Consider the following 115,343-nt stretch of genomic DNA (forward strand, 5'->3'; position numbering starts at 1 on the left):
TTGCCGGCGAAGAAGCGGATGTGCGGAGCCCCCATCACGGCGGCTTTGTCGATCCACCCGATCGCGGTTTCAATCTCCCGCTCCATTTTGTCGCCGGCACCCTGGGTGAAGTTATTGCCGATCGCGGTGCCGGAAATGGTCACGCCGCGAAGGAACGCTTGGCGTTTGAGTTCCAGGAAGTACGCGTCGTCGGCATCCGGCGGGAAAAAGTAACTCGTCAATTCAGCCGCCTCCAAGCCCTGCGCGACGCAGTAATCGAGGAACCCGACCATGTCGATCGCTTTGCCGTCGGAGGCTGGTTCCTTTCGTTTTCCTTTCATGAACGAAAAGTAGTTGCGTAACGAATAGGCGGCCAACCCGACGCGAAAGCGAGCTCCACCGCTGCGGGCAAATGGTTCCGCCGCAGCGACGGTGGCCGGGGCGACGCCATCACCGGTCGCCGCACAAGCGGCGACGCACGTCGCACCGGCGACGGCGATGAATTGGCGGCGACTGGGGGGAACGGCAGCGCGGTCGGATGGCTTGGGACGTGTCAGCACCGGTGTGTACCTGGGGAAGTGGGGAACGTGGAAGGGATGCAACGTTTTGTCGACCGATTTTAGCGACTCGCGGCGCGCTTCATCACAAAATATCAACGCGTTCTTCTCCGGCGTGAAGGACCGGAGGGCTCGCGCCCAATGTCACTTACTTTGGCGCCAAACGGGGTGCTTTTGTTAGCGGCAGGGCGCGAGCCCTCCGGTCTTTCAAGGTCAAACCGGACGGCTCGCGCCGTTCCGCTACCTCCCTCAGTGCCAAAGTAAGCAGTATTGGGCTGACGCCCTGCCGCTAGGAATCATCTGACGACTTACCGTCCGGCTTCGATCAGCGGTTTGGCTCCCTGGTCGATCAGCATCTCGGCTACTTGGCGTCCCAACGCGTTCGCCGTGGATTGCCAGTCGTCCGATGCCACGTCCAGCATCGTGTCGGCTTCGGATTCCAAGCAGACTTTGCCATCGAGCGACAACACGCGGGCGACCAAGTGCAGGACCGAGTGGGGTTCCTCGCCGGCCGACACATCGGAGACCGTTCCCAAGGCGGCGATCGGCGCTAAACAGCCGCCGTGAAGTTGCGATAGCAACGTCCGTTCGGCCAGCGTGCAGGCGGTCGAACGGGGAACATTGATTTGTGAGACCACTGCGACGGCATCGGCATCATCGCCGCGTACCTCGATCGCCAAGGCGCCTTGGCCGGGAGCGGGCAGCATGCATTCCAGCGGCAGCTCGACGCGGGGCAGATCATGCATCTCCAGCCGCTCGATTCCCGCCGCAGCGAGCACGATGGCGTCGTATTCGCCGTCCCGCATCTTTTGCAGCCGTGTCTGGACGTTACCGCGAATGGGTTGGACGTCCAGATCGGGGCGGAGCTTCAGCAACTGAGCCGCGCGGCGACGGCTGCCGGTACCGATTCGGGCGGCGTTGGGCAACGCGTCCAGTTCCAACCCCCTCGGCGAGACCAGGCAATCGGCCACCGTTTCTCGCGCCGGCGAGGCCACCATTCGAAGACGCGGGTGGGCTTCGGTCGGCAGATCCTTCATCGAATGCACCGCTACGTCTCCCTCGTCGTCCAACAGGGCCTGCTGGATTCGTTTGGTGAACACGCCGACGGAGCGTTTGCCGTCGATCGGCCGCATGTCCACATCGCCGCTGCTGACCATCGGCACAATCCGCGGCGCAATGGTGTGCTTGGCCAGCAGTTGGGCGACGTGCTGTGCCTGCCAAAGGGCCAGGGGGCTTTCTCGGGTTGCAATCCGAAGGACGCGGGGATCCGACTCACCCGCCGGCTGATCAGAGGGCTGGCGGTCGGATATTGACGATTGATCCGGTGCTGGCAAGATAATGGGCCGAGTTCGTGTGAAGACTAACGGACGAGTCGGGCGACAACCTGCCGACTTCGTTTTCCGGGTCTTAGAGTAACGTGCCAGATCCGAGTCCGACAACTCCACCGGTATTGCGATATATTGGATGGGTCGATCGGGTGGACGGATCTCACTCGACCTTCACCTCGCCCCTTCCCCACCGCGACGTCCATCACTTTGTCCCGATCCCTCTCCGATAGCGATGATTTGACGCCCGATTCGCTTTCCAGCGAGTTCGAAGGTCGCGTCGTCGACTCGGCGGAGCTTGGAAGTTTGCCGACGTACAGCGAAGCGGTCGGCGCCGATCCCGCGACCTGCGAGATCGGCGACCTTTCCGAACCGGAAATCGAACTCAGCGTGGCCTCCGATCAGGCGATTGAAGCGGCTAAAGCGACCGCCGTCAGCATCCCGGGAAAACGCTCGGCGGACTCCGAAGGCAAGGTGCCCAAGCAGATCGGCGAGTATCGCATCACGGGCCTGATCGGTTCGGGCGGCATGGGTCAGGTGTTTTCCGCCGAACACGTGCGGATGCAACGCAAGGTCGCGTTGAAAGTGTTGCGGAGCGATCGAATCTCGGACGAAGCGTCGGTGGAGCGGTTTTATGACGAAGTCCGCGCCGCCTCACGCGTCATGCACCCGAATATTGTCACCGCCTTTGACGCCGGCGAATTTGGCGGGATCCATTATTTGGTGATGGAGTACGTCGACGGATTGACGTTGACGAAACTGGTTTCCAAAAACGGTCCCCTGTCACCGGGAATGGCCGCCGCGATCGTGCGCCAAGCCGCCTTGGGATTGTTGCACGCCCATCGCGCCGGCATCGTGCATCGCGATGTCAAACCCGGCAACCTGATTCGCGCTGTCGACGGGACGATCAAGGTGTTGGATCTGGGGCTGGCCCAAATCAGCAACGTCCTGTGGTCCGAAGACGGCCGCGAATTGGGCCGCGTGCAAGACCCCGATTCCCATCACAAACGCAAGGGACGCCTGATCGGGACGTTGGCCTACATGTCCCCCGAACAGCTCGAATCCCCCGACGAAGCGGACCCCAGAAGCGACATTTATTCCCTCGGGGCGGTGCTGTTCTTTCTGCTGACCGCCCGACCGCCGTTCCAGGGGGAATACCTAGACCAGGTCTATGGCCATCGTCACGGCGAGATCCCCGATCTGATGCAACTGCGCAGTGACGTCGACCTGGGGTTGTCCAATCTGCTGCGTCGGATGATGGCCAAACGGCTCAGCGAACGCTACGCGTCCTTGGACGAGGTCGTGGAAGACCTGGGCGCTTATGCCGAGGAGTCGCACAGTCCTGCCTGGTTGGCGGAGTTCGTCAATCGACAATCCAGCGTCAACGATTCCACGATGTCCGGCGGGTCCACCGCGATCGCCAATCAACCCGTGTTCGGCATCGACATGGGGATGTCCTACGCCGCGGCGGCGGAATCGGTGCAAGGGGTCGGCATCCACAACTTAGTCGCCGGCGCCGATGACCAGCCGTTGTTCCGGATGGTGATTGCCAACGACCACGGACGACTGTTGTTTGACATGGACGCCAACCAGATGCGTCGGGTCGCGCCGAAGCATGTCGTGCACTGCCTGCCGATGTACATCGGCAAAGACGTGGTCCGCCGCGAGATTGCCGGAAGCCATTGCCCGCCGGAAGTTCTGCTGGCGCTGGCGATCCGGCGAATCGTCTCCAACGCCTGGCCGGGACGCGCCATGCCCAAGTTGACGTCGATGGTGGTGCCGGCGTGTTACGACCAATTCCATCGACGCAGCATCAAGCAAGCCTGTCGCATCGCGGGGCTCGAATCCGTTCGTCTGGTCGACAGAAACGTCGCAGCGATCCAGTCACTGCTGCTGGACATCGATGGCGTGGTGTCCGGCGAGAACAAACCGATCGACATCAATTCGGCCGAAACGATGCTGTTCATCGGTTTGTCGGGACAAGCCACCGAGGTCGCGTTGGTGCAACGCGACGGCATGCAGCTGAAACAACTGGCCACCGCAGGCCATTGGCATACCAGCATGCTGAGCTGGCAACACCGCTTGGTCACGCTGGCCGCCGACGGGTTTCGGCAACGCCATGGTTTCGATCCGACCGAGCAAACGATCCAAGCGTCGCGGTTGCAGATGGCGTGCGAACATGCGATGAATTCGTTGCTGATGCTGTCGGAGGTGACGATCAGCATCGAAAAAGACGATCGCCCCTATTCGATCACGGTGTCGCGAAACACGTGGCTGGAACGATGTGCCGATCTGATTCACGGAATCCGTCGCGACATGCATGCGGTCTGTCAGCAGGCGGGCGTGCATCCCAAGAAAATTGGTTCGGCCGTGATCCACGGGCCGCTGTTGCGGATCGATGCCCTGCAGACCCGATTGTTCAAAAAACTATCGCCCGACTTGGATGTCCGTGTCGTCGATCACAGTGACATCGCGCGTGGCGCGGCCGCCTGCCTGGCCGCCGAATTGCCCCAGCGGAGTGACATGCTGTTGCCGCCGCGATGCGTTTCCAGCCAGACGATCGGAATCGTGATCGAAGACAGTCGCGGGCGGCGGCGGATTTTGCCGATCATCCCCCGCGGTGAAAAACTGCCGGCACGCACCAACCGAAAATTGACGATCGCCAAAAATCGATTCTCCATGACCCTGTCGGTCGTCGAATCCTCCGGCGTGAACGGCGACAAATGGCACTCCCTGGGACGCTACGAATTCCAGGTCGACAAGGATTCCAACAATCAACTCAAACGAACACGCTCCATCGGTTTCGAATTGAACGTCGATGGATTGCTGACCGTTCGAGCCCAAACGCCGGGGACGCCTGAAAGCAAGCGTCTGGCCGTCATTCCCGAACCGCTGTTGGACCCCAAGGACGAACCCGACTGGGCCCGCTGGGTGGCCGGTTTGGATCTGTGATCAACCGCTGACGGAAATCACCGCCTTGATGACCCCGGTTTCCGGTTTGGTGTAGGATTCGAAATCCGACAAGACTCGATCCATGTCGGTTCGATGCGTGATCCAAGCATCGGTGTTGATCATCCCCATTTCGATCAATTGAATGATCCGGGTGAAATCGCCGGGCAACGCGTTGCGTGACGCCAAGATCGACGCTTCGGGCTTGTGCATCGTCGGGTGCCGGAAGGTGACTTCGTCGGTCGTGATGCCGACGTAAACCAACGATCCGGTGCTGGCCAGATAGTTCAGCGCGCCGCTCATCGAGTGACGGTTTCCCGTCGCGTCGACGATCGATTGATACAGATCGCCGCCGGTCAGCTCACGCATCCGCTCCAATTCACTGCCATCGCCTTTGAACTGGATGGTGTTCTCGATCCCGTAATTGCTTCGGACGAACTCCAAGCGATCGGGATTCATGTCCATCACGCTGATTTTTGCGCCGGTGAATTTCGCAAACTCCAGCGTCGCCAACCCGATCGGCCCCATCCCGATGATCATCGCATGATCGGCCGGTTGTGGATTGGCGCGGTCATTGGCGTGACAACCGATCGCCAGTGTTTCCACGAGCGCGAGTTGGTCGAAGGAGAGTTTCTTGGACGGATGCAACTTGTCGGCGCGAACCAAAAAGGACTCGCACAGCCCGCCGTCCATCATCACGCCGATGACTTTCAGGTTTTGGCAACAGTTGGTTGCACCACGACGACAGGGATAGCACGTCCCACAGTTCATGTAGGGTTCCACACTGCAACGGTCGCCGGCGGCTACGTTCGTCACGCCGTCACCGACCGAAACGACTTCCACGCCCAGCTCGTGACCGGGGATGCGGGGAAAATCGAAAAACGGAAACTTCCCCAGATAACAACTGATGTCGGTTCCACAGACGCCCATCCGATGCGTTCGCACCAGCGCTTGTCCGGGGCCGGGCGCCCCCGGCGGATCGATCTCGATGGGCTTTAACGTTTTGACTTCACTGATTTGTATCGCGCGCATGTTCCAAAGTTACTCCAAGTGATAAATGCGTTTGGCGGTGCCGCCAAAAAACTGTTCTTGTTCGTCGCTGGACAATTCGCCGGCCAACGACCGGACCGCCTCCAGCCATCGTTCATAGGTCGATTTCAACAGGCAGACGGGCCAATCGCTTCCGAACATCAATCGATCGGGGCCAAACGCCTCGAGCACGGTCTCCCAATACGGCCGAATGGTTTCAATGTCCCAGCAGGTGTCTCGGACTTCCGTGACCACGCCGGAAAACTTGCACGACAGATTCGGCAAAGCAGCGATCTCGCGGATTTGTGACGCCCACTGGGCATCGAGTTCGCCGTCCTTGATCGTCGGTTTGGCGATGTGGTCGAGCACCATCGGGATGTCGGCGTGCGACCGGACGAACTCGATCGAACTTTCCAATTGCCGTGCGAAAATCAAGACGTCGTACACCAGGTCTCGGCCGGCCAGTTGGCGGATGCCGGAATTGAATGCCGCGCCCAGGATGAATCGATCGTCGGGTTCATCTTGAACGACGTGACGCAAGCCTTTCAAGTTGTCGTTGCCGGCGAAGCGATCGAGTTGCTCGGTGATTTCATCGGACGCAAAATCGACCCAGCCGACCACGCCTTTGATCAGCGGCTGAGACGGGGCAAGCGAGAGCAGCGTCTCGGTTTCTTCCAACGACTGCCTGGCCTGAACGGTGACGAAGCCATCGACGCCGTGTTCGTCGGACAGGCTGTTCAAGTCGTCGGACCAAAAATCCTTCCGCAGCACCGACATCCTGTCACTGATCCACGGATACTGCTCAGCGGAGTATTTCCAAAGGTGATGGTGGGAGTCGATCAACATGTCAGGACAACAACCGTGCGGGTAGTCTGTTTCGGTTCCAGAGACCGACAAAGTAAACGGCATTGGTTGACCGACGACAAGCCACCTTCACGCCGCTCGGTGTTCCCAGCCGCGTTTTGTGAACAATCGGAAGGACCGGAACAATCGCCAACGCTGGCAAACCCGTGCCCGATTCACTGGAATTGCAGTTTCGTCTGCCTGGGATCCGATGCAGTCCGTACGGCATCCGCGAATGTCGACTGCCAGCTGCTTACGTTCCTCTCTCCGGCGATCGCCCACCCGCGGCGACCACCGGCGCTCGTCCGCGGTGGCGAAATCGCACCGATTCAACCTACCCAAAATTCTCATGTCTGAATTCGTCGCCCCATCAGTTGATCCGGATCTCGCTGACGTCAAGAAAACTCGCAAAGTGAGTCGGAGGACCGATGCGGCGCAGTCACCGCTGGAGACCTATCTGCGTGAGATCAACGAGACGGCGTTGCTGACGGCCAAAGAAGAGCTGGAACTGGCCGCCCTGATCGAACAGGGCGATGTCGAAGCACGCGATCGTATGGTCCGTGCGAACTTGCGTTTGGTCGTCAACATTTCCCGCGGCTACACCGGCAAAGGCCTCAGCCTGCAGGACCTGATCGAAGAAGGAAACCTGGGACTTTTGCGAGCCGTTGAGGGGTTTGATCCCACCGTCGGAACCCGCTTCAGCACCTACGCCAGTTACTGGATCAAACAATCGATCAAACGGGCGTTGATCAACAGCGCCAAAACGATTCGGATTCCGGCCTACATGGTCGAATTGCTCAGCAAGTGGCGCCGTGCGACCGCCCGGTTGAGCGAAGAACTCGGCCGCACCCCAACCAACGAAGAGGTCGCTCGGGTGTTGGGACTGCCCAAGAAGAAGCTGCCGATCATCCGCAAAGCGATCCGCATCAGCAACAGCACGCCGCAAAGCGACCAGAGCGAATCGGGGTGGTCACTCGGCGAGATGGTCATGGACGAGCGTCTGAAAGCTCCCGACGAAATGATGCTCGATCACGACATCCTGCGTCACGCCATGGAACTGCTCGGCGATCTGGAAGAACGCGAAGCGATGGTCTTGAAACTCCGTTTCGGACTCGACGGAACCGAACCGAAAACGCTCAAAGAAATCGGCGCCGAACTCGGCCTGACCCGCGAACGCGTCCGTCAGATCGAAACCGAAGCCCTGCGTCGGCTCGCCGACGGACTGACCGATCCCCGCGAACGGTTCGGTATCTAAACCACACCGCCAGACCAAACGGCAGAGTCTCCCAGCGGGAAGCGTCAGCGAGCGGCACGTGTTTGCCCCGCGATCAACGCCCGACACTGGCTCACGCCACGTGCTGGGATACCAGCGGGAAGCGTCAGCAAGCGGCACGTGTCCGACCGCCCCTCCGCTAGCGGAGCACCACGGAGTTGGACACCGAGTTGCCCAGGTGCTCAAAATCGGTGAACGACCAAACGACGTTCTTCTTTCGATCGATTTCGATGATTTGTGGCTGGCCTTCACCGGCGTGACAGTTGCCCACGATGATGTTGCCATTGTCAAGCACCTGCAACGTCGTCACCCAGGCCAGCGTGATGTCGTCTAAATCATGCTGGTCGAGCTGCCAGACGATCTGTTTTTCCGGGGTCACCTCCAAGATGCTGTGTCCGTTTCCGGTCGCGATCAAGGTGTTTCCATTGGGCAGACGCAGGGCACTGAAGACGGAATCGCCAAACGCCTCCGGGCCGTGTCCGCCTTTGGGCTGCTTGCCGAACAGCGGCACGTCGTACTCCCAGACGATCTTTCCGTCGCGGTTGTACTCGCGGACATATCCGTCGCCTTCTTGAGCGACCAGATACGTCCACTGGTCGCCGTCGATGACCGGGCGGACCAGACGCGTGTCACGGTGGGGATGGGGGCGGTCGCGTTTGAGATCGAACTGTTTGTGAACCTTTCCATCGCGGTCGATCTCGTAGATCTTTCCTTCGCCGCTGAGTGCCACCATCACATGACCGTCGGGCAAAAGCGCGATCGAGTGCAATTCGACCTTCTCGGCCGTCGCCAATGAACGCGCGTCGAATCTCCAGACGATTTCGCGTGACTGCGCGTCCAATTCGACGATCTCGGTTCCCTGGTGTGTCAGCACGTTGCCGTTTTCGAGCACATGAATGTCATGGGGCGCCCCCTTCAGCTCCACCTTTGCCGTCACCTTCCCTTCGGCATCAAACCAGAACAGCATGTTGCGTTCATTGGCCACTAGCGGATAACCGGCGGCAAGCGGGGCGGCAAATAGGAACGCCAAGGACAGGCAAAGGATCGATCGCATGGATGGGAATCGGGGGAGCAAAAGTGAGGGGAATGTCTGACTGAGGGGCGACTGCATCGATCGTCTCGATGTTGCGATGGATTGTAACGCATCTGTCCCGGACGCGGTCCAAGGGAGACACGCGAGCTACACCGCCATGGGAACATCGCTGTCGAAATGGGGCTCGATCTCCGCCAGGCTGGGCAGGCCGGCTCGTGAGAGCAGCTGATCGAGTTGTTGGCGCCGTTGACGGGGATCCAGCGGCCCGGCGGTGGCTGGTTCGTTCTCGTCAGGCATCGCCGGGTCGGCATGGACTTCGGACAGCGTGGCGGCAAAACCACGCCGCCATTTTCGCTCGATCAGTTTGAACGTGATCACCACCAATGCCACGATCACGCCGATCGTAATCCCCCCCGCTTTCCAATTGCCGGAGATCAAGGCAAAGATCACGAAGGGCAGGCAGACCAGCACCGTCACCACGGTCACCAGCTTTGCCATCAAGCCCTTGAAGGATTTGCCGAGTTCGCCGAGCATCGCCGACGGATCGAAGTTCCCGGTCATCAGCAGCATCGGGACCAGCGTTCCGAGCGCTTCGGCGGCCGTCATGGGCGTCCCGGTGGGGCCGCTGAAACGGCATTGATGCTCGTACCCGTTGGCTTCGATACACTCCACGTCCCAGTCCGGCCAGTAGAGTGCCATTTCACCGGCGGCGGCTCGGATGTCACGCCCCCCCCAGATTTCGATCCGACGCTCGGGCTCGTTCACGATGATCGCTTCGATCACGTTCTGCTCGGCGGGCACGTCGTAGGCGGGAAGCGATTTCAGTCGCGACAACGGATCGTCTTCGTTTCGAATCACGTCCGAGGTGATCTCTCCGATCAAACGATGGTGGATCAACTGGTCTTGATCCAGAATCGTCACCCAAGCGAATCGCTCACCTTCGTCATCGAGGTCAAACTGTTCGCAATGCGGAGACTCCTCGTCGAGCGTCTCACTGCGAAATTCCAGCGGGTCGGCATTCTCATCGACCACCCGCAGCCGTTGCTGGCTGGCGTGGCTGATCGAATCGCCGGCGGCAATCTGCAGATCGCACATCCCGTCGGCATACAAGATCTCGAATCCATGCCACGCTTCGGCGATCAGCTTGTCGAGCAACTGGATCGTTCGAGGCTGATCAACCGGTTCCTCTTCGCTGTACCAAAGCAACGCCTGGGCATCAAAATCGATCACCGCACCGGCCTCGCAATCGGTGTCGAATTGATGGACCGGTTGGCGTCCGGCGAGCCATTGCTCCAACGCGTCTTGGCCCCAAATCAATTGCCGAGCGAAACACACCGATCCGAACGGATCAATGTAAATCGTCGTTTCCCCGTCGCGAATCAACGCAATCAATGCGGGCTGGATCATCGGAGTCGGCCTGCGAGTTACGGTTGCCAAGCGACACGTCCGCCGCGCTGGATGTGTGCCTGAAGCGAACGCTTCAGCTGACCGACGATTTTCGGATTCGTTTCAATCACATTGTGTTCTTCGTGTGGGTCGGCTTCCAGATCATACAGTTCCAGCGGCGAGAACGGGTCATTCTGCATCAATTTCCATTTCCCCCGGATGAGGGCGTGATACGCGCCACCCACGTAGCGTTGGTTGCCTTCACGTCGCACAAAATAGAGTTCACGAGAGTCGTCCGGCATTGGATCGCCTTGCAAAATCGGCATCAGGCTGACCGCGTCCGATTCCGCGTCACGTGGGGCGCCGGCCAAGTCCAAGCATGTCGCCGTCAGGTCAAAGGTCAACCCAGCATAGTCGGATTTGGTTCCGGCAAGGCGTTTGTCCAGCGGCCGAATGATGAACGGGACCTTCAACCCGCCGTCATAATGGCTCTGTTTTCCGTCGCGCCAGGGCAGATTCCGCTGTCCGTGCGGAAGCGATCCGCCGTTGTCAGACGTGAACGCGACCACGGTGTTGTCGCGAAATCCGAGACTGTCCAGCTGCGTGAGGAATCTGCCCAGGTTGTAATCGAGGTGTTCGACGAACGCCACGTTGCGGGCCCGTTTGTCTTCCATGTCCGGGTAACGGGCCTTCGTTCGGTCCAGCCACTCTTGGGGCGGCTGGATGGGAAAGTGCGGCGCGTTGTACGGCAGATAAAGAAAGAAGGGCTGCTCGGGCGATTGGCTGCGCCGGTTCAAATAGTCGATCGCCCACTGCGTGAACAACTCCGTCGCGTGCCCTTCCGGATCGATCTCCTGCGAATTTCGACGCATGAAATTGATGCCGCCGCGGCGGTGGTCGTAGTAGTCATCCATCATGTCGCCCAGAAAACCGTGAAACAGATCAAATCCACGTTCGTTGGGGGTGTTGGGCGAATCTAATCCCAAATGCCACTTGCCGATGATCGCGGTGTGATACCCGACATCGCCCAGCCGATCGGCGATCGTCGGCACGCCGGGGGCGAGGTGTCCCCACGAGTTGGCCGGCATGGTCCGGATGACTCCCGGCACACCGACCCGATCGGCGTAGCGTCCGGTCATGATCGCGGCGCGGGTCGGAGAACAAACGGTGCAATTGGCACGCATGCCGGTAAACGTGATCCCTTCGGCGGCCAATCGATCCAGGTTGGGCGTTTTTAAATCCGGCGCGCCCTGATAACTGACGTCGCCGTAACCCAAATCATCAGCCAGAATCAAAACAAGGTTGGGACGCGTTTCTGATTCGGCCTGCAGAATCGTCGGCGAAAGAATGGACACGATCAGCATCGCGGCGATTCCCAAAGCCAGAGCAGCGAGTCTGCGTCGCACATCGACGGGGCATGACCGGCGGCAACCGGCCCGCGTCAAAACAAGGAAGTGAAGCATGTTGAATCCCGTTCATTGAAGTGCGGACGCCGGACGGTCGTCTCGAACCCGATTGATGCCATCGCGGGTGACCTCCGCGCATGAAAAAACCAGAGGATCGCTGTCTAAAAAACGCGTGGTGATCCCCTGGCGGCAAGAAACCGTGTACCTTTCCTGCTCCTAGTTTCTTCTCTCCGGTCCCCCAAGTCAAATCCGACCGGCAACTCACCCTCGACGCCCGGTGGATCTCTCGGTGTCACGCTGTCCATGATGATCGGTGTGTTGCACGCCATCGGTCTTCACGACGAGGCGTCTCAACTAATCTGCTCAGGCCTTCTGCTTGGGATAGGGCCTTAATCCGAGCAGCATCTCCGCTCTCTCGGTGAGCGGCTTGGCCACAAATGCTTTGTCGGTGTGCTCAGCCAGATGGCTGACGACTTCGTCATAAACCGCTTGGCGACTTTGGCTGGTGTCGATCTCAACACACTTGCCTTGGCTTTTGAACAGTTCAACGGTCGGCAGCGTTTGTGCCTTGAAGGTATCAAATCGCTTCTTCAGGCTCTCCACATTGTCGTCGCGTCTGCCGGTGTACTTGGCTCGGCCGAGAATACGCTTCCGCAAAACATCGTAAGGGCACTCGAAGTACAGCATCTTTGGCAACTCCGCCTCTCGCCCGAAGATGTCGTACCAGCCTTCGAGGTTGCCCAGCGAGCGGGGAAAGCCATCCAGCAGAAAGTTCTTCTTGCCGGTCGATCGGGTAATCGTCTCCATCGATTTCTTCAGCAAACTGACGATGATTTCATCCGGCGCCAACTTTCCGTCGCGAATGACCTCGTTGATGATCGCAGCGGTCGGGCCTCCCGCTTCACGCTCGGCCCTCAGCAGATCGCCGGCGGATAAGTGAGTCCAGCCGAGCTGCGACTCGGCGAGTTCGCACATCGTTCCTTTCCCCGCCCCCGGACCTCCCAAAACGAAAACGACATTCGCCTTGGGACAAGGGAGTCGTGGGTCGCAGTGATGCACCACGACCTTGGGAGCCGGAGCGACGCCTTTCTTGTAAACGTGCCATTGCCTATCGGTCGGCGGCAGTTCATCGTCGCACGTCATGTCGTAGGCGAGATGACCATCGAGTCGACAAATTCGCCAGGACTTGTAACTGTTGGAATAGGACAGCGCAGGACTTCGAGCACTTTTGCCATCGGCGCGATCCCACGCCATCTTGCCATTCCAATAGCCAAGGCTCGAAACGGTACCGGATTCCGACTCGGTCGGCGGAGCCGTGGATGGAACGAACAGACCATCCACTTCGGGAAGACCTGCACCCGATACTTCGATGAACAGAGTGTTCGGCTTCAGCTCGTTGGATTGGACCATGACATCTCTGACGGAGGATTGGCAATTTCGAAGTGTTCTGTCTCGATGATCTTAACCCATCGACACGAGAACTTAAGGGGATTGATCAGCGCTGCCTTCGAGGCACTGTAGGGAGGATCCGTTTGAGAACCGATTTGCCCGCAACGGAGACCGAAAAAAAGTTTGGGATGTGCAGCTTGATCGGCCACGTGTTCGGGGACGCTCAATGCAGGCGTGACGTCACTGCATCAGCGTCACTGTCTTCCCGGATGCAGGTTTCAGTTCGATGGACTTGATCGACGTGGTTCCGGCCGGGACATGCACCCGGACATGAATGATCTTCGATCGGCTGGGCAGGCTGGTTCGGATTGTTTGCCACTGGCCCGACGTTTCGACTGCGACGTTGACACGATTGGCCGCGGCGAAGTCCTTGTCCGCCGAGGTTCGCCATGAGAAGCCGATCGCACCGGACGTTGCCGTCTTGACAACCATGCTGATCGAAACCGGGCCGAACAGACTCAAACCATTTCTGGTCATGAACGGTGTTTTCTGTCCGGCCGGCGTTTGCGATTCTAGCTGCAAGCCCTCGCTGGTGACTTTCATTTTGCCGCTGCGAATGAGCCATCGAGACGCTGAGTCCTTTGATTTTGATTCGGAGTTTTCCGAGTCCGATCTCGGCACGAACGTTTGACGCGGGGGCGCCGCCGGTTTGCCGTCGAGATAGAAGTCGAAGTAGTCGGTCGCCGCTTTGGACATGCCACCGCTGGCCAGGCCCGGCGGGTCGAGCTGGCTGGCCCAACGCGTTAACTTCTCTCGAAGAGAATCGGCAATCTCGGGATGCTCGCCGGCGAGGTTCTGTTGCTCTTCGAGATCGTTCTTCAGGTTGTACAGATACTCACGGTCACCGCCGCGTAGCAGCTTCCAGTTGCCTTCACGAATGGCCGACTGGGCAACCCAGCGCCAGGCGAGAAACTCATGGGGGGCTTCTTTCTGTTTACCAGTGAGATAGGGGATCAAGTTGACGCCGTCGAAGTCCCCTGGTTTCGATTCGATCTTCGCCAGTTCGGCGGCCGTCGCTGCGACGTCGAGCGCGCTGACCGGGTGCTCGAACACTTGACCTGCGGGAATCCTGCCGGGCCAAGAGATCACGAACGGCACGTGCATGCCGCCTTCGGAGAGCATTCCCTTTTCGCCGTTGAGCGGGTCGTTCAAGGAACCGTCCCAACCTGGTCCGCCGCCGGGCGCGTCGAGCTTGTGAATCTTTAGCGGCGCACCGTTGTCCCCGACGTAGAAGATCAGCGTCTTTTCAGTCAGGTTGTTCTGCGCCAGCGTCTCAGTGATCAGTCCTACACCATCATCCACTGCGGACAGCATTGCCAAGGCTTGCCGACGTCGCTCAGGCATTTTGCCCGGAAAGCGATCGAGGTACTTTTGCGGCGCGTCCAACGGAACGTGGGGCGCACGGTACGCGACATACAGAAAGAACGGAACATTCTTGTAGCGTTCGATGAGCGAGGCGGCCGCTCTACTGCAACCGTCGACATGATACATCTCCGGTCGCATGGTCGACATCTCACGATCGCTACCATCGAGAGCAATGTTGGCCGCGAAGGGGGCACCGGAGTTTTGGTTGAACACATGCTTGAATCCGTGCTCGGTGATTTTTGGCCCCGGGCCGAGGTGCCATTTGCCGAATTGTGCGGTCATGTAACCCGCTTTCTGCAGACGCTCGGCAATCGTCAGCTCACGGTCAAAACCGTCCAACGACTTTACGTTGGATTCGACACCGAATTTCGATTGAAACTTTCCGATCAGTAGTCCAGCACGCGAGGGCACACATTGCGGCGCGGTGCTGTATCCATGTCGGGCGAGCACTCCGTTCTTAGCCAACGCGTCGACATTGGGAGTGCGAATGTCATCCACGACTCCCTGGCACGAAAGATCCGCATGCCCATGGTCGTCAGTGTAAAAAACGACGATGTTAGGCCGCTCGTCGCCCGCGTCGACTGCTGAATGCGACAAAGCGACGAGTGCGAGGAGTAACGACCGGAAACCGGTTAGCGTTGCAGCTGCCGCAGCAGGAGATGATTTCATGGTGACGTTTGTGAAAGCGAGGTTCATTACGTTTTCGTGATTGGTGCACAATGCCCGTTGTCGATGGACAGCGGAAATTCCTGGCGATCGGAATTCATTCTGTGACTGCGCAACTGTCGATTTCACGGATCGTCATCATACACGCTGGAAATCTTGACCGTATCCAACGTGTCGTCGCCCTTGGTTTAAGTTAGTAGGACGCCCACAGACGCCCAGGGCGTGTCATCGCAATGTGCCGATAGGACAAAGAGGCAATCTCGTTCCCATGAGCCCCATTGGTCCATCGAACGCGACGCCCGGCGCAGCCAAGAGTTGGCAACACATCGACGAGAGTGCCGAGGGCTGATCGAAACGACCTCGCGACCGCATTTACCGCCCGGCCATTTTTCGTTGTTTGCGGAACTGGTGGGGGTTGGTCGCTTGGCCGGTGACTTCGTAGAGAAATTGGCTGGGGATCGTCGGGCGTGGCTTGCCCCATTTGCGTCGCGTCAGTGCCATCGAGAGAGTCAGTTGCTCTTGGGCCCGCGTGATGCCGACGTAACACAATCGTCGCTCTTCGGCGATGTCTTCTTCGCGTCCCGATTTGACGCTCCGCGAGTGTGGCAACAAGCCTTCTTCCATGCCGACCATGTAGACGACCGGGAACTCCAGCCCCTTGGCCGCATGCAGGGTGAGCAGCCAAACGGCGTTTTGCATCGCCAGCTTGTCCTTTTCATTTCCCATCTCACGGCCGGACAGCGCGATGTCGGCCAGGAAGCCGGTCAGATCGGCGTCCTCGCGATTGTCTTCAAACGCTCCGATCGCGTTGGCCACTTCGCCGAGTGAGGCCATGCGGTTTTGACGGTCTTCGGGTTCGTCGTACAGGCGGTTGATTTCATCGGCGTAGGCGGTCCGCGTCAGCAGCGTTTCCATGGCCGCGGTCAGCGACTCGCTCTTAGCCCGCGCGGTGACGTCGGCGTAGACCGATTGCAGATCGGCGACGCCACGCTGGGCGGCCGGGGACAAATCCGCAACGATGTCGCGGCGCTGCATCACTTGCCAGATCGAGACCCCGTCGGCGACAGCGTGCTCCATCAACGTCTTGACACTCTTGGGGCTCATCCCGCGCGACGGCGTGTTGATGATGCGAAGCAACGACACTTCGTCATCGGGTTGGTCGATCCATTTCAGGTACGCCACCATGTCACGGACTTCGCGGCGATCAAAGAACGATTGGCTTCCCAGCATCACATAGGGAACGTCGGCCTTGCGCAATTCGGTTTCGAACAGACGGGGCTGTTCGTTGGTGCGAAACAAGATCGCGATGTCACGCGGCTGGACGTGTTGGTTTTCAATCAGGTGTTTGATCTCGCCGACGACCGACTGCGATTCTTTCGTTTCATCCTTGTGCTGCGCGATCCGAGGCCGCATGCCGTCGGGGCGCGAAGGGCGGAGGACTTTATCGTGACGCGTGGCGTTGAACTTGATCAGCCGGTTGGCCATTTCCAAGATCGACCCACAGCTTCGATAGTTCGCTTCCAGGCAAACGATCTTCGCATCAGGCCAATCATTCTTGAAATTTAAAATGTGGGTCACGTCGGCCCCACGCCAGGCATAGATGGACTGGTCATCGTCACCGACGACGCACAGGTTGCGGTGTTTGCCGGCGAGGTGTTTGGTGATCCGGTACTGGCTGCCGTTGGTGTCTTGGTACTCGTCGACCAGCACGTGATCAAACTTCGCCGCCTCGGCGTCACGGATCTCGGGATGCTCATCGAACAGGACTTCGGTCTGCAACAGCAGGTCATCAAAGTCCATCGCGCCGCGCGTCTTGAGTCCTTCCTGGTAGCGTCGGTAGCCGGCCGCGGCGAGGTGTTCTTTGTCGGTCGAGGCGACCAAGGGCGCTTTGTCGGGGTGGATGGAATCGTTTTTCCAGTTGCTGATGATCCCCAGCAAGTCTCCGGGTTTGAGCGCCGTGCCGGGAAGCCGCAGCTGTCGCAGGATTTCGCGCGCAAGGGATTCCTGGTCGCTGCGATCGTAGATCGAGAATTTTGCCGGATAGCCGAGTGCCGTGGCGTGTCGCCGGAGCACGCGGACGCAGTGGGCGTGGAACGTGCTGATCGTCGGCTCGGGGCGTTTCTCACCCCGCTTCTTTCGTTTACCGGCATAGCCCAGCAACTCGCCGACGCGTTCCTTCATTTCGCCGGCGGCTTTGTTGGTAAACGTGACCGCCAGGATCCGATCGGGGGCCGTGCCGTGGCGGATCAGGTTGGCGATGCGGAACGTCACCACCCGCGTCTTTCCGGTCCCGGCGCCGGCCAGCACCAGCAGGGGACCTGAAAGTGTTTCGACGGCGTCTGATTGCGCCGGGTTCAATCCGTGAGCCAATGCAAGTCCTTTTGATGTATCAAGCCAGGGAGCGTTTAGCGAATCGCGTCGCGGTCCACGACCGGGTCCGCACTGCCGGTTGCCAACAGGACCAAGTTGCCTTGTTGGGGTTTGTTGGAATTCATCATGGTGCGATTGAAGGGGATGTAATAACAGGCGTACATCCCGGTGGTCGTATTGAGGACATACACCACCGAGGAGGCCAGGGGATTGCTGTTGCTGCTGGGCATATCGACCAGCCCCGTCATCATCATGTACTCGGCGCCTTTCCCCGTCCCCAGGGCGTCATGGACATTCACAACAAACAGGCCGAGGAATTGGCCCAGTCGGGGATACATGACGGAACATTGCAAGAGGCCCGAATTGTGGTCCAGCACAAACAGGCCTTCGGCATTGGCGCTGACGAATCCGGTTGCCATCGAGAATTTTTCGCTGGAGAAGGCGGCCGTGGCGTCCAGGGTCGGCAATTTCAATCCCGAGGGAAGATCCGCACCGCTGGCAGCCGCCTGTGCGGTCGTCGCCTGATTGGCTTGCCTCAAGGCGTGGGTCTGGCCGGCGAAATACGCCGCCACGAAAATCGACGTCAACGTCGCGGCCGCGAGCAGGGGGACCGCCCGACGTCGAACGAACGATCGCTGATCAGCTTGTTGGGGTTGGTCAACCATGGAATTCTGCTCCGTGCGGCGAGGATGAGGTAACAGGCGAGGGGCGTTCAATTGTATCAAACAGCAACGCCGACGCCGCCGGACAACGAGCCGGCGTGACGCCTGGACGGGGAATTGTAGGCTAGCCGGCGGGTCTTTACGATTGCCGGCCACGCGAGAAATCAACAACCCGCTCAAATTGTCTCCCTTTGCATCACCGAGGTCAACAAAATCTACTATGGGCATGAATGAACCCCTGAATCGAAAACTCCGCATGGCCCTGGTCGGTGGCGGACAAGGCTCGTTCATCGGTCGGGTCCATTCGATTGCCGCCTGCCTGGACAATCGTGCGGTGGTGACCGCCGGGGCATTGTCGAGCAACCCCGAACGGGCCAAAGCATCGGCACCGGATTACGGGATCGACGACGCACGGGCCTACACCAGCTATCAGGAATTGCTCGATGCGGAACTGAAGTTGCCCGCCGACGAGCGAATCGATTTCGTCAGCATCGCGACCCCCAATCACGTCCATTTCGAGGTCGCCGAAGCGGCCGTCAAAGCGGGATTCAACGTCGTCTGCGACAAGCCGATGACCTACGATCTTGCCCAAGCCGAACAGCTTCTCGAAACCGTCAAGAACAGCGACGTCGTCTTCGCGCTCTCGCACAATTACACCGGGTACCCAATGATCCGCCAGGCCCGTGAGATGATTCTCAGCGGTGAACTCGGTGAAATCAACGCGATCCGGTCCCAGTACATCCAGGGCTGGCTCGTCGAAGCGATGGAGCATCAGGAGAGCAAGCAAGCGGCCTGGCGGACCGACCCCAGCAAGAGCGGTGCAGCCGGCGCGTTCGGCGACATCGCCACCCACGCCTACAACCTCGGTCGCTACATGACCGGCTTGTTGCCCGACCAGGTCAGCTGCCACTTGAAAACCTTCGTCGACGGCCGACGTCTGGATGACTACGGGACGGCGATCATCACGTACGAAAACGGGGCGCTCGGCACACTCACCGCCTCGCAAGTCACCCATGGCCGTGAAAATGATTTTGAAATCGAAATCGACGGCACCAAGGGCTCGTTGAAATGGAGACAGGAAAACCCCAACGAGATGATCGTGCGGCACAACGGCAAGCCGCATCAGATCTACACGCGTGATCCCAAAGCGGCACACATCAACGCCATGGGCCGTGCCGCCTGCCGCATCCCGGCCGGGCATCCCGAGGCGTTTTTCGAAGCGTTCGCCAACGTCTACAATGCCGCCTTCGATGACATGGCCAAACGTGCCTGCGGAGAAACGTTCGAGCGACGCGATTCGGTCTACACCAATTGTTACGACGGCGTCGAAGGCATGTTCTTCATCCAGCAGTGTGTCGCCAGCAGCCAAGAGAACGCGGCCTGGGTGCCGCTGCGGCACGACGCGGCACGGAAGTAACCCCCACCACCAACGCTCCATTGCGTTGCCCCGGCGTCATCGTTTCGTCGTGGACGAGGCGTCATGCTTCGCTGTGAAACACCACTGCCGTGCTCCTCTTGAAGGCCCCATTGCTGTATGACCACTTCTCCCCAGAACGTCGCGGTGATCCTGCCGGCCGCTGGCAGTGGTCGGCGATTCGGACAGGACGAAAACAAGCTGTTCGCGCGGCTGGCCGGGCACCCCATTTGGCTGGTCGCCGCCGAGCGGTTGCGGGCCCATCGGCGGGTCGCGCGGATCGTGATGCCGATTTCGGATCAGGACCGGCCGCGATTTGAAGGCGAGTTTGGCTCGCAGGTCGACACTCTGGGCATCGAACTGGCGTGTGGCGGCGCCGAACGGACCGACAGTGTCCGCGCCGGCGTCGAGCGGGTCGCCGACGATACTGCGGTCCAGCTGATCGCCATTCACGATGCGGCGCGGCCGCTGGTGCGAAACGCAGACCTGGACGCCGTGTTTGCCAAAGCGGACCAAACCGGAGCGGCGATACTGGCCACACCGGTCACCGCGACGGTCAAGCAATCGTTGGACGCGGGGGCGTCGTGCCGGACGGTCGATCGCAGTACGCTTTGGCTGGCCCAGACGCCCCAGGTGTTTGCGCTCGATGTGCTGCAACGCGCCTACGCTAAACACCGCGGCCGACCGGCGACCGACGATGCCGAACTTGTCGGCCGCATCGGTGTCCAGGTGGCGTTGGTCCCCGGCTCGCCCGACAACCTTAAAATCACCCACCCCAATGACTTGATCGTCGCCGAGGCGATCCTGAAGACTCAACACGAATCCAATCATGCCTGAGAACGACCTGATCCAAGAGCTGCGTTGGCGCGGCTTGATTCACCAAGTCACCGACGAAGCGGGCTTGCAAAAGCTGCTCGATTCGCAGCCCCAAACGGTCTACATCGGCTTTGACCCCACCGCCACCTCGCTGCACGTCGGGTCGATGATGCAGTTGATGTTGCTGCGGCGGTTTCAACAGGCCGGCCACCGACCGATCGCCCTGGTCGGCGGCGCGACCGGCATGATCGGCGACCCCACCGGCAAAAGCGAAGAACGCAACCTGCTGTCGACCGAACAGCTGCAACTCAACATCGCCGGCATCGAAACGCAGATGCGACGGTTCCTTTGCTTCGAAGGCGACAATGCGGCGATCCTGTTGAACAATTTCGACTGGATGCAAAACTACAGCTACCTGGAGTTTCTGCGCGACGTCGGAAAGAATTTCCCCGTCGGCGTCATGATGGGCAAAGAGTCCGTCCGGGCCCGACTCGGTAGTGAAGCCGGACTGAGCTACACCGAGTTCAGCTACATGCTGCTGCAAGCCTACGATTTCGTGCATTTGTGTCGCGAACACGGCTGCATGATCCAAGCCGGCGGCAGCGACCAGTGGGGCAACGTGACCGCCGGCATCGACCTGGCCCGCCGCATGCTAGGCAAACAGGTCTTCGGCATGACCGCGCCACTGCTGACGACCAGCGACGGCCGCAAGATGGGCAAAACCGAAAGCGGAGCGGTCTGGCTGGACCGCGAACGGACCAGCCCCTACGCGTTCTACCAATACTGGCTGAACGTCGGTGACGAAGACGTCATGAAATGCATCGCCTACCTGACCGAAATCGAGCGTGAAGAATACGACTCGCTGGCCGAGGTGACGGCGTCGGACCCGGGACGCAACACCGCCCAGAAACGGCTGGCCGAATGGATGACCCAGTTCGTGCACGGCGAAGACGGATTGAACTCGGCATTGAAGGCCAGCAAAACGCTGTTCGGCGGCGAGATCGATGCGATGGACGATGCCATGCTCAACGAGATCTTTGCCGATGTCCCCAGCCAAGAACTCGCCCGCGACGTGCTCGCCGGAGAGGGATTGTGGGTCGTCGAGGCGTTGCAGCAAGCCGGACTGGCCAAAAGCGGTGGCGAAGCGCGACGGACGATCAAAGAGGGCGGAGCGTACATCAACAACCAACGGGTGACCGACATGGACCGTCGCCTGGGCGAATCCGACCTGGCCAGCGAGACCGTGATGGTGCTCCGCAAGGGCCGCAAGAACTATGCCCTGCTGCGGTTTACGTCATAGGGTTTCAGCCACCGTTGATTATGAGGTCGTGGAACCCGCGGATGACAGAGTGCCAAAAATCCGTGGGTTCGCGCTGCTATCCGTGGGCTCAGTCCGTGGGCTCAGTGGTCGTTTCATCGCTCCGCAAGTGACTGCCAGCGTCTTTTCCATTCGTTTTAGCGTATCGGTGCTCGGCGACCGGTTTCGCTCGGTTTTCTCGACGATGCATCCGAACGTCGTTGGGATCAGATCCGCGCGCCTTGAACCTCACCAATTTTCCGTCCGTTTTTAGGTGAATCGGCCCGGATTGGCTACACTGACGGAACCTTCGCCCCCGCCCGAGGTTCCATCACTATGAACACTCTAAAAATATCGATTTTCGCGGTCTTTTGTGTTTTCGTTCTCGGCGACCCCCTGTCCGCGCTCGCTCAGCGTGGGGGCGGTGATCGCGGCGGCAATCGGGGGGGCGGCGAGGAAGGCGGTGGATTTCGTGGAGGCCCCCCCGGGGGCGGAGGTGGTTTTCGTGGCGGCGGAGGACCCGGCGGCAACCCCTTTGGTGGCGGCGGCGATCGCGGTTCACGCGGCGGTGGTTCGCGCGGCGGCCCGGGTGGCGGCTTCGATCCAAGCAGCTTTCTCAGCCGGCTCGATCGCAACGGCAACGGCACCATCGATCCCGACGAACAACAGGGGCCGGCCCAGTTCTTGATCCAACGCCTGCAGTCGACCGACCCCAGCATCAAACCCGGCCAGCCGATTTCGATCAAACGGGTCAGTGAGTCGTTTGCAAAGATGCAGCAAGAGCGCGGAGGTGATTCGTCACGCGATCGCGGTTCGTCCAACGACGATTCGCTGACACCCGAACTGCTGGTGCCCGGTTTTGGAACCGATACGCCACCACCGATGCTGGCCGGATTCGGCCCGGCGGCGGAACTGATGGACGTCGTCGTGACCGATGAAGATCGCAAACAAGCGCTGGAAACGATCCGACGTTATGACCGCAACCGCGACGGCGTTTTGAAAAAGGACGAACTGTCCAGTCGCTTCTCCGGCAACCCGATGGATTTCGACCGCAACAAAGACGGACGCTTGACCGAAGGTGAACTCGCGGTGCGCTACGCCCGTCGCCGCCAGTCGTCCGAACAGTCTCGCGACGACGATCGCAACCGCCGCCGCGAGAGTGATCGCAGCGGCGATGTCGAACCGCCAGACGTCTATGGCGGCCGAAAGTCGTACCGGATCAGCGGCGAAAAACGGACGCCGGAAGGCTTGCCGGGATTCTTCACCGATAAGGATGCCAACCAGGATGGCCAGGTCGAAATGGCCGAATTCGCAACCAAATGGGATGACGACACCGTCAACGAGTTCTTTCAATCGGACCTCAATCGCGACGGTGTGATCACCGCCGAGGAAGCCGTCCAAGCGGTCGAGCGGGGTGCCAGCACGCCCTCGGCCACCACGATGGCCTCCACCTCATCCGCATCGTCGAGTTCCACCGATGGCGGCGGCCCGGTCGGCACACCCGATGACAAGATGGTCAGCTACGCCGAGCGAATCATCGGTCGCTACGATGCCAACGGGGACAAGAAACTGGTCGCCAGCGAATGGAAGAAGATGCTGATGAGTCCTGCCGATGCCGACGCCAATCGCGACGGGACGATCACCGTCACCGAGTACGCGTGGTGGATGCAGTCACGTTCCAAACGTTAGTGCTCCGCCAACGGCTTGTTGGTTTAGTGAGCCGTGACGCGTAAGCGGCCGGGCCTAACCAATGCCCGAGGCCTTACGGCCAGCGGCTCACCAATCGTGATCAACCCTCAAACTCAATCTGGACGAAGCACTCCAGCAATTTGCCCGGGCTAACGATCGAGAATGATACCCACGGATAGCAGCGCGAACCCACGGATGACAGGGCGCAAGAATCCGTGGGTTCGCCCTGCTATCCGTGGGCTCAGTGGGTAAGTCATCGCTCCGCAAGTTCCAGCCTGACCCCTCTTCCGCTCGACCAACGCAACCCCAACATCAAATGTGGCCCGAGCACTCGCAGTCCGGCGCGTGCGTCAGCTGCGGATCGGCCGTTTCGTCAGCCGGGTGACTTCATTGATGAAGTCGTCGGCGGAATGGAATTCCTGATAGACGCTAGCAAATCGGATGTAGGCCACTTCGTCCAGTCGTGCCAAGTGTGCCATGACGATCTCACCGACCTCCTTGGCCGGAATTTCCGTCTCGTATTCCTGGTAGATTTGCGTTTCGATGCTTTGCACGACCTGTTCGATCTTGTCGCTCGGGACGGATCGTTTGGAGCAAGCCCGCTCGATGCCGCGACGGATTTTCTCGCGTTCGAGGGGTTCCCGGGTTTGATCGCGTTTGACGACGCGCAACGTCAACTGCTCGATTTTCTCGACCGTCCCGAATCTGCGGTTACAATTGGTGCAGACCCGTTTTCGGCGAATCATGTAACCGCCTTCGGCTGTCCTGGTGTCCAGGACACGGTCTTCGTCGAGGTGGCAAAATGGACAGCGCATGGGCGACCGGTTGGTGCAAGGCGAGAGAATCGGCATGTCATTATCTCGCCAAACGACGCGAAAACGCAAGGCCTTGCGTTTTTTGCCGCCTGCCGCGTGATTCTGCTAAACTGGGACAGCAGTCGAAAGACGACGCAGGCGACTGGGCTGACGGCATGAATCCGAGTGGGCCATCCGGCCCCGACACAAGTGCTTTAGGTTGAGACGATGGCCCCTGTTCGCGCCGCCGATGAACCTTGGCGAGGTGCATTGATCGGCGCAGCGAACCGGGGATTTTCAAGGGAGCGAATCGAACCGTGACGGCTTGGTTTTTACAGCGAATGGAAGGCAACGTTCAGACGGAAGTGGGACCGTTGCGTCCGAGCGAATTATTGGCGATGGTCCGCAAGGGTGAGATCAAACCCGAGACACGTTTGCGCAAGAACGACTCGGCGTGGTTCCCGGCCAGCGACGTCGGCGGCTTGTTTGAAGCCGCGGTCCGCCAGGAGGTCCAGTATTACTGTCCCTCGTGCGGGATCCGCATCAGCCAGCCGCCCCGCACCTGTCCGCGCTGTCTGCGGGATATCGGGCGTGGGGAAGCACGCGAGGTCAAGCCGGAGAAACTGACCGCCGACATCGCCTTGTCGAGTGAGCCAGACGAGCACAAAGAATCCAAACAGAGCGTGCAAAACTGGCTGCAGAAGAAGGTCGCCGGAAAACAAAAAAAATAGCCGCGAGATCCTCTCCGGTTTCGAGTGTTTCTCGAAGCGGAGAGAACCGGGCGGCTACTGGGTGAATCGTTTGACTGGTTGAATCGTCGACTGGTTGAACCACTGGTCCAACCCGCAGGAGACAGCAGAGCAATCGCTGCCGAAGTCTCCCCGCGAGGCGTTTAGTATCGCAGTTCGACCCCGAAGGATCCGCCGTAGAACAGCAGACCGTCGTTCATGTCGATGCGGGTTCCCATTGCATTGGTGACGTTCGCTTTGACTTGACCGGGGACCAAAGCGGTGTTGGTGATGTAGAGCAATTCTCCGCCGCCGCGGATCGACAGCATCTCGCCCAATTGGTAGCGAAGCCCCAGCCCGATGTCGAAGACACCTGAAAAGTCGTCATCGTCGCGACTGTTGTGGAGCACGGTGACGCCTTGGTTGCGAAGTCGCACGTCCGAATCGGCAAAGTTATAGTACAGGCCGCCCCGCAGTCGCACGTCGGTGTAAACGTGCTGCGTGACCGGATACAGCAGGTCGAGTCCGAGCTGAAGCCCGGCCATCGTGTTCTGCGTGCTCGCGGTCAGGTCCGAGTACGATGTGAAGATGTCCTTTTCCGACGCGTAGCCATAATCTTCTTCGACGCGAATCACGCGTCCACCGAACAGGGCTCTGGCGACATCCCAACCGACGAGCGTCTTGTTCAATTCCGCACTCCAGTACTCGCTGTTGTAGAACTGGGTTTGCAGGTTGGCGTTGTCGAACGGATCCAGAAACGTGCCATCGAAGTTTTGCGGATGGGGATTGGCCACCGTCGCGGGGCCGTCGCCGTCGAACAGGTGCGAATCGATGGTTCCCGGTGAGTTGGTGTCCACGACCCGCAGGTTGCGATTCCATTCGGTCGGTCCGACGAAGGTGAATTCGTAACCGTTGACGCAGTTCGGCAGGGTACCGAACGTGATCCGTGGCACCCATTCGAATCCGAAGTCGTCCATCCGAGCGTTGCGGGTCAGACTGAATCCGTCTGCGCCGTTACGTTCGAGGTACATCGCTTCGACGAACACATAGTAGTAGGGATCGCAGGGAATCCCACAGGCCATGGATTGCCCACCGTAGCCGGACATCCCGTAGCCGTTGCACGATCCGTTGCAGGAGCCTTGCATGCAGCTTTGGCAGCCGTAGTTGACTTGCGCGACGCGGCCGGCGTTGAGCGATCCGAGCGGCCCCGAGGTGGTGGCCATGGCTTGTGAGATCGATCCCGGGGCGAGTCCGCTGGGGCTGACGTCGGCCGCGGTGCGGACGTCCGAGGCGGAAATGATCTTGGTTCCCGGACCGAACATCGCGGCGCCCGAGGAAGACACCTGTTGGTCTCCGCCGAGTGCGCCCACCAATCCGGTTTGCGCCGAAGCCACGGCGCCGCTACCAGCGATCATGGCGGCCGCGGCGATCGCCAGAACCCTTGCGGCGTGACGCCGGATGACGGAGTGGATCAGAGGGATGTTCATGTCGAACCTCGTTGACGTAATCGGTGCGGCACAATGCCGCAAAGGATCAGTGGTTAGTGTGACGTATCTGAATCAGGTTGAATCGCGTTTGGCATGCCGGCCCGTCCCTGGGCGCTGAGCAAACCGGCCCGCTGGGATCATCTAACTTTCAAGTTGTCTTGGACCGGGACGAGGCAACTTTTTCGAACCATGCGAACGATCTGTTTCGCCGTGTCTTCGTCGTCGCAGTGACCGGTGACGACCAACTCTCCGCCCCGCAGGGACACGACAACGCTGGCCGTCGGAAAGGCTTGATCGATCGAATCGTTCAGCAACTCGGTGTGCGCGGCGACCTTGTCACCGATCGCATCGACCCCTTCGCTGACTTGAATTTGAAAGGTTTGTTTGCGAGTCGGCTCGCCGTCGGTGACATCCGCCCAGATCGTCAATTCGGTCTGGCCCGTGCCGGTACCGATCAATTTGATCTGGTTGGCACTGGAAGCGAACGCCTGGCAGACGTCCTTGTTTTCGATCGTGAATCGCCGTACTCGACCGCCGATCGTCATCGATCGCACCTGGGCACGTTTGAGTTGCAGGACGACCGCGGCGCGTTGTCCGCCGGAGTCTTGCGTGTGAGCCCCTTGCGACGATGACAGGTTCGGGTCGGGAACGGTCACATCAATTCGTTTCTGCTCCGGTTCGATCGAGCGACGCATGATGCTGTGGCGAGACGACGCGAGCCGTGCGCGAGTGCTCGAAGGCGTCGTGCGGTTGGGCGGTTGAACGGCCGCGGTGCGAGACGCGCCGACGTGTGACGGATTGACCGCGACCGGAGCCGCGATCAACGGGGTTTCATCGGTGCCGATCTGTTCGATACCCGGGGCGACCGACGTGACGATCGCGTGCCCAGGGGCCTGTGCCGGCAACGCTCTCCGTTCGGGCTGGCTGGCAACGGGCTGGCTGGCAACGGGCTGGCTGGCAACGGGCTGGCTGGCAACGGGCTGGCTGGCAACGGGCTGGCTGGCAACGGGCTGGCTCAGCGGCGTTCGGCTGGCAACGGGATCGCGTCGGGAAATGGTTTGATTCGCGTCGCGTTTCGGCTGGACGATCGAGCCGACCGGAGCAGCGTCCTGGACGTCATTGGAGCGATCTTCCAACGTTTGGGCGACGGCCGCCTTGGGGACCAACGGCATCTCCGCCTCCTCAGCGGATCCCAAGCTTTCGCTGATCGCGGCCGAGGTGGGACGGTCCGTTACCGATTCATCCTGGCGCGCCGCTGGAGCAGGTTCAAAACGAATCGGATCGATCGTGGATTGCACCACCGCGTTGTCGCTATCGCCGAATTGCAATTCGATCGGCGGCGTCGCGATCGCGACGGTTTTGCGTTGCAGCAGTACCGGGACCTGTGAGTCCGCTTGCGGTGTGACGTGCTGTTCGGCGTTGATGACGCGAGACTTGGCCGTCAGCGGCACGCGTGCTCGGTTGCTGACCACCAACTCGTCGACCCCAGTGTCGTCGGCTTGGTCCGCATCGACATCGGACGGGGCCATCGTCTCAGCAGCGGCGACCGCATGGTCACCGAGTGGAGCCAAGGCTTCGGCGGCAAAATTCACCGCCGGAGCGAGTTTCACCGGCGTCTCAGCGGCAACCGGTGGCGTCGCGGGCTGCGAAGCTTCGGGCTGCGATGCTTCGGGCTGCGATGCTTCGGGCTGCGATGCTTCGGGCTCTGACGTCTCGGGTTCGGTTACCGCGGGCTCCGCGTTCGGATCCGTCTGCATCGGTCGCTCAGCAACTTGCTCAGCAACTTGCTCAGCAGGTGCCTGAACGCTGGATGTCGATTCCCCTTCGAGTTCGACAGCGTTGTCGGTGGGTGGGACTGCCGCGACCGAAGCGTTTGTTGCTGGAGTCTCTGTTGCCGGGATCTCAGTGTCGGATTCGACTTCATATTCGCTGGTGAACGCATCACCGGCTTCGGCCGTGTCATCGGACAGGGTGAAGAAAATCGGTTGCGTTTCTTGGATCGGCGTCTGCTCGTCGCGGGCGTCGGCGACCGGAATGACACGTGAATCCTGTTCGGCGGCGATGCCGATGGGCGCGGTGTGCCCGGCGGTCAGCCGAGACGCGGCGTTGGATGACGATGCGGGCCGGATCGGCGTGGCCGCACCGGTCGGGATCGCCAACGGCGCCGGAGAGTTGATGGCCGCTGTTTTAGCCGCCCAAGACAGTTGTGCTCGATCGGGTGAATTCGGCTGGGCGAACGTCTCGGCGGGGACAGGGCCGAACCGGTCAAAGGCCTCGACCTGAGTCGCGGGGACGTGCTCGCTGGATCCGAGCGCGATCAGCGGTCGGTCGCTGACGCCGGTCGCTGACGAGGCATGGAACCGCGGATTTTGCCGCACGCGTCCCACCGGGGACGCCGCCATCGACGGATGGACGCCGGCCGTGGACGCAGACCGGACCGCCCCGTGGGCGGGAGTCGCCGGAGCCTGTTCGGGCGTGACAAACGGATTGGACTGGACCGCGCCCACGGGCATCGGGGATGCAGTGTGTGCACCGCCATGGACGATTCCCGGCGTGGTGTTGTTTTGATTGAAGAAACGCGATTGGATCATCCCGCCCTGCGGTTGTTGACCGCCCGCAGTAGAGCCGGACGCGACCAACACCGCCACCAGAACCGCTCGCTTGGCGATTCGTTTGGATGGGTCGCCGTTTTGGCTTGTCATTTTCGCGTTGTTCACACGCATGCCGCGTTCCTAGGTCCCGGTGATTTCGGCCCCAATGAACCACGTTCGGTTCATCGAAAGGATGTGCCCCCCTCGGCACACCGACGGCACACAGTGATTGCGCACTGTATGTCCGTTGGTTTACGTATCGGATGCGTGTTGGCGCGACATTAACGATTCTCGGGCCTCTAGCACCTGTAACGCTGGAATCGTTTGTCGCGGCCGTGCGGCCATGGATTGGCTCCACGGGTCACACAAAAAGCCCGGAATCGATAGGATTGGACCAGACGTGTCACGACCGGACACGACAACAACGCCGCAGGCTTAAAAACGGATTTTCACCAGGGGGGCTGCTTCGCCGTGTCATTTGATCTTTTTCCCGAATTGCTGTGCCGACGCGAGTTTCTGGGCTGGGATCGGCCCTTGCTGCCCGGGGTGGTCCGCTATTTCATCGATCAGGCGGGCGAAACCGGCCGTTTGGACTTGAGCGACTGGATTTGCGTGCTGCCGACGGCACAGTCGATGCTGCGTTTTGGTCGGCTGTTGCAATCGGCGGCCGATGACCAGGGACTCGACTATCTCGCGCCCCGGATCACCACGTCGGGAGAATTGGCCGAATTGCTCTACCAACCCGAGGCCCCGATCGCGATCGAGTTCGAGCAAACACTGGCCTGGGCGCGGGTGTTGCAACATCGCGACGCCGAGTCATTGCGACCACTGCTGCCCGTGCTGCCGGAATCCGATGCGATCGGCCCCTGGCTGGAACTCGCCGGGACGTTGCGGCGATTGACGGCCGATCTGGCGGCCCACGAGGTGAGTTTCGCGGACGTGGTTTCGGTCACCGACAGCGATGCCGAGCAAGCCCGCTGGAAACTGCTGCAAGAACTCTTCGAACTCTACCTTGGCGAACTTGCCACGGCCGGGCGCAGCGACCCACACCAGCAGCGTCGGCGTGCGATCAAACGAAAAACGATTCGGTCGGGACGCTTGATCGCGCTGGTCGGCACCAGTGACCTCAATCCATCGATTGCCAAGGTGATCGCCGAAGTCGAACGCGACGTCGTGGCCTTCATCGCGGCCCCCCAGGACAAGGAAGCTTGCTTTGATTGGCTCGGCTGCCTCAAGCCGGACGCCTTTGCCGATTTCCAATTGCCGCTGACCGACGACCATCTGGTGCCGGCCGGCGATATCGCCGATCAAGCGACCGCGGTCAGCGAGGCAGTGACGGAATTTGCATCGCGTTATCAACCTGCACAGATTGCCGTCGGCGTGACCGATGATTCACACGTCGCCGCCACCGAAATGCAACTCGACGGATGCGGGTTTTCGACCTACCGGCACGTCGGCTGGACCGTCGCCTCAACCGCCGTGGGGCGACTCGTTTCACTCACCGCCACCTTGGTCGCCCGGCCGACCTGGCGATCGCTCGCGGCACTGGTGCGGCACGGCGATGTTCATCGTTTCCTCCTCGCTCAACTCAACGAACCACAAAGCGACGCGGCAGAGCAGGACTACCTGATTCCGCTCGACCAGATGCTTGCCAATCATCTGCCGGTGCGACTGTCCGATCCGTTACCGCCGGCGGCGCTGAAGCACTATCCCGCGGCGGAACAACTGCGCCGTGCCGTCCTTGCCTGGCTCGCGCCCCTGATTCCCAAGCACCTGTCCGACGGACCGCGACCGACCCAACCGATCGCCGACTGGTGCGACCGGCTGCTGCACTGGCTGGAATCGATTTACGCCGACTTGGGAACTGTCGACCTGGAAGCTGCCGGCCTGCGAACCGCCGATGCGACTCGGCCCGATCGCCGGTTGACCGTCGAAGCGGTCGCCAAAGTCCGTGATCTTTTGACACGCTTCACCAAACTCAGCCGCCACTTGGACGCGCCCGTCACCGCCGCGTCGGCGTTGGAAATGATCACCTCACGTCTATCCGATCTGCGTGTCGGGCAGAACCAGAACACCGATGACATACAAATTCATGGCTGGTTGGATTTGGCATTGGATGATTCGCCGGCAATGGTCGTGGTCGGTTTCAATCATCCCTTCGTGCCCTCGGCGGTCACCAGTGATCCGTTTTTGCCCGGTTCGCTGCGTTCGCGACTGCGAATCGCCGACAACGAACGCCGCTATGCCCGTGATCTGTATGCGACGCAGTTGCTGCTGTCGACACGCCGAGACATCCGAATGATCGTGGGCAAGCATTCTGCCGACGGAACACCGACGCCACCCAGCCGTTTATTGTCCGCTTCATCCCCCCCAGACGTGGCTCGGCGAATCCGGATGCTGCTGGCCGGAACGCGCGACAAGGTCAACGTTTCGCACCGCTGGGACAGCGATCGCAAAACGACGGATCTTCCCATTCCAGAATTCCATCCTGACGAATGCCCCGTCAAATCGATGAGCGTGACGGCTTTCAAGGCCTACCTCGAATGCCCCTATCGGTTTTACCTGCGACATGTGCTGAATCTGAAACCCGTTGACGACTTGGCCCGCGAGCTGGCCGCCAACCAGTTCGGCGACTTGGTCCATGCCGCGGTCGAGCACTTTGGGGAGTCTGCCGAGAAAGACGAAGCCGACGAAAAGCGAATCTTTGAATCGTTGCGCCATCACTTGCACCAATACGCAGCCGACCAATACGGCGATCACGCCGAAAGCGCCGTCCGGCTGCAAGTCCGTCAAGCCGAGCGGCGCTTGCACTTCGTCGCCGCCGAGCAAGCCAAACGCATCGAGCAGGGTTGGAGAATTCATGCGACCGAAGCCAGCGTCGAAGAATCCAAAGGCGCTTCGATCACCGTGGACGGAAAAAAAATGGGATTGCGAGGGCGTTTCGATCGGATCGACCGCAATGTTCAAACCGGACAATGGGCGATCTTGGACTACAAGACCCACGGCCACAAACCGGAGAAAAAACACCTTCGCAAAAACCGCGACACCGGCCAATACGAATGGATCGATCTGCAATTACCGCTGTACCGAATGATGGTGCCCTTTCTCGGCATCGAAGCGCCGCCGCAAGAGGTCCAACTGGGCTATTTTAATGTCAGCGACAAAGCGGACGAAACCAAAATCAATATCGCGGAATTCGACGAACCGCTGATGGAACAAGCCAAGGATCTGATTCATCAATGCGTCCGCCGAATCTTTGCCTGTGATTTCGCCCCCAGCGACCAAGGCGTGATGTACGACGATTACGAAATGATTCTGCAGACCGGAGTTGCCAGTCGCATGCTGGCCGGTACGGCGATCGCGGAAGGAGACAACGAGCAGTGAGCACCGAAATCACCTCCCACGACCGTTCCCCCAGCGACGTGTTCCTCGACGGCAACCTGCCGCCTGTCTTGGTGCGGGCGTCGGCCGGTACGGGGAAAACGTATCGTTTGACCGCACGACTGTTGCAGATTCTGTTCCAGGGAGCGGCCCCCGAATCGATTCTCGCGACTACGTTCACACGCAAAGCGGCAGGCGAAATTCTGGAGCGGATCCTGTTGACGTTGGCCGAAGCCGCTGATCCGGAAAACGATGCGGCGCTGGAGGATCTGCGCCGGCAGGTCGGCCTGGAAACATTGCCCCGCAGTCTGTGTTTGCAACTGTTGCAGCGTCTGGTCGCAAACATTCATCGCATCCGCATCTGCACCTTGGACAGCTTGTTCACCCAGCTGGCCAAGTCGTTTCCCTTTGAATTGCAACTGCCGCCGGTTTGGCGACTGACCGACGAGATCGAAGAAGCATGGTTGCGCGAACGCGCGATCGATTCGATGGTCTCAATGCTACAGCCCGGCGAGTTGGCGACTTTGTTGGCGATGCTCAGTAAAGGTGAAACCAAACGCTCGATCGTTCGTGAGCTGATTCAAATCGTCTCGGGCGCGTACACGAAAGCGCGTCAGACGGCGCCCGAGGCGTGGACCAATCTGGACGCGCCCACCGCGCCCGATGATGCCGCGTTGACGTCCGCCGCCGGTTCCTTTCGCCTGTCCGAGCCGCCCCAGAAAACGGTTCGCGCCAAACTCGATGCGATGGCTGAATTACTTGAGACGCGTCAATTCGATTCGTTGGCGACCGAAACGCTGATCAAGAACTATGCCAAGGCCAAACGCAGCGGCGAGCCGACGAAATTGGGCCGATCCGCGCTGCCCGACGGCCTGGATGACGCTCTGGGCGCGTTGTACGCCGCCGCGCGTTCCAACACCCTTTCGCTGTTGGCGGCACAAAACGACGCCACCGGTCAGGTGTTGGCGTTGTACGACGGACAAGTCGCGCAGCTGAAACAATCCTTGCGAACACTCGGCTTTGACGACATCGCCGTGCGGTTGGCGAAACAGTTTGCCAAGGTCGACCACCGCTCGATCAGTCGACGCCTGGACGGCGCGATCGACCATGTTTTGTTGGACGAATTCCAAGACACCTCGCCGGCCCAGTGGCAGGTCCTTCGGCCGCTGGCGTTTCGATCGGCCGATGCGGCCATCGACCCCGATCCCGATCCGGAAGCCGCGGTCAAACGCTCGTTTTTCTGTGTCGGGGACACCAAGCAAGCGATCTATGGCTGGCGCGGCGGCGTGGCGGAAATCTTCGATGCGGTCAGTGCCGAGATCGGCGGCGTCGAATCGATCGAACAGAACACGAGTTTCCGCAGCAGCCCGGTGATCATGGATTTGATCAATCGCGTTTTCAAGAACCTCTCGCGACACAAGATCGCCGACGCCGCCTCCGACGGTCACGACGCCGACAAGGCGACCTACGAAGCCCGCGCCGTCAAGCAGTTCGCCAAACGGTTCCCGCAACACGTGGCGTTCAAGGCTTCGTTACCCGGTTACGTTCGCATGGAGACCTGCGAAAAGATCGACAGCCGCGACGGCGCGGAAAAGACGCAGGCCTGTTATCAGTTGGCTGCCCGACGCATTGCCGAACTCTCGCGCGCCGCGCCGGATCGTTCGATCGGTGTCCTCACGCGAACCAACAAAGGCGTCGCCAATCTGATCTTCCTGCTGGAACAACTCGGCGTCGACGTCAGCCAGGAAGGCGGAAACCCGTTGGTCGATTCCGCCGCGGTCGACTTGGTCCTGTCGGCATTCATGATGGCTGAACATCCCGCCGATGGTCGCTGGAAGTTTCATGTCGACCATTCTCCACTGGGTCAGGTCGAGGGCATGTCGGCCGGCTACGTCAGGGATCTGGTCACCGAAGTCGGGATCGCACGTGCCGTCCAACACCTGGCCGCGGCCCTCGCACCGGTGTGCGGCCCCCGCGATACCACACGTTTGAAACAATTGGCCCAGTTGGCGGTTGCTTATGAGCCCAACGCGACCGACCGCTTGCGAGATTTCGTGCGAATGGTCCGCGAGAAACGAGTCGAACGACCGCAATCGGCTGCCGTTCGCGTGATGACGGTCCACCAATCCAAGGGATTGGAATTCGACGCCGTGTTCTTACCAGAGTTGGACGGCAATCTGACCGGCCAACCACCGCTGTGCATCGCAGACTCGCGAAATCTGACCGAACCGCCGGTCGGGCTCTCACGTTTCTTGACCAGCGAGGCCTGGCACTTTCTGGACACCCGCTGGCGCAAAGCGTTCGGGCGTGATGCGGCGGGCAAAATGACCGAGGCGCTGTGCCTGATGTACGTCGCGATGACACGCCCTCGCCAGGCGCTTTACATGGTCGTTCAACCCTGTAAACCTGACGACAAAAAACCGGCTGCGTTGATCCACGCGGCGTTGGGCGTGGACACGAATCCCGGCGAAGGAGAAACGGTATTGTATGAAGACGGAGATTCGAATTGGTATGAACGTTGACCTCAATCCTCCCCGGCAAAAAAAGTGACTTTCATCTGACGATTTGTGTAGCCCCCGATCCCCCACACACCCTTGACCACACGAAAGATTCTTCACGCCGCGGACATTCATTTGGACAGTCCGCTCAAAAAACTCGACCGCTACGACAGTGCGCCGTCCCAGCGGATTCGCCGCGCGTCGCGTCGCGCGCTGGAAAACCTGACCGCGTTGGCCATTGACGAAGACGTCGATCTGGTCGTGATCGCAGGCGATTTATACGACGGTGACTGGCCCGACCAAAACACCGGATTGGCCTTCGTCAAGGAGGCCGCCAAATTGGTCACCGCCGGAATCCCGGTGCTGGTCATTCGCGGCAACCACGACGCGGCGAACCAAATGACGGCTTCCCTGCCGCTGCCCAAGAACCCCGACGGCAGTGACATTTTTCTGCAAACGGGAAAGGCGGAATCGAGGTTCTTGGAAGACATCGGCGTCGCCGTTCATGGACAATCCTTTCGCAGCCGCGCCGAAAAGTCGAACATGGCGGCAAAGTACCCCGATGCCGTTTCGGGAATGTTCAACTTGGGCATGCTGCACACCGGGCTGGAAGGTGCCACCTCGCACGCGCACTACGCGCCATGCACCCCGGCCGAATTGACCGAGAAGGGCTACGACTACTGGGCGCTCGGCCATATCCACGTCCGCGGCGACCACCAAATCGAAGGCGGGCCACCGATCGTGTTCAGTGGCAACTTGCAAGGCCGACACATCGGCGAACAAGGTCCTAAGGGCTGCGTCTTGATCGAAGTTGATGCCAGGAACCGTTGCCGATACGAGTTCCACCCGCTGGACGTGTTGCGTTGGCACGAATGCGTGATCGATGCGAGTCAAATGCAGGATCGCGATGAAATTCTGGATGCCTACCAGGGCTGGCTTTCCGAACAAATCGATGCCTGTGACGGCCGCTTGCTGGTCGCGCGGGTTCGGTTGACCGGGCAGTCGTCTCTGCACGCGGCGCTGCATCAAAACACCGAGTGGATTCGCGCGGAACTGCAGGCGATCAGCGTCGCCGCGGGCAACGAGCAGGTTTGGTTAGAAGACGTCAAGATTCGAACCGCAATGCCGACCGACCAAAAGATCGCACTCGATTTCGACGGGCCGCTCGAAAGTCTGGAATGTGTGCTCAACAGCCTGCGCAACGACCCGACACTTGCCTCCGTGATCGAACAAGAACTTGCCGGGTTGTCGAAGAAACTCCCCAAGGAATTGAAGGGCGACGAAGACCAGGCGGCCTTTCCGTTTGGCGATGACCAATGGGTCGCGGGGCTGGTTGAATCCGCCGCGGCCGACGTCGTCGGACGACTTCAGCAAGACGAATCGACCACCGGCGCGGCAGGAGCCAAGAAATGATTATCGAACGACTCGATCTCAAAGCGTACGGATTGTTCAGCGACGAATCCCTGGATTTGTCCGCCGGCCCCCGTCGCTTCCACCTGGTTTACGGCCCCAACGAATCGGGAAAGTCGACGTGTTTGCGAGCGATCAGCGCGCTGCTGTTCGGCATCCCAACCCGGACGACGGACAGTTTTCTGCATTCCAACGCAAAACTGCGCGTCGGTGCGACCTTGCTCGGTCCCGACGGAAATCGTCTGACGGTGATTCGCCGCAAGAACGGCAAAACAAAGCTGCACGCCGAAGACGACAAGACGCCGATCGACCCGATGGAATTGGAGCAAATGCTCGGGGGCATCGACGAAGCCGCCTTTCATCATCGCTTCGGGCTTTCTCACGAACAGTTGGTTGCCGGTGGACAAGCCGTCTTGGACAGCAAGGGTGAACTCGGTGAAATCCTGTTTGCCGCCGGTGCGGGCGTCGGCCGGCTGAAAGCGATTCAAGCCGAACTTGAAAACGAAAGCAAGGAACTGTTTCTCGAACGCGGCAAGAAACGCATCAACAGTTTGCTGAGCGAACTGGACGAAAAACGCAAAATCGTGCGTGAACTCCAGACTCCGCCGGCCGAATACCAGCTGCTCAAACGCCAGTTGGCCGAGGCTGAGCAACAATCGCAAGAACTGGCCGACGAACGCACACGGTTGGCCCAGTCGCTGGCCAGGCAGAAGGCGATCCGCGAAGCCCACGCGATCGTTCCCATCTGGCGACGGCACAAGGCCCAATTGGAAGCGTTGTCATCGGTGCCAACGCTCGACGAAGACTTTGCCGCCCGCCGCCGAGAAGCATCCGCCAACCGTCAAACCTATCAACGATTGGTCGATCAATTACAACGTGAGATCGAGGCCACGGAAAAAGAAATCCAATCGTGCCTGATCGATCCGGCAACGATCGAGCATGAAACCGAAATCGTCGCCTTGTTCCAAGGAATCGCCGCGCGCGAAGCGGCATCGAAAGATCAAGCCAACCTGCACCGGGTCGTCAAAAACCGCAACCGCCACCTGCGTGAATTGCTGCGTGATCTAGAGATCGACATCGCCGACGACGCTCCGGACGATGAAGTCGATCAACACGTCGACCGGTTGCACGTCAGCGACGCGGCGCAAATTCGAATCAACGAATTGGCCGGTGATTGCGAGATGCTGCGACAACAGGAACGCGATTCACTGGAGTCGCTGCAAGCGTTGCGGAAACAGCTTGCCGAATTGGACGACGAACTGGAACGACATCCAGACGTCGCTGACCCGGCGATGATCGAGTCGGTGCTTTCAGAGATCGGTCCGCCGGCAACCCTGTTGGATCAAGCCGACCAAGAACGGTCCAGTTGCCGAGATCTGGAATCGCAGTGCGAACGATTGATCCGAGAACTTCGACTCGGCCCGATCAGCCTCGACGATGCGGCACGCTTGCAACCGCCGACGGCCGCAGAGATCGATGACCACGACCAAACGCTCCGCGATCGCGCGCGGGCCGTTGACGATGCTCAGAAAACAGTCGCGACCTTGCGGAAACAGCTTCACGATGCGGGCGAAAAACTGACCCGCTTGCAAGCCGATCAACCGCTTCCGACCGAGCAAGAACTCGAACAAACACGCGAAATACGTGACCAATGGGTCGATCGACTCGCCGCTTCCCGCGACGAGGAAGCGAACTTCCAAGCGTCGACACGCCAGGTGCGGCAGTCGATTCGCACCGCAGACGACGTGGTCGACACCATTCGCTCCCACCAGAAACAGGTGACCGAGCGGGCGTCGGTCACACTGGAAATTGCCAAATTAAAGGACGCGATCGACGCGGCGGACGAAGCGGTCGTCCAGGCCGAACGGCTGGCCGCGGAGGCATCCCAGCAGTGGAGCCAGCTGTGGGAAAGCTGCGGGATCGCCGCCGGCAAAGTCCGCGACATGCGAAACTGGGTCGCCAAACATCAAACCCTGGTTGAAAAATACCGCTCGCTGGAAAAAGAACGCAGACGGCTGGATTCCACCCTGACTCGCATTGATCGCAACGCGAGGCGGTTAGCCCACGCCCTGCAAGGGGCTTGGTCCGCCCGTCCCGTCGCTGCCGGTCATGTCGCTGCCGGGGATGGCGAGACGTCGGCTATGGCGGATGACCCGATGAATCTGGAATCCTTGCACGATCGCGCAACAGCGCTGCGGAATGAACTCGTCGCGGCTGCCTCGCATCTGGAACAGATCCGCCGCAAGCGAAACGAAATCCACGCGGCGCTGCCCGCGGCCGAAGCCAAGTACGAATCCAATGCGGCGAAACGAAAGCAATGGGACAGCGACTGGAAGCAGGCGATTGCATCGTTCGCCGGCGATCAGGACGTCAGTCCAAGCGTGATCAGCATGCGGTTAAAGAAGATCGCTAAACTGTTTGAAGAGACTCGTGAACGCGACATCATCCTCGGACGAATTCGCTCGATCGATGACGACGGCCGTTCGTTTGCACAGCGGGCGACGGTGATCGCACGAATCGTCGGTTTGGAATGCAAACCCGACCAACACAGTGCGGAGATCGCGCAAGCGTTGTACGAACGACTACAAACGGCCAAGAACGCGGCCAATCAAGCCGAGCGTTTCAAAGCCGATCTGACCGCGGCGAAAGCCAGACTTGTCGACGACAATCAGGTGCTCGAAGCGGCCGCGGGACAGCTTGCCCAACTTTGTCGCGAAGCCGGCGTCGACACCAGCGACGAATTGCCCGGCGTGGAACAAAACGCCGCCGAAAAGCGAGCCGCCCTACAGGCCTGTGCCCGCGCCGAAGAGCAATTGGCGTTGATCGCCGGTGGAGTCGCGGTGGAACAATTTGCCCAGCAAGTGGAATCGCATGATCGGGTTGAACTGGAACACGAAATCGGCAAACTCGAAGAAGCGTTGCAGACCCTGAACGATCGCTGGTCCGCAGTCGAACAGCAGGTCGGGGCGCTCAAAAAAGAGCTGTCCAGGATCGACGGAGGAGACCGCGCGGCGGAATTGAACCAAGAACTGCAACTGCTGCACGGAACCATCCAGCGGGAGTCGCAACAGTACGCCAAGCTGCGAATCGCGTCGATGATTTTGCAACAATCGATCGAGCATTACCGCAGCGAGAACGAAAGTCCGGTGTTAAAAATCGCCTGCCAAGCCTTCGAAGAGTTGACGTGCGGTCGATATGCCGGGTTGAAACCAGAGTTCGATGACAAGGGGCGTTCGAAATTGTTCGGCATCGCCGCGTCGGCCCAGGACGAGGAGAATCTGGTGCCCGTCGACGCGATGAGTCTGGGGACCGCCGATGCATTGTACTTGGCGATGCGGCTCGCATCGCTCGAACACCAACTCTCCGCGGGGCACGCGATTCCCGTCGTGATCGACGACTGTTTGATTCAATTGGACGACCAACGCACCGTCGCGGCGATGAAGCGGTTTTCGAGATTATCCGAGCGAACGCAAGTCATCCTGTTCACCCACCATCAACACCTGATCGAGTTGGCGCAGTCCGCGCTGGAACCCGACCACTATCATCTGCATCGACTGGCACGCTGACGACCAGCTTCACCGTTGCACGCGATAGCACCGACACGCCATCATCGGATGCAGTCGGTCTGCGGAGTCGGTCAGCACCAGATTCTGCGTCGCCAGCACGGAATCCAGATCGACCAATCGTCGATTTGGGAGCCCCGTCTGCCAACGAAAGAAACGGTGCATCAACCACTGGTACGCGGTGGCTTGTCGCCGCCGCCAGGTGGAAGACGGCCAGACGAAATCGACGAAGTAGAAGGTGCCGTCGTCGCGGAGACCGGCAAGAAACCGGGGCACGTTTTCGGCTAACTCACCTTCGCTGAAACAATCCAAAAAGAATGCGGCCACCACAAGATCGAAATGGTTTTTCGGCACGTCGTACGATCGTGCATCGGCTTGAATCAAATCGACGCGATCGAGGGCCCCGATCCGTTCGACCCGTCGCCGCTGTTGATTCAGCATTTGACGGCTCTGGTCAACCGACGTGATCCGGCAATCCGGTTGGGTGATGCAAAGTTGTTCGAGCAGCCGTCCGGTTCCGTCACCGAGAACCAACGCTCGACCGACGGGAGGGAGTTGGTCCATTAGCGCGAGACGCGCCCGGAGCAGTGCATTGCCGAACAGGCAGATTTCTAGCCCACGATAGACCATTGCTAGACGGTCGTATCCCCGTACCGATTTTGCGTTGTCGTTCACCAGGACGATCCTTACCAGCGAGAAGCGTGACGGCTTGTTGATTTAATCCGATCGCACGTGGGGTTAGCCGTTTCGCGCAAGCGTACGGGCATTCATCATGTCGATCACTCACCGGCGCCCGTAGGCTCGCGCCAAACGGCTGATTAAATTAACAAGCCGGTAAGCGAGCGGCGCGTGTGGCGTTCGCTGTCATCACGCGCCACTGGCTGACGCCACGTGCTGGGATCATCCTACCGCAAAACCGGACAGGCTCTCGACGACTGAACCGGTGACCCAAAAGACAACCGGCGGTATCACCAACGCAACATCCGCCAAGGCAACCAACCGACCGATTGATGCCGCCCCCGTCCCATCCATCGACTGCGTCGCCAAAGACCGTGAACCGGCGACGGCCAATGCGAGCAGCATCGCATCACTGGCGATCAAACAGAACACCATCCCCGGCGGAATCGTCTCGATCACAACCAAAACAGCCGCGATCAAGGCGTGCAGAATCAGAGCGCCCGGTAAAACGCCGACGGTACCCGGTGCACGCAACACCCATGAGTCAAATGCTTGGATCCGATCCAAATCACGCTCCAACATTGCGATCGTCAAACAGTTGGCGGTAAACACGAACGCTGCCATCAGAACCGAAATCAAAAGCGGACGAAAATCGCCTGGTGTCAATTCAGACCACGCGATCAGACTGACCCCGAATGCAAACACCAACCCGGCCAGTAATTCCTTGGGCAACCATCGCGCCGAGTTCCTCGGGAACTGCACGCTCGCCACATAAGCGACGACGACGGCGATCGCGGCACATCCCCAACGCAATTGGGCATCGGTTGCAGAGGAGACCACCAGCGCGGTATCCAGCCCCAACGCCAGAAACCATCCCAGGCAAAGCGGTCTCCGATAGCGGAAGTGAAAGTGATGACGTATCGAGTGCCGCCGCTCGGTGTCCAATCGAATCGAATCGAACAGCCGATCGGCGGTGTAGACCAGCCAAATCGACAGACCGATGATCGCGAATTCATACAGCGAAGGCAATCGATCGCAAAACGAGCCCGTCAACACGAGCAACCAAACCAGACCGACGGTCACCGAATCGAGCGAGAGCGCGTTGGCCCACGCCCACCAGGGAACGTGAGCCGTGCGGTCAGAAATCTGGTCTTCCGTCACAGTCTCCCCAATCAGATTGTGCATTGCTGATGCTTCTGTCCGGACGCGGGTGAAGAGCCGCCCAGTCTCCGATCGCGTCGATTGCGTACAATGGCCAGTCCACCTTGGACTACAATCCTCGCTGGCAACGCTAACACCTCATTTTTTAGCGGTAGGGCGCGAGCCCTCCGGTATTTCGGGAACGATGAGGGACCGGAGGGCTTGCGCCCTGCCGCTAACACCTCGTCAAACGCACGGAATAAATGCTTCACAACGTTACAGCGCCGGGTTCAGATTTCAAGAACCGCTGGGTTGCCGTTGATCCAGCGTGACCACCATTCGCATCAAAAACGAACCACATTAAACAGATGTCGGGGTTGAACCGAAAGTCCAGCGTCGCGCACGGTAGCGAAACCAACGCCAGAAAGTTCGTTCGCAATCTCACCGTCACACTCTATGGATTGGTGTTTGTCGCGTCCGCATTTTTGGTCACGCGATGGCAACTTGTCGACGACGGAGGGTTGCTGTTTGTCGCCTTTGTGCTCAGTCAGTGCTCGATGATTGCCCTTTGGGCGGCGGATTATCGCGGCCACACTGCCATTTCCTGTGCCGCGATCACCTTCTTTTCAATCCTGTGCTGGTGGATCATCGCCCGTTTTCGGTTCGTCGGTTTCGGCGACGCGTCGGAAATCTGTTGGGTGATCGTCGTCACGACGCAGGCCGTGGCAACGATCACCGGTGCGACATGCATCGACACATTTTCAAAGTCGTCGCGACGAAAATACAGTGATCGCATCGTCCACGGCGTCCAACTGCGAAGACTCTCGTTCGGCATCGGAAACCTGATCCTGTGGACCACCTTCGTGGCGATCGGGCTACTGGTCGTTCGACAAATCTTGTACGCCAACGGCTGGACCGCCGATTTGCCCGGCGCGACTCAGACCTTGCTCGCCATCCTGATGGGACTGTGTGGTGCAGCCATCGCCGTGATGTGGCTGGCGACTTTCCGGGGTGCGATTTGGACCGTCGTTGCACAACGATCACTCATCTGGTTTCCGGTCTTTCTGTTCGGCACCCTGTTTTTTCACATGCTGCTGGCCTATTTGCAAAAGGCGAATTTCATTCAGCCGACAAAAACAGTCGTGCCGTTGGTCGGACAGTATGTGTTGAGTGGCTGGACGCTTTTGGCGACTCTCAATCACACCCGCCGCTAAAAACGAGTCCCGATCCGAATCAGCACTGTGTCTTGAATATCCAGATCACTTCGACCACGTTCAAATTCGAACCGCCGACTAAACGCGTAACCCACCTCGGCAGAAATCGTGCGTCCCAGCGCGAACGGCATTCCGGCTTCGCGACGAGGCGTCGATTCCCAACCGAGCACGAATCGCCAATCGCGATAAGTCAGTTGATCGTTCACGCCGTCGTCTTGCCGGTAGCCCCAGGTTCCTCCCTCCATTCCGGCCCCGATGTAGCCCCATTGTTGGCGTGTCCCATCATCGGCCAACAACAGTGACGCGCGGGGTCGAGGAAACGAGGCGTCGAATCGCAGGCAGGGATTGGGCTGGTAGATGAACCCGATGGCCGGAACGACGGGGATGTCATTGCGACCGAGTGCGATCGCACCGAAGGTCCAAGTCCAACGCTCGTTGGGCTGGTACAGTGCGAATCCGCCGCCGCGGAACTGCCACGCGTCGCTGGAGTGGTTGTCGCCATCGGTCGCGTTGGCGACGCCCAGCATCCAGCGAAACGACCATCGATCGTTGCGACGGCGCATCCATGACAACCCGATCGAAGTCTCGTACAGATCGCCCGGCAGATCGAAAACCGCCGGTGCGTTCAGCTCAGTGAATTCGAATCCCAGGCTGACCATCGGCGGAGGGGGACCGAAGATCGGATACAACGGCATCGTGACCCGTGCGTCATATGATGAAAGCTCAACGTCATCGGCTTCGGACAGCCACTGAACTCCCAACCGGAAACCCGGACGCATGAGTCGCCGAAGTCGCTCGAGCGTCATGCCAGCAGGGGTCGGGGACGCCGTGTTCAAGACCGATGCGTGAACGACGGATTCCGCCTCCACCGAACCTGACGCTTCCTGCGCAGCAACCCGCGTGATAACTAACGGCATCATCACGAACGAAAGCACTGCTGCTAGAAACGTCCTCGCTCTCAAATCTCCGATCCATCCGTGTGTCGGTTGCGGGAAACATCGTGTTCCACGCGATTTCGTCGAGCGAGTCCGGTGGATGACAGAACTCTAGCAGTCGATCAACCCGGAACGAAATATGGGATCCCGCTGCAAGTGCCCTGTCAGCGTTCGACTTCGGCTACCCGGTCTTCCTACCCGCCATTTCCCTGCCGTTTCCGACGCGGCATCGGCCTCCCAACCACATCCCTGGCAGACGTTTCCTGTCATTTTCAGTGTCATTTCGTGGCACGACGGCCGTTCGTTCACCGCAGAGCTAGCTGGCCCCCTACAATCTGTGGTCAGTCCCTGCCAGAGGTTATCAGGTGTCTCTACAACCAAGATCGTTCTTACTCTTGTTCTCCACCGTGCTCGCCTTCGCGACGCTCGGGTGCAGTCGCGTTCCCGACGACGGAGTCCGATTTGCCGAGGTGACCGCGTCGCAGCCGATCACGATCGAGGACTTTTCGGGCTTGCGATTCACCGACAAAGACGGCAATGAAATCGCGTTGTCCGAAGTCATGACGCGAGACTATTTGGTGCTGGTCATCACCCGCGGCTGGTACGGAGGCGTCTGTTTCTATTGCGCGTCACAAACCTCACGCTGGGCACGACGTTTCGACGAACTGGATCCCTACAACGCACAGCTCGTTGTCATCTTCCCCACCGAAACCGACGAAGACGCTCCGAAGTTGAGCGAGTTGACCAAGCGGATCAAGGGAGGCGACATCCCCAACGAAGACATTCCGTATCCGATCCTGTTGGATATCAATTTGACAGGCGTCGATCAGTTGGGAATTCGAGCGGAACTTGCCAAGCCCTCCACCTACATCATCGATCGGCAAGGGCGTGTCCGATTTGCCTATGTGGGCGAATCGATCGCCGACCGGCCCACCGTCGACTCGGTGCTTCGACAACTCGAACAATTGAACCGATAGACCATTCGACGGACAACCGAATCGAACATGCCGAGCGTCGACCAGGAGAGGAAATTCATCGAGACCTGTCTTGAGCTCCAGTTGCTCCAGGAGACCGATGCGAAATCATTGAGTGAGAACCTGGGCGAATCGGGACGAGACATTTCGCAGACGGCGCTGCAACGTGGCCTGTTGACACCTGCGGATGTCGACATTGTGCACACGTTGCAACACCCGATGGACGTCGCGCCGGGGTACCAGGTTTTGAATCTGGTCGGTCGGGGTGCAATGGGGGCGGTGTACCGCGCGTTGCAGACCGACCTGGAACGGATTGTGGCGCTCAAGATCATCTTGATCAGCAATGTGGCGCAGCCGAACGCCGCAGCCCGTTTCGAACGCGAAGCCAAGGCGCTCGCCCGACTCCAACACCCCAACATCGTCCAGGCTCTGAACTTCGGCAAGCACGATGGGCGTTACTACTTTGCGATGGAGTTTGTCCCTGGACGCACCTGCGAAGCACTGGTGCGTGAGAGCGGGCTGATGCCGCCGCAAGCCGCCTGGTCGATCGTACGCCAAGTCGCCTCTGGGCTGTATCACGCCGTCGGCCAGAACCTGATTCACCGAGACATCAAACCGGCCAATCTGATCCTGCTGCCGCCACCGGAAGGCTCCGCGACGAAAACGGAGATTGTCAAGATCGCGGATTTCGGCCTGGCGATGTTTGCCGATCAATCCGCCGAACAACTAAAACTGACGACCGGCGACAAAGTGATGGGAAGCCCCGCCTACATGTCGCCCGAGCAATTCGGCGGGCGCGAAGTCGACTTTCGCAGCGACATGTACGCGCTGGGAGCGACCGCCTGGCACCTGTTGTTCGGCAAACCGCCGCATCAAGGCCGCAGCATCGCCGCACTGTATCAACAAAAATCAGAGCGACTGATGCCCCACCCGGACGATCCTGCGGTCAAATTGCCGGAGGATCAAATGACGTTGCTGCTGGACTTGCTCGATCCTGATCCCGATTCACGACCGTCAAGCTACGGACAACTGATCGATGCGATCGACGCCCTGGGTGTCAACGCGGCGCCGACGCCCACCACGATTCCGGCGGCTGAGCCGGCGGGGTTGTCCGCGGGCATCGTTTCCGAAGCATCACGCCGTGAATTCATCAGTCAACATCCGACCCTCGACCGTGCCCCGCCCGAGCCAGAAGCAGAATCGAACACCATCAGTCCGGTCAATGTTCCGGACGAGACCGTCACCCAAACCGTCGAACGCATAGAATCCAGTCCGCGTCGACGCTTGCCCCATGCGCGACCGCTGGCGGCCATCGCGATCCTGGTCCTGGCCGCGGTTGCCTTCGGATGGTTACCGTCTTTTCGGTATCGGCCGGGCGTCCGGATGCCGACACAAGTGATCGGCAACACCCCGTTGTTTGACGGCGTCACGCTCAGCGGATGGGATGTCGGCGGGTCGATGGTCGGGGCCTGGCAAACCGTCCAGGCGCCGGATGCGTCGACCTCGATCGCTTGCATCAGTCGCAAGGGCGCGTTGACCCGGCGGTACTCGACGACTGCCATCCCGCGTGTCAGTCTGTTCGTTTGGCTGCAGAAAGACAGTGGCGCCGTGGATATCGACTTTGCGTTCGACCCCGCAGATCCATCCGCCAAACGTGGATGCGTCAGATTGCAGGGCGATCAGACCCAACTGGGCAGCAAGACGTCTGATTTCGGTGACGTCGATGTGTCCTTCCGTTCCGACGCGCTCCCTTCGGTCTTCGATCGCTTTCACGTGATCGACATTGAACGCCAATCAACAGACTGGTTTGTCTTTCTGGAAGAAAAATTCCTCGGGTCGCTTCCGATCAAAGACATCGGCGACGGCGACGCCATCCGATTGGTCGTCCATGACAATCAGGCCGGCGACAATGCCGCGCCACAAGTCTTCTTTGCCGACGTCCAGCTCGATGAATTGGGGCCGAAAGAAGCTGGGGAGTTGAAATGATGATGGCAGAAGAATGGCAGGCCGGTTGTGAGACAAGAAAATGGGTGACAAGAAGATAGAGAGCGACGAGAACAGCACTCCTGTTTTCGTATCACTCGTCTCCCATCTTTCTGACCGCTATTCTCCCGCCCTCGCCCACCACTCCCCCATCCATGTTCTTGTCACCCATTTTCCTGTCTACTTCTCCCCCGCCTTCCCATCCAATCTCCGATCGATCGTGAACGCCGACGCTGGAATCCCGATGACCCCCAAGTCGTTCACTCCGGCCTGCAGGACTCGTTCGAACTTGCTGCCTTCCCATGTTTCCGCCGTGGCATCGACGACGACCTCCTTCACCCTTGCACTTTCATGAAAGGCTCGGAAGACGATCTTCTGTCCGACCGGCAACCCCGTGATTTTCAATCTTCCGTCGCCGTCACTGATTCCGGCCAGGCGGTGATCTAAGACGAGAAGATAGGCGTTCATCCAAGGATGGATGTTGCAGCCAATGGGGACTGGGGCGGGTTCGGATTCGTCGAGCGTACGCTGCCAGGCCGCCCCGACCGGACGCGTGAACCCGAGCGGAGCGTTGTTGAAAAATTGAAGATTTGCATTGTGACCGACCGGATCATGGTCTTCGACGCGCAGGGTGTCTCCTTTTTGAGCGAGCAAAATATGGGGGTCGAATCGGCAGTGCTTGATTGCGAGCACCTTCGTTTCAGGTCTGCGTTCCCGCTCCGGCAGCACCGTGCCGCGCCGTCCGGTGTAGACATACACCACGACGTTCTTGATCCCGTGATGGTCGCCATGGACGATCAGCCGCGCATCGGGAATCGGCACACTGCCGCAAAATTGCCGATCCAGATGGGGCGTGATGGGCTGCACCGTGGGCGGTCGCCCCAGGTAGCGAAACGTCGCTTTTAGTGTCGCAGTTTCCTCGGCGGTCGCGGCGGTCGCCTGCAGGAGTACGACAAGCAACGCAATGCGTTGAACGATTCGATTCACTGATTCGTGCCTCCGGAGTTCTGCCGCCCTGTCGAGTCAATTCGACGCCGATCCCGCGACCCTGGCCAGCTGCTTGTCGATTTCAGCCCGCATGCGTTGGCAAGGGGTCACGCGGCGTCCCACGCGGATGCCTGACGATAACATGGTCGCTTGATTTGCAGACCACCGACTCAATCGGCAAACCGCCAGCGTGTATAGTAGGCAAATGCCTCGACGTGCTGTTGATGGAATTCCCCCGTGCTCGATCGTTTTTCACCGTACTTCGCCATGATCATGCCCCTTCGATTTTCGCCCGTAGCCGTGTTGCTCGGTTGTCTGGTCGTCCTCACGACCGACGTTCCGCGCGTCTCGGCGGACGAGCGACCCAACATCCTGTTCATCTTTAGCGACGACCACGCGCCGCACGCGATCGGTGCCTATGACGGTTGGCTCAAGAGCGTCGACCCGACGCCCAATATCGACCAGCTCGCCAAACAGGGAATCGTGTTTCGAAACAGTTTCTGTACCAATTCGATTTGCGGCCCCAGCCGGGCGGTCATTCAGACGGGCAAGCACAGCCACAAAAACGGCTTCATGAACAACGGGAACTCGTTCGATTGGAACCAGCAAACGTTCCCCAAACTGTTGCAAAAGGCAGGTTACACGACAGCGATCTATGGCAAATCGCACCTCAAGGGCGAGCCCCAAGGCTACGACGACTGGAAAGTCCTGCCCGGCCAAGGGCTGTACTACAACCCGGACATGATCATACCAGAAGGCCGCAAACGGATCGAAGGACATTGCACCGATGTCGTGACGGACCTGGCCGTCGAGTGGCTCAAGGAAGGCCGCAGCGACGACAAACCGTTCATGTTGATGGTCCAGCACAAGGCGCCGCACCGAAACTGGATGCCGGCGCTCCGGCACCTGGATCTGTATGCCGACATCGATCTGCCTGAACCCAACACACTGTTCGACAAGTGGCACGACAACGCTCCGCCGGCGCGACATCAAGAGCTGGAAATCGATCGCCACATGCATCTCAATTTTGATCTGTTCGTCGACTTGACCCCCGATTTCGACGGCAACGCATTGGTCGGCCGATACGACAAATCGGCCTGGCGCAACATGCAACGGATGACACCGGAGCAACTGAAAACCTGGTTTGCCGCCTACCGTCCTCGCGACAAGGCGTTTCACGAAGCCAACTTGTCGGCCGACGGACTGGTTCGCTGGAAGTACCAGCGTTACGCCAAGAATTATCTGCGATGCGTCAAAGGCGTCGACGAAAGTGTCGGCACGCTGATGGAAACGCTCGACGAACTGGGGCTATCGGACAACACCGTCGTGATCTATTCCTCGGATCAAGGTTTTTACATCGGCGACCATGGCTGGTACGACAAACGCTGGATGTACGAAGAATCGCTGAAGATGCCGTTGATTGTGAAATGGCCCGGTGTGACCCAACCCGGTTCGACGGACGACCATCTGGTCCAGAACTTAGACTACGCCGAAACGTTTCTCGAAATGGCCGGTGCCCAAGTGCCCGATGACATGCAGGGCAAATCACTGGTTCCATTGCTCAAGGGTGAAAGCCCCGACGATTGGCGGCGCAGCATCTACTATCACTATTACGAATACCCCAGTGTGCACATGGTGCCGCGGCAATACGGCGTCCGCAATCATCGCTACAAGCTGATTCGGTTTTATCAATTCGACGAATGGGAGTTCTATGATTTGGAGAACGATCCCGATGAGTTGACCAACCAATACAACAACCCCGAGTACGCCAACCCCATTTCAGACATGAAACTGGAGCTGGAGCGTTTGAGAAAACACTATCAAGACGACAGTGACGTGTCGGTGCTGCCGAAAGAGCGGCAGATCGAATTAAGGACGCCGCAGGCGGCCGGTTAGCAACGCGGCTGCGAAACGCAACGGCGTCCAGCCCCATCCGTGCACTGCGGTGCAGTACCGAACTGTTCATGACGGAGCGTTCCATGAGTGATTTGCCAGATTCTTCCGCGCCGCAACTGCCCGAGCTGACACCCCGCGTGATCGTGCTGGGGCTGATCCTATCGGTCGTGATGGGCGCGGCAAACGTGTATGTCGGATTGAAGGCCGGGATGACCGTCTCGGCGTCGATCCCTGCGGCCGTGATGGCGATGCTGCTGTTCCGATTGCTGTTCAAAAAATCCAGCATCTTGGAAGCCAATCAGGTCCAGACCTGCGCTTCGGCAGGCGAGTCGCTGGCGGCGGGAATCATCTTCACGATGCCCGCAATGATCTTGATCGGGCACTGGCAATCGTTCGACTTCTGGACCGTCACGCTGGTCGCACTGACCGGCGGGCTGCTGGGCATTCTGTTCATGATTCCGATGCGCCGCGTGTTCGTGGCGGACAACGAGGATCTGCCGTTCCCCGAGGGCGTGGCGTGTGCGGCCGTGCTGGAAGCCGGCGAAGAAGGCGACCATCAACAAGACGCCGCGACCAGCTTGTTGATCGGTGGGGCACTCGGAGCCGTGTTTAAGATCGCCGCCGGATTCATGGGATTGGTCAACGATACGCTGCAGGTTGCCAGGACGACCGGCGAGCGGATCTTTTATTTCGGCGGTGACTTGTCCCCGATGTTGGTCGCCGTCGGTTTTATTGTGCGTCTCAATGTGGCGGTGTTGATCTTTATCGGCGGCTCGATCGGCTGGTTGATCGGCATCCCGCTGATGGGAGGCGCGTCCCAGTACGATGATCCGATCAGCGGCGCCTGGACCATCTGGAGTACTGAAATACGATACGTCGGTGTGGGAGCGATGGTCGTCGGCGGGATCGGATCACTGATCGCGGTGCGCCGCGGACTGCTGTCTGCCATCACGGAGCTGTGGCACGGACTGCGTGGCCGACGGGTCACCCAGGATCACGGCCAACGCGACATTCCGTCGGGACTGATTTTGGTGCTCGGTTTGGGTTGCACCGCGATGCTGGGCCTTGTGAATTTTCGTTTCACCGACGACATCGGCGTCTCGGTCTTGTCGACCGCCGTGATGCTCGCGATGGGCTTTTTCTTTACCGCAGTGGCCAGCTACATCGTCGGTCTGGTGGGTAATTCCAACAGCCCCGTCTCTGGGATGACGATCACCGCGGTTTTGGCGGCCGGCGGACTGCTGTGGCTGTTCAACTATTCGGGCACCCAAGGCATGGTGGCGACGCTGGGCATCGCTGCGATCGTGTGCTGTGTCGCGTGCACCAGCGGCGACGTCTGCAACGACCTGAAAACGGGCTCATTGGTCGGGGCGGCACCGTTTCGACAACAAACCATGCAGATCGCCGGCGTGATTGTCGCCGCCTTCGTCATGGCTCCGGTGCTGACTCTGCTGCACAACAACACTCCGGGTGGGATTGGAGGCGCACAGTTGTCCGCGCCACAAGCCAGCTTGTTCGCGAGTTTGGCCAAAGGGTTTGCGGGCGAAGGCGAACTTCCCTGGCGACTGATCGGTCTGGGCGCCGGCATCGGCGTGCTGATTTTGGGCATCGACGAAGTACTCAAACGCAAGACAACGCATCGCGCCCACCTGATGCCGATCGCGGTCGGCATGTACTTGCCGTTCGGATTGGCGACACCGATTTTGATCGGCGGATTGGTCGCATGGTTCTTTACCAAGGCGACCAGGCATGAAGAACATGACCGCGTGCTGCACCGTGGGATCCTGTTTTCGTCGGGAGTGATCGCCGGTGAAGCGTTGACGGCCGTCGGCTTGGCGGGTTTGGCGGCATTGGGAATCACGGCGCTGGATCTGGGACTGTCGCCGCTCGCCAAGAACCTGATCTCGATCGCCGTTGCGGCAGGAATCATCGCGGCATTCGCGGTCATGACCAAGTCCAAATCGTCGCAAGCGAGCGCCGCGTCGGATGACTGATTGCCGTCACGTGCCACTGGCTAACGCCACGTGCCGGGATGCGATCTCAGCGGGAAGCGTCAGCGAGCGGCGCGTTGCGAGATGGACTATCATCTTGTGCTGCCGGACCGCCCCGAGCGTTGGTTCACGGGCGCATCCGTCTTGCCTTTCCTCCACGTTCTCCCTCCAACTGACGAGCCCATACTCAATGCCACACCGATCGTTCAGTCGCCTTGCCGCGCTGCTCTTCGCCGTCTCCGTTTGCATGGCACCATTCGCACTTGCTCATGAGGGCATGCACGAAATCTTCGACGGAAAGTCGCTCGACGGCTGGGAAGTTCGCCCCGAAAAAGACACCGAAGCGCATTGGTCGGTTCAAGACGGAAAAATCGTCTGTGAAAACGTCAACAAAAAAGGTTCTGTCCTGTGGACGACCAAAGACTACAAAGACTACGAGATCGAACTGGAGTATCAAACGTCGTCGGAGTACTACGACACGGGAGTGATGCTACGGGGTGACGGGCACCAAGTCCAACTCGGCATCTCCGGCAGCCTGAAAAAAGACATGTCAGCCTGCGTCTACGCACCGAAAGACAAACGCGGCAGCTACCCCGGCGTTTCGGAAAAGGGGACGGAGACCTTAAAACTCGGTGAGTGGAATCACTTGCGAGTGATCTTGACCGGCAAACGCATCCAGACCTTCCACAATGGCGAGCCGTGCGTCGATTACACCGGCATTGCGATCAATGACGAAGGTCCGATCGGGTTGCAATTGCACGGCGGCCATCACATGAAGATCCAGTTCAAAAACATCAAAGTGAAAGAACTGTAGACACAGCGCCGTCGCGCCCACTACCACCACCAGCGCTGCCTCGCCCCCTGGACTGCCTGGGTGCGGACTGCCTGGGTGCGGACTGCCTGGGTGCGGACCGCCTGGGTGCGGACCGCTGCGATCCCGTCGTCGGTCGCCGTCTGACCGGCGACCGTCCAGGCATCGATCGAAACACCGCCCGAAACGCTGACGATCCAGCCGCGTCGGCCCCGGATCGTCGACGCCACCGACGGGATCGACGTTGGCACTCGATAGCGTGGCCCCTGCAACCGGCAGGCGTCGCCGATCACGTTGAATTGACAATCGGCACGGACGGCCAACCCTTCGCGGGCCATCAACGCCCCGAACACGGCCAGGTCAAAACAGTTGCTCAACTCTGCAAAGATCGGCAGTGCGATGGATAGTTCGTCAAAGCGTTTCGTCATCGCGTCGGCCCACTGTTGTGCCAACTGATTTTCTTGGTCCAAGGTCTTGCGCGTCCCCTCGACGGTCAACAAACTGTCCTGGGTCAGCGTCCGAATTCGTCGTCCCCGAATTTGCCATCCGAGTCGATCGGTGGTGCAACGTAGCGGTTCGTAGTCGGACGCCATCCACCACCGCGGCGACGAAAGTTGATTTCGATCGTTGTGTTGTTGCAGCAACTGCATGTGACACAAGCACGACGAGACCCCCGATTCAGTTGCCGACCGGTTTCTATCAAGGTACGCGTTGAACGTGCGTTGTCAAATCAGATCCTTACCGCAACGTCTTTTGCAGATCTTCGGGTGAAGCGTGGGGCAGACGCATCAAGTTAACAGGTGGAACCATCAATCAAGAAAGTCACCCTCCCTTCCAGGGAGGGTCGCGGAGGAGTTTACGCTCGGAGCGGGGAGGGCTCGCTGTGGGTCCGAAGCACTCAAACACCACGAATCGCCCCTCCCCGCGCTGCGCTCGCCCCTCCCGCACACGGGAGGGTTTCGCAAAGCGTTCTACACCCGACGTCGCTCGGCCAGCTAGAATCTCTGCTTGAAAGGCATCTTGTCTGGTGCCCGTTCACCTGCCAGCCGGAGTCCTACCATGCGTTTGATGTTTCTACTGCTTGTCTTCACGGTCACGTCGTCCAACCTTCCGAGCTTGTTTGCCGAGGATGATTCGAAGCCCCTGAGAATCATTTGCTTTGGCGCCCATCCCGACGACGCGGAATACAAGAGTGGCGGAACCGCGGCCTTGTGGGCCGCGCAAGGTCACAAGGTCAAATTGGTTTCGGTCACCAATGGTGATATCGGCCACTGGAGCATGGCCGGCGGACCGTTGGCCAAACGCCGCGCCGCCGAATCGGCGAAGGTCGCCGAACGATTGGGCGTGACCAGCGAAGTCTTGGACATCCACGACGGGGAGTTGGAACCGACGCTGGAAAACCGACGCAAGATCACGATCTTGATCCGTGAATGGGATGCGGACATCGTGATTTCGCATCGCCCTTGGGACTACCACCCCGACCACCGCTACACCGGGGTGCTGGTCCAGGACGCCGCCTACATGGTCGCCGTGCCTTTCTTTTGCCCGACGACTCCGCCGCTGAAGAAGAATCCTGTGTTTCTGTATTCCAGTGACCGCTTTCAGAAACCGTATCCCTTCGAAGCTGACATCGTCGTGGATGTCGACAGCGTGTTTGAGCAGAAAGTCGATGCGTTGACCGCGTTGGTTTCGCAAACCTTCGAAGGCGGCGCGCTCGGCGATGCGGACAAGATGGCGGCCGCTCCACCGGAGTCTCGTCCGGAACTTCGTCGCGAGTGGATGCGTGAAAAATGGGTCGGCCGCCAATCCGCCGAAGCCAATCGGTTTCGCAGCGGGTTGATCAAATGGTACGGCGAGGAACACGCCCAGCAGGTGAAGCACGCCGAAGCGTTCGAAATCTGCGAGTACGGACGCCAACCCAGCGATGATGAGATCCGACAACTGTTCCCATTCCTGCCGGCAAAGAGCCAATAGCGGTGTCTGGCGGGCTCCGCCTACTTCTTCCCAGGCTCCGCCTGGGAACACACTATCATGGAGGCTTCCGACTCCTGGCTGCCATCGGCGTGTGGCGAGCGGCCACACCCGCCTTGTGTTCCAAGGCGGAGCCTTGGAATGAGGCAAGCAGGATGCTTACCCACTTCCATTGTTCCCAGGCTCTGCCTGGGAACGAAAACATATTGCCCCCACCCGAAAACCTCCCCAAAGCGGATTTTGTCATGCGTTACCGATTTGCCATCGCATTACTGGTCGGACTGGTCGCGCTGCCGGTCAATCGTGGCCTGGCCGAAAAACCCAACTTGTTAATCGTGACTGTGGACGACATGAGTTGCGATTCGGTCGGCGCCTTCGGTTGCGAACTTCCCGGCACGACTCCCAACATTGACGCGCTGGCGGCCGCAGGGCTGCGGTACCATCACGCGCATGTGCAGGTCGGCAATTGTTACCCGTCGCGGAACGTCATGTTCTCGGGCCGCTACCCGCACAACACGGGCGTCGAAGGGTTCTACCAAGTGAAAGACCCCGACTACCCACACATGGTCGATCTGATGAAACAGGCCGGCTACTTCGTCGGCATTCGCGGCAAAGTGTCTCATTCGACACCGTATCAGCCATACGCCTGGGACACCGATCTGACGACCCTGGACGGTGAGAAGCAGGACATGAAAAACGCCGAGTCGTATTACAAATCGACTCGACGGGGAATCGAGATGGCGAAGGGCGCCGGAAAACCCTTTTGCCTGAACATCAACATCTCCGATCCCCACAAACCCTTCTACGCGATGGGAAAAAATGGAGCGGTCGTCGACGACAAGAATGTGCCCACGCGCGTGTTTACGCCGGATGAGGTTCCGATTCCAGGTTTCCTGTTTGATCATCCGGACGTTCGACTGGAACTGGCACACTACTATTCTTCAGTGCGTCGCGCCGACGACTGTTTCGCCGCCGTCATGAAAGCGCTCCGCGAGTCGGGGCAAGACGAAGACACCGTGGTGATTTTCCTGTCCGATCACGGCATGCCCTTGCCGTTCGCCAAGACCGCCTTGTGGAACCACAGCACACGGACGCCATGGATCGTGCGCTGGCCGGGCGTGACGAAACCGGGAACCGTCGACACGACCCACATGATCTCCGCCGTCGATCTGCTGCCGACTCTGTTGGATATCGCCGGGATCCGTCATCCCGATGGGTTTGACGGCCGATCGTTTCTGCCCACACTGCGCGGCCAGCAGCAGCCCGGCCGCAATCTGGTCTACAAGGTCTACAACGAAAACTCGGGCGGCAATCGCAGCCCCATGCGGAGCGTTCAATCCAAGCGTTTCGGTTACCTGTTCAACCCCTGGTCGGACGGTAAACGCGTCTTCCGAACCGCGACGACGGGAACCCTGACCTATCGCGCGATGGTCAAACTTGCCCCGACCGACCCGCAGATCGCAGCCCGCTTGGAACTGTTTCAGCACGGCGTGCTCGAAGAGTTCTATGACTATGAAAACGATCCCGACGCTCTTGTCAATCTGATCGACAACCCCGACTACGCCGACGAGGTTGCCAAGCACCGCGCGGCGATGCGTCAATTCATGGTCGATTCCAACGACCACATCCTGCCGGCCTTCGACAACCGTGACGACAAACAACAGGTCAGTGCGTACGTCGACAAGGTGCAAGCCGAAGCGGACGCCCGGCGGGCCAACAGGCGAGGCGGAAAAGCCAAGACGAGCGGAACAGCCAAACCGAATCCCAAGCTGTTTCAAATGCAAGTTCCCGATCGGGCCACACCCGGTGCCCCGTACACCGTCTCGATCATCCACCGCATTCCCAAACCGTTGGGCGAGCAAAAGTTTCACGTCACGATCAAGGACGCGGGCGGGAAGCGGATCGAGCGAATCATTCAACCCGTGTCCGGCGACGGAGAATTGAAAGTGACATTCACCCTCCCCGAAAACCTGTCGGGAAAATCCATTTCAGTCGCGGCCTTCGTCGGTGAAGAGTTCGCCAACAACCTGATGTACCGAACCGCCAGCGAGATCAAAGTCAGCCGGCAGGAGACGCCATGATGGGGCGGGCGAGAGTTGTGGATGGCCGTTGGCGAGTACGTAGCGCAGGTCCTCACTAAAGTCGAAGGCCGATTGGCCTTGAGCGCCGATTGGAATTGAGCGCCGATTGGAATTGAGCGGTGGAGCGCTCACGTGCCAGAGTGGGCGCCATCCACTTTTTCAAAACGAACGACCCGAGTGTCTTGTTCAATGCCGGTGCGTTCGGCCAGCGGGCCGTAGAGTTCGGGGCGGCGGGATTTCAGCCAGCGACGCCCCGTGCTGGTGGCTTGAATCGAGGGATCGAGCCGGGCAACCACGATGTCGTCTCCGGCTTTCCAGGTTTCCGCCAGCGTTTCTCCGTAAGGCCCCAAGATCATCGAATTGCCGGTGCGTACTTCGTCGTCGTCCACGCCGACTCCGTTGCTGAACACCACGAACAACCCGTTGTCGTGCGCCCGCGCGGGTAGCCAACGGCGCAACCACTCGCGTCCCTTGGGCCCGCGAAACTCCGCTTCGATCGCTTCGGGATTCGTTTCCCGTTGCTCCCAAAGTTGCGGATCGATCACGCCCATGCAATGCGGACTGGGCGAATTGCAGCCGCCGGTTTGATGCGGCGCGAGCAGGATCTCCGCCCCCAGCAACGCGTTCATGCGAACGTTTTCGCCGATGTTGTTGTCATAACAGATCAACACACCCACGGTCGCCCCTTGGGGAATGTCGAACACCGTGTAATCGTCTCCGCTGTCGAGGTGTTCGCTGATGAAACAGTGCAGTTTTCGATGCACGGCAACCTCGCCGTCAGGCATCGCGACGACATAACTGTTGAACAGTCGTCCGTCGTCGCCGAGTTCGATCAGCCCGGCGCCGATGGTCATGTCCTGTCGCGCGGCAAGTTCCAGCAACGCGTCGGTGCATCGACCGCCTCGGATCGGTTCGGCGAGCTTCCTGCACTGCTCGGCCGAAAGGTTTCTCACGTGCCAATAACCGGTCAAACACATCTCGGGGAACGCGATCAAATCGACTCCCTTTGCTTTGGCTTCCGCCGTCAGCGACTCGACGCGACCAAGGTTAAACGTTTTGTCACCCGGACGATGGTTGAACTGAACAGCAGCGACAGTGATCGGATTCATTTGCGAGAGGATCGTAGGGGAAAGCGTTGGAACAAGACGCGTGAGACGACTGGCTTTGCATTGTAGCGAAACGTGCTCGCGGCAAGGTGCCTCGGACCGTCACTGCGAACCCAACGTGCCAAAGGGGTCGTCATCCGACGCGTCCTCGGTCGACTCCATCGCTGGCGTTCCCGGCTCGCCGAACGGTGACTCTGGTTCACCGAACGGGGATTCTGGCACGCCGAACGGGGATTCCAGCTCGTTCGTTTCGGGAACAAAGTACTCCACGCTGGGCGATGCACTGGCGCGGTCGCGGGCCTCTTGTTGCCGCAGCGCGATGTACGACCCCGACATCATCCGATCTTCTTTTCCTTCCCCCGCCTCGACGATGATTGCCGACTCGCTTAATAAACCTCGCTCCTTGACATTGATCGCATGGCAACGCGTCTGGCACAGCCCACAGCCCACGCATTGGTCGGCCAACACGACCGGCGCCGAATAGCCCGTGCCTTCGATCGGAACTCCGTTGTCGTCGACTTCCGTTCCGACCCGTTTGAATTCGATCGCGTGGTATCCCGCCGCGTTGCACTCTTGGACACAGAGATCACATTCTTCTTGACCGGCGAACGGCAGACAGGTCGACTCGTTGACGATCGCCAGGCCCATGCGAGCGACTTTCTTCTCGGCCAACGGCAACGCGCGAATCGCACCGGTCGGACAGACTTGCCCACAGGCGTTGCAACTTGATTCGCACCCCGCCCAATCGGCGTTGACCAGCGGCGACCACAATCCCTCGAGTCCTTGCTGAAATCCCTCCGGTTGCAGCACATCGTTGGGACAGGCCTTGAAACACTCGCCACAGCGAATGCACATCTCCAGAAACTCTTGCTCGGGAACACTGCCCGGCGGGCGAACGGGCAAGAACGCATTGGGATCGTCCAAGCGTGCACCAAAGGCTTTCGTCGCCAATGAGACCCCAGCGCTGCCGACCACAGCCGCGGCCGTGCCACCGGCGAGCGACATGAACCCGCGTCGCCCCAATGCCGTCTCATGCGTCGGCGGATCGTTCTCGACCTTCAACTCGACCACGTTCCACCGTTCGACGAACTTGATCGCGTGCGTCGGACACACTCCGCCACAGGACTGACACATTGTGCAATCGGTGGTGCGAGTGGTGAAGTCGGGTTTGATGGCGTCAAACGGGCAGATCTCGACGCACTTGTTGCAGTTGATACACGACGATTCGACCTTGCGTTCGGTGATTCGAAACAGATTTCCCAGGGAAAACACCGCTCCACTTGGGCAGACGTACTTGCACCAAAACCGCGGCCGAAAGAACCCCAAACTCAACACGCCCAAGAACATCGCGATCGAGATCAGATGGCCGATGTTCATCGCGGGAACCAAATGCCAACCGCGCAACGTTCCGGTTTGGATCGGATCAAACAGAAACAACATCCCTCGCGTGATCACGGGAATCGCCGAAACGAAGCCTGAGACCAGCACGCCGAACACCGCACACAGCAGCGTCCCGGCCAGCAGATAGTATTTGATGTGAACCCACCAACCGTCGTCGGGAACACGAAACCGCTGGACGCGTTTTCCGACCGCCCAGTCGAACAAGTCAATCGTCGTGCCCAGGGGACACAGGTAGCCGCAAAAACCTCGTGGAATCAACACGCAAACGATCAAGATCGCAGCCGCCGACACCAGCGACCAGACCCAGCTTCGCGACGCGACCGCCGTCGATAAACTGACCAGCGGATCGATCATCAAAAACGTCTCCGCCGGGATGATCTCCTTCGCCGCCAAGTTGTCGCTGTAGTGCGACGGCCACTGCTCGGCGGAGGTATTTTCCACGCCCGGAACTCCTGTCGCCGGTCGGGCATCGTAGGGCCAGCAGACATAGAAAAAAAGAACGGCGAACGTGACCAAACAGAGGGTTTGCACGATCCGCCGCACCGGAGACGCCAGCCACGACAAACCGAAACGCCGCAGCGTCTTGCGCAAGAACCCTCGCTGTTTCGACATCCTGTCGGATTGCAGCCCGTCGGGCAACAGCCAACGTAGTAACCGCCCGGGCAGGGAATGGGAGGCGTATTGATCCGGTTTGAGACGACGAAGGGCGGGTGAAAACCAATCCAGTCGCAGCACCGCGCGGCTGCCGCGATCGAAGCTGGTCAACAGTGTCAGCACGGCGGCGGCCAGCACCACGCCGGCGATCGTGACCGCCAGTGCAGACGGAACGCCGAACCGGGCCGCGATCCAGTGGTTCTCAGCGACGGCCACCAAGATTGCGGCGGCCAACAAGGCGACGGCCAGTGCCAAACCGCGTCGTTTCATCGGGTTCCCTGGGCCAGCGCCTTGGCGGTCGCGTTGACAATAGCTTGCGACGTGATCGTCGCACTGCTGGTGCCATCGATGCCCTGCACACTTTGACGAGCGATCAATTGCGCCGGCGTGTCGGTCAGCGACGAGTAGAACTGTTTCTCTTTGTGGTCGGTGATTTTGACCGCTTCAAGCTTGCCGCCCGCTACAGTGACTGCCACGGTAAGCTTTCCGTTGTAACCCGTGCTGCTGTCGCGATAGGTCCCGTCGGCGACGCGACTCACGTCCGCCTGGTCGTACAGTCGAATCGTTTCGATACTTTCCTGGGCTCGCGCTTTAAAACGTTTCGCGTATTCATCATTTCGAAATTGTTTCGAGGCCAGGACGCGTTGGTAATAGTCGATCGCCTCGTCGGGTCGCCCGGCAAGCCGCAGCGCGTCGGCGGCCAGGATATTGGCCTGGTAATCGTTCCCCGATTTCACGAAGGCGGCTGTCAAACTCAACGCCCGATCGATCTCGCCCATGTCGCCGTACAGTTTGATCGCAGCAAGATTCAGACGCCGTCCACGCAGCATCTGCATCGCCATGTCCCGGTTTCCCAGACGCCAATAGCACTCGGCCAGTCGCACGCCTTGCACCTTGTCGACGGTCGCCTTGCCTTGCTGGAACCAGAACGCGGCCCGCGGATAGTCCTGCAACAACCGAAAGTAGGCGTCGCCGAGGGCGTTCATGTCACGCAGCAGCAAAACCCGGTCGTCTTTATGCAGCGCGACACAATGGTGTAGCAGTTTGATTCCCGAATGCCAGCGGCCAGGGTTTTCGTTGACGACCGACCAAATGTACTGGCCCATGTTTTTATGGCTTTGCCACGGCCCCTTGGGCGGCTTGATCGGCCAGGACAGGTCCAGCGATTTGGGATAGTCCAGCGGCACGGAATCGAACCAATCGGGCGACGTTTTCCCGGCGGCCTCGATCAGCGCCAAGACTTCTGCCTTGGAGCGTTTGACCGTCCCCGAATCGTCTCCGTCTCCGTCCCCGTCGTCGCCGGCCGACGACGTCGATTTGGGCGTCAACACGAACCATTTGCCCTGGTAGGAAACGCGAAAAACCTCGTCAAATCGATAGACGTTCTTGGACGACTTCGAGTCGTCGCGGGGGTCAAAATCGAATTCCTTTTCGGCTTTCCGAATGGAGGTGATGGTGCCGACCAATTTCGCGCCGTCGGCAAACTCGATCACATCCGCCGCCGTCGCGCCGGTGCCCGCCAAAACCATCATCAACAAAACCAAAGACTTCATCACGTCTCCTCGAGCTTCTCCGTCAACCACACCGCGGCAGCCCGCGTCAAGCCTACAGGATACTAGATCACCGCCCTCAAGGAACGTCTCCCCCGAGACATTGCGGAACAGATTCTGAAATCTGACACTGATGGAGCTCGACTGGAATCGATGGACGCTTCTTGGGAAGTGGGGAGAGTGTCGAAGCAAATCGCGCCCGAGCCCTCGGACCAGGCCTGCTGCCCCGATTGAACCCGCATCCCGATCCACTCCTTCGGCAAGGCGAACTGCGCCGCCGGCGCAGGATTGATTCGCTGCGACCCCGCCGGGGTCGAGGGGATTTTGGCGATCGCCGCCCCGAAGGTGGCGCTGCGCTGACCTCCGGCTAATTGCTGCAATCCCTTGGGACGTCGATTGTATTACTGAGCGACTTTAGGGCAGGCACCGCTCTGCGGTGCACACCGCAAAGCGGTGCCACAACAAAGCCCGGAGTCGCGAAGCGCACTCCGGGTGGGGGCGCAGAGGACAGGGGAACCCCAGCGGGGTTCAACAAACGGCGCGGCACAATCCGGGGTGCGCAAACGGCGGCGTGAATCAGGCGAACCGTGTTGCTCTGTTCAACCCCGTTGGGGTTGGCGGCCTGTTGGCGACAGGAACTTGGGGTGCGCGGGCGCGACCCCAAGCTTTGATGTGGCACGCCGCTGGCGTGCGGGCCGCAGGAGCGGTTGCCGCTCGCGAGTCGTTCCCACAATGCGGTACGGCGAGAAATTCGTCAGTAATACAATCGACGTCCCAAGGGATACTCGGTTCGCTGACGCTCTCCCTTGGCACCAAACGAATTGTTGTTGTCAGCGGTAGGGCGCGAGCCCTCCGGTCCGTCAACGCGTATTCAACGCAGAAACCGGCCCGCTCGCGCCGCTCCGCTAACGCCTGCAGTCCAAGCCATTCGCCGGAGGTGGTCGCAGCAACAACTTCGCAATATCCTACGGCGAACTCGGGCCTGTTTACTGGTCTGCGTTTTGACGTCCTGCGCCGGACGATCGGTCGCCAAAATGTGCCTCAATTTGCTATTAACAACTTGGTAGTCAAGAGATCTTCATGTCTGTTTATTGCCCAAAATGTCTGATGCCGGTAACAGCTACTTCAGATGATACTTGTCCGATTTGCAAGACAGACCTGAACCCGACGCCAACCGAGACATCGAAGTCCTCCGATCCAAACCAACTATTCCCGACTTGGTTTACCAAATTGCTGATGATTGGTTTCGCACTCGCAGTCGCGAAAGCGCTCTTCGGACCCTAATCGTTTCGTGGCTTCGGTTGCTCTGCGTCGAAGGGCCAACGCCTAGGATGTCGAGCTGCAGAGTACGTGGAGAATTGGATTGCTGAGTGCACCGCTGCCGTCTCTGATGGCAGTTGCGATCGGGTACACTAGATATCGTCAAGGGTGACGAGGAGGCCGTCAACTTTCGGATTTAGGCTGCCCCCTTGTCCGCTCGCATCAATAAGGTGATGACGAATGGATCTGATTCTCATTATCATCCTGGCCTGCATCGGAGCCTTGTTGGGGTTTGGGATCGGCCTCCTGGTTCCCGGTGCATCTGTGTCGTTGGTGGTATTGACCTCCTGCTCGTTTGCGGCGATCGGCCTGGCCGCCGCATACGTCTTGTTGATGATGGCGAAATCACACTCGATGAAAGCCCGGCGAGCGACATCCGTGCCGGCCCGCAAACCGCGGCCGCCGCAAACACGTCGCCGATTTGAAGAACGTCTCAGGAGGTTCGTTGATCAAACGGGCGTTACAGGTGTGCGGCGTCATGAGCAACACAACTCGACGATGCCGTTTTGGACGTCGGTCACCCAGTTCGCCAGGACTCCGCCGAGATCTTCGTTGTCCATCCGTCAATTCCTGTGGAACATTCGACGTATCCTGCGTCATTAACAACGCCGACGACGATCGTTTCACAAATTCTTTACCGCCCATCCGCCCTCGGTTTGAACCATGAACGTTGACGCGTACCTGGAACAACTCTACCGCGAAGGTTGTCGCAATGGCGATTTCGCTCGCGCTATCAGGATTGGTCATCGATAACGATCGCGCACTTCAGGAAACGATGACCAATCCTTACGCACCTCCCGCCACGCCGCCCGAGCCGCCAGCGGAACTGCCGACTTCGTCGGACGACCGAGACCGCTACCTCGCTCGTGCGGCGAAGATCTACAGATGGATGGGTTGGATCGGTTTGATCTATTTCGGCATCATCTATCCGATCGGGCTTTGGTCAGAACTCTCCGAATCGCCCGTCAGCTTGGGTGCCGTGATCGGCATGACGGTGACGACCGCGGGGTTTGCGTTTCTATTTTCACAGATGATTCGGCTTTCGCGGCGGATGCACACGGGACTTGAATCGGCCTACAGCAAAATCCGGTGGGTCGGTCTGTTGGCCGGCGCCTTCAGTTTCCCGCTGCTGACGTTTCCCGCGTTCTACGCGGTTTGGTTGGTTGGCCGGGCACGCGGATTGGCGAATGATGAGGAAATTGTAGAGAGGCAAACCGAAGGCGAGGGATAAAGAAACAACTCGACAGGCTGGAAGCCTTTCCCACTCGTTACGCCGCGCGATGCCACGACACAGTCGATGAAAGAGCATCAACAATACGTTGTACGTCCCAAGGCAATGTGGTTGACGATGTGTAGCCACCAATGCCCCCTGGGAGAGTGTCGCTGAAAGCCGCACGACCTCGAAAAGGGGGGAGGCCGGAGCCAAGAAGGATCCACCTCGGATCGAGCTGCGCGACCCGCGTCGTTCGCAATTAAGTTGCGACGCAGTACACTATTCGCAAAGTGGAGTACGCATGCTGCTTGCCGTGTCGTGCAGCCGCAAGCTGGAAGCTTACTCCACATCTCGCAAGCTGGAAGCTAACGCCACGCTCTATCCCCCCAACCACCTTGAGCCATGATTTGTTTTGTCCGTTGGTCCGTGACCGCTGCGCTGTTGTTTTGTCTTGTTGGACAAGCCCACGCCGCAGAGTTCATCTGCCGCTACTGTGCCGATGGCCGTTCCCACGCAATGCTGCCGCTGGGACTGGAACTCGACGGTCGTTACCAATACGCACCCGATCGCCAAGTCGATGTGCTGCACTTGAAGCTGGACGTGACGCCCGACTTTGACGCGCGAACGGTCGCCGGCACGGTCTCCATCACCGCTCAACCGATCGCCGAACCGGTCGAAATCTTGCGGTTGGATGCGATCGACATCCACATCCAACAAGTGCGTTGCCAGGAAGCGACGGTTGAGGATTTCATTTCCACCCGCGACGGGCTGCAGATCGCGTTCACCGAACCGATTCCGGTCGGGACTGAATTCACGGTTGAAATCGACTATTCCGCCCAGCCCAATGCGGGGCTGTATTTCCGCACCGCCGAAATGGGGTACCCCGAGCAAGACACTCATATCTGGACCCAAGGAGAAACTCACGAGGCGCGGCACTGGTTCCCCTGTTTCGACTACCCCAACGAACGGTCCTCGACCGAAGTGATCTGCCACGTCCCGAAGACCATGCGTGTGCTGAGTAATGGAAAACGGATGGGAGAAACCATCGATGCAGCAGGCCTGAAAGCCGTCCGTTGGTTGCAAGAGAAACCGCATGCGAACTACTTGATCTGTCTGGTCGCCGGGAACCTGGAGAAACTCGAGAAACGTCATCGCGACATCGCGCTCGGTTTCTACACGCAACCGACGCTGGCCGAATACGCCGCCAACTCATTTCGTGACACGCCCGAGATCATGGCGTTCTTTGAACAGGAAATCGGTGTGCCGTTTCCCTGGTACAAGTACGATCAGGTCACGATTCGCGACTTCACCGCCGGCGGCATGGAGAACACGTCGCTGACCACGCTGACGCACACGACGATCTTTTCCGAGGCGACCGAGAACATTCGCACGACCCGGCGACTGGATGCCCACGAGATGGCGCACCAGTGGTTCGGTGACTACGTGACCTGCAAAGACTGGAGTCACCTGTGGCTCAACGAAGGCTTTGCGACCTATTACACCCATCTGTTCGAAGGCCACAAATTCGGACGCGATGCGCTGCTGTATGGACTCTACAACGATGCGACCGGTCGGGTGCTGCCCCAAGACAAAGACACCAAGCCGATCGTGTACAACGGCTACCGCAACCCGATGCAGCAGTTCGATTACCGCTCGTACCCCAAAGGCAGTTGGGTGCTGCACATGTTGCGAAGCCAACTGGGAGCCGATTTGTATCGCAAGTGCATCAAGGAATATCTGCAGCGGCACGCGTTGACCAGTGTCGTGTCGGACGACTTGCGACAGGTGATCGAAGAACTGAGCGGTCGACCGATGGACCGGTTCTTTGATCAATGGCTTTACCATCCGCGGCATCCCGATCTGAAGATCACCTACAAATGGATGCCCAAAGAAAAACTGGCCAAGGTCACGGTCAAGCAAACCCAAAAGCTGAGCGAGGATGTCCTGTTGTATCACTTCCCGACGAAGCTGCGTTTCATCGTCGAGGGCGAAACCGTCGATCGCGAAATCGAAATCAGCCAGGTCGAGGAAGATTTTTACGTTCCCCTGACCGCGAAACCTTCGATCGTCCGCTTTGATCCCGACTACACCGTCTTGGCAACTGTCTCGTTCGACAAAGCCAACGATCTGCTGGAATCGCAAATCAAAAACACCGACGATATGATGGGGCGTTTGCTTGCCTGTGTGGCCCTGGCCGATCGCAAAACGGATGCGTCGGTCAAATTGTTAGCCGAGCGACTGAACACCGATCCGTTTTTTGGTGTGCGGATCGAAGCGGCCAAGGCACTCGGCAAACACGGCTCCGACAAAGCGCTCGAGGCATTGAAATCGAGTTGGCAGGGTCAGTCGGACGCACGTGTGCGGCAAGCCGTCGTGCAGCGTTTGTTTGGACGCTTCACCCCGGAGACGCTGGAGCTGGCTTTGGACGTGTTGGAAAAAGAATCCAATCCCGCGATCCAGGTCGCTGCAATTGCAGTCTTGGGGCGATTCCATGGAGACACGTCGAAACAGAAATTGACGGAACTGTTGCAATCCGAGTCGTTCGGCAATGAGTTGGCTGATGCGGCGATCTCGGCGATCGGAAAAATGAATGAACCCGCGTTTGCCCCGGCGTTGCTGTCCGCCCTGGAGAAACGTCACGGGGAATTCGACGCACGCGATTTCGGACGCGGGTTGACGGCGTTGGCCAAGACCGCCCGATCACTTGAAAACAAGGATTCAGTCTTCGAATTCCTCTGCTCTCACGTTGAGCATCCCAAGTCCACCGTCCAGACCTCTGCGCTCAACGCCCTTGGCCAACTGGGTGACCTTCGCGCCGTCGCGGTGATCGAGTCGTACACCGATTCGGGAGACAGCCGGATCGCCGACGCCGCAAAACGCGCTCTGACGGAACTCAACGCGTCTCGACCGCTGGTCCCGACCGAGATCGTCGAGCTACGTAAGACAATGACCGAACTGAAACAGGAAACGGAGAAACTGAAGGCCGAGCTCAAAGACTTGAAGGCCCAAGAAGCGGCAAGCGAGAAGGACCAGTAGCAGCGTCCGGCCCGTTGCGGGAGTGCTCGAGAGGGCGGAATGACGAGATGATCTGAAGTGGCAGAATGATACGGGGCAGAATGATGTTCTAACCGCTGAGATGGCGGAACCAGAATCATTCTGCCACTCCATCATTCTGCCATCCGTCTCGCCAAGGCTGACGACGGCCGCTGGGCAATGCGAGACAGCCATCCGACGCTCGTTGCGAAAGGCGGTACGCGGGCGGCACTCCCGACAGCGCTGCGCGATTAGTTATCGAGCGCGATGCAGGCGGCTTCTTCGGTGCTGCGGACATAGATGCGTCCGTCGCTGTAGGCCGGTGTGGACCAGCACTTGCCGCTGAGCACGTCGTCTCGGGCCAGTTCCTGGTACACATCGGGCGTCGCCGCGGCGATGACGACTTCACCGGCATCCGACAACACGACCAGTTTTTCGCCGACCAGGATGCAGTTGCCCGGGCCGAATCCGTATTCCTTCCATTTGATTTCGCCCGTCGCCAGCTCGACACATTGAAGCGGTGCACGGCCGTACTTTTTGAACTCGAAGATCCCGTACAGGTGTCCGTTGTGGACGATCGGGGTGCTCCAGTGATTCATCAACTCGTTGGCCTTGAACCAGACTTCATCGACCTTTCCGTTACCTTGAACCTCGAACAGTCCGGCACCAACGCCGTAACCGGCCGAGCAGTAGACCAGATTGCCGTCGACGACCGGTGATGCGGCGGTGGAGACACTGAACGGAAACTTGGCTCGCCAACGTTCCGTCCCCGTGGCCGCATCGACTCCGACCAACCCGGATTGGACGAAGAAGACCAATTGTTTTTCGCCCGAGATCGTCGACAGCGAAGGCGTCGCGTGGGTGATGGTTTCGTCGCCGCTTTTCCAGACCAGCCGACCATCGTTCTTGTTGAATGCGAGGAAACTCTGCCCCGCTCCGCCGCCGCTGACATAGACCACGTCTCCGTCGACGATGGGGCTGGTGGCATTGAGCCACTTGATGTTGCGGCCGGCAAAGTCATTGATGATGTCTTGTTTCCAAATCGGGTTGCCCGTCTTGGCATCGTAGCACTGCAACACCATGTAGGAATCGTAGACATAGACGTTGCCGTCGGAGACCGAGGGCGTCGAGCGTGGTCCATCACCGCCTTTGTTTCCCGCCGCCCCGGCGTTGCCTCCGCCCTGTTCGTATTGGCTGCTGCCCATCGGCTTCCGCCACAGTTCGTCACCGGACGTCGCGTCGAGCGCCAACAGCACTTCGTGTTGGTCGGTGGCGATCACGGTGAACAAACGCCCGTCGGCGACGGCAAAGGAGCTGAAGCCCAACGGAGTCTCGGACTTCCAAATCACGTTCGCACCGTTGCTCCAGTCCGTCCGGCCGATCGATTCGGCCGACTTTCCATCGGCGTCAACGCCACGGTACTGCGGCCAGTCCTCGGCAAAACCGATCGAAGAAACAACGCTGAAGCAGGCGGCCGCAAGAAGAACGACGTCTTTCATTTTCATTTTGGATTTGCAGGTGGGATCAAACAGGCGGGAATTCGAACCGTCCAGAATAATCGATCGAATCTGTTTCTGAAAGGAAGCAAAACCGTGGCATCATCGCCGCGAATCCGTCCGAAACTCGCGGGTGCGTGGGAGCCCATCGGTGTTGTCGGCACTGAAGGAGGTAGCGGAACGGCGCGAGCGGCCTGTCGATTTAGTTCCTGGGGACGGTTGATTCGATTTTGGTTCCGGACGAGGCTTTTATGGTGCTATGCGGGGCATCCAGAGTCGTTGGTAAGCGTGTTGACGGGATCGTGGCGTTCGCTTGTGGCGGATTTCGTTCGAAATGCCCCCTATCTCCCCTAGTTTGCTGTTCCGAGCGATTGTGTCGCCGCGGCGGCGCGCAGCTTCGCCAAGTAACTCATGATTTTCTTCAGATTGAATCCGGTCGCCGCCCAGCGCCATTCTTGATTCACACCTGCGATACCTCGAAGCAGGAATCGCCGCATATCAAGCGTGCTCTTGATCACGGCGAAAGGCGTTTCACCGAAATGCTGACGACGAGAGTAAGCCTCTTTGGCTGCAGGCGTTTCCATTCGCGCACGCTGCCGACGTCGCGCTCCTTCATGCTCATCATGCATCGTCTCGCGACCACGTGGCGGGCCAGGCTTGCGACCACGTCGCTTGCCCGCTCGCTTGTCCGACGAGGTCGCTTCGCTGGACTCCTGGGACGATGCCTCGCTGCTGCTTGCCTCGTCTTTTGGCTTCACGTTCTTGCGACAACGCCCAGCCAGCGTGCAGCCCTCGCATTCAAAACAGGTGTAAACCTTTCGCTGCACCGGAGAGCCGTCGCCATGCGTCGTGTTCTCGGTCGTCCGATGTGAAAGCACTTTGCCTGCCGGGCAGTAATAGCAGTCGTTCGCTTCGTCGTACACAAAAGCTGCTTTGTCAAATCGTTTGGTTTGTGGATTAACCGGCAACTGATCAATCTGATCGGCGGCAACGGGCTCAGTCAAATCCGAACGCTCGGCAGGGTTGTTCTCGCGATTGGTTTCGGCAAGCGGGCCAATCAGTTCGATCTTTTTTTCCTCAGCCGCAGTGAGGTTTTTGCCCGTCGTGTAAGCCGAGTCAGCCATGACTCGCTTAATGTCAATTCCAAAGTCGTTGGCCACACAGTCGACGATGGTGGCAAATTCGTGGTGTTCGACGTTGCCGATCAAGACGTCCGCCGCAACGATCAGGCCGCTCTGCGTTTCGGTCGTCGCCATCGGAGTAAAGTTGGCTGCGTAACCACCCTCCTTATTGGGAAGAATGCGACTGTCCGTGTCAGTCTTGGGTAACTGGGCGGGGCCCTTCGTCCCATTTTTCCTGCGGACTTCGTCCATCGCATTGACCGTCTCCAGATGAGCGGCCAGTTGTGAGCGGCGTGACTTCAAGTTGGCGACGGCGGCGGGGAGGCGGTCCGCCGAAACGTCCTGGCCGATGAGATCTTCGTCGCATGCGTCGTTGACTTCGAAGGTTTCCAGGGCCTCATCAATTTGCGCGTCAAGTTCTTCGAGTGCTTTGGCTAATCGTTTGGCCGTCCAAGTCTTGTATTTGTTGGCGTCAGCCAGGATGCGTGTGCCGTCGATGCACAGTTCCGAGAGATTGGCGATCCCCAGGTTGATCGCCAGCTTGACCATTTGTTTGAAGATGCCTTTGACTGCATCACTATTGTTTCGGCGGAAGTCGCTGATCGTGCTGTGATCGATGCGGCGACCGCTGCTAAGCCAGATAAAATCGATCGAATGCTTGAGTTCGTATTCAATGTTCCGGCTGGATCGGATTCGCCGAATCATGGCAAACAGCAGGATCTTTGCCATTACGCTGGGATGGATCGGCGGCTGACCGAATCCGCCGTTGTAGGCCGCCTCCCAATCAGTCCAGTCCATCTGATCGAGAATCTCGTCGACCAAGCGAACGGGATGATCCTGAGGGATGAGTTCCTCCAGGGCGGTGGGAATGAGGACCAGTTGCCCGCGTGGTGTAGGAGCTTCCTGCCAATAGCTGGTCTTGGGTTGTCTCTGGCTCACTGGGCAAGCCTCCCTGCGTGAGAAGTGAATCGCGACGACGATCCGCCAAGAATAGCAAACATCGTGACGATGCCTACTAAGCCACCTCCCCTCGTTTTGTGGATACACTAAACCGACAGGCCGCGAGCCGTCCGGTTCCAGTTCCCAAATACCTTGACAGACCGGACGGCTCGTGCCCAATACCACTCTCTCGACATTGAGGGGTGCCCGAACGCTGGCGCGAACCGGCTAATAACAATTGATGATCAGCCGTTTGGCGCGAGCCTACGGGCCCTGCGCTGGTCAAAACCTTCTCGATTGAGCGGTATTGGGCTCGCGGCCTGTCGATTTAGTCAATGTGCCGAAATCAACGCGACGATCTTAGCCCGACGCGTAAGCGAGGGGCGCCCGGACGCTGGCGCGAACCGGCTGATAACAATTGATGATCAGCCGTTTGGCGCGAGCCTACGGGCCCTGCGCTGGTCAAAACCTTCTCGATTGAGCGGTATTGGGCTCGCGGCCTGTCGATTTAGTCAATGTGCCGAAATCAACGCGACGATCTTAGCCCGACGCGTAAGCGAGGGGCGCCCGGACGCTGGCGCGAACCGGCTGATAACAATTGATGATCAGCCGTTTGGCGCGAGCCTACGGGCCCTGCGCTGGTCAAAACCTTCTCGATTGAGCGGTATTGGGCTCGCGGCCTGTCGATTTAGTCAATGTGCCGAAATCAACGCGACGATCTTAGCCCGACGCGTAAGCGAGGGGCGCCCGGACGCTGGCGCGAACCGGCTGATAACAATTGATGATCAGCCGTTTGGCGCGAGCCTACGGGCCCTGCGCTGGTCAAAACCTTCTCGATTGAGCGGTATTGGGCTCGCGGCCTGTCGATTTAGTCAATGTGCCGAAATCAACGCGACGATCTTAGCCCGACGCGTAAGCGAGGGGCGCCCGGACGCTGGCGCGAACCGGCTGATAACAATTGATGATCAGCCGTTTGGCGCGAGCCTACGGGCCCTGCGCTGGTCAAAACCTTCTCGATTGAGCGGTATTGGGCGCGAGCCCAACACCGCTCAATCGACAGGCCGCTAGCCCGCCATCGCTCCGCCACGTTTCTTGACGAAACCGACGACGACGGCGATGCCATACACGACGATCAATCCGATGATCACGGGGAAGGATTTCGGATCGTTGGCCTTCTCGCTGATCGCCGACACGGCGGCCACGATGGCTCCGATCACGGCAAACAACATCAGCACGTTCCAAACCATCATCCGCGCCCCGGTCGGTTTTTCCGCGCCCAGAATCCGCTTGTTGTTCATCATCAGGAAGAACGTCACGTAGGCGATCGGCAACAGCATCATCCCGAACGTGCTGGCAAAAATGGCCAGCCAGAACTTGGCTTCACCGTCCCACAAATACCACCACGTCGCCCCGCTCAGACCTGCGACCAAGCAACCGACGACGAAGGGGGCCGCACCGTCAGGCCGCCCGGCCATTTCACGAAACGCGTAACCGTTGATCAACATCAGAATCACGATCGTCGAGAACCCCATCCCAAACACACCGAGCCCGAAGACAAGATTGGAAAGCGATTGACCGAGCAGCGGTTCCAACGTGCCGGACAATTGAAAGGCGTTGCGTTTGACCAAGGACAAGGCGACTCGTTTCTCTTCCACACTGAGCGCGGCGACACGCTGCAGCTTCTCTTCGCCGGACATCGATGCGGCTGCCTCGGCGCCCAGTTCGTGCTCCACCCGTCCCAACAGGATCGGTTCGACGCCGTTGTAGTACGGACTCTGCTGCATCGTTGCCAAATCCTTGCTGGCCAACGAATCGTCGATCTTGTTGTGCAGCGAGAACGCCGCGGCGATCACGACGCAACTGGTCACCAGCACGTAGGGAATCGCCATGCCGGTCGACAGGTCGAACCGTGCCAAGCCGCGGAACGGCTTGTCCCAACCACGAGCCAGCATCGAGTACGGCAACAGGAAGGTCATGTTGATCCCGACCGCGGTGGCGGCCGCGGCGATCATCACCGAACGCTGCGTGCTGACCAGTTGACCCGTCCAATAGGATTGTTCGGATTGCCCCAGCGATGACACGACGGCCGCCATGTCGCCGGTCGGGTTGTTCCATTGCGACAGGTCGGGGATGAATCCGGCCAGGATACTTCCGAATTCAAGTTCGCCGTTGATGGCCAACAACACCACGACGCCGAAGAAACAGATCACCACCATGCCGACCAACGATTTGAGCACGATGTCAAACAGCTTGGCCGCGCGGCCTTGCTTGGTGTTCAACAGCACCACAAATCCGGCGGCGAAAAACAGGATGGCCGTAACGATGATCTTGGTGCTGGTGGCATCACCGAGCCCGTCGCTGCCGGCCAGGTTGGCGAGGTTCTTGTCGATCGCGTCATAACAGAGGCTGAACTGTGGCATGCACCAAATGATGTTTGCCATCACTGTCGCGATGATCCATCCCCACCCCAACGCCGGATTGATTTCACTGTTGATCGCTTCGAACGGACGCCGCCCGGTCGACAGCGTGACGTAGCTGATCGCCGACAGCATGATCACGCCCATGGTGATCGCCAGCAGCTGCAACCACAGCATGCTGGTTCCGCCCAACACGCCCAGGAACAACGCCCCGGCCAAGGAACCGCCGCCCAGCGTGATCGCCGCTTGCAACCAGCCCGGCCCGGACAATCGCACGTACGTCGACAACGTCTTTCCACTGGCCTGGGCGTCGAGCAACAGCTTGCGGTCGGCGAGCACTTTTTCGCTGACTTGGGGAGCGGACGCGGACGGGGCGCCAGAATCAGAGGTAGGTTGATCGGTCATCGAATACGCGACAAAAGAGAAGGAGGTGGGAGCGGGGGATCCAGTCGCGAAATATAGCCGATGACGCGGCCGGCGTGTGAGCCGGCGGCTGGTGAGAATCCGTAGGTCACGCTGGGGACAAGGGGGCTGGTGATCGACGGTGAAGCTATCTCACTCGTTGTAGGGAAGACGATTGGGCGGCTGCCCCTGATACCATTGCGGCCCAAACTCGCTGCCCCTCACACCCGGCAGGCCGATTGGCATGCACAGCATGCCCTACATTTCCTGTCACCGAGGCGAGCCGCGTCGCGGGTGCCCGGACTACTCCATTTCGACCAAGTAGCGTTCGGCGTCGAGTGCGGCCATGCAGCCGGTCCCGGCCGACGTGATCGCTTGGCGGTAGTAGTCGTCAGCCACATCACCGGCGGCAAACACGCCTGCGACCGAGGTGTTGGTCCGAAACGCCTTGGCCCACTGGATGTAGCCGGCTTCGTTCATTTCGACGGCGCCCTCCAGGAACGACGTGTTGGGCGTGTGGCCGATGGCGACAAACATGCCGCCGACTTTCAGATCGCGAACCGAGCCATCGACGGTACTTTTGACGCGGAGATTGTTGACCAGGTTGCCGTCGCCCTGGACTTCCTCGACGACCGTGTTCCACTGGATGTCGATGTTGGGATGATTGATCGCGCGGTCTTGCATGACTTTACTGGCCCGCATTTCATCGCGACGCACCAGCAGGTAGATCGTGTCGGCGCCTTTCAGGTTCGCCAGATAGGTCGCTTCTTCGACCGCGGAGTCGCCGCCGCCGACGACGGCCAGCGGTTTGCTGCGATAGATCGGCAGGGCACCGTCGCAGACCGCACAGGCGCTGACGCCCTTGTTCTTGTATTCCTCTTCGCTGGGCAGGCCCAGGTAGTTGGCCCGGGCGCCGGTGGCGATGATCACGGTGTGAGCCTGGACGGTCGCGCCGCCGCTGGTGGTCAGCTTTTTCACCGGCGCGCTGAAATCCACGCTGACGATGTCTTCACCGATCACACGGGTCCCGAAATTGAGCGCCTGTTGCTTCATCAATTCCATCAATTCGACGCCTTGCACGGCGTAATGCGGCTGTCCGTCTCGCTCATGGCCCTGGGGAACCGGCGGCAAGTTCCAGTGGCGATCCTTGTCGACGGCGGATTCGACGAACGCGCGGATGTTGCCAGCCGGAAACCCCGCAAAGTTCTCGACTTCGGTCGTAAACGCCAATTGCCCCAGCGGAATCATCTCCGGCTTGACGGTTCCCTCGTAGACGACCGGGTTCAGATTGGCTCGGGCGGCGTAAATGGCGGCGGACCAGCCGGCAGGGCCGCTGCCGATGATGATGGTTTTTTCGATCTCGTTGCTCACCGTGTGAGAACTCCTTCAGAGATGGTTCTGGCAAATGTTCGGGGGATTATAGGACCGCGTCACCGGCTGTTCCATGGCAGGGCAGGCATTACATCCGGCGGAGTGAGTGCGGCGGGACGTGGAACGGACAAACCGCCGCCGATCGGTTAAACTGCCCGTCTCTTTCCATTGCCTTCCCCCTTGAAATCCCGCCATTGTTGGCCGCTCGGCCGAATCACCTATGAGCACTCTTTTTGTCGCCGTCTTGTCGATGGTCGGTTTTGTCGTCGCCTACAACACGTACGGCCGCTGGCTGGCCAAGCGTCTGTTCGGGCTGACCGACGATCTCACAATGCCGAGCGAGGAATGCCGCGACGACGTCGACTTCGTCCCGACCCGCAAATCGATCGTGTTCGGCCACCATTTCACCAGCATCGCCGGGACGGGACCGATCGTGGGTCCGGCCCTGGCCGTGTTCTGGGGCTGGCTGCCGGCGCTGCTGTGGGTGGTGTTCGGGGCCATTTTGATCGGCGGCGTGCATGATCTGGCCGCCCTGGTGATCTCGATCCGCAACAAGGGCCAAACCATCGGGCAAGCCGCCGGCCGATTGATTTCTCCCCGCGCCAAGGTGCTGTTTTTGATCGTCCTGGCGCTCGCCCTTTCGATCGTCCTGGCCGTGTTCGGGCTGGTCATCGCCAGTATCTTTGCGATCTACCCCGAATCGGTGCTCAGCGTTTGGATTGCGATGCCGATCGCGGTCGTGATCGGGCTGCGTTATCGCAGCGGAGGCGGGTTGGTGATTCCCAGTCTGGTCGGTCTGGCCGCGTTGTACGTCGCCGTTTACTTGGGTGCCTATCACCTGCCCGTCGATTTGACGCCCTACTTGCCCACCGACAGCCTACTCTGGACCCCGACCGTCGTCTGGACCATCGCGCTGCTGATTTACGCGTTCATCGCGTCGGTGCTTCCCGTTTGGTTGTTGCTACAGCCGCGGGACTACATCAACAGCTTGCAGCTGTTCGTGGCGTTGGCGCTGTTGTTGGCCGGTCTGGGCATCGCGTCAGTGACCGGACAAGCCCAATTGACCGATTCGGCTCCGATGATCGCCAGTGAAGTCCCGGCCGATGCGCCGAGCATGTTTCCGTTCTTGTTCATCACGATCGCCTGTGGCGCCTGCAGCGGGTTTCATTGCCTGGTCAGTAGCGGAACGACCAGCAAGCAACTCGAAAAGGCGAGCGACGCGCAAGCGGTGGGCTATGGCAGCATGTTGCTCGAAGGCATGCTGGCGGTTCTGGTGATCTTGGCCTGTTCGGCCGGCGTGGGCATGGGCCCGCTGACGCGGAGCGTGACCACGGTGGGCGAAGGGGCTGCAGCCCGGTCGGTCGTCGCGATCGAGCGGGCCGACGTTTCGGGGAACCAGGCGTGGCGAGAGTATTATCGAACCGGAGCGGATGGAGAGCCGGACGCGGGTTGGAAAAAGCAGAACCTGGCGAAGAAACTGCGGGCTTTCGTCGACGGCGGAGCGAATTTCTTGTCCGCACTCGGGCTGCCCCTCCGCATGGCGATCGCGATCATGGCGGTCCTGGTCGCCTGTTTCGCCGCCACCACGCTGGACACCGCCACCCGTTTGCAACGCTACGTGATCAGCGAATTGGCGCTCTCGGCGGGCGCGAAACCACTGGCCAACAAGTACGTGGCCACCGGGATCGCCGTCGGGGTCGGATTAGCCATCGCCGTGTTCGCCGGCGACAGCCCCGGCAAGGGAGGCTTGGTGCTGTGGCCGTTGTTCGGGGCGACCAATCAGCTGCTGGCCGGATTGGCGTTGATGGTCGCATTGATCTTTTTGGCCCGACGCAGCAAACCACTCGCGTCGGTGATGATCCCGATGTTCGTGATGTTGTTGATGCCCGCCTGGGCGATCACCTACGACCTGTTTTACAACTGGCTGCCGTCGGGCAACGTCGTGCTGACCACGTTCGGGTTTTCGATTCTGGGGCTGCAGATCTGGATGGCCGTCGAAGGCCTGATGGTCTGGGGCCGCTGCCGAGGCGTGCTGGAAGCGCCGGCCGAAGCAGCCGCCGGCTAGTGGAGATCTCTCTAGTCTTAAAATGAGATTGCGACTATGATGGGGGGCGGTCGGCTGCGGGAAAATTCTCCGTCGCAACAGGGGCTTCGAATCGCGGTTTGATCGCCAGATCCGCGAGTTTGTCACGAAATCTCTGAGCACGGCAGGGGATCGTGGTCGTTGACAAGGCGAAGAACGCTTTGAGTCGGCCGTTACTCCCCCCCACGACGTGAATGAATCATGGTCGCGTATCTAGCGGTCGAATCCGGGCCCGAGAAGGGCCGCCATTACCCGTTGGACCCCGAACGGCCGATGCACGTCGGTCGCGGATCGAGCTGTGAAGTGATGTTGTCCGATCCGGTCTGTAGCCGGTTTCACGCTGTCGTCTTTTACGAAGATGACCGCTGGCAGGTTCGCGACACGGGCAGCCGGAACGGGACGTTGGTCAACGGACAAAAGATCGATACGGCTCAAATCGCGGATCAATGTGTGCTGACCATCGGCGGCACGGAACTGCGTTTCATTGATCCCTCCTCCGACAGCGCCGAGTTGGACGACGCGTTCCAAACCATCGTCCAAGACGTCTCGTTGATCGACACCAAGACGACCGACGATCCGATGCGCGACGTCGCCCACGCCGGGTACTTGTTCGATCTGTATCTGCTCAGCCTTTCGATGCTGCGGCTGGAAAACCCCGACGAAGTCATCGATTCGGTGCTCAAATTGCTGCGTGACCGAACCAGTGCCGACGCCGTGGGGCTGTCCTTTGACGGCGGCGACGGACGGCAACGACCGCACAAGGTCGAACCCGCGGATGAAGTGGACAAAGTCAAAGTCAGCCGCGCGATCTTGCGTCGCGTCGTCGGCAGCGGCGAAGCCATCTGGGTCAACGACAAGCGTTCGCAGGACACCGAATTGCAGGAAAAACTGCCTGCGAAATCGGTCTGGTCCGATGCGATCTATGTTCCGCTGGACACCAACGAAGCGAACATCGGCATCCTGCATCTGTACCGCAACCGACCGTCGTTCAACGAAATCGATTTTGAATTGGCGATCGCCGCGGCACGTTTGTTGGCCGTCGGTTTAGATCGCGCGTTGCAACACGATCAATTGCGTGTCGAGGCCAAGCAAATTGCCAAACGCAATGCCGACGGAGACGAATTGATCGGCGAAAGCCCCGTGATGCTGCGGCTGAAGGAAAAAATCACTCGCGTCGCGGCGGCCAACGGATGCGTCTTGGTGCGCGGGGAAAGCGGCTGCGGAAAAGAACTGGTCGCCCGCGCCGTCCATCGCAACAGTAAACGGGCCAAGCGGCCGATGCTGACAGTCAACTGTGCGGCGATCCCGTCCGAATTGATCGAAAGCCAATTGTTCGGCCACAAGAAAGGCTCGTTCACCGGCGCCGACAGCGACCACGAGGGTTGGTTCCAACAAGCACACACCGGCACGCTGTTTCTCGATGAGATCGGTGAACTGACGCTGGAAGGACAAGCCAAGCTGTTGCGGATTCTCGAAGGCCATCCGTTCTTGCCGGTCGGTGGCACGCAGGAAGTCCATGTCGACGTCCGTGTGATCGCAGCGACCAACCGCGATCTGGCTGAATTTGTTCGCGAGAAACGTTTCCGCGAAGATCTGTTTTACCGGTTGAGCGTCTTTGAATTGTTGCTGCCGCCGCTGCGAGAACGCGGTGACGATTTGGATCTGTTGATCGACCATTTCTTGGAACACTTTCGACTGCAACACGGTCGCGCCAAGCTGACGCTTTCCAAAGCCGCGCGGGACCGGATGCGCCAGTACATGTGGCCCGGGAATATCCGCCAACTGCGAAACGTCATCGATAGCGCGATCGTGATGGCCGACGACGCCGAAATCCAACCCGATGACCTGGGGCTGCGAGATGCCGGGATCAGTCGCTTGGACACGTTCCGTATCGATGAGTGGGAAAAACGTTTGATCGTCAAAGCGCTTGAACGAACCAGCGGCAGTGTGCCCGAAGCGGCCAAACTGCTGGGGATCAGCCGAGCCACCGCGTATCGTAAAATCTCTGAATATGAAATCGATCGCTGAATCAAATTGAACAGTTCCCCTGACCGCCGGCTGGCCATTCTCTCCGCGCCTGGCTCGCGCGGCGATATCAATCCGATGCTCGCGATCGGGATGGAACTCAAACGCCGTGGCTACGACGTCGCGATCTCGTTGGCCGAACCTTACGCGAAACTCGCCGAAGCCGCCGGCTTGGATCCGTATCCGTTGATGGATCGCCAAACGTTCGACACCATGCTGGCCGATCCGTCGATGTGGACGCTGCTCGGCGGCATGCGGAAAGTGATCGGCGGCGTCGCGGCGGAGCTCTTGCGGCCGCTCTTCGATCTGATCGAGTCGCTGCACCGGCCCGGACGAACGGTCTTGGTTTCGCACCCGCTGGATTTTGCCGCGCGGATCTTTCGTGATCTCGATCCGACGACGCCACTGGTCGACGTGCATTTGGCACCCGTCATGTTGCGAACGCCCGAGCAGCCTGCGCGGCTGACGTCTTGGCGATTCGAACCGACACGCCATCGCCGGACGTTTCGACTGGCGTATTGGTTGGGCGACAAGATCATCCTGGACCCACTGCTTGCCGGGCCGATCAACCGAATTCGAAAAGAACACGGACTGTCCCCCGTCAGACGGATCATGCACCGGTGGTGGCTTTCACCCGACCGGGTGTTGGCGTGTTATCCGGATTGGTTCGCGCCGTCGACGGTCAACGCGATCCCGCAGTTGCGGCACGTCGGTTTCCCACTGTTCGATGGTCCACGGTTGGATGGGGCCGACCAGCCTCTGGATCTGCCGACGGACCGACCGATCGTGTTCACCGGTGGTTCGGCCAACTGGCACACGCGTGAATTTTTTCGCGCCGCGACAGAAGTGTGCGTGAAACTCGACCGCCCTGGTTTGCTGTTGGGTGGTAATGAGAATTGCTTTCCAAAAACCTTGCCAAGTCACGTTCGCCCGCAAGGCTACGTACCGCTGGGCGAGTTGTTGCCGCACTGCAGCGCCATCGTGCACCACGGCGGGATCGGCACGACGTCGCAAGCGTTGCGAGCCGGGGTGTCGCAGATCATTCGCCCGCTGGCGTTCGACCAGTTCGACAACGCCGATCGGGTGGAAGCCCTCGGGTGCGGCGTTTGCTTGCATCGCGATCGTGACCTTGCCGGCAAGTTGGGATTTGTCCTAAACGATGTCGGTATGGCGGAATCGACGCGCCGGATTCGAGATCGGTTTGGTGGTTCGTCCGCCCCGCAGCTTGTGGCGGACGAAATCGATGCTGCTCTGACCGGCACAACCGCGCAGCTTTGACACCCGCTGCGGGACTTTGCGGACTGTGACGAAGATGCGACAGGAAATCATGGTCCGGTTATTCCAGTTCTGCCGTGCGGATGGTCGATAGGACAAAAACCAATTCGACCCGATGGCGGGTTCGTCCGGATAATGCCGGCATCGCCGGCTGATCGCCACCCTACGCGGCAAACATTGATGACCAGATCCAACGTGCGTTCCACGAACACCAAGCGTCGACTGTTGCGAAACCTCGTGACCGCGTTGACGATTGCGACGACCCTTCCGGCCAGCGTCGGCTGTCACGTCTGGGATCGAATCGGCCCCGGGCCCCACGATACCACCACGTCGTACCATCGCGGCGTGGGGCTTTCGATCGAATACCCCGAAGTGGCCGAATGTGCAACGGCGGTGACGATCGCGGCCGAAGCGGCCAGTGCGCCCCATTCATTGGAAGACCCCTCGAAACTTCCCACAATCGAACTCTCGTTGGACGAAGCGGTGGCAATGGCGATGCGGGACAGCCCCGTGATCCGATCGCTTCCCATCGGCGCAACGTTCTCGACCCAGAGCGCGACGACGGTCTTTGACCCGGCCCAAATGGCCTCCTCTACTCAGGGTGTCGAAGCGGCATTGGCGGAATACGACGCTCAATACAGCAACACGCTGAATTGGTCGGGCGCGGACACGCCGCGAAATGTGTTGGTCAACGCATTCACGCAAAACTTCCAACGCCAAGTCGACGAGGGCACCTCGGCAGCCTATGCAAGCTCGCTGAGCAAGAAAACTGCGTTTGGGTCTCAATTCACCATCCGTCACGTCGTCAACTACACCCGCAACAATAACCCGAACCGAAATTTCTCCAGCGACTTCGTCGGTTGGGTCGAAGCGGAGTGGCGTCAGCCGATCCTGCGCGGGTCGGGTCTGCAATACAACCGCATCGTCGGATCCAGCCAAACGCCGGGTGTGTACAACGGCGTCCTGATCGCGCGGACCAATGAAGACGTCGCGCTGGCGGATTTCGAAGATTCCGTGACCAAACTGGTCGCCGACGTCGAACAAGCGTATTGGGATTTGACGACCGCCTATCGACTACTTGAAGCCAATATCAAAGGCCGCGAATCGGCGCTTCGGACCTATCAATACCAAAAGGTGCGGCTGGATGTCGGTGCAGGACGCCAGGACGAAGAAGCACAAGCGCAGTCGCAGTACTACCAATTCGAAGCAAACGTCCAGTCGCAACTCGGTGGTTCCACCGGCCTGTACGCGACCGAACAAAAACTACGCTACCTGCTGGGTATGCCCGCGTCGGATGGAAAAATCATCAAGCCGACGACCGACCCGCTGGATTCCAAAGTCGTCTTCGATTGGAACTCCGCCCTCTCGCAAGCACTCGATCGCCGCGTCGAAATCCGCCGACAACGCTTCCTCGTCAAGCGGCGTGAGTTTGAACTCTACGCATCGCGGCTGAACAAACGCCCCCAACTCGATTTCGTCGGACTGTACCGCTATCGAGGCCTGGGTGATCACCTTATCGGTGACATCGATGACGGACGCTTCGATGGTCTCAGTTCCTCCATCCTCAACGGCGAATTCCAAGAATGGCAGGCCGGCGTGGAATTCACGCTTCCGGTCGGCCTGCGTCAAGCCGGTGTCGCGATCGCCAACGCAAAGTTGCAGCTGCAACGAGAGCGTGCGGTCTTAGCCGAGGTGGAACTGCGGGTCAGCCATGACCTGGCCGAAGCCGCACGGAACATCGACGTGACCTATCAATTGGTTGAAACCAACTACAACCGCTATCAAGCGGACCTGCGACAAGTCGAGGTCCTGGTGCGTCGCTACTTGGATGGCACCGATAACATCAACTTCTTGCTGCAAGCCCAGCGATCGGTGGTTCAAAGCGAAGTGGCGTTCTATCAGGCGCTTGCCAACTACAACGTGGCCGTCCGCGATCTGCATTGGGAAAAGGGATCCCTACTGGCATACAACCAGATCCAGCTGGCCGAAGACGCTTGGGAAGCCGGTGCCACGCGTGATGCCTACGAAAAAGGCTTGTTCTTGACGCCGCGTCAAGATCCCAGCGAGGTCACGATGACGCCGCCGGTGACACGTCGATCGTTCGATCCGTCGGAAGTCCAGGCGACCGGAGTCGGGTTCTCGATGCAAGACGGGACGATCGTCACCGAGCACGCTTTGGTGCCCGCTGAAGTCCCCGTCCCCGTCCCCGTCCCCGCAGAGGCAGACGTTTCGCCGATGATCGATGAAAGTGCCTTGCCGGCCGATGGGTTGCAGCTGAGCGAATAGGTGTGGCCGCCGGCGGGGCCGGCGATTGTATTACTGACGAATTACTCGCCGTACCGCGTTGTGGAAACGACTCGCGAGCGGCAACCGCTCTGCGGCCCGCACGCCAGCGGCGTGCCACACCAAAGCTTGGGGTCGCGCCCGCGCACCCCAAGTTCCTGTCGCCAACAGGCCTCCAACCCCAACGGGGTTGCACAGAGCAACACGGTTCGTCTGATTCACGCCGCCGTTTGCGCACCCCGGATTGTGCCGCGCCGTTTGTTGAACCCCGCTGGGGTTCCCCTGTCCTCTGCGCTCCCACCCGGAGTGCGCTTCGCGACTCCGGGCTTTGTTGTGGCACCGCTCTGCGGTGTGCACCGCAGAGCGGTGCCTCCCCAAAAGTCGCTCAGTAATACAATTGACGTCCCTAGCCGGCGGGGGTGGCAAGCAGGATGCTTACCCCACTTTTTTGTTCTTGAAATCGTTGCGTTTGCAGACAACTTGTCTTATTCTGGCGTGATTGGCAAATCATCACACCATGAAGCGGGGAGTTCGATGCGTACACGGACAACGGCGGTGGCTTTTTGCGTTTCGTTTTTCGTCTCGACCTGCGGTGTGGCCCAAGAGGCTGACAATGCGGCGGCGTTCGCATCGCTGGCCGATCGGATCGCCAGCGAGTATGCGATCTCAGCCGACGGCCGCCCGTTGAGCCTTCGCCGAGACGCCGTGCTGACGTGGACCAATCCGCTGGTCGGCGAAATCTATGGGGGCGTCTACGTCTGGACCGACCAGGGACGCCCTTTGGTGATCGCTTCGTTTTACAAGTGGTACCGCCCGCACACGCACAGCAGCCACGAGTTCCAGTCGCTAACGACGGGAAACATCGTCGCCACGCGAGCCGGACAGAAAAACTGGCAAACCTCCTCGCCCGGCGTCACCTGGACGCAGGTTCCCGATGCACCGCCGCCGGGACGCACAGCGGCACAACGCTTGGTTCAAATGCGCGGACTGGCAAAGCGATTCGAGTTGGAGATGACCGAAAAGGACGACAGCAAGACGCGACTGCGTTTGTTGTCACAGCCCCTGTTGCGCTACGACAGTCCAGCGTCAGGCGTGATCGACGGCGGACTGTTCGCCTTTGCCAAAGCCACCGACCCGGAGGCGTTGTTGCTGATCGAAGCACAGAACCAAGCCGGCGAAACTCGATGGCATTACGCGATCGCACGGTCCAACTTTCTGGCCATGCGTGCTCAATACAATCGATCGGAAATCTGGGACGTCCCGCAGTTGAGTTCGACAGAGAGCTATTCCGCGACTGGTCCCTACGCCAAGTTTCAGTTCGACGACGAGTGATCGCGGAGCGGAACACCGTCGCCCGTCATTGCGAAGCGATCTTCAATTGGTCCGCAGCGCGCTGATCGTCAAAAATCGTCAAGTCGACTTTGGCGTGCAGCGTGTTTTGGTCGAGATCGAATCGCAGGTCCATCTCGCGGAGCCAATCCAAAAACGGGAACTTCCAAGTCTCAGGCGTTTGATTCAATTCATACAGGCTTGACTCGTCCCACGAGGTGCCGACACAATCGGGAAGCCCGGCAACTTGTTTCATTTGGTAGGCCCCGCCCAGCGGGCAGGCGATCTTGGCGTTCAACAGGTTTTCAATGACCGATTGAGATTCCTGCGGTGGCAGATTCAGCCAGTGAGTGAGTTCCGCCAGAAACCGCGCGTTCTGATACGAGACGCGTCGCGACGCCAGATACGTGTACGCTTGAATGTACGGTTCGATCTCCGCCCCGGAAAGCGAACGCATCCGCATGCGGACTTTTGGCGGATCGACAATGTTCTCCTGTGAAATCTCGTTGAACACCTCGTTACGCAGTTTCGATTGCATCGCGACCGTCGTCAAACCATTTCGGCTCTCAATCATCCTCAAATATTTCGCCGCCGAAGCACCTCCGGGCGGCAGATTGGCAATGCCCCAGGCAAAGTAATAGAGCAACTGCCCAGAGGGTGGCGAGCCGAATGGCAGTGCCGCGGTCGACCATGGCAAGGGTGCCCGCGGCGGCGGTGTGCGTGGGGTGGGGCTCTCCGGCAACGGCTTGCCGTGGAGCAACACCGAGCTGAGCATCCGCAGAATCTCGGTGCTCGGCGGCGAGATCACACCAAACGATCGCAGCTTGGCAAATGTCGTGCCTTGTTCCTGGTCGAGTAGCTTGACTTGGCCATGATTGATTTCAAACGAAAGATCCTCGTCGCGCAGCCCGATGTAGAGCAGATGAGGTGGGCTGCCACGTCGCATCCTCACCGCCGTGTCGACACTCAACAGGTCGCGGCCACTGGCCGCAAAACGACGACGCCCGGGATCGGCCAGATGGCGTTCCAGCAAGGCATATTTCTGTCGTGCATACGGAGTGATGACGATTTCAATGCCGATGCGGCGCAACCCCGTTGCGTCCGTTTCTTTTTGGGTAAAGACTACCGTCACCGGATCGACGCGCCGCCATTGCTGGTTGTAGTCGCGCAGAAAGCCTCGGTAGGCGATCACTTCACTGCGTGTCGCTCTGTCGATGGGGACGTCGGGAATGGGAAGAAACGCACCTGGGATGCCGCGAAGCGAGTCTTGGAAACGATCGTTGACGACGATCGGCCGACTGCCATCGGCGCGATCAGCGAAGCCTCTGGGCAGTAGTTTCGCGCTGATGAACCCGCCGATCGAGGATTCCTCGATGCCTTCCGAGGCTGCCAACCATTTTGCCAATTGAATCTGCTGAAGCTCCCGCGCCGCGCGCGACCGGCGGGTCAGCTCAATTCGGTAGTGCGGACTGACCAGGTTCTGAAAAAACGGATCGGAGAGGTAGAGAAACGCAAATTGCTTTCCTGCGGAATCCGCTTTGCGTCTCGCATAGCGAAACTCTCGCAGTGTTCCTAATGACCGATGACCGCGTCCGGCTTGGAGAAAGCGATTTAAAAGGGTTTGCGAGTTCGTCACCAAATGATAATTCCCGTCGATCGCGTAGAAGGAACGCACCCGGTTATCGTCGGTGGAAAGCAGGGAAACTCGATGATTGGAGACCCTCAGCAGACGTTCGGAAACATCGGGAAACCTACTGAGCATCGTTCGGCGCTGCCGCTTGATGGCATCGGCGAGTGGAAAACTATCCGACGCTTCAAAGACAACACCGACTGCCGCTCCTTCACTGAACAGTGGATCGCAACCGACCAAGGCCATGTCGGAAATCAGCTGATCAAAGGGACCTGATGCGATTTGCTCGGGAGACAGCGCGAGTTGAAACTCCACCTTGTCTCGGGTCTGTCGAACCAGAGAGCCCGAATCGACGACGTCGCTGAGGTTGCCTCCCCATCCGGTCAGAAACTGCCGCAGATTCTTGTAATTGGCCAAGCTGCCCGTCCGCAGATAGAAGCATTCTTCGGGCACGTGCATCGCGATCGGTTCGATCGCAATGTCGCGAAACGGGGGAATGACCACACTGGCCATCCGGGGCTTGGGCGGCACGGGCTCGTCGGCGGGTTCGGACCGCATGGATTCATTGAGTTTGACGTCCTCTTGAATCGCCAGTTTGACAGATTCCATTCCAAAGAGCATTCCGACGGCACGTTCAAATTGTGCTTCCAACACGCTGTCTTCTTGCCCATCGCCTTTCTGCGGCACCGGCCAAGGACTCGGCATCCCGTAGCGTCTGGCAAGCATCGCGGCCAATGACCTGCGGAGCAGTTTCTGATCGTCACCGAGCTCTTTGGGTATCGTTGAAAAGGATTTCCACCAGCGATGTTTCAGCGCGGCGAGCGCCGCCGGTTGGCCAACGAGTTTGATATCCAGTTGCCCGAGCAATACCGCATCGCGAGTCATCAACTTCACTTCCAGAGGCGTTTGTCCGTTCACCAGGAATGCCGCCTCGATGCGATCCACTTCAAAAGGCGAGCGTTTAGACGACTGCTGGTAGGTGATGTCGAACGCGGCATACTTGGCGCGACCTTGCGTTTCGACGAGGAACAGCGGCTGGTCCGGAAAAAGAATCGGCCCGTGTCCTTGGGCGTACACCAGTTCCATCACGACGGCTCCGGCCGGTGTCCCCTGTTGTGCCTGTACAATGACGTCCTGCAATCGAACGGCGACCGGCCCCTGATCGAAGGGTTCTTCCGGATCGCCCCCTGCGCCGATGCCGGGAATCGGGGTCGGCGATTTCCCAGATCGCGGGGTTGTATCGACATTCGACTCTGGTTTGACGAGGGGTTCGGGCGTCTTGCGGTGATCCCTGCCCAATCGATCGGCGAATTCACTTAACAGCAACTCATGTAGGTCGGCACCGGTCATCTGAAGCTGCTCGGCCAGCGCCGCCGAGGGTTGCTCGCCACGAGCCAGCGCCGCCAGTTGTGCGTCGGTCAGTTCACCAATCAACTCTGCCGGGCCACCCGCGGACGATGCCCCTGGCGATCGATGCGATCTCGAATCCTTGGTTTCGTCTTCGGCATCGAGAATGTCCACCAATTTCGGCTGCTGGTGGGGCACGTCATCGTCAGTTTTGTCGCCGAGTGGCTTGTCGCCGAGTGGTTTGTCGCCGAGTGGTTTATCGATTGAACCGGCGGGGGTGTCCGAGTCGGACTCGGTCGCAGTTTGTACAACCGCATTCTGTGACGGCTTGACGGTCGGCTCGGCCCGCTCAACAGCAATCAGCGGCAGCGTCGAAAGGGCCAGCAGCGTGGCCACCGACGCGACAAGTAATCCGCTGACCAAGACGTTTTGGGCCACCGATTCTCGAAAAGAGAGACGTTTCATGGTTCATGAGCCGGAATGGGTTGGATGGCGCGCTTCCTAGGGTTGCAGAAATCTCCTCATTCAACGGGGTACAATTCATTAGACAGCAAGCCCACACCAATCGAGCGGATTAATTTTTCAGCCCCGTCGCTTTTTCCCAAACGACGGCGGCGACGGGATCTCGATCGACCGAAGGGGCCATCGAGACACAGCGCGGCCGAAATCCGCTGCGCAGCATTTCGGTTCCGACAACTTGGACGGTGCGAGGAGATTCTCCGAAGATCAGCCGCGTTGCGACCCCCTTTTCGTCGCTCCGCCAGACACCGGAGTAGATGGTTGCGTTTTCATCATGCGACCGTGACACTTTGAACGATCGGCACGGATAGCGGTTCATGCCGGCCCGTCTGATCTCGCCGAAGATCACGTCATATGAATTGGCGTAGGCAAACCATGGTTCGAGCGCCGGTTCATCAAACCGTTCCCATAGCTCGCAATACCGTATCTGGTTGTTGGCATCGTAGTAGCATTGCCGCAAGATCGGTTCGTAGTCATTCATCTTGTCATAAAACGTCTTGCGCGCCTGTTCCTCCGATTCGCCAAGGACCAACCACTGTTTTGCGGTTCCGGGCAGATCATTTCGCCAAAGTGCAAAGTAACGTTCCTCTGAACCGGGGCGATCTTCGACGTAACCGCCGACATCGGCCAAACGGTATCCCGACGCAATCTTTTCTTGCTGCTTTTGGTTGAGTGATTCCTCACTAAAATCCAGTTCCCAAATCGCATCAAATTCTCCGCTTTGCCAACCGGCCGAGACGACGACCTGCCCGCCGCTCCACACCGGTGAAATCGACGACAGACGGTATCCAGCGGTGGCGAGTTGTTGATCCAACCGGTCGAATTCGGCAACTGGGATACCGAGCACGAATGCCCCGTTTAGGCTCGCACCTCCATGCCATTGCTTGATTTCTTCACGAATTGATTCATCCAGCGGAACATCGATCAATGGCTCGTCCAGGCTCGAGGGCTCTGGTTGCGATTCGATTCCCCACGTCGCCAAGTACTTTTTAGCTTGGACGTCGTCGATCGAAACCACTTTCGTCGGCTGCCAGACCTGCTGCGCCATTTCGGACGATGGAGGAGCCTTGGCCGTGTCGCCAGGATTTGCAAAACGCTCGAGCCCCGACGACAGTCCGGCATAGACCAATTGTTGCGAGATGCGCGTCAAATCCCAAATCGCAACGCCTCCATCTGTCAGTCCGATCGCCAATCGTCGACCTCCAGGCTCCCACCGGATCGCATTGATCGATGCGTGTTCATCTGCCAAATCGAACATCGTCGAACGGGTCCGCAAGTCCAACAAACGCACGTTTCGGTGGCTCGCCTGGACCGCCAGAATGTCGCCGGATGGGGCGATCGCGATCACGGGTGAACTCAGTCGACCGAGTTCCGCGATCTGGCGATTCGCTTGCCCCTTTTCCAAGTTCCACTCCAGCAAGGTTCCGTCGGCAGAAACGGCGATCAGATTTTGATCATTCGGTGACGCGACCAGATTGCTGGAAAACATCCGCTTCCCAATCGTGCGAGATTTCGAATCTGGATCGGACAGGTCGATCCATCCGAATAGTAACCTGGCATTGACGGCGATATATCTGGACGATGCGTCAAAGGCTATCGATTGGCCGAAGATCGATTCACGCCGCACCTCACGCAATTCGATCGCGCCATCGCCCACGCGTTGAATCTCCCAGACAGGAACGCCTTCGGGACCACACGAAGCGAACCATTTTCCGTCGGGGCTGAAGGCGATGTCGTTGAATGCCAGACCGTTTCGGATGAGTTGTAAAACCGTGTTCAAGTCTCCCTTGCCGGAAAGTTGCCAAACCAGGAGCGATCGTGAGGTGACGGCTGCAATCAGTGAACCATCCGGAGAGAACTTGACCGCCTTCACTGCCTCGCCGACCGGCAACTTCGAAAGCTCTCTGCCGGCTTGGGTGTCCCAGAACCGAACGGTTCCGTCTTGACTGCCGCTCGCCAACATCGCCTTTGAAGGGTGAAACGCGACGCAGCTGACCGGTCGTTGATGTCCGTGCAGGACGATGCGTTCGGGGGTATCGGCCAAATTCCAGATCCGTAACCGTTCCGCTCCTGAGGAAAAAACGCGAGTCCCACCCGGGCTGAACCCCGCCGAACCGAGTGGCGGGGAACCGGGATGGGACAACGTCGCGACCAATCGCTGTGTCAATAGATTCCAGAGATGGACCGCCCCCACTTCGTTTACGGTAATCAGCCGAGTGGCATCGGCGCTGACCGCCAAGCTGAAAATCGGATCCGTTTGAATGACGGACCACTGCGAAAAATCATCACAGCGATAGGTCGCAAACCCCTGATCCGATCCGACGACCAGGAACTGTCCGTCGCTGGAGAATTGCACGTTGGGCACCCCAGCTCCCGGTGAACGAATTCGTTTGACCAGCTCGCCTGTCGCGGCATTCCAAATGAAAACGGACTCGGGTGTATCGGCAGCGGCAACGTAGCGTTGATCCGGACTGATCGCGGTGGTCAGAAAGCCGTGTTGCCGGAACAGAAATTCATAGTCCTGAGGTACCTGAAAGCTGCGGACGGGCTTGCCATCAGAAATGCCGATCAACCGGATCTGAAATCGATCGATCAACGCGATCAGATCCTGCCCGACGCCGATGTCCATATAGTGACTGCTATAAGCCGCGGGGCACTCCCATTGTTGGATCCAGCGGCCGTCTTGCTGTCGGTCCCACCGCTCCAGGGAATCCTTGTCGACCATCAGAATCGTTGTGCCGCCGTTGGCCATGGCCATTGCACGAATATCCAACCCGATCCGGTACACGCGAGACTGTTCGCTGCCGTCGCCGACGTGGCGCACCACCACGCCTCCATTGGCGACTGCGACGGCAATCCGCTCCTCATCCAAAAACGTTGCCGCACCGGGTGAATCAACCAACGCCGGACCTTCGACGGTCGTCGGCTGATTCCCGACAAAATCTCCGAAGCACAAAATCGCTTCTTGTAGAATCCGGGCTTCGTCCTTCTGCACGCCGCTCAATCGAGATGCTTGTTGAAGCAATGCCAAGACACGTTGTCGGTAACCGCTTTGTCGAGCGCGACGCGTCGCTTCGGCTTCACCGATCAACGACCCATACAAGTTTTGCTTGGCTTCAGCGGTCGCCCGCTCCGCCTCGGCGCGACGGTATTCCGCCATCCGCCACCAGAACCCGACCGAGACGAAACCGGTCAGCAGAGCGACGACAAGCAGCGAGAGCAACGACGCAACTTCGGGGCGTCGTTTGCACCACTTCCAGGCGCGTGACGACCAACCGACAGGTTTGGCTTCGATGGCGTGTCCATTCAGGAACCGTCGCAGATCGTTGCGTAGGTCTGCTGCGCTGCGATACCTGGACTCAGGTGCTTTCTCAAGACACTTCAAACAGATAGTCTCGAGATCTCGCGGCACTCCCGGATTCAACAGACGTGGTCGGACGGGTTCGTTCTCGATGACTTGGCGAATCGTTTCGACCGTCGACTCGGCAACGAAGGGCGCTCGACCGACCAGACTTGTGTAAAGAATCGCGCCGAGCGAATAGACGTCGCTTGGGACACCGACCCGACCATGTTCGGCCGCGGCCTGCTCGGGAGCCATGAAGCGGGGCGTCCCGAGGATCTGCCCGGTGTGTGTGATCTCTCCCAACTCAGCGTCGGCATCGAACAGCGGCTTGGACAGTCCGAAGTCGGTGATGTGAGGCTCTCCGTTGACATCCAGCAGCACGTTGGCGGGTTTGAGATCGCGATGCAACACGCCCCGCTGGTGAGCGAAATGAATCGCGTCAGCCAACGTCGCGACCAATTCCGCTGCACGACGTGGCGACAATGAGTCTTCACGTAGTGTCTCAGCAAGACTTTCGCCCTCGATGAAATCCATCGTGAAGTAGTGGTGGCCGTCATGTTTGCCGATCTCATGCACGCCAACGATATGTGGATGCTTCAACGCGGCGGCCGAACGTGCTTCACGGCGAAATCGCTCCACTTGCGCATCATTGGCAAGTCGACCGCTGAGAATCATCTTCAATGCGACCGTACGACGGAGTGATTCTTGCCGTGCTTTGAAGACGATCCCCATGCCCCCGCGAGCCACTTCACCGAGAATGAGATACTCGCCGATATACCGAATCGATGCGTTTGGAGGCACGGCCGATTGCTTGAGCTGCGAGACTTGCGTGGCATTGATCGCCTCGTCGGACGTCAACTCGCAGTTCTCGACGGCTTGGTCGAGCAGATCCAAGTCCGCGAAGAATGAATGAAGCTCTTGTTCGAACCTCTTGTGCCGGTTGATGAAGACGTGCCGCGGTACCGATTCTCCGTTCTCGATCAACCGGTAGTATTCATGAACGACGCGATCAAAGGCCTCATCGCGATCTTGTTTGTCACTCGTTTCCGCCATGGTGTTCCACCGCGTTCAACTTGTTTCGAAGTTTTTTCAATCCGCGTCGAAGGAGTCCGGCAACGGCTTCGGGGGACCGATCCAGGTGCACTGCAATGTCGGAGACCTTCCATCCGTGAACATGCTTGAGCATCACCGCGTTGCATTCTGCTTCCAACAAGGAGCCCATCGCGTCGGCGAGTTGTTCGGCACGTTCCTGCCGAATCAGGTGTTGGCTCGGTGACGTCTGCTCGGCAGACGGTTCGTTGATGATCCGCAGCGCCGATTCTTGCAGTTGTTGATCGATCGAGCGTTCAAGGCGAATGTCACGCTTTTGCGCTTGATATTTATTCACCAGATTGATCAACGTGTGCGTCAAAATGGTCTTCAACCACGCTCTCAATTCGACTTCGCTGGACCCCCGAAACCCATCCAGATCCTGGTACGCCCGCAACAGCGTCGTCTGGACGACGTCGGAAACGTCTTCCTTGGAGCGGAAACGCGGGTTCAGCTGCATGTCGGCGAGGACTCTCAGGTACCGCCGATACTGCTCGAGATTCGGTTGTTTGTCGCACGACATCGCGTCAATTCAGGTCGGTAAACCGGCGTCAAAACGCATCCGTGATGGCTTGGGACTAGTCGCTGCTATCTAAGAGGCAACGGTTACCCGACATTCGACCGCCATTTTCGAATCATTTTAGTGATCGATCCGCCGCGTCGTCGTTTTCGGTGGTGAAACCCGCCCCAGGCTGCCGCGGCCGTCTTCCAAACGCATTTGCACGTCTTCGGCAAGCTGCTCGCTGTCGGCGTCCCAGTACGCGTGCTTCTGGGCATCCGCCATCGGCGCAAGCGGCGCGACGATGCGAAATCCTGTCATGCGGCTCTCCTCGGACGTCATCCACCACGAGCTGCGTGGAAAATCTGGGTCTTCGTCCCACCACGCGACCGTGGTGCGACCCACCGATTCGGCCGTGCAGTCTTCCGCGTCGCTGTCAGCGTTTCCGCCGCAGGCGACGTGCCCAAAACGCAGCCCCGTGATCGCCGTGTCTTCGATCACCAACTCAGACACATTGCCGTGGACGTCGTGCAGGCCCCAAGCGTTGGGCTTTTTCGTCCCGACGCGCAGGGTCAACGAATCGATCGATGAGTTCTCCAGATAGACGGCAAACTCGCCGAGTCGCTTGGTGTCGTCCCCATAACAATAACGCGTCCGACTGCCCGCCAACGCGGCATACTGCCACTCGCTCCGCAGCGGCAGCCGATAGGTTTGACCGGTCAGCAACGTCAGGTACTTGGTGTACTGTCGCGCGGCAAATTGACTGACCGTCGTCACCGGGGAATCTGGTGCACCGGCATACTCGAAATTGTATTGCGGGTCATAAACGTCCGTCGGTCCGGTCACGGCGTCGACATCGGTCGGGGAATTCGCTTGATTGATGCCTTCGGATGCGTCCTGCTTCTGTCGGTAGTACAACTGTCGATAGGGCAGGTACTGCTCCATCGTGATTTCGCACTTGCCGATCCAGAACGGTTCGAAAGAAACCTGTTGCGCGGTTCCCGCCGGCTGATCCTTCGCCACCGGATCGCCGAAATCGTCGAACTGTTGATACGGTGGCAGTGGCTGAAGCGTCATCGTGCCACCGGGCACCGGCAGCATCTCGATGACGACGTTGGAGCCGGGGATCGGTTGATCGTAAGCGACCATGAAACCCGTTGCCGTTTTCACGAATCGACCCGCTGCAGGTTGATCCGACACCAGTCGCGTCTCAGGTCCGCCGGCAAAACTGCAGCAAGCGAACAACGCGACCGTCAATGCAACGCGAGTCGACAGATTCATCACGAACTCTCCTCAGATACGCCCACCGCGAATCGGCCCCACCTCGTACAATCAGAATAGCCGTTCTCCGACTCTGTGGGGAACCGCGTTCGAGAGAACAAACCGCCACCAAGGATATTATCGACCTCAAAGGCAGCACCCATTATCGCGTATCCTTCATTGGCAAACGGTTGACTTTCTCCTGTCATCACAGCTCCCCAATTCGCGAATTACGGTTCTTTTCCCATAAAAATCCAATGAGTGTCCTGAGCGTTTTCACTCTCGCATTAGCGTTCATCAGTGTTCATTAGCGGTTTCAAAATTCCTCGCCAACCACGCTACCGCGCGCTGAGCTCTTTGACGGTTTCGACCAGCGCGATGGCGTTTTCGACGGGGGTTTCTTTGAACACGCCGTGACCGAGGTTGAAGATGTGGCCCTTGCGTCCGGCGACGCTGTCGAGCAGGTCTGCTGCCCGCGTTCGAATTACATCGGGATCGGCCAACAGCACCGCCGGATCGAGGTTTCCTTGCACACTCTTGTCGCGGCCGATGCGATCCCAGGCCACGGGCAGCGGGATCCGCCAATCGACACCGACCACCGTCCGGCTGTCGCCCCGAAGCAAAGGCAACAACTCGGGATTTCCGGTGGCGAAATTGATCACCGGCACGCCGGGCGCGATCCCCGCGATGATCTGATTCATCCACGGCAACACGAACTCGCTGTATTCGATCGGCGACAGGCAGCCGGCCCAGCTGTCGAACAACTGCACGCACTGGGCTCCGGCGGCGATTTGATGGTTCAGGTAAACCGTGATCGCTTCGGACAGTGTGCTCATCAATTCCGCCCAGGCGCCGCCGCCGGACTGCGAAACCGATTCGTACATCAACTTCTTCGTGTTCGTGTAAACCTTGCTGCCGCCGCCTTCGATCGCATAGCTGGCCAACGTGAACGGCGATCCGGCAAACCCGATCAACGGGATTCCCTCGGGCAGATCGGCACGGGTTTGTCGCACCGTTTCATACACGAACCCCAGCGACTGGGGATCGTCCAAGCGTTTTAGTCGCGTCAGGTCGTCACTGCTGCGAATCGGGTTGTGGATCACCGGCCCGTCGCCGGCGACGAATTCCAGATCAAATCCGAGTGGCTGCAGCAGCGGCAACAGGTCCGAAAAGATGATCGCCGCATCGACGCCCAATCGGTCGACCGCGGTGCACATCACTTCGCTGCAAAGCGCCGGGTTGGCGCACAATTCCAGGAAACTCTGCTTGGCGCGGACTTCGCGATACTCGCTCATGTAACGTCCGGCTTGCCGCATCAACCAGATCGGCGTGCGCTCGGTCGGTTCACCGCGACAGGCTTTCAGGAACAGACTGTCGTGCGACGGGTGCTTTTCCGCCGTCGCGGGCGACTCGGTGACGAACGAAATTGATTGTTGAATCTTTTCGTCGGTTTCCTTCAATCGTTTTTTAGCGGCAACCAGCTGCGCGGAACGTCTTGCCGATTCGACGACCAGGTGGCCCATCTTGGGATGCGACGGTTCCAGGTCGGCGTGCAGGTCACATTCGGCCAACATTTGCGACGTCGTCGGACCGATCGACGCGATCGCGGTAGTCCGCAATCCCGATCGCAATTGATCGGTGATGCCCATCGTTTCGGCCATCCGCATCATGTTGACGATCTGGTGGGCACTGGTCAGCAGCAACAGGTCACGCTGCCCGTCGGCGAGGGCCTGGATGTTTTCTCGCAGCGGATCGGTTTGCTCGGGAAAGTCCCAGCCATACACGCGAACCGGTTGCACCGATGCGCCACGGGCTTCCAATCCGGCGACCAGCGAGGCGTTGGAGATGCCGTATTCCTGCAGCCCGATTTCTTGATTGGCGACGGCCAGTTTGTGGTCGTCGATGTAACGCAAGATCTCACGCCACGTGTTCGGTTCGCCGATCCGGTGTGTCGCTTTTACCCCCGCCTCGCGCAGCGCCGCGACGGGTTTGGGGCCGCGGCAGATGGTGGTGATGTCGGAGAGCGAATCGAGGAAACGCTGCGTGTTGACGTGTTTTTCGATCGAACGCATCAGAAAGCGAAATCCGACGCCGGTCATGAAAATCACGGTGCTGATTTCGCCGGTCATCACGCGATAGGCAAAATCGATGGCCGCCCGGTTCGGCTCGATCGGCACCTCTCGCATCGAGGGGCTCACGTGGGGGACGCCGCCGTGCCGCTCGATCAGTCGTCGCATGTCGTCGCCGCGGCGGCTTTCCAAGGAAGCGACGTGGAGGCCGGCGAAATCAGCGTCATTGGGCATGGGTCGTTTTTCGTACTGTTCAGGTGGAGAGCGGTGGGCACCAGGATCCGTGGCGGCATTGTAGACGTTTTCGCTGTCGTTACGATTACCTCTTGACGACCAATTGACATCATCCCCCGCCGACCGGTTCCGATTTTTCCGATGCCCCGCAGCCCCATTCGCGCCCCGAAACCGACGCTCGATTTGACCGACCATTTGTTCGTTTTTCGCCAGCCCATTCCGGGCGAATTGGCTTCGGGAAGCGACACCGGATCGGAAATCCCATTCCCGCCGGTGCCCGAGACGATCCGCAGTGAAACGGTTTTCGATAACGACCGCCCGCTGGAAATCGAAGTCGGTAGCGGAAAAGGGCTGTTTCTGACCAACGAGTCGGGGCGAAATCCCGAGCACAATTTTTTGGGCATCGAAATCATCCACAAATACGCCAAACACTCCGCGGCGCGATTGGTCAAAGCGGGTCGATCCAATGCCAAGATGATTTCCGGCAACGCCGAGCCGCTGCTCGCAGATCGCGTGCCCGCCGGATCACTCGAAGCGGTGCACGTTTATTTCCCCGACCCCTGGTGGAAAAAACGGCATCGCAAGCGGCGGGTCGTCAACGAGGGCAGCGTCCAAAGTTTTTTGGCTGCACTGCGCCCCGGCGGCCGGTTCCATTTTTGGACCGACGTGCTGGACTACTTCGAAGCCACCATCGAGATGATTGCGGAAATCGCCCCGGAATTCGGCGTGCCAATCCCCGAAGAAAAAGCGCCCTCGTCGCACGACCTGGACTACCGGACGCATTTCGAACGCCGCAGCCGTCAGAATCAGATCCCGGTGTATCGGGTCCGGTACGAAAAAAAGTGAGCGGGTGGGAGGCAGAATGATTCGGGGCAGAATGATGGGGGGCAAAACGATGGGGGCAAAACGATGATTGGGGAACGAAAACTTTCGTGTTGGGTACGCCTATGGATTTCTCTAAATCCAGGACCAGAAAACAGCAGATTGATCGTTTTGCCCCGATCGTTTTGCCCCCTCTTACTTCCGGTCCGTCCGATTATCGGAGCTGAATCAGACTGCTAGAATACCGGTCAATCGTGCCCCAGCCAGCCACCCACGGAAGAGCCCTTTTCGCATGTCGGACAACGCCAGCAACGACTCCATCGTCACGCCCGCCAAGCCCTTCGTCCACCTGCATTGTCACAGCCACTACAGTTTGCTGGACGGTGCCGGTGACATCAAACGTCTGGTCAACCGCGCCGTCGATCATGGGATGAACGCGTTGGCGTTGACCGATCACGGCAACCTGCACGGGGCGCTGGAATTCTATCGCGCGGCCAAAGGCGCCGGCATCAACCCGATCATCGGTTACGAAGCCTACATCGCCCCGGGCAGCCGTTTCGACAAGGGCGGCGCCGGACGCAGCAAAGACGCCAGCTATCACCTGACGCTGCTGGCCAAAAACCGTACCGGTTTCAAGAACCTGATCAAGCTGGCCAGTGCGGCGTCCTTGGAAGGATTTTATTTCAAACCGCGAATCGATAAAGAAATCCTGCAGACGTTCAACGAAGGCATCATCTGCTTGTCGGGATGCGTGAGCAGTGAATTCAGCCGCACGGTGATGAAAGCCAGTGACACCGGCGAACACGAGAAGGAGGCGATGGAGATCGCCGGCTGGTTCCACAAGGTGTTCGGCGACCGCTACTTCATCGAAGTGATGAACAACGGCTTGGACATCCAACGCATGCAACTCGAAGGCGCCGTCGACATCGCCAACAAGATGGGATTGCCCGTCGTCACGACCAGTGATTGTCACTACGTCAATCAGGAAGACGCCGAAGCCCAAGACATCATGCTGTGCATCAACACCGGTCGTTTCCGAACGGACACGTCGCGGATGAAGATGGAGAACGATCAGTTCTTCCTGCGCAGCCCCGAACAGATGTACGAGCATTTTCCCGGCATGGAAGACTGCGTCGCGCGAAGCCAGGAAATCGCCGACAGCGTCGACATCGATATCGAATTGGGCAAGTACTACTTCCCCAAGTTCGAATGCCCCAACGAGATGAAGCCGATCGACTATCTGCGCGAGCTTTGCATCAAGGGGTTGCTGGAACGCTACGAAGGCGACGACGAACGGATCGTCGACGGCAAGCTGTCTGACGAAGTGATGGCACGGCTGGATCGGGAACTCGGCGTCATCGAAAAACTGAACTATCCGACGTACTTCCTGATCGTCTGGGATTTCGTCATCCACGCTCGCAACAAGGGGATCTCGGCGACCGCGCGGGGCAGCGGAGTGGGCGCCATCGTGTGTTACGCCCTGTACATGTCGCACGTTTGTCCGCTGCGTTACGACCTGCTGTTCGAACGGTTTTTGGACGAAAGCCGGACCGAGCCGCCGGATATCGATATCGACTTCGAAAAAGAACGTCGCGTCGAAGTCATCGAGTATGTGAAAGAACGCTACGGCAGCGAGAACGTTTGCCAGATCGGAACGTTCGGAACGCTGGCCGCACGGGCGGCGATCAAAGATACCGGGCGGGCGTTGGGGATTCCCCTGTCACGCGTCAACCAGATCACCGAGATGGTGCCCGATGAGCTGAAGATCACGATCAAGAAAGCGTTGGAAAAGAGCGCGGACTTGAAACAAACCTATGACGGTGATCCGGAGATCCGCGAGCTGTTGGATCTGGCGATGAAGATCGAAGGTCTGGCGCGCAACGTCGGCACCCACGCCGCGGCCGTCGTGATCGCCGACAAGCCACTCTCGGAATACGTTCCGCTGACGCGTGTGCCCGGCAAACAAGACGTCATCACCCAGTGGTCGATGAACGACGTCGAAGCCAGCGGTTTGCTGAAGATGGACTTTTTGGGGCTGCGCAACCTGACGATGCTCAGCCGGTCGGTGAAATTCATCAAACAGACGACGGGCAAAGACGTCGATCCGCTGAAGTTTCCGCTCGACGACAAAGCCACCTACGCGCTGCTGCAACGGGGTGAAACGAAGGGCGTGTTCCAATTGGAATCCGGCGGGATTCGTGACCTGCTGACGCGGATGAAGCCCGACTGTTTCCACGACATCATCGCCACCGCCGCGTTGTATCGTCCCGGACCGCTCGAAGGCGGCATGGTCGACGACTATGTGAACATCAAACACGGTCGGCAGAGTCCGGAATACAAGCACCCGGTCTTGAAAGAGATCCTGGAAGAAACCAACAGCATCATGGTTTACCAGGAACAGGTGATGCGGATCCTCAACCGCCTCGGCGGCGTCCCGCTGGCCAAGGCGTACACGTGTATTAAAGCGATCAGTAAAAAGAAAGAAGCGCTGATCAACCAAAACCAGGAGGTGTTCTTAAAGGGCGCCGTCGAAAGCGGGCTCGCCCAAAAAGACGCCGAAGACATCTGGAACCTGATCGTCAAGTTTGCCGGTTACGGATTCAATAAATGCGTCGTCGGCGAAACGGAAGTGATCGACGCGGTCACGGGAGAATCGACAACCGTCGAAGAACTTTTCCAGAGCAAACGGGAGTTCACGATCCATGCCCTGAACGACCGCCAGAAACTGGTGCCGCGAAAGGTCACCGATGTCGTTTGGAATGGCGTTCGTCAAACGTTCACCGTCACCACGCGCACCGGACGTCAAATCACAGCGACGGGCAACCACCCGATGAAGACCTTCGATGGCTGGACGAACATCGACGATCTGAACGTCGGAGACAAGATCGCGGTCGCTCGAACGATCGAACCGATGCAGACGGTCCAGTGGTCCGATCACGAAGTGATCACTTTGGGATGGCTGATCGCAGAAGGAAATCTTTGCCACCCGACCTGTTTGTACTTCTATTCGAATTCGCAGTCGCAAGTCGACGATTTTGTCTACCATTCGGAGCAATTCGACGAGACATCGGCGCGAAGCGACTACCGCAGCGACGGTCGTATCGAAGTCTGTCTGTCGACCGGGCGTGATACACGACTGGGCAGTTTGGACCACGATGGGGTTGGAACCGCCGTCGCCGCAAAACGCATCACCGGGCTGCGGTGCGGTGCGTATGCCTGGGTTCAGTCGCTCGGGCTGACAGGAAAGAAAGCCACCGAGAAACACCTCCCCAGAGCGGTGTTCCAATTCGATCAGCGTCAGACGGCATTGCTTTTGGGAAGGCTTTGGGCCGGTGATGGATATGTCGAACAACCGTCGCAACAATCCTATTATGCGACTTCATCCTTACAGCTTGCCCACGACGTCCAGACGCTTTTGCAACGTTTGGGAATTGTTTCTCGGGTCACCGAAAAGTCATTCGCCTACGCGGGACGGGCCGACGGAAAGCCAAGGAACGGTTACACGGTTCATCTGATCGGCCACGAATCGCGGCTGAAGTTTCTTCACACCGTCGGCCCGCAGATCGTTGACAAACAAGCAGCTGTGATGTCAGCGCTTGATCGCATCGATGCCGGCGAAGCGAAAACGACCGGAGACTTGGTGCCGGTCGCGGTGCGCTCGCTCGTTGCGGAGGAACGCGTTCGTCGAGAGATTCCGTGGCGCGAACTGGAGTCGCAAAGCGGTGTTTCGATTCGTGAGTTCTGTCGCACGGGGCAATCCTCCAAGCGAGGCTTTCAACGCTCGACGGTCCAGCGTCTGGCTGACTTCTTTGACTCGGAATCCCTCGCCGATCACGCTCAAAGCGATCTTTTCTGGGACGACATCGTTTCCATTGAGCCTGCCGATGTGGTGGATGTCTACGACTTGACTGTCGAGAACGATCACAACTTCGTGGCCAACGGATTGGTCGTCCATAATTCGCATAGTACCGCCTATGCCCTGGTTGCTTTCCAAACCGCCTACCTGAAGGCGCATTATCCGGTGGAGTTCATGGCGTCGCTGTTGTCCAGCGACATCGATGGTCGAAACTTCAAACGGAAAGACGCACTGGTCGAGCACATGGAGGACTGCGATCGGATGGGCATCGAAGTGGTGCCGCCGAGTGTGAACACGTCCGAAGCCGACTTCAGCGTCGCCGACGGCAAGATTCACTTCGCCCTGTCGGCGATCAAAGCCTGTGGCGGATCGACTGCGATCTCGATCGAACAGGAACGAAAGAAGAATGGTCCTTTCAAAGACATCTTCGATTTCTGTGAACGCGTCGATCCGCACGCCTGTAACAAGTCCGCCATCGAAACGCTGGTCAAAGCCGGCGCGATGGATTGTTTCGGCGCCAAACGCAGCCAGTTGGTCGCCGTGATCGAAAAAGCGATGCAGGCCGGAGCCGCCGTGCAAGCCGACAAGAAGAGCGGCCAAGCCAGCCTGTTCGGTGCGTTCGAAGAAGAAGAGGAAGCTGCCGGAGGTGCACCCGCGGTCGTGCTGCCCGAGATGGATGAATGGCCCGACCGCGAAAAACTGGGCAATGAAAAAGAGGTCCTGGGCTATTACCTGGATTCCCACCCGTTGGCCGAGTACGAGCCGAAACTGGCGACGTTCCGCACGCACACGACCGACTCGCTGTCCGAAATCCAGGATCGGGGCGAGGTGATTTTGGGCGGCATGATCAGTTCGATCAAAATCGCCCACACCAAAAACCCCAAACCGGGAGCACCGTCCAAGTACGCCAACTTTGATTTGGAAGACATGCAGGGTGCGATCCGCTGCATCCTCTGGCCACGTGGCTTTGCCGATCATGGCGAAAAGGTAATCCCCGACGCGGTGGTGTTGGCCAAAGGCAAAGTCGACCGGCGGGGTGGGGGCGATGAAGCCAACTTGATCATCGACGAACTCATTCCGCTCGATGACCTCGACAATCGCTACACGCACGGCATGCGCATCCGGTTGGACGAAGCCAAACACGACGGGCAGACGATCTCGCGTCTACGGGAGATCGTCCGCGGCTATCCCGGCAACCAAGAATTGCTGTTCAGCATGAAGCTTGTCGAAGGCGAATTGGTCCACCTGAAAGCCGACAAGTTCAAAGTCCAAGTGACCCCCGAAATGCGATCGCGGATCGATGACCTCCTCGGCTCAGGGAATTACCGCTTGATGATGAGCAAGCCACGCTAACGCGCCTTGTGCCCTATCGTGTTCGACACAAACTTGGCCCGTCTCAATCCTTCGGCAATCCAAGTTGCGGCAAATCAAGAGAAGTGGATCCACTGCTTCCAAGCCAGCCGGTGAATGAGGAGCAGCTCCAATTGCTGCTAGGTAGCCAATCGCCCCGATCAGTGGAGTACCGATCAGTGGAGTACCGATCAGTGGAGTACGGTACAGACTTTCAGATGCGCTCACGAAGCTGACGCGTCAACTGGGCTTCCATTGCAGCAAGCTCCTCCAATGAGCGTCGTCGCAGATCTTCGATCGTTGATTCTGCGACGCCTGCAAGCGATTGAAGCACTCTTACCCTGCCAATTGCTTCACCTCGAGCTTCACCTCGAGCTTCACCACGTTCCTCCGCCGCCTCCAGACGCGCTTGCTCGTCACGCTGCATCTTCAAACGTGATTCGTAGAATCGCTTATCTTCGGGGTTTCTGGCAATCATTTCCAATACTCCTATCGCTTCGGCAAAGACCGGATCGGGAAGCTGATGCCGCAGTTCGTCGGCTCTGGAAGTCGCCGCAAATCGGAAAAAGTGAAACCACTGACGGACCGGGTCGACGACCACGACATTATCCGCACCGGGCTCGTACTTTGGCAACTCTAAAAGGTGGATTTGCAGGCAATCTGTCAGCAATTCGCCGCTCAGGGTTCGAAGTTGGAAGTCGAGATGCAGAGGACTTGATTCGCGAAAGAGGATCGCATCAAGAACGCAAATCCCGATTGAAGGGCGTAGTTCCCGATAGCTGTCGCCCTCCTGGAGTTGTTCGACCAACTGGCTGGCCGCGTAGTAGGTCAGTCGCTCGGACAACCCAGCGGGAAGCGTCGTCTGGATCTCGATGTCGATGAACCGCCCGCGATCGTCCGTCGCCAAGACATCCAGAATCGATGCTTTGTCATCTTCAAAACTCTTTTCGATGATCGGATTTAGAATCTGCACATCGGTGATCGCCGGGTTCCCATCGAGGACGGCGTTGAGAAAGTGCAGTGTAATCGCGGGATGATCTGGGCTTCCCAGCAGTTGCTTGCAGGCAAAATCAACTTTCGGATCAATACCAATTGTCATGTCATGCAGTCCAATGCCGACGGGAAAGCGGTCAAGAGCGATTTTGGATCATGCGTCCAACGGCGCAATTCCACAAGTTGTGCCGGATCTCGCCACGCGCACAGGTGCATGCAGACGCTAGTGGAGATTGTAACGGCCCTATGGCGTCTAGCAGAGTATGACGCGATGATGATCAGTTGGGCGCCGGTGGGCAGGCCTCGTCGGCATCGTGCCTATGCAGCGCCTCGGGTCCCAGCGACACTCATCCCTCTCTCCTTGTCTCCTTGTCTCTCTCCCCTCTCGATCACTCCGACGCACCGCCGTCGCTTTGCTGCTGAGACTCACGGTGGCGGCGCAAGTTCTTGCTGACGCGTTGCAACAGCGCGCGGTCTTCGTGGCTGAGCCCCTTGGTGCCGTGCTGGCTGACGATCTGTAGCACTTGGTCCAAGCGGGCCGCGTCATTGGCTTCTTCGTGCTCGCGCCGCATCGCCGCGCGGACTCGTTTTCGCTTGTGACGCATCCGCACCGAGTCGATCCACTCACTCAGCCAAGGCGTCCGCACCGACGTGTCGTGACTGTCGGTGACATCACTGGCCCGCAATTCGGTGACGTCGAAGTGTCCCGCGATGGGGTCTGCAGCGGCGACGTGGATGGAGGTGATCCAGTCACGCAGATCGTTTTTATAGGTCGACACCCACAACAGGCCGGCCAGGAACAACAGGACCGGCCAACGGGGAAGGTGGACATCGCCGTCACCGATCAGGGTCGCGATCGCGATGACGACGGTGATCAGCGAGATCAATTGCAACAACCGACGCAGCAGTTTGAGTTGCAGGTCATCATTGGCCTCGGCGGCGAACAACGCGATCGCTGATGCGATGGCGCCACGGCCCAGGTTTTTCGGCAACGGATACGCCTGGCAGGCGGCTTGAATCCACAGCAACCAGGCGGCCGTCAAGTAGCTTTTCTCCACGGCGTCCAAACCCAAGCCCGGTGCGGCGAGTTCTTGCAGCCACAACGTGCCGTCGGCATAACCGGCCGTCCGCGTCAGCATGTGGACGGCCAAGCAGGAGGCTCCCAACATCACCAGTGCGGTCAACGAAAAACAAGCCGCCATCAGATTGGCAACCGCAGACCAGGGGTAGCGACGATACAGCGGATTGGCGGCCTCGACGCCCAGCAACCCGATCGTGATCGATTCGCTTTTGGCGTTCGTCCAGCGATGCAGCCCGAGTTGCACGAGCAGCTGGAGCCCCCAGCCGAAACACCAGATCGTCACGGCGGTCAGGGCGACCAGCGGCAGGTCACCGTTGCCTTCGCGGCCGTGGACCGTCGCGACGAGCCCCGCCAGGATCGCCAGCGCGACGAACACGGAATACGACAGGTACAACCGGATGCCGGCAATCGCTCCCAGCGGCATCGACCAATGGTCAGCCGGCTGGGGTTCAAAGGAGCCGCCCGGGCTCTGCGAATCGACGTCGAATGCGGGCATGGTCCGGACTGGGAAACAAGCGTTCCGGTGAGGGACGGGGTAGATTCAGGAGATTATACCGACGGGAAACCCGTTCTTCGTAACGGGATTCGGCAAAGTTCAGTGAAAAAGGGAACGGGACACAGGTTTAATCGTGCCCAAGGAAGCCGCGAGAAATTCGCGTGAAACTGATCTTGACGTGAAATCAGCCGATCGTGAAACTCCTCCAGCTCGTATGCGAAGCATCGCTCGTGCCCCCTCCTCTCCAGACGGGAGTGATCCCCGTCGGAGTCCGGTGGGCGGCGAGATTTGTTACGCTGCAACGGAGTGCGTGTGATCGAAATTTGCTCGAACGGCTTTCAGGAGAAAGTCTTTGCCGCGCGGCGGATGGAAAGGGTCTGTGAATTGGCCCCCTCGAATCCGCCCCACTCGGCACGAGTCGACCGATCCGGATGGTTTCGCCAATCCTGCGCGATTTCGGAATGAATTCGCAGGGACATTTTCAGCGAGTGGCTTTGTCCGCAATGATGGACCTGGACCTCAAAGAGCGAGTGCGTGCCGCCGTCGACCTTGTCGACGTCATCGGTGCGTCGTTGACGCTGGTCCCGAAAGGACGCATGCTGGCCGCCCAGTGCCCCTGGCACGACGACCGCTCGCCTTCGCTGACGGTCAACCGTGAACGCCAGACCTGGAAATGCTGGGTCTGTGACATCGGCGGAGACGTGTTCAGCTACGTGATGCGCCGCGACGGCGTCGATTTCGTCACCGCGCTGCGATCGCTGGCCGAACAAGCCGGGATCGAATACCAGACCGGCCCCAAGGTAGACGCCGGATCCAAGGACGACAAATCCACGTTGCTGGCCGCCGTCAAGCTGATTTGCGACGCCTATTTCGATCAGCTCGATGCGCCGGCAACCGACGACGCCAAGATCGCTCGTGACTACCTGGCCAGCCGCGGGATCGACGACGAACACCGACACCTGTTTCGGATCGGGTTCGCCCCGGACAGCTGGGACTTCGCCACCGGACTGCTCAAACGAAACAAGTTCCGCGCCGAGATCCCGGTCGCCGCCGGCGTCGCGCTCAACCGCCGCGGCGGAAACGGCAGCTACGACCTGTTCCGCGGTCGTTTGATGTTTCCGATTCACGACATGCAAAACCGCCCGATCTCGATGGGCGGCAGGGTGATCCCGGAGATCGCGGCGCGACACGGCGAGAACGCCGGCGGAAAGTACATCAACGGCCCGGAGACCAAACTGTTTCGAAAGTCGGAACAGCTGTACGGGTTGCAGCTCGCCAGGGAATCGATCCGCAAGGGCGGCCAGGCGCTGGTGATGGAAGGGTACACCGACGTCATCGCGGCGCGGCAATCGGGGATTGAGCCGGTCGTTGCCGTCCTCGGCACCGCGCTCGGTGAAGCCCATGTCCGCACCCTCAAACGACTGGCCGACCGCGTCGTGCTGGTGCTCGACGGCGATGCGGCCGGCCAACGCCGCGCCGACGAAGTGCTGGAATTGTTCATCAAGGCAGATGCGGACCTTCGCGTTCTGACGCTGCCCGATGCGATGGACCCGGCCGACTACCTGCATCAACACGGACGCGACGCGTTGGAGCAAATGGTTGCCGAGGCGCCCGACGCCCTGGAACACAAGCTGCGTTCCCTGACTGCGGGAATCGATGTCACGCATGACACCCACGCGGTGATGCAGGCGATCGACACAATGACCGGGATTCTGGCCAAAGCCCCGATGCTGGACCCGCTCAAACAAGATCAGATGATCCTGCGTCTTTCGCGGACCTTCGAAATCTCCCAGTCGCGGCTGGAAGATCGCCTGGAAAAGAAACGGGCCGAAGAGAAGGAGCGGAAACGCAAAGCGGCAAAATTTCGCGCCGCCGCCGGCACGGACTCGCGTTCCGGCGACGCCTCCGCCAGCCCCGCCGCACGAAATACCAGCCCCGCCGCACGAAATACCGGCCCCACCACACGAAACACGCCCCCGGCGCCGGTCGGATCGGCAACCGGACCGATCGACCCGAATCTATTGCTGGCCGAAGCCGCGGAAATGGATCTGGACGATCCATGGTCGATGGAGCATGCCGGGCCTGCCGCGACACCTGCCCCGACAACGAACGCGGCGACCGTTAAACCGAACCAGGATCGTGAGGTCCCGCTCAGCAGTTTTGATCGCGAGCTGTTTGAAGTGATGATCGAATCACCCGAGTTGGCCGGCCGGGCGGTCGAAGCGATCGATCCCGAATGGCTGGACACGCTGTCGGCAAAGATGATCTTGGCGGCCTACCAAGAACTGGATCTGCAGGGTCGTGAGCTGACCGTCGAAACCTTGCTGGCATTGATTGAAAATGAATTCCTGAAAAATGAAGTCGTCACGATGCAGTTTCGCCTGGCACAGCGTGAAGGAAAAATCACGCAAAGCCCCGAGCAGCGGTTCCAGTCTTTGCTAGAACAATTTCATCGGCGCGAAAACATTGCAGAAAAGCATCGACAAATCGCAAAACTTGAATCATTGGCCTTGGACGAAAACGAAGAGCTGGATCTACTAAAGCAGCTTTTCGATCGTGAGAAAGACCGTCAGCAAATTGACCATTAGGGAGGAGCTGAACGACCACGACCGAACGACGCCCGCAACGTCAAGCAAACAAAAGCACCGCGTCTGGATAAAAGCACCGACGCGGTGAAAAGGAACGACCCGCACGCCCATGATGGGCAACTCAAACATGAGGTTTTGAACAATGCTTTTGATGGATCGAAAACTTGCCGAATTGGTAGAGCGTAGTCACGAGCACGGATGCCTGACCTACGATGACATCAACGCCTACCTTCCCGATGAAGACGGCAGCCCGAAAAAGCTAAACAAGCTGATCGAAGTGATCGAGCGATTCGGGATCAAGCTGGTCGACGGACACAGCGCACCGGCCGCAACGACGCGGCGCCCCGAGCCCAATGTTCGTGGACTGCGCGATGTCGCCGACGGCGGCCCCGCAGCCGACGATGACGACGACCAAATGCCCGGTGCCGCGGCTGCCGAAGAACTGGCGAGCGTCGACATGCCCAGGGCGAGTGACGATCCGATTCGCATGTACCTGAGCCAAATGGCCGAGATCCCGTTGCTGGGGCGCGACCAAGAAATCTCGCTGGCAAAAAAGATCGAAGTCACCCGGCGACAATTCCGACGCTGCTTGCTGGAATCCGACTACGCCTTGCGTCACACCGTCGAAGTGCTGCATCGCGTCCACGAAGGTGAACTGCCCTTCGATCGAACCATCAAGGTCTCGCTGACCGAGCACCTGACCAAAGAACAGATTTCCGCCCGGATGCCACACAACCTGCGGACGCTCGATCACCTGATCGCTCAAAATCGCGAAGACTTTGAAGCGTTGGCTCGCAAGAGCACCCCGCCACGACTGAAGGCCGAAGTCCGACGCCGATTCATCGCCCGTCGCCGCAAAGCGTTGGAACTGGTCGAGGAGCTGAGTCTGCGGAGCCGACGCGTCACCCCGATGCTGGAACGGCTGGAAGAGTTTTCAAAACGCATGAACTACATCCGCACCCGCTTGGCCGAACTCGGCAACGATGCGATCAGCCGCGACGAAGCCGCCGATCTGCGACAAGAGCTGCGTGAGCTGATGATGTTGACGCAGGAGACGCCCGAAAGCTTGCACAAACGTGTGACCAAAGCACGCGAGCATTTTGAACGATTCGAAGCCACCAAACGCGAACTCAGCAGCGGCAACCTGCGGTTGGTCGTTTCGATCGCCAAGAAATACCGCAACCGTGGACTGTCGTTCTTGGATCTGATCCAGGAAGGCAACACGGGGCTGATGCGTGCGGTCGACAAGTACGAGTATCGACGCGGATTCAAGTTTAGCACCTACGCGACCTGGTGGATTCGTCAAGCGATCACGCGGGCGATCGCCGACCAGGCACGCACCATCCGAATTCCCGTTCACATGATCGACGTGTTGAGCAAACTGCGTCAGGCGCAAAAGAAACTGACCCAGCAACTCAAACGGGAACCGTCGTACGAAGAAATCGCCGAGCTGACCGAAGTGCCGTTGGAAGAAGTCCAGCGTGTGATGGACATCGGCCGGCACCCGGTCAGCCTGGATCGCCCCGTCGGCGAAGGCGAAGACAGTAGCTTTGGCGAGTTCGTCGAAGACAACGATAGCCTGAACCCGGTGCACATGGCCTCCGGCGGAATCCTGCGTGGAAAGATCGACGAACTGCTCAAGACGTTGACGTATCGAGAACGCGAAATCATCCGTTTGCGTTACGGCCTGGTCGATGGCTACAGCTACACGCTGGAAGAATGCGGTCGGATCTTCAAGGTCACGCGTGAACGTGTCCGGCAGATCGAAGCCAAGGCCGTCGCAAAGCTGCAAAGCCCCAGCCGCGCCGATCGACTCGCGTCGTTCATCAAGGTCGCCGCGTAACGGCCCCTCGCCGCATCGCCGCGCACCCGACTTGCCGATGCTCGCTGCTCCGCAGCGACCGGAATGCGCCTCAAGGCTGGACACCAACACGCGCTGGTGTGCAGGCTTTAGCCGCCCGTCTTGCTGCTTCGCAGCGCGTGGGGATGCGCCTCATGGCTGGACACCAACACGCGCTGGTGTGCAGGCTTCAGCCGCCCGTCTTGCTGCTTCGCAGCGCGTGGGGATGCGCCTCATGGCTGGACACCAACACGCGCTGGTGTGCAGGCTTCAGCCGCCCATCTTGCTGCTTCGCAGCGCGTAAGGATGCGCCTAAAGGCTGGACACCAACGTGCGCTGGTGTGCAGGCTTTAGCCGCCCGTCTTGCTGCTTCGCAGCGCGAGAGGATGCGCCTGAAGACTGGACACCAACGTGCGCTGGTGTGCAGGCTTTAGCCGCCCGTCTTGCTGCTTCGCAGCGCGTGGGGATACGCCTCATGGCTGGACACCAACACGCGCTGGTGTGCAGGCTTTAGCCGCCCGTCTTGCTGCTCCGCAGCGCGTAAGGATGCGCCTAAAGGCTGGACACCAACACGCGCTGGTGTGCAGGCTTTAGCCGCCCGTCTTGCTGCTCCGCAGCGCGTAAGGATGCGCCTCAAGGCTGGACACCAACGTGCGCTGGTGTGCAGGCTTTAGCCGCCCGTCTTGCTGCTTCGCAGCGCGTGGGGATGCGCCTAAAGGCTGGACACCAACATGCGCTGGTGTGCAGGCTTCAGCCGCCCGTCTTGCTGCTTCGCAGCGCGTGGGGATGCGCCTCAAGACTGGACACCAACCTGCAGGCGATCTCTCCGCACAGACGGCAGCTGACACTCGGGGGTAGCCGGCGCACTACTGTGCGTCAGTCGTTCCTTCGCCCCCTTTCGATTCGTGCCATCATGAAATTCCGCCGCCTCTTGTCCTGTCTCTTGGTCTGCTGTTCTTCCCCGATTGTCGCTGCCGACCCGGGCGATTGGAGCCAGTGGCGTGGCGAGAATCGCGATGGCCAACTGACGTCCGGTGAGTTGCCCGAAAAACTGCAGGGCAACCTGACGCTGGCTTGGGAAAAACCGCATGCCCCCAGCTACAGCGGACCGGTCGTGTTTGACGGCATGCTGTACACGACCGAGACGGTCGACAAGACGTTTGAGAAAGTCACCGCGTACCAACTCAGCGACGGCAGCGTTGCCTGGACCGCCCAGTGGGAAGGGTCGATGGCGGTCCCGTTTTTCGCGGCCTCCAACGGAGACTGGATTCGCGCCACGCCGGCCTGCAGCCCCGACGGTTTGGTCGTCGTCGGAATGCGCGACGTGATCGTCTGCCTGGATCCGAAAACCGGTGCCGTAAGGTGGCGGGTCGATTGCCCAAAAGCGATGGGAACGCCGCTGCCGATGTTCGGCGCAAATTGCTCGCCGCTGATCGACGGTGATGCGGTTTACATGCAAACCGGTGGCGCCACGGTCAAGCTTTCGATGAACGGCGGATCGGTGATTTGGCAAACGCTGGAAAACGCCGCCTCCAGTTCGCCCGGTGCGTTCTCCAGCCCGATCATCGCAACGATCGCCGGCAAGCGGCAGCTACTGGTGCAAACCCGCCTCGAACTCTGTGGCGTGGACTTGGAAACCGGCCAGCCGCTTTGGAAGCAGCCGATCCAAGCGTTTCGCGGAATGAATATCCTGACGCCACTGCCGATCGGCGATCGCGTTTTCACATCCGCCCACAGCGGCACCGCCCAGCTGTTTGAAATCTCTCGCGACAGCGACAAGTGGACGGTCCGGGAGGTATGGAACCAGAAGCAACAGGCCTACATGTCATCGCCCGTGCTGGTCGATGGGCGGATCTACATGCATCTGAAGAACGAACGGATGACGGCGTTGGACGCTCAAACTGGCGAAGCGACCTTCACCACCAGACCGATCGGCAAGTACGCCAGCTTGATCACCGATGGAAATCGCATCCTCGCGTTGACCGAGCGCGGCAAATTGATGCTGCTCGACGGCTCCACACCGGACTACAAACTGATCGACGAGATGGACGTGGCACAGAATTCCTGGGCTCATGTCGCAGTGGCTGGTGACGACGTGGTCGTCCGCGACCTGGGAAAACTGAAGGTCTTCCGGATCGAAAGACCTTGAGGGACGCCCGGACGCTGGCGCGAACCGGCTGATATCAAGTGACGACCAGCCGTTTGGCGCAAGCCTACGGGCCTTGCGCCGGTCCCAACCTTGTCGATTGAGCGGTATTGGGCGTAAACCCTCCGTTCTCTTTCGTTCCCGAAACACCGGAGGGCTTGTGCCCTACCGCTAAAAAATGCCTTACAGCGTTGCGCGGTAGGACTTACGCGTCGAGCCGCCTACGCCATCAGCTTGTTGGCGAAGTACGCGAGCAACAGACCTCGGGCGGTCCACAGAATCGTTCGGATCCAGTTGCTGCCGACGAGCAGTTGATAGTCCGCCTGGGTGAAACCGTTTTGCGTCAGCCGGTTGTGACACGGCACCTGGATCAGCGCGGTCGACAGCCAGATTGCCAACACGGCGATAAACGCCGCCACCAAAACCCAGCGTGGAATTCCGGCGGGCACAAAAGCGAGCAACATCCCTGCCGTCGCGATCTCGACCAACATGGGTAGCCCGACGATCGGAGTGATCAGAGTTGAGTGATCCGTTTCGTACTTCACAAACTCCGCTTCGCCCACCCGGTCGAACAGTTTGTAATGCACGACCTGGACCATCCAGATCAATCCGACCATGTACCAGGTTGCGACCAGATTGATCAGAAAGATCACGTTCACCTTCATTCGATCGACTCCAATCGATTCACCCCCAAGTGATAACGCAACGCCTCGTCGGCCTGGCTGAAGCGAAATTCATATCCGGTCTTTTGCAGCACCGACGGGATCACGCGCGTGCTGGACAGCAGCAGCGCGTCAGCCATTTCGCCGAGCGCAAGACGTAGAGCGAACGCCGGGGCAGGAACCAGCGACGGACGCGAGATCACTCGCCCGAGCGTTTTGGCAAACTCGCGATTGGTCAGCGGATTGGGTGCGGTGACATTGAACGGACCGGAAACGCGATCGTCGCAAATTGCGTGGTAGATCGAACCGATCACATCGTCGATCGAAACCCAACTCCACCATTGACGTCCGCTGCCCAAGGCCCCGCCGAACAGTTTGGCCGGGGTCAACATTTTTTCGAGCGCCCCGCCGGCGGGGTCCAGCACGACGCCCAGCCGCGCGTTGGCGACGCGAATGCCTGCTTGTTCGGCAGGCCGACAGGCTTGTTCCCATTCCTGGGCGACGTCTGCCAAAAAGCTCTCGCCCGGTGCACTCGATTCGGACAGCACCTCGTCCCCGCGATCTCCATAGATGCCGATCGCAGAGGCGCAAAGAAAGACTTTGGGCGGGTCCGCCAGCCCGGCCAAGGCTTCGGCCAAACGACTTGTCAAATCGACTCGACTGTCACGAATCGCCTGTTTGACCGAATCGGTCCAGCGTCGGTCCGCGATCGACTTTCCGGCTAAATGCACGACGGCATCAACGCCGGAAAGCTTGGCCGCCTGCTCGGGCGAATCCCAAGGAGCGATCGCAGCCTGACCGTCTTCGATGCGATCGATGGAACGTTCCAACCGAATCACTTGGTGGCCGAGCAGTGTCAACAACGCGCAAAGCTTCTGCCCCACCAGCCCGGACGAACCCGAGACGGCGATCTTCATCGGTGACGCTTGGTACTTCGCCGCCAATTCCAAGTCGTCGCGGGTGACGCGGTGGCGGTAGGCGAACATCGTCTCCAATTCTTTGCGGGCCAAGGTCGCGCCGAACATTCTGCCGAGCGATCCGAGCGGCAATTGATACGTGATCGAATCGCGAAGCACACAGCCGTCGGAGGATGCTGCGTCGAACAAGTGGCGATGTTCCCAGTGGGCGAAAGGCCCCGAGCGTTGGACGTCGACAAAGCAGTGGGGGGGATCGTATTCGGTGTGCTGCGCGACCCATCGCATCGACAGCGGGCCGGACTTCAGTCGCAACACAACCACGCTGTTCGGCTTCAGGCTTCCATCGGACGATTCAACCGATACCTTTTTCCAGGGCGGGATCAAACGATCGAGGGCGCCGCGTCGTTCGTGATAGGCGAAGGCCTGCTCCGCGTCGACCGGCAGCGTCGTTGAAGCCAAATAGGTTTTCACTGAGTCTCCAGTTCCGCAAGGTTGACGTCGCCCGCCATCGCACGCAATTTATCCATCGCCCGACGCTCGAGCTGGCGGACGCGTTCCTTGGAAACACCAAGGCGGTTGGCGAGCGACTGCAGTGTATGAACTTTGCGGTGCGCTCCGAGCGAAAAACGGGCGCGGATGATAAATTTCTCGCGGCGATCCAATTCGTTCAGCATCACGCTCAAACGACTCCTCAGTTCGTGCCAGCGTTTCTCGCTGATCGCCGACTCGCGACCTTCATCGGTCAAATCCAGATCCATGTCTTGCAACCCGCCCACCGTCTTCTGACGTTCTTGCTGTTTCACAACGACGGTGCGATAGGAATTGCGGCGGATGACCTGCGTCGCGTAGGTGCTGAATCGAAACCCACGGTCGAAGTCAAACTTCTCCACCGCGCGGATCAGCGCGACAATTCCGTCACTGAGCAAGTCATCGAAACTGTTGTTCGGGTTGACGAATTTTTTCACAATCGAAAAGACGAGCCGCAAGTTCGCCTCGACGATTCGGTCGCGATGCCACGAGGCCAACGCGATCAACCGGTCGATCAACTCCAACCGGACCCGCGACGGCCGCGCCGGATTCAACAGGCTGCGATGCACCGCGGCCTGTTGCAACAGGTAGTTCATCCGCTGAAACAGCATCTGCTCCTGTTCCGGGGTCAACAGCGGGGCCTCGCAAAGCCGCCCCAGGTGGATCGGCATGTCGATCCCGCTGCGTCGGATCGCCGCGATGCCCAGCTCCGCTTTGCGGGGGGCAAGATTCAACGGCTCGGCGAACAGTTGCTTGCCCAAGTCGGTATCGCCGAACTCGGGATTGGAAATGAAATCGATCTCTTCACGCAGCCGACGCTTGGTGCGGCTCTTGAGCTCTTCGCTCGTCAGTTCGCCGATCGGGGCGACCATTCCATCGGCTTCGCGATGAGCATCGTTCAATTCGTCCAGGTTCAACCAAGCCGGCGGACGTGCACGGAGTTTGGACGCATCCGATTTGGGTGCGGTTTTCTTCGTGTCAGTCGTGGGAGCGGGGGCGAGCTTGGTAGCCATGGCTTGATCCTTGGGGCGGTTTCCAGAACGGCATTTCGTTCAAAACGTTCATCACGGTATATCGGTAGATTCGTGCAACAACAATGCCCGGATGCATAAAATGGCGAAATAAGTTCCAAATCCGCTGCAGAAACGCCGAAAACACGAAAGTTTTGCGATTCCACGGTTGGCGAGGTGGAGGTTTTCGCTACGATTCAAAAACGTCCACACTGGACGATTTTCAGCCAAAACGTCCACGTTTGCCTGATTCAACGCCCCGGACCCTGCCTGTGACCGACTCGCTGCCCCAATTCTCTCCGAAACAGATCGCCAGCTCGCTGCATGTCAGCGAGTCGTCGGTCAAGCGTTGGTGCGACCAGGGTGCGATCCCGACCATCCGGACGGTCGGCGGCCACCGCCGGATCACCCTTTCGGGCCTGCGTGAGTTCCTCCAGTCGACCGAGCGAACGATCGTTGACACGAAAGCGCTGGGGATCGACGGCAGCGACCTTGAGATCGCGTCGAAGCCGACGGCCCGCCGTACCGCGGTGCGTGGAGCCGGCACCGAGCCGACGCAGCAGGAGTTCCGTGCGGCTTTGGCCGACGGCGACGAGCGTCACTGCATGCGATTGCTGGAGCAGCGGATCGCGTTGGGGTGGTCCCGCGCCGAAGCGGCCGAGGACCTGATCACCGACGCGATGCGAGGGCTCGGTGACGCTTGGGACTGCGGCGAGCTGGAGGTCTATCAAGAACGTCGCAGCTGCACGATCTGCACGCGGCTGATCTACAACCTTCGCGAGGGGCTCGCGAACCTGCCTGCAGAGGCGCCGATTGCGATCGGTGCGGCGCCGGAGTCGGACCCCTATCAGCTACCGACCGCGTTGGTGGAGCTGGCGCTGCGGGAAAGCGGCTGGAACGCGGTCAATTTGGGCAACGACTTGCCGCTGATTTCGTTGATGCAGGCGGTCCAGGATTACCAGCCCAAAATGGTTTGGTTGAGCGTGACAGCGGTTGACGATCCGGCCCGTTTTGTGCGTGAGCAGAACCAGCTTGCCGACTCGCTGGGCGATCGGGTGAGCTTGATCGTGGGGGGGCGTGCGTTGGACGATCAACTGCGTCCGAAGCTGCGTTACGCGGCGCACTGCGACAGCCTTCGGCACCTGATCGAGCTGGCTGAGATTCTGAAGCGTTAGTTTTGAAAGCGTTTCTAATTTTGTCTTTTTGCGACTGGCTTTGTTCGCTTCAGCGTTGACACATCGTCCGCGCTGTCCCTACGTTTGTAGCGAGCCGTCAGCAGCGTGTTGATGCTTTTTCACTTGCTGAGTCCCGGTTTGCTATGAACCGTTTTGATGCGACCATGATTTGGAATTCCGTTAGCGATCACGTTGCCGACGGAAAGGACAACGCCCCGCACCCCGTCGACGCACTCGATGCCGAAGAGTT

At 59.3% G+C, this 115,343-nt stretch carries 70 protein-coding genes (2 of these 70 cut by a window edge); 34 read left to right on the forward strand and 36 right to left on the reverse strand.

Features of this window, described 5'->3' with window-relative positions; translation table 11 throughout:
- Positions 1–539: the 5' portion of a sugar phosphate isomerase/epimerase family protein gene (locus TBK1r_RS25070; protein WP_419580373.1), read on the reverse strand. 439 nt of this gene lie to the left of the window's left edge; 539 of the gene's 978 nt are visible here — the first part of the coding sequence; its start codon is at positions 537–539; its stop codon lies beyond the left edge, outside the window.
- Between the two features lie 305 nt (positions 540–844).
- On the reverse strand, positions 845–1,870 hold the full coding sequence (hemC, locus tag TBK1r_RS25075) for a hydroxymethylbilane synthase (RefSeq protein WP_419580374.1): 1,026 nt from the start codon (positions 1,868–1,870) through the stop codon (positions 845–847).
- A 201-nt stretch (positions 1,871–2,071) separates the two neighbouring features.
- Between hemC and TBK1r_RS25080 the strand changes: the two genes are divergently transcribed.
- Entirely contained in the window at positions 2,072–4,813 is a 2,742-nt protein-coding gene (locus TBK1r_RS25080; RefSeq protein WP_145217093.1) for a protein kinase domain-containing protein, read from the forward strand.
- On the opposite strand, the gene TBK1r_RS25085 is transcribed toward TBK1r_RS25080, so the two are convergent.
- Positions 4,814–5,842, reverse strand: coding sequence for a zinc-binding alcohol dehydrogenase family protein (locus TBK1r_RS25085; RefSeq protein ID WP_145217096.1), 1,029 nt, complete (start codon positions 5,840–5,842; stop codon positions 4,814–4,816). It lies immediately after the preceding gene.
- A 9-nt stretch (positions 5,843–5,851) separates the two neighbouring features.
- Complete coding sequence (locus TBK1r_RS25090; protein WP_145217099.1) at positions 5,852–6,685, reverse strand: amidohydrolase family protein; 834 nt, start codon at positions 6,683–6,685, stop codon at positions 5,852–5,854.
- A gap of 346 nt (positions 6,686–7,031) precedes the next feature.
- On the opposite strand from TBK1r_RS25090, the gene TBK1r_RS25095 reads away from it, so the two are divergent.
- Positions 7,032–7,937, forward strand: a complete 906-nt coding sequence (locus TBK1r_RS25095; RefSeq protein WP_145217104.1) for a sigma-70 family RNA polymerase sigma factor — start codon at positions 7,032–7,034, stop codon at positions 7,935–7,937.
- Positions 7,938–8,094: 157 nt separating this feature from the next.
- Here the strand turns inward: TBK1r_RS25095 and TBK1r_RS25100 are convergent, their stop codons facing one another.
- From TBK1r_RS25100 to TBK1r_RS25130, 7 genes are all read right to left on the reverse strand, one after another.
- On the reverse strand, positions 8,095–9,009 hold the full coding sequence (locus TBK1r_RS25100) for an outer membrane protein assembly factor BamB family protein (protein WP_145217107.1): 915 nt from the start codon (positions 9,007–9,009) through the stop codon (positions 8,095–8,097).
- A 126-nt stretch (positions 9,010–9,135) separates the two neighbouring features.
- Positions 9,136–10,395, reverse strand: coding sequence for a hypothetical protein (locus TBK1r_RS25105; protein ID WP_145217110.1), 1,260 nt, complete (start codon positions 10,393–10,395; stop codon positions 9,136–9,138).
- Between the two features lie 17 nt (positions 10,396–10,412).
- A complete protein-coding gene (locus TBK1r_RS25110) occupies positions 10,413–11,837 on the reverse strand; it encodes a sulfatase family protein (RefSeq protein ID WP_419580375.1) in 1,425 nt (474 codons plus the stop codon).
- 306 nt (positions 11,838–12,143) lie between these two features.
- Complete coding sequence (locus TBK1r_RS25115) at positions 12,144–13,190, reverse strand: nucleoside monophosphate kinase (protein ID WP_145217113.1); 1,047 nt, start codon at positions 13,188–13,190, stop codon at positions 12,144–12,146.
- A 219-nt stretch (positions 13,191–13,409) separates the two neighbouring features.
- A complete protein-coding gene (locus TBK1r_RS25120) occupies positions 13,410–15,263 on the reverse strand; it encodes a sulfatase family protein (RefSeq protein WP_145217116.1) in 1,854 nt (617 codons plus the stop codon).
- Positions 15,264–15,632: 369 nt separating this feature from the next.
- Positions 15,633–17,630, reverse strand: a complete 1,998-nt coding sequence (locus TBK1r_RS25125) for an ATP-dependent helicase (RefSeq protein WP_145217119.1) — start codon at positions 17,628–17,630, stop codon at positions 15,633–15,635.
- A gap of 35 nt (positions 17,631–17,665) precedes the next feature.
- Positions 17,666–18,295 carry a hypothetical protein gene (locus TBK1r_RS25130; protein ID WP_145217122.1) on the reverse strand — a complete coding sequence of 210 codons (630 nt, stop codon included), beginning with the start codon at positions 18,293–18,295 and terminating at the stop codon, positions 17,666–17,668.
- Between the two features lie 223 nt (positions 18,296–18,518).
- Here TBK1r_RS25130 and TBK1r_RS25135 point away from each other — a divergent pair, with 223 nt between their 5' ends.
- From TBK1r_RS25135 to TBK1r_RS25150, 4 genes are all read left to right on the forward strand, one after another.
- Entirely contained in the window at positions 18,519–19,709 is a 1,191-nt protein-coding gene (locus tag TBK1r_RS25135) for a Gfo/Idh/MocA family protein (protein WP_473772458.1), read from the forward strand.
- 117 nt (positions 19,710–19,826) lie between these two features.
- Positions 19,827–20,543, forward strand: coding sequence for a 2-C-methyl-D-erythritol 4-phosphate cytidylyltransferase (ispD, locus tag TBK1r_RS25140; protein WP_419580377.1), 717 nt, complete (start codon positions 19,827–19,829; stop codon positions 20,541–20,543).
- Positions 20,536–21,822, forward strand: coding sequence for a tyrosine--tRNA ligase (gene tyrS / locus TBK1r_RS25145; protein WP_145217125.1), 1,287 nt, complete (start codon positions 20,536–20,538; stop codon positions 21,820–21,822). Before ispD ends, tyrS begins: the two co-directional genes overlap by 8 nt.
- A gap of 333 nt (positions 21,823–22,155) precedes the next feature.
- Positions 22,156–23,508, forward strand: a complete 1,353-nt coding sequence (locus TBK1r_RS25150) for an EF-hand domain-containing protein (RefSeq protein WP_145217128.1) — start codon at positions 22,156–22,158, stop codon at positions 23,506–23,508.
- Positions 23,509–23,858: 350 nt separating this feature from the next.
- Here TBK1r_RS25150 and nrdR read toward each other — a convergent pair whose 3' ends face one another.
- Positions 23,859–24,323 carry a transcriptional regulator NrdR gene (nrdR, locus tag TBK1r_RS25155; RefSeq protein ID WP_095738409.1) on the reverse strand — a complete coding sequence of 155 codons (465 nt, stop codon included), beginning with the start codon at positions 24,321–24,323 and terminating at the stop codon, positions 23,859–23,861.
- Positions 24,324–24,619: 296 nt separating this feature from the next.
- On the opposite strand from nrdR, the gene TBK1r_RS25160 reads away from it, so the two are divergent.
- Positions 24,620–25,033, forward strand: coding sequence for a DUF4339 domain-containing protein (locus TBK1r_RS25160; RefSeq protein WP_145217133.1), 414 nt, complete (start codon positions 24,620–24,622; stop codon positions 25,031–25,033).
- Positions 25,034–25,194: 161 nt separating this feature from the next.
- On the opposite strand, the gene TBK1r_RS25165 is transcribed toward TBK1r_RS25160, so the two are convergent.
- Positions 25,195–26,517 carry a hypothetical protein gene (locus TBK1r_RS25165; protein ID WP_145217136.1) on the reverse strand — a complete coding sequence of 441 codons (1,323 nt, stop codon included), beginning with the start codon at positions 26,515–26,517 and terminating at the stop codon, positions 25,195–25,197.
- Positions 26,518–26,654: 137 nt separating this feature from the next.
- Positions 26,655–29,219: a pilus assembly protein N-terminal domain-containing protein gene (locus tag TBK1r_RS25170; protein ID WP_145217139.1), complete on the reverse strand. Its 2,565-nt coding sequence runs from the start codon at positions 29,217–29,219 to the stop codon at positions 26,655–26,657.
- Between the two features lie 360 nt (positions 29,220–29,579).
- On the opposite strand from TBK1r_RS25170, the gene TBK1r_RS25175 reads away from it, so the two are divergent.
- From TBK1r_RS25175 to TBK1r_RS25190, 4 genes are all read left to right on the forward strand, one after another.
- Positions 29,580–32,492 (forward strand): PD-(D/E)XK nuclease family protein, encoded by a 2,913-nt coding sequence (locus TBK1r_RS25175; RefSeq protein WP_145217142.1) that lies wholly within the window; start codon positions 29,580–29,582, stop codon positions 32,490–32,492.
- Positions 32,489–35,011, forward strand: coding sequence for a UvrD-helicase domain-containing protein (locus TBK1r_RS25180; RefSeq protein ID WP_145217145.1), 2,523 nt, complete (start codon positions 32,489–32,491; stop codon positions 35,009–35,011). Before TBK1r_RS25175 ends, TBK1r_RS25180 begins: the two co-directional genes overlap by 4 nt.
- A 72-nt stretch (positions 35,012–35,083) precedes the next feature.
- Positions 35,084–36,400 carry a metallophosphoesterase family protein gene (locus TBK1r_RS25185; RefSeq protein WP_145217148.1) on the forward strand — a complete coding sequence of 439 codons (1,317 nt, stop codon included), beginning with the start codon at positions 35,084–35,086 and terminating at the stop codon, positions 36,398–36,400.
- Positions 36,397–39,963: a YhaN family protein gene (locus tag TBK1r_RS25190; protein ID WP_145217151.1), complete on the forward strand. Its 3,567-nt coding sequence runs from the start codon at positions 36,397–36,399 to the stop codon at positions 39,961–39,963. Before TBK1r_RS25185 ends, TBK1r_RS25190 begins: the two co-directional genes overlap by 4 nt.
- A gap of 9 nt (positions 39,964–39,972) precedes the next feature.
- On the opposite strand, the gene TBK1r_RS25195 is transcribed toward TBK1r_RS25190, so the two are convergent.
- Both TBK1r_RS25195 and TBK1r_RS25200 read right to left on the reverse strand, forming a co-directional pair.
- Entirely contained in the window at positions 39,973–40,635 is a 663-nt protein-coding gene (locus TBK1r_RS25195) for a class I SAM-dependent methyltransferase (protein WP_145217154.1), read from the reverse strand.
- A 225-nt stretch (positions 40,636–40,860) separates the two neighbouring features.
- A complete protein-coding gene (locus TBK1r_RS25200) occupies positions 40,861–41,823 on the reverse strand; it encodes a hypothetical protein (protein ID WP_145217157.1) in 963 nt (320 codons plus the stop codon).
- 332 nt (positions 41,824–42,155) lie between these two features.
- Between TBK1r_RS25200 and TBK1r_RS25205 the strand changes: the two genes are divergently transcribed.
- Positions 42,156–42,992: a hypothetical protein gene (locus TBK1r_RS25205; protein ID WP_145217160.1), complete on the forward strand. Its 837-nt coding sequence runs from the start codon at positions 42,156–42,158 to the stop codon at positions 42,990–42,992.
- Here the strand turns inward: TBK1r_RS25205 and TBK1r_RS25210 are convergent.
- A complete protein-coding gene (locus TBK1r_RS25210) occupies positions 42,989–43,771 on the reverse strand; it encodes a DUF6268 family outer membrane beta-barrel protein (RefSeq protein ID WP_419580378.1) in 783 nt (260 codons plus the stop codon). The two genes, TBK1r_RS25205 and TBK1r_RS25210, sit on opposite strands and share 4 nt — an antisense overlap.
- A gap of 521 nt (positions 43,772–44,292) precedes the next feature.
- On the opposite strand from TBK1r_RS25210, the gene TBK1r_RS25215 reads away from it, so the two are divergent.
- Both TBK1r_RS25215 and TBK1r_RS25220 read left to right on the forward strand, forming a co-directional pair.
- On the forward strand, positions 44,293–44,904 hold the full coding sequence (locus tag TBK1r_RS25215) for a peroxiredoxin family protein (protein WP_419580379.1): 612 nt from the start codon (positions 44,293–44,295) through the stop codon (positions 44,902–44,904).
- A 27-nt stretch (positions 44,905–44,931) separates the two neighbouring features.
- Positions 44,932–46,887 carry a serine/threonine-protein kinase gene (locus TBK1r_RS25220; protein WP_145217170.1) on the forward strand — a complete coding sequence of 652 codons (1,956 nt, stop codon included), beginning with the start codon at positions 44,932–44,934 and terminating at the stop codon, positions 46,885–46,887.
- Positions 46,888–47,064: 177 nt separating this feature from the next.
- On the opposite strand, the gene TBK1r_RS25225 is transcribed toward TBK1r_RS25220, so the two are convergent.
- On the reverse strand, positions 47,065–47,871 hold the full coding sequence (locus TBK1r_RS25225; RefSeq protein WP_145217173.1) for a cupredoxin domain-containing protein: 807 nt from the start codon (positions 47,869–47,871) through the stop codon (positions 47,065–47,067).
- Positions 47,872–48,144: 273 nt separating this feature from the next.
- On the opposite strand from TBK1r_RS25225, the gene TBK1r_RS25230 reads away from it, so the two are divergent.
- The 3 genes from TBK1r_RS25230 (at position 48,145) to TBK1r_RS25240 (ending at position 52,572) form a co-directional block, all read left to right on the forward strand.
- On the forward strand, positions 48,145–49,767 hold the full coding sequence (locus tag TBK1r_RS25230) for a sulfatase family protein (RefSeq protein ID WP_145217176.1): 1,623 nt from the start codon (positions 48,145–48,147) through the stop codon (positions 49,765–49,767).
- 83 nt (positions 49,768–49,850) lie between these two features.
- A complete protein-coding gene (locus TBK1r_RS25235) occupies positions 49,851–51,761 on the forward strand; it encodes an OPT family oligopeptide transporter (protein WP_145217179.1) in 1,911 nt (636 codons plus the stop codon).
- Between the two features lie 187 nt (positions 51,762–51,948).
- Complete coding sequence (locus TBK1r_RS25240) at positions 51,949–52,572, forward strand: 3-keto-disaccharide hydrolase (protein ID WP_419580380.1); 624 nt, start codon at positions 51,949–51,951, stop codon at positions 52,570–52,572.
- 20 nt (positions 52,573–52,592) lie between these two features.
- On the opposite strand, the gene TBK1r_RS25245 is transcribed toward TBK1r_RS25240, so the two are convergent.
- Positions 52,593–53,219, reverse strand: a complete 627-nt coding sequence (locus tag TBK1r_RS25245) for a hypothetical protein (RefSeq protein ID WP_145217182.1) — start codon at positions 53,217–53,219, stop codon at positions 52,593–52,595.
- Positions 53,220–53,628: 409 nt separating this feature from the next.
- Here TBK1r_RS25245 and TBK1r_RS25250 point away from each other — a divergent pair, with 409 nt between their 5' ends.
- Together TBK1r_RS25250 and TBK1r_RS25255 are read left to right on the forward strand one after the other, a co-directional pair.
- The gene (locus TBK1r_RS25250) at positions 53,629–54,543 is read left to right on the forward strand and encodes a PIG-L deacetylase family protein (RefSeq protein ID WP_419580381.1); all 915 of its coding nucleotides are present in this window, start codon (positions 53,629–53,631) and stop codon (positions 54,541–54,543) included.
- A 242-nt stretch (positions 54,544–54,785) separates the two neighbouring features.
- Complete coding sequence (locus tag TBK1r_RS25255; RefSeq protein WP_145217185.1) at positions 54,786–56,621, forward strand: sulfatase family protein; 1,836 nt, start codon at positions 54,786–54,788, stop codon at positions 56,619–56,621.
- Between the two features lie 128 nt (positions 56,622–56,749).
- On the opposite strand, the gene TBK1r_RS25260 is transcribed toward TBK1r_RS25255, so the two are convergent.
- The 3 genes from TBK1r_RS25260 to TBK1r_RS25270 all read right to left on the reverse strand — a co-directional run bounded on the left by TBK1r_RS25260 (position 56,750) and on the right by TBK1r_RS25270 (position 61,335).
- Positions 56,750–57,730, reverse strand: coding sequence for a nitrilase family protein (locus TBK1r_RS25260; protein WP_145217188.1), 981 nt, complete (start codon positions 57,728–57,730; stop codon positions 56,750–56,752).
- Between the two features lie 99 nt (positions 57,731–57,829).
- Positions 57,830–60,052: a 4Fe-4S binding protein gene (locus tag TBK1r_RS25265; RefSeq protein WP_145217191.1), complete on the reverse strand. Its 2,223-nt coding sequence runs from the start codon at positions 60,050–60,052 to the stop codon at positions 57,830–57,832.
- Positions 60,049–61,335 carry an FMN-binding protein gene (locus tag TBK1r_RS25270; RefSeq protein ID WP_145217194.1) on the reverse strand — a complete coding sequence of 429 codons (1,287 nt, stop codon included), beginning with the start codon at positions 61,333–61,335 and terminating at the stop codon, positions 60,049–60,051. The genes TBK1r_RS25265 and TBK1r_RS25270 overlap by 4 nt, the downstream gene beginning before the upstream one ends.
- A gap of 1,497 nt (positions 61,336–62,832) precedes the next feature.
- Here TBK1r_RS25270 and TBK1r_RS25275 point away from each other — a divergent pair.
- The 3 genes from TBK1r_RS25275 to TBK1r_RS25285 all read left to right on the forward strand — a co-directional run bounded on the left by TBK1r_RS25275 (position 62,833) and on the right by TBK1r_RS25285 (position 66,901).
- Positions 62,833–63,255, forward strand: a complete 423-nt coding sequence (locus TBK1r_RS25275; protein ID WP_145217197.1) for a hypothetical protein — start codon at positions 62,833–62,835, stop codon at positions 63,253–63,255.
- 109 nt (positions 63,256–63,364) lie between these two features.
- Positions 63,365–63,883, forward strand: coding sequence for a hypothetical protein (locus TBK1r_RS25280; protein WP_145217201.1), 519 nt, complete (start codon positions 63,365–63,367; stop codon positions 63,881–63,883).
- Positions 63,884–64,267: 384 nt separating this feature from the next.
- Positions 64,268–66,901, forward strand: coding sequence for a M1 family metallopeptidase (locus TBK1r_RS25285; protein WP_145217205.1), 2,634 nt, complete (start codon positions 64,268–64,270; stop codon positions 66,899–66,901).
- 248 nt (positions 66,902–67,149) lie between these two features.
- Here TBK1r_RS25285 and TBK1r_RS25290 read toward each other — a convergent pair whose 3' ends face one another.
- The 4 genes from TBK1r_RS25290 to TBK1r_RS25305 all read right to left on the reverse strand — a co-directional run bounded on the left by TBK1r_RS25290 (position 67,150) and on the right by TBK1r_RS25305 (position 74,644).
- On the reverse strand, positions 67,150–68,403 hold the full coding sequence (locus tag TBK1r_RS25290; protein ID WP_419580382.1) for a PQQ-binding-like beta-propeller repeat protein: 1,254 nt from the start codon (positions 68,401–68,403) through the stop codon (positions 67,150–67,152).
- A gap of 341 nt (positions 68,404–68,744) precedes the next feature.
- Entirely contained in the window at positions 68,745–70,454 is a 1,710-nt protein-coding gene (locus TBK1r_RS25295; protein ID WP_419580383.1) for an IS1182 family transposase, read from the reverse strand.
- 1,064 nt (positions 70,455–71,518) lie between these two features.
- Positions 71,519–73,276: a divalent metal cation transporter gene (locus tag TBK1r_RS25300; protein ID WP_145217210.1), complete on the reverse strand. Its 1,758-nt coding sequence runs from the start codon at positions 73,274–73,276 to the stop codon at positions 71,519–71,521.
- Between the two features lie 300 nt (positions 73,277–73,576).
- The gene (locus TBK1r_RS25305) at positions 73,577–74,644 is read right to left on the reverse strand and encodes an FAD-dependent oxidoreductase (RefSeq protein ID WP_145217213.1); all 1,068 of its coding nucleotides are present in this window, start codon (positions 74,642–74,644) and stop codon (positions 73,577–73,579) included.
- Between the two features lie 220 nt (positions 74,645–74,864).
- Here TBK1r_RS25305 and TBK1r_RS25310 point away from each other — a divergent pair, with 220 nt between their 5' ends.
- The 5 genes from TBK1r_RS25310 (at position 74,865) to TBK1r_RS25330 (ending at position 83,642) form a co-directional block, all read left to right on the forward strand.
- Positions 74,865–76,709 (forward strand): carbon starvation CstA family protein, encoded by a 1,845-nt coding sequence (locus TBK1r_RS25310; RefSeq protein ID WP_145217216.1) that lies wholly within the window; start codon positions 74,865–74,867, stop codon positions 76,707–76,709.
- A 219-nt stretch (positions 76,710–76,928) separates the two neighbouring features.
- Positions 76,929–78,755, forward strand: coding sequence for a sigma 54-interacting transcriptional regulator (locus TBK1r_RS25315; RefSeq protein WP_145217219.1), 1,827 nt, complete (start codon positions 76,929–76,931; stop codon positions 78,753–78,755).
- A gap of 6 nt (positions 78,756–78,761) precedes the next feature.
- Entirely contained in the window at positions 78,762–80,030 is a 1,269-nt protein-coding gene (locus TBK1r_RS25320; protein WP_145217222.1) for a glycosyltransferase, read from the forward strand.
- 177 nt (positions 80,031–80,207) lie between these two features.
- Positions 80,208–82,313, forward strand: coding sequence for a TolC family protein (locus TBK1r_RS25325; protein WP_145217225.1), 2,106 nt, complete (start codon positions 80,208–80,210; stop codon positions 82,311–82,313).
- 531 nt (positions 82,314–82,844) lie between these two features.
- The gene (locus TBK1r_RS25330) at positions 82,845–83,642 is read left to right on the forward strand and encodes a hypothetical protein (RefSeq protein WP_145217228.1); all 798 of its coding nucleotides are present in this window, start codon (positions 82,845–82,847) and stop codon (positions 83,640–83,642) included.
- 25 nt (positions 83,643–83,667) lie between these two features.
- Here the strand turns inward: TBK1r_RS25330 and TBK1r_RS25335 are convergent, their stop codons facing one another.
- The 5 genes from TBK1r_RS25335 to hemE form a co-directional block, all read right to left on the reverse strand.
- Positions 83,668–87,081, reverse strand: coding sequence for a hypothetical protein (locus TBK1r_RS25335; protein WP_145217231.1), 3,414 nt, complete (start codon positions 87,079–87,081; stop codon positions 83,668–83,670).
- 109 nt (positions 87,082–87,190) lie between these two features.
- On the reverse strand, positions 87,191–91,531 hold the full coding sequence (locus TBK1r_RS25340; protein ID WP_145217234.1) for a protein kinase domain-containing protein: 4,341 nt from the start codon (positions 91,529–91,531) through the stop codon (positions 87,191–87,193).
- Positions 91,515–92,090 (reverse strand): sigma-70 family RNA polymerase sigma factor, encoded by a 576-nt coding sequence (locus TBK1r_RS25345; RefSeq protein ID WP_145217237.1) that lies wholly within the window; start codon positions 92,088–92,090, stop codon positions 91,515–91,517. Before TBK1r_RS25345 ends, TBK1r_RS25340 begins: the two co-directional genes overlap by 17 nt.
- A gap of 117 nt (positions 92,091–92,207) precedes the next feature.
- Complete coding sequence (locus tag TBK1r_RS25350; RefSeq protein ID WP_145217240.1) at positions 92,208–93,347, reverse strand: formylglycine-generating enzyme family protein; 1,140 nt, start codon at positions 93,345–93,347, stop codon at positions 92,208–92,210.
- A gap of 317 nt (positions 93,348–93,664) precedes the next feature.
- Entirely contained in the window at positions 93,665–95,629 is a 1,965-nt protein-coding gene (gene hemE / locus TBK1r_RS25355) for a uroporphyrinogen decarboxylase (RefSeq protein WP_145217243.1), read from the reverse strand.
- A gap of 141 nt (positions 95,630–95,770) precedes the next feature.
- Between hemE and trmB the strand changes: the two genes are divergently transcribed.
- Complete coding sequence (trmB, locus tag TBK1r_RS25360; RefSeq protein WP_145217245.1) at positions 95,771–96,475, forward strand: tRNA (guanosine(46)-N7)-methyltransferase TrmB; 705 nt, start codon at positions 95,771–95,773, stop codon at positions 96,473–96,475.
- A 268-nt stretch (positions 96,476–96,743) separates the two neighbouring features.
- Positions 96,744–101,660 (forward strand): DNA polymerase III subunit alpha, encoded by a 4,917-nt coding sequence (dnaE, locus tag TBK1r_RS25365; RefSeq protein WP_145217247.1) that lies wholly within the window; start codon positions 96,744–96,746, stop codon positions 101,658–101,660.
- Between the two features lie 211 nt (positions 101,661–101,871).
- Here the strand turns inward: dnaE and TBK1r_RS25370 are convergent, their stop codons facing one another.
- Complete coding sequence (locus TBK1r_RS25370; protein WP_145217249.1) at positions 101,872–102,756, reverse strand: Rpn family recombination-promoting nuclease/putative transposase; 885 nt, start codon at positions 102,754–102,756, stop codon at positions 101,872–101,874.
- A gap of 283 nt (positions 102,757–103,039) precedes the next feature.
- Entirely contained in the window at positions 103,040–104,227 is a 1,188-nt protein-coding gene (locus tag TBK1r_RS25375) for a hypothetical protein (protein WP_145217251.1), read from the reverse strand.
- 503 nt (positions 104,228–104,730) lie between these two features.
- On the opposite strand from TBK1r_RS25375, the gene dnaG reads away from it, so the two are divergent.
- The 3 genes from dnaG (at position 104,731) to TBK1r_RS25390 (ending at position 110,804) form a co-directional block, all read left to right on the forward strand.
- Positions 104,731–106,815: a DNA primase gene (gene dnaG / locus TBK1r_RS25380; protein ID WP_419580384.1), complete on the forward strand. Its 2,085-nt coding sequence runs from the start codon at positions 104,731–104,733 to the stop codon at positions 106,813–106,815.
- 142 nt (positions 106,816–106,957) lie between these two features.
- The gene (locus TBK1r_RS25385) at positions 106,958–108,658 is read left to right on the forward strand and encodes a sigma-70 family RNA polymerase sigma factor (protein ID WP_145217253.1); all 1,701 of its coding nucleotides are present in this window, start codon (positions 106,958–106,960) and stop codon (positions 108,656–108,658) included.
- Positions 108,659–109,568: 910 nt separating this feature from the next.
- The gene (locus TBK1r_RS25390) at positions 109,569–110,804 is read left to right on the forward strand and encodes a PQQ-binding-like beta-propeller repeat protein (protein ID WP_419580385.1); all 1,236 of its coding nucleotides are present in this window, start codon (positions 109,569–109,571) and stop codon (positions 110,802–110,804) included.
- 218 nt (positions 110,805–111,022) lie between these two features.
- Here TBK1r_RS25390 and TBK1r_RS25395 read toward each other — a convergent pair whose 3' ends face one another.
- The 3 genes from TBK1r_RS25395 to TBK1r_RS25405 are packed head-to-tail and all read right to left on the reverse strand — an operon-like array spanning position 111,023 to position 113,921.
- A complete protein-coding gene (locus TBK1r_RS25395) occupies positions 111,023–111,466 on the reverse strand; it encodes a hypothetical protein (RefSeq protein ID WP_145217259.1) in 444 nt (147 codons plus the stop codon).
- The gene (locus tag TBK1r_RS25400) at positions 111,463–112,851 is read right to left on the reverse strand and encodes a TIGR01777 family oxidoreductase (RefSeq protein ID WP_145217262.1); all 1,389 of its coding nucleotides are present in this window, start codon (positions 112,849–112,851) and stop codon (positions 111,463–111,465) included. The genes TBK1r_RS25395 and TBK1r_RS25400 overlap by 4 nt, the downstream gene beginning before the upstream one ends.
- Positions 112,848–113,921, reverse strand: coding sequence for a sigma-70 family RNA polymerase sigma factor (locus TBK1r_RS25405; protein ID WP_145217265.1), 1,074 nt, complete (start codon positions 113,919–113,921; stop codon positions 112,848–112,850). Before TBK1r_RS25405 ends, TBK1r_RS25400 begins: the two co-directional genes overlap by 4 nt.
- Before the next feature lie 269 nt (positions 113,922–114,190).
- Between TBK1r_RS25405 and TBK1r_RS25410 the strand changes: the two genes are divergently transcribed.
- Together TBK1r_RS25410 and TBK1r_RS25415 are read left to right on the forward strand one after the other, a co-directional pair.
- Entirely contained in the window at positions 114,191–115,093 is a 903-nt protein-coding gene (locus TBK1r_RS25410; protein WP_372895236.1) for a B12-binding domain-containing protein, read from the forward strand.
- Between the two features lie 164 nt (positions 115,094–115,257).
- A protein-coding gene (locus TBK1r_RS25415; protein ID WP_419580386.1) for an alpha/beta hydrolase crosses the window boundary here: on the forward strand, positions 115,258–115,343 show its beginning. The gene runs 739 nt beyond the window's last position; only the first 86 of its 825 coding nucleotides appear in the window; the start codon lies at positions 115,258–115,260; its stop codon lies beyond the right edge, outside the window.

Source organism: Stieleria magnilauensis (assembly GCA_007753675.1).
In the GTDB taxonomy this organism is placed as follows: domain Bacteria; phylum Planctomycetota; class Planctomycetia; order Pirellulales; family Pirellulaceae; genus Stieleria; species Stieleria magnilauensis.

Bases quoted from the DNA above. Each gene is read 5' to 3' on its own strand.
- tyrS (WP_145217125.1), top strand. From the start codon at position 20,536: ATGCCTGAGAACGACCTGATCCAAGAGCTGCGTTGGCGCGGCTTGATT.
- TBK1r_RS25240 (WP_419580380.1), top strand. From the start codon at position 51,949: ATGCCACACCGATCGTTCAGTCGCCTTGCCGCGCTGCTCTTCGCCGTC.
- TBK1r_RS25230 (WP_145217176.1), top strand. From the start codon at position 48,145: ATGCCCCTTCGATTTTCGCCCGTAGCCGTGTTGCTCGGTTGTCTGGTC.
- TBK1r_RS25300 (WP_145217210.1), bottom strand. From the start codon at position 73,276: ATGACCGATCAACCTACCTCTGATTCTGGCGCCCCGTCCGCGTCCGCT.
- TBK1r_RS25315 (WP_145217219.1), top strand. From the start codon at position 76,929: ATGGTCGCGTATCTAGCGGTCGAATCCGGGCCCGAGAAGGGCCGCCAT.
- TBK1r_RS25280 (WP_145217201.1), top strand. From the start codon at position 63,365: ATGGCGATTTCGCTCGCGCTATCAGGATTGGTCATCGATAACGATCGC.
- dnaG (WP_419580384.1), top strand. From the start codon at position 104,731: ATGATGGACCTGGACCTCAAAGAGCGAGTGCGTGCCGCCGTCGACCTT.
- trmB (WP_145217245.1), top strand. From the start codon at position 95,771: ATGCCCCGCAGCCCCATTCGCGCCCCGAAACCGACGCTCGATTTGACC.
- TBK1r_RS25260 (WP_145217188.1), bottom strand. From the start codon at position 57,730: ATGAATCCGATCACTGTCGCTGCTGTTCAGTTCAACCATCGTCCGGGT.
- TBK1r_RS25395 (WP_145217259.1), bottom strand. From the start codon at position 111,466: ATGAAGGTGAACGTGATCTTTCTGATCAATCTGGTCGCAACCTGGTAC.
- TBK1r_RS25090 (WP_145217099.1), bottom strand. From the start codon at position 6,685: ATGTTGATCGACTCCCACCATCACCTTTGGAAATACTCCGCTGAGCAG.
- TBK1r_RS25245 (WP_145217182.1), bottom strand. From the start codon at position 53,219: ATGCAGTTGCTGCAACAACACAACGATCGAAATCAACTTTCGTCGCCG.
- TBK1r_RS25405 (WP_145217265.1), bottom strand. From the start codon at position 113,921: ATGGCTACCAAGCTCGCCCCCGCTCCCACGACTGACACGAAGAAAACC.
- dnaE (WP_145217247.1), top strand. From the start codon at position 96,744: ATGTCGGACAACGCCAGCAACGACTCCATCGTCACGCCCGCCAAGCCC.
- TBK1r_RS25390 (WP_419580385.1), top strand. From the start codon at position 109,569: ATGAAATTCCGCCGCCTCTTGTCCTGTCTCTTGGTCTGCTGTTCTTCC.
- TBK1r_RS25275 (WP_145217197.1), top strand. From the start codon at position 62,833: ATGGATCTGATTCTCATTATCATCCTGGCCTGCATCGGAGCCTTGTTG.
- TBK1r_RS25250 (WP_419580381.1), top strand. From the start codon at position 53,629: ATGCGTTTGATGTTTCTACTGCTTGTCTTCACGGTCACGTCGTCCAAC.
- TBK1r_RS25375 (WP_145217251.1), bottom strand. From the start codon at position 104,227: ATGCCCGCATTCGACGTCGATTCGCAGAGCCCGGGCGGCTCCTTTGAA.
- ispD (WP_419580377.1), top strand. From the start codon at position 19,827: ATGACCACTTCTCCCCAGAACGTCGCGGTGATCCTGCCGGCCGCTGGC.
- TBK1r_RS25285 (WP_145217205.1), top strand. From the start codon at position 64,268: ATGATTTGTTTTGTCCGTTGGTCCGTGACCGCTGCGCTGTTGTTTTGT.
- TBK1r_RS25340 (WP_145217234.1), bottom strand. From the start codon at position 91,531: ATGGCGGAAACGAGTGACAAACAAGATCGCGATGAGGCCTTTGATCGC.
- hemE (WP_145217243.1), bottom strand. From the start codon at position 95,629: ATGCCCAATGACGCTGATTTCGCCGGCCTCCACGTCGCTTCCTTGGAA.
- TBK1r_RS25385 (WP_145217253.1), top strand. From the start codon at position 106,958: ATGCTTTTGATGGATCGAAAACTTGCCGAATTGGTAGAGCGTAGTCAC.
- TBK1r_RS25345 (WP_145217237.1), bottom strand. From the start codon at position 92,090: ATGTCGTGCGACAAACAACCGAATCTCGAGCAGTATCGGCGGTACCTG.
- TBK1r_RS25210 (WP_419580378.1), bottom strand. From the start codon at position 43,771: ATGCGTCCGGGTTTCCGGTTGGGAGTTCAGTGGCTGTCCGAAGCCGAT.
- TBK1r_RS25135 (WP_473772458.1), top strand. From the start codon at position 18,519: ATGAATGAACCCCTGAATCGAAAACTCCGCATGGCCCTGGTCGGTGGC.
- TBK1r_RS25290 (WP_419580382.1), bottom strand. From the start codon at position 68,403: ATGAAAATGAAAGACGTCGTTCTTCTTGCGGCCGCCTGCTTCAGCGTT.
- TBK1r_RS25110 (WP_419580375.1), bottom strand. From the start codon at position 11,837: ATGCTTCACTTCCTTGTTTTGACGCGGGCCGGTTGCCGCCGGTCATGC.
- TBK1r_RS25325 (WP_145217225.1), top strand. From the start codon at position 80,208: ATGACCAGATCCAACGTGCGTTCCACGAACACCAAGCGTCGACTGTTG.
- TBK1r_RS25335 (WP_145217231.1), bottom strand. From the start codon at position 87,081: ATGAAACGTCTCTCTTTTCGAGAATCGGTGGCCCAAAACGTCTTGGTC.
- TBK1r_RS25270 (WP_145217194.1), bottom strand. From the start codon at position 61,335: ATGAAGTCTTTGGTTTTGTTGATGATGGTTTTGGCGGGCACCGGCGCG.
- TBK1r_RS25100 (WP_145217107.1), bottom strand. From the start codon at position 9,009: ATGCGATCGATCCTTTGCCTGTCCTTGGCGTTCCTATTTGCCGCCCCG.
- TBK1r_RS25330 (WP_145217228.1), top strand. From the start codon at position 82,845: ATGCGTACACGGACAACGGCGGTGGCTTTTTGCGTTTCGTTTTTCGTC.
- TBK1r_RS25115 (WP_145217113.1), bottom strand. From the start codon at position 13,190: ATGGTCCAATCCAACGAGCTGAAGCCGAACACTCTGTTCATCGAAGTA.
- TBK1r_RS25190 (WP_145217151.1), top strand. From the start codon at position 36,397: ATGATTATCGAACGACTCGATCTCAAAGCGTACGGATTGTTCAGCGAC.
- TBK1r_RS25170 (WP_145217139.1), bottom strand. From the start codon at position 29,219: ATGACAAGCCAAAACGGCGACCCATCCAAACGAATCGCCAAGCGAGCG.
- TBK1r_RS25095 (WP_145217104.1), top strand. From the start codon at position 7,032: ATGTCTGAATTCGTCGCCCCATCAGTTGATCCGGATCTCGCTGACGTC.
- TBK1r_RS25255 (WP_145217185.1), top strand. From the start codon at position 54,786: ATGCGTTACCGATTTGCCATCGCATTACTGGTCGGACTGGTCGCGCTG.
- TBK1r_RS25150 (WP_145217128.1), top strand. From the start codon at position 22,156: ATGAACACTCTAAAAATATCGATTTTCGCGGTCTTTTGTGTTTTCGTT.
- TBK1r_RS25220 (WP_145217170.1), top strand. From the start codon at position 44,932: ATGCCGAGCGTCGACCAGGAGAGGAAATTCATCGAGACCTGTCTTGAG.
- TBK1r_RS25350 (WP_145217240.1), bottom strand. From the start codon at position 93,347: ATGAATCTGTCGACTCGCGTTGCATTGACGGTCGCGTTGTTCGCTTGC.
- TBK1r_RS25120 (WP_145217116.1), bottom strand. From the start codon at position 15,263: ATGAAATCATCTCCTGCTGCGGCAGCTGCAACGCTAACCGGTTTCCGG.
- TBK1r_RS25105 (WP_145217110.1), bottom strand. From the start codon at position 10,395: ATGATCCAGCCCGCATTGATTGCGTTGATTCGCGACGGGGAAACGACG.
- nrdR (WP_095738409.1), bottom strand. From the start codon at position 24,323: ATGCGCTGTCCATTTTGCCACCTCGACGAAGACCGTGTCCTGGACACC.
- TBK1r_RS25265 (WP_145217191.1), bottom strand. From the start codon at position 60,052: ATGAAACGACGCGGTTTGGCACTGGCCGTCGCCTTGTTGGCCGCCGCA.
- TBK1r_RS25085 (WP_145217096.1), bottom strand. From the start codon at position 5,842: ATGCGCGCGATACAAATCAGTGAAGTCAAAACGTTAAAGCCCATCGAG.
- TBK1r_RS25200 (WP_145217157.1), bottom strand. From the start codon at position 41,823: ATGCACAATCTGATTGGGGAGACTGTGACGGAAGACCAGATTTCTGAC.
- TBK1r_RS25370 (WP_145217249.1), bottom strand. From the start codon at position 102,756: ATGACAATTGGTATTGATCCGAAAGTTGATTTTGCCTGCAAGCAACTG.
- TBK1r_RS25310 (WP_145217216.1), top strand. From the start codon at position 74,865: ATGAGCACTCTTTTTGTCGCCGTCTTGTCGATGGTCGGTTTTGTCGTC.
- TBK1r_RS25235 (WP_145217179.1), top strand. From the start codon at position 49,851: ATGAGTGATTTGCCAGATTCTTCCGCGCCGCAACTGCCCGAGCTGACA.
- TBK1r_RS25130 (WP_145217122.1), bottom strand. From the start codon at position 18,295: ATGGTTGACCAACCCCAACAAGCTGATCAGCGATCGTTCGTTCGACGT.
- TBK1r_RS25165 (WP_145217136.1), bottom strand. From the start codon at position 26,517: ATGAACATCCCTCTGATCCACTCCGTCATCCGGCGTCACGCCGCAAGG.